At 69.1% G+C, this 114975-nt stretch carries 98 protein-coding genes and 3 pseudogenes (2 of these 101 running past the window's edge); 54 read left to right on the forward strand and 47 right to left on the reverse strand.

Annotation, left to right across the window (positions count from 1 at the left end; genetic code table 11):
* Positions 1-2148, forward strand: the 3' portion of a protein-coding gene (locus tag AC07FN_RS08530) for a S8 family serine peptidase (RefSeq protein ID WP_478395043.1). It extends 105 nt beyond the left edge of the window; the window shows 2148 of its 2253 coding nt (coding positions 106-2253); its start codon lies off the left edge, out of view; it ends in the stop codon at positions 2146-2148.
* 52 nt (positions 2149-2200) lie between these two features.
* On the opposite strand, the gene AC07FN_RS08535 is transcribed toward AC07FN_RS08530, so the two are convergent.
* The 4 genes from AC07FN_RS08535 to AC07FN_RS08550 form a co-directional block, all read right to left on the reverse strand.
* Entirely contained in the window at positions 2201-2617 is a 417-nt protein-coding gene (locus tag AC07FN_RS08535) for an alkyl sulfatase dimerization domain-containing protein (RefSeq protein WP_478395044.1), read from the reverse strand.
* An 18-nt stretch (positions 2618-2635) separates the two neighbouring features.
* Positions 2636-3469 (reverse strand): MBL fold metallo-hydrolase, encoded by an 834-nt coding sequence (locus AC07FN_RS08540; RefSeq protein WP_478395045.1) that lies wholly within the window; start codon positions 3467-3469, stop codon positions 2636-2638.
* A gap of 209 nt (positions 3470-3678) precedes the next feature.
* A complete protein-coding gene (locus AC07FN_RS08545; RefSeq protein WP_478395046.1) occupies positions 3679-4104 on the reverse strand; it encodes a hypothetical protein in 426 nt (141 codons plus the stop codon).
* Between the two features lie 42 nt (positions 4105-4146).
* Complete coding sequence (locus tag AC07FN_RS08550) at positions 4147-5055, reverse strand: TetR/AcrR family transcriptional regulator (RefSeq protein WP_478395047.1); 909 nt, start codon at positions 5053-5055, stop codon at positions 4147-4149.
* Between AC07FN_RS08550 and AC07FN_RS08555 the strand changes: the two genes are divergently transcribed.
* From AC07FN_RS08555 to AC07FN_RS08565, 3 genes are all read left to right on the forward strand, one after another.
* Positions 4975-6321 carry an alkyl sulfatase dimerization domain-containing protein gene (locus AC07FN_RS08555; RefSeq protein WP_478395048.1) on the forward strand — a complete coding sequence of 449 codons (1347 nt, stop codon included), beginning with the start codon at positions 4975-4977 and terminating at the stop codon, positions 6319-6321. The genes AC07FN_RS08550 and AC07FN_RS08555 overlap by 81 nt on opposite strands.
* 152 nt (positions 6322-6473) lie before the next feature.
* Positions 6474-7646, forward strand: a complete 1173-nt coding sequence (locus AC07FN_RS08560) for an NADH:flavin oxidoreductase (protein WP_478395049.1) — start codon at positions 6474-6476, stop codon at positions 7644-7646.
* Between the two features lie 32 nt (positions 7647-7678).
* Entirely contained in the window at positions 7679-8452 is a 774-nt protein-coding gene (locus tag AC07FN_RS08565; RefSeq protein ID WP_478395050.1) for an SDR family NAD(P)-dependent oxidoreductase, read from the forward strand.
* Positions 8453-8503: 51 nt separating this feature from the next.
* On the opposite strand, the gene AC07FN_RS08570 is transcribed toward AC07FN_RS08565, so the two are convergent.
* The 4 genes from AC07FN_RS08570 to AC07FN_RS08585 form a co-directional block, all read right to left on the reverse strand.
* Positions 8504-9793 carry an MFS transporter gene (locus AC07FN_RS08570; protein ID WP_478395051.1) on the reverse strand — a complete coding sequence of 430 codons (1290 nt, stop codon included), beginning with the start codon at positions 9791-9793 and terminating at the stop codon, positions 8504-8506.
* Between the two features lie 29 nt (positions 9794-9822).
* Positions 9823-11025, reverse strand: a complete 1203-nt coding sequence (locus AC07FN_RS08575; RefSeq protein ID WP_478395052.1) for an acyl-CoA dehydrogenase family protein — start codon at positions 11023-11025, stop codon at positions 9823-9825.
* A gap of 228 nt (positions 11026-11253) precedes the next feature.
* Complete coding sequence (locus tag AC07FN_RS08580) at positions 11254-12810, reverse strand: acyl-CoA synthetase (RefSeq protein ID WP_478395053.1); 1557 nt, start codon at positions 12808-12810, stop codon at positions 11254-11256.
* 31 nt (positions 12811-12841) lie between these two features.
* On the reverse strand, positions 12842-14083 hold the full coding sequence (locus AC07FN_RS08585; protein ID WP_478395054.1) for a M20 metallopeptidase family protein: 1242 nt from the start codon (positions 14081-14083) through the stop codon (positions 12842-12844).
* Positions 14084-14369: 286 nt separating this feature from the next.
* Between AC07FN_RS08585 and AC07FN_RS08590 the strand changes: the two genes are divergently transcribed.
* A complete protein-coding gene (locus AC07FN_RS08590; protein WP_478395055.1) occupies positions 14370-14975 on the forward strand; it encodes a TetR/AcrR family transcriptional regulator in 606 nt (201 codons plus the stop codon).
* A gap of 391 nt (positions 14976-15366) precedes the next feature.
* Entirely contained in the window at positions 15367-18114 is a 2748-nt protein-coding gene (locus tag AC07FN_RS08595; protein WP_478395056.1) for a toll/interleukin-1 receptor domain-containing protein, read from the forward strand.
* Positions 18115-18376: 262 nt separating this feature from the next.
* On the opposite strand, the gene AC07FN_RS08600 is transcribed toward AC07FN_RS08595, so the two are convergent.
* Entirely contained in the window at positions 18377-20035 is a 1659-nt protein-coding gene (locus AC07FN_RS08600; protein WP_478395057.1) for a pyridoxal-dependent decarboxylase, read from the reverse strand.
* 16 nt (positions 20036-20051) lie between these two features.
* Entirely contained in the window at positions 20052-21413 is a 1362-nt protein-coding gene (locus AC07FN_RS08605) for a M20/M25/M40 family metallo-hydrolase (RefSeq protein ID WP_478395058.1), read from the reverse strand.
* A gap of 307 nt (positions 21414-21720) precedes the next feature.
* Between AC07FN_RS08605 and AC07FN_RS08610 the strand changes: the two genes are divergently transcribed.
* The 3 genes from AC07FN_RS08610 to AC07FN_RS08620 all read left to right on the forward strand — a co-directional run bounded on the left by AC07FN_RS08610 (position 21721) and on the right by AC07FN_RS08620 (position 23355).
* Positions 21721-21903: a hypothetical protein gene (locus tag AC07FN_RS08610; protein ID WP_478395059.1), complete on the forward strand. Its 183-nt coding sequence runs from the start codon at positions 21721-21723 to the stop codon at positions 21901-21903.
* A gap of 108 nt (positions 21904-22011) precedes the next feature.
* Positions 22012-22434, forward strand: coding sequence for an SRPBCC family protein (locus AC07FN_RS08615; protein ID WP_478395060.1), 423 nt, complete (start codon positions 22012-22014; stop codon positions 22432-22434).
* 573 nt (positions 22435-23007) lie between these two features.
* The gene (locus AC07FN_RS08620; RefSeq protein ID WP_478395061.1) at positions 23008-23355 is read left to right on the forward strand and encodes a hypothetical protein; all 348 of its coding nucleotides are present in this window, start codon (positions 23008-23010) and stop codon (positions 23353-23355) included.
* A gap of 200 nt (positions 23356-23555) precedes the next feature.
* On the opposite strand, the gene AC07FN_RS08625 is transcribed toward AC07FN_RS08620, so the two are convergent.
* From AC07FN_RS08625 to AC07FN_RS08675, 11 genes are all read right to left on the reverse strand, one after another.
* Positions 23556-24773 (reverse strand): cytochrome P450, encoded by a 1218-nt coding sequence (locus AC07FN_RS08625; protein WP_478395062.1) that lies wholly within the window; start codon positions 24771-24773, stop codon positions 23556-23558.
* Between the two features lie 13 nt (positions 24774-24786).
* Positions 24787-25971 (reverse strand): cytochrome P450, encoded by a 1185-nt coding sequence (locus AC07FN_RS08630; protein ID WP_478395063.1) that lies wholly within the window; start codon positions 25969-25971, stop codon positions 24787-24789.
* Positions 25968-26807, reverse strand: coding sequence for an SAM-dependent methyltransferase (locus AC07FN_RS08635; RefSeq protein WP_478395064.1), 840 nt, complete (start codon positions 26805-26807; stop codon positions 25968-25970). Before AC07FN_RS08635 ends, AC07FN_RS08630 begins: the two co-directional genes overlap by 4 nt.
* 328 nt (positions 26808-27135) lie before the next feature.
* Positions 27136-27939, reverse strand: coding sequence for an SAM-dependent methyltransferase (locus AC07FN_RS08640; protein WP_478395065.1), 804 nt, complete (start codon positions 27937-27939; stop codon positions 27136-27138).
* Positions 27936-29342, reverse strand: a complete 1407-nt coding sequence (locus tag AC07FN_RS08645; RefSeq protein ID WP_478395066.1) for an NAD(P)/FAD-dependent oxidoreductase — start codon at positions 29340-29342, stop codon at positions 27936-27938. Before AC07FN_RS08645 ends, AC07FN_RS08640 begins: the two co-directional genes overlap by 4 nt.
* On the reverse strand, positions 29339-30601 hold the full coding sequence (locus AC07FN_RS08650; RefSeq protein ID WP_478395067.1) for an FAD-dependent oxidoreductase: 1263 nt from the start codon (positions 30599-30601) through the stop codon (positions 29339-29341). The genes AC07FN_RS08645 and AC07FN_RS08650 overlap by 4 nt, the downstream gene beginning before the upstream one ends.
* Positions 30594-32279 carry a prenyltransferase/squalene oxidase repeat-containing protein gene (locus AC07FN_RS08655; RefSeq protein WP_478395068.1) on the reverse strand — a complete coding sequence of 562 codons (1686 nt, stop codon included), beginning with the start codon at positions 32277-32279 and terminating at the stop codon, positions 30594-30596. Before AC07FN_RS08655 ends, AC07FN_RS08650 begins: the two co-directional genes overlap by 8 nt.
* Positions 32276-33316 (reverse strand): polyprenyl synthetase family protein, encoded by a 1041-nt coding sequence (locus AC07FN_RS08660; RefSeq protein ID WP_478395069.1) that lies wholly within the window; start codon positions 33314-33316, stop codon positions 32276-32278. The genes AC07FN_RS08655 and AC07FN_RS08660 overlap by 4 nt, the downstream gene beginning before the upstream one ends.
* A gap of 43 nt (positions 33317-33359) precedes the next feature.
* Positions 33360-34409: a prenyltransferase gene (locus tag AC07FN_RS08665; protein ID WP_478395070.1), complete on the reverse strand. Its 1050-nt coding sequence runs from the start codon at positions 34407-34409 to the stop codon at positions 33360-33362.
* Positions 34410-34437: 28 nt separating this feature from the next.
* Positions 34438-34575 carry a hypothetical protein gene (locus AC07FN_RS08670; RefSeq protein WP_478395071.1) on the reverse strand — a complete coding sequence of 46 codons (138 nt, stop codon included), beginning with the start codon at positions 34573-34575 and terminating at the stop codon, positions 34438-34440.
* A gap of 437 nt (positions 34576-35012) precedes the next feature.
* Positions 35013-35636, reverse strand: a complete 624-nt coding sequence (locus tag AC07FN_RS08675; RefSeq protein ID WP_478395072.1) for a TetR/AcrR family transcriptional regulator — start codon at positions 35634-35636, stop codon at positions 35013-35015.
* 333 nt (positions 35637-35969) lie between these two features.
* Here AC07FN_RS08675 and AC07FN_RS08680 point away from each other — a divergent pair, with 333 nt between their 5' ends.
* The 3 genes from AC07FN_RS08680 (at position 35970) to AC07FN_RS08690 (ending at position 39580) form a co-directional block, all read left to right on the forward strand.
* Positions 35970-37832: an alkyl/aryl-sulfatase gene (locus AC07FN_RS08680; protein WP_478395073.1), complete on the forward strand. Its 1863-nt coding sequence runs from the start codon at positions 35970-35972 to the stop codon at positions 37830-37832.
* Between the two features lie 527 nt (positions 37833-38359).
* Positions 38360-38656 carry a hypothetical protein gene (locus AC07FN_RS08685; protein ID WP_478395074.1) on the forward strand — a complete coding sequence of 99 codons (297 nt, stop codon included), beginning with the start codon at positions 38360-38362 and terminating at the stop codon, positions 38654-38656.
* 369 nt (positions 38657-39025) lie between these two features.
* Entirely contained in the window at positions 39026-39580 is a 555-nt protein-coding gene (locus tag AC07FN_RS08690; RefSeq protein WP_478395075.1) for a hypothetical protein, read from the forward strand.
* A gap of 159 nt (positions 39581-39739) precedes the next feature.
* On the opposite strand, the gene AC07FN_RS08695 is transcribed toward AC07FN_RS08690, so the two are convergent.
* Both AC07FN_RS08695 and AC07FN_RS08700 read right to left on the reverse strand, forming a co-directional pair.
* Positions 39740-40318, reverse strand: a complete 579-nt coding sequence (locus AC07FN_RS08695; protein ID WP_478395076.1) for a VanZ family protein — start codon at positions 40316-40318, stop codon at positions 39740-39742.
* Between the two features lie 69 nt (positions 40319-40387).
* Positions 40388-41617 (reverse strand): serine hydrolase domain-containing protein, encoded by a 1230-nt coding sequence (locus tag AC07FN_RS08700; protein WP_478395077.1) that lies wholly within the window; start codon positions 41615-41617, stop codon positions 40388-40390.
* A gap of 139 nt (positions 41618-41756) precedes the next feature.
* Here AC07FN_RS08700 and AC07FN_RS08705 point away from each other — a divergent pair, with 139 nt between their 5' ends.
* Positions 41757-41924, forward strand: coding sequence for a hypothetical protein (locus tag AC07FN_RS08705; protein WP_478395078.1), 168 nt, complete (start codon positions 41757-41759; stop codon positions 41922-41924).
* A 346-nt stretch (positions 41925-42270) separates the two neighbouring features.
* Complete coding sequence (locus AC07FN_RS08710) at positions 42271-43785, forward strand: sugar transferase (protein ID WP_478395079.1); 1515 nt, start codon at positions 42271-42273, stop codon at positions 43783-43785.
* Between the two features lie 15 nt (positions 43786-43800).
* On the opposite strand, the gene AC07FN_RS08715 is transcribed toward AC07FN_RS08710, so the two are convergent.
* Together AC07FN_RS08715 and AC07FN_RS08720 are read right to left on the reverse strand one after the other, a co-directional pair.
* Positions 43801-44943, reverse strand: coding sequence for a glycosyltransferase (locus AC07FN_RS08715; protein ID WP_478395080.1), 1143 nt, complete (start codon positions 44941-44943; stop codon positions 43801-43803).
* A gap of 2 nt (positions 44944-44945) precedes the next feature.
* Complete coding sequence (locus AC07FN_RS08720; protein WP_478395081.1) at positions 44946-46247, reverse strand: O-antigen ligase family protein; 1302 nt, start codon at positions 46245-46247, stop codon at positions 44946-44948.
* A 209-nt stretch (positions 46248-46456) separates the two neighbouring features.
* Between AC07FN_RS08720 and AC07FN_RS08725 the strand changes: the two genes are divergently transcribed.
* Complete coding sequence (locus AC07FN_RS08725; protein WP_478395082.1) at positions 46457-47635, forward strand: glycosyltransferase; 1179 nt, start codon at positions 46457-46459, stop codon at positions 47633-47635.
* The gene (locus tag AC07FN_RS08730; protein ID WP_478395083.1) at positions 47632-49290 is read left to right on the forward strand and encodes a PQQ-binding-like beta-propeller repeat protein; all 1659 of its coding nucleotides are present in this window, start codon (positions 47632-47634) and stop codon (positions 49288-49290) included. The genes AC07FN_RS08725 and AC07FN_RS08730 overlap by 4 nt, the downstream gene beginning before the upstream one ends.
* A gap of 34 nt (positions 49291-49324) precedes the next feature.
* Here AC07FN_RS08730 and AC07FN_RS08735 read toward each other — a convergent pair whose 3' ends face one another.
* From AC07FN_RS08735 to AC07FN_RS08745, 3 genes are read right to left on the reverse strand one after another with little or no spacing between them, the layout of a single operon-like run.
* Entirely contained in the window at positions 49325-51031 is a 1707-nt protein-coding gene (locus AC07FN_RS08735) for a right-handed parallel beta-helix repeat-containing protein (protein WP_478395084.1), read from the reverse strand.
* 44 nt (positions 51032-51075) lie between these two features.
* Positions 51076-51528, reverse strand: coding sequence for an FAD synthase family protein (locus tag AC07FN_RS08740; protein WP_452615361.1), 453 nt, complete (start codon positions 51526-51528; stop codon positions 51076-51078).
* A gap of 2 nt (positions 51529-51530) precedes the next feature.
* Entirely contained in the window at positions 51531-52298 is a 768-nt protein-coding gene (locus AC07FN_RS08745) for a CDP-alcohol phosphatidyltransferase family protein (RefSeq protein ID WP_478395085.1), read from the reverse strand.
* Between the two features lie 296 nt (positions 52299-52594).
* On the opposite strand from AC07FN_RS08745, the gene AC07FN_RS08750 reads away from it, so the two are divergent.
* Complete coding sequence (locus AC07FN_RS08750; RefSeq protein WP_478395086.1) at positions 52595-54097, forward strand: cell shape-determining protein; 1503 nt, start codon at positions 52595-52597, stop codon at positions 54095-54097.
* Positions 54094-55332 (forward strand): polysaccharide biosynthesis protein, encoded by a 1239-nt coding sequence (locus AC07FN_RS08755; RefSeq protein WP_478395087.1) that lies wholly within the window; start codon positions 54094-54096, stop codon positions 55330-55332. Before AC07FN_RS08750 ends, AC07FN_RS08755 begins: the two co-directional genes overlap by 4 nt.
* A 137-nt stretch (positions 55333-55469) precedes the next feature.
* Here AC07FN_RS08755 and AC07FN_RS08760 read toward each other — a convergent pair whose 3' ends face one another.
* Entirely contained in the window at positions 55470-56432 is a 963-nt protein-coding gene (locus AC07FN_RS08760; protein ID WP_478395088.1) for a PDR/VanB family oxidoreductase, read from the reverse strand.
* A gap of 13 nt (positions 56433-56445) precedes the next feature.
* A complete protein-coding gene (locus AC07FN_RS08765; RefSeq protein WP_478389315.1) occupies positions 56446-57156 on the reverse strand; it encodes a hypothetical protein in 711 nt (236 codons plus the stop codon).
* Positions 57157-57271: 115 nt separating this feature from the next.
* Here AC07FN_RS08765 and AC07FN_RS08770 point away from each other — a divergent pair, with 115 nt between their 5' ends.
* Positions 57272-57991, forward strand: a complete 720-nt coding sequence (locus AC07FN_RS08770; RefSeq protein ID WP_363901183.1) for a GntR family transcriptional regulator — start codon at positions 57272-57274, stop codon at positions 57989-57991.
* Positions 57992-58013: 22 nt separating this feature from the next.
* Here AC07FN_RS08770 and AC07FN_RS08775 read toward each other — a convergent pair whose 3' ends face one another.
* Together AC07FN_RS08775 and AC07FN_RS08780 are read right to left on the reverse strand one after the other, a co-directional pair.
* Positions 58014-58640: an MBL fold metallo-hydrolase gene (locus AC07FN_RS08775; RefSeq protein ID WP_478395089.1), complete on the reverse strand. Its 627-nt coding sequence runs from the start codon at positions 58638-58640 to the stop codon at positions 58014-58016.
* Entirely contained in the window at positions 58637-59722 is a 1086-nt protein-coding gene (locus AC07FN_RS08780; RefSeq protein ID WP_478395090.1) for an S-(hydroxymethyl)mycothiol dehydrogenase, read from the reverse strand. Before AC07FN_RS08780 ends, AC07FN_RS08775 begins: the two co-directional genes overlap by 4 nt.
* Before the next feature lie 153 nt (positions 59723-59875).
* Between AC07FN_RS08780 and AC07FN_RS08785 the strand changes: the two genes are divergently transcribed.
* Positions 59876-61153: a helix-turn-helix transcriptional regulator gene (locus tag AC07FN_RS08785; RefSeq protein ID WP_478395091.1), complete on the forward strand. Its 1278-nt coding sequence runs from the start codon at positions 59876-59878 to the stop codon at positions 61151-61153.
* A gap of 186 nt (positions 61154-61339) precedes the next feature.
* On the opposite strand, the gene AC07FN_RS08790 is transcribed toward AC07FN_RS08785, so the two are convergent.
* Positions 61340-61723 carry a winged helix-turn-helix transcriptional regulator gene (locus AC07FN_RS08790; protein WP_478395170.1) on the reverse strand — a complete coding sequence of 128 codons (384 nt, stop codon included), beginning with the start codon at positions 61721-61723 and terminating at the stop codon, positions 61340-61342.
* 175 nt (positions 61724-61898) lie between these two features.
* Here AC07FN_RS08790 and AC07FN_RS08795 point away from each other — a divergent pair, with 175 nt between their 5' ends.
* Complete coding sequence (locus tag AC07FN_RS08795) at positions 61899-62456, forward strand: SRPBCC domain-containing protein (RefSeq protein WP_478395092.1); 558 nt, start codon at positions 61899-61901, stop codon at positions 62454-62456.
* A gap of 56 nt (positions 62457-62512) precedes the next feature.
* Positions 62513-62902 (forward strand): PPOX class F420-dependent oxidoreductase, encoded by a 390-nt coding sequence (locus AC07FN_RS08800; protein ID WP_478395093.1) that lies wholly within the window; start codon positions 62513-62515, stop codon positions 62900-62902.
* Positions 62903-63018: 116 nt separating this feature from the next.
* On the opposite strand, the gene AC07FN_RS08805 is transcribed toward AC07FN_RS08800, so the two are convergent.
* The gene (locus AC07FN_RS08805) at positions 63019-63648 is read right to left on the reverse strand and encodes a TetR/AcrR family transcriptional regulator (protein ID WP_478395094.1); all 630 of its coding nucleotides are present in this window, start codon (positions 63646-63648) and stop codon (positions 63019-63021) included.
* Between the two features lie 257 nt (positions 63649-63905).
* On the opposite strand from AC07FN_RS08805, the pseudogene AC07FN_RS08810 reads away from it, so the two are divergent.
* Positions 63906-65218: pseudogene (locus tag AC07FN_RS08810) on the forward strand (MFS transporter).
* Between the two features lie 192 nt (positions 65219-65410).
* The gene (locus AC07FN_RS08815) at positions 65411-66169 is read left to right on the forward strand and encodes an SGNH/GDSL hydrolase family protein (protein ID WP_478395095.1); all 759 of its coding nucleotides are present in this window, start codon (positions 65411-65413) and stop codon (positions 66167-66169) included.
* A gap of 72 nt (positions 66170-66241) precedes the next feature.
* On the opposite strand, the gene AC07FN_RS08820 is transcribed toward AC07FN_RS08815, so the two are convergent.
* Both AC07FN_RS08820 and AC07FN_RS08825 read right to left on the reverse strand, forming a co-directional pair.
* Positions 66242-67003, reverse strand: a complete 762-nt coding sequence (locus tag AC07FN_RS08820) for an SDR family NAD(P)-dependent oxidoreductase (RefSeq protein WP_478395096.1) — start codon at positions 67001-67003, stop codon at positions 66242-66244.
* A 46-nt stretch (positions 67004-67049) separates the two neighbouring features.
* A complete protein-coding gene (locus AC07FN_RS08825) occupies positions 67050-67742 on the reverse strand; it encodes a DUF4386 domain-containing protein (protein ID WP_478395097.1) in 693 nt (230 codons plus the stop codon).
* Between the two features lie 79 nt (positions 67743-67821).
* Between AC07FN_RS08825 and AC07FN_RS08830 the strand changes: the two genes are divergently transcribed.
* The 6 genes from AC07FN_RS08830 (at position 67822) to AC07FN_RS08855 (ending at position 77446) form a co-directional block, all read left to right on the forward strand.
* Positions 67822-68361, forward strand: a complete 540-nt coding sequence (locus AC07FN_RS08830; protein ID WP_478395098.1) for a MarR family winged helix-turn-helix transcriptional regulator — start codon at positions 67822-67824, stop codon at positions 68359-68361.
* 261 nt (positions 68362-68622) lie between these two features.
* Positions 68623-70107, forward strand: coding sequence for an NCS1 family nucleobase:cation symporter-1 (locus AC07FN_RS08835; protein WP_478395099.1), 1485 nt, complete (start codon positions 68623-68625; stop codon positions 70105-70107).
* Positions 70108-70284: 177 nt separating this feature from the next.
* On the forward strand, positions 70285-70971 hold the full coding sequence (locus tag AC07FN_RS08840) for a GntR family transcriptional regulator (protein ID WP_478395100.1): 687 nt from the start codon (positions 70285-70287) through the stop codon (positions 70969-70971).
* Entirely contained in the window at positions 70968-71792 is an 825-nt protein-coding gene (locus tag AC07FN_RS08845; RefSeq protein WP_478395101.1) for an aspartate/glutamate racemase family protein, read from the forward strand. The genes AC07FN_RS08840 and AC07FN_RS08845 overlap by 4 nt, the downstream gene beginning before the upstream one ends.
* Positions 71789-73330, forward strand: coding sequence for an amidohydrolase family protein (locus tag AC07FN_RS08850; RefSeq protein ID WP_478395102.1), 1542 nt, complete (start codon positions 71789-71791; stop codon positions 73328-73330). Before AC07FN_RS08845 ends, AC07FN_RS08850 begins: the two co-directional genes overlap by 4 nt.
* Before the next feature lie 267 nt (positions 73331-73597).
* Positions 73598-77446 (forward strand): amino acid adenylation domain-containing protein, encoded by a 3849-nt coding sequence (locus AC07FN_RS08855; RefSeq protein ID WP_478395103.1) that lies wholly within the window; start codon positions 73598-73600, stop codon positions 77444-77446.
* 73 nt (positions 77447-77519) lie between these two features.
* Here the strand turns inward: AC07FN_RS08855 and AC07FN_RS08860 are convergent, their stop codons facing one another.
* On the reverse strand, positions 77520-78521 hold the full coding sequence (locus tag AC07FN_RS08860) for a saccharopine dehydrogenase (protein WP_478395104.1): 1002 nt from the start codon (positions 78519-78521) through the stop codon (positions 77520-77522).
* 86 nt (positions 78522-78607) lie between these two features.
* On the opposite strand from AC07FN_RS08860, the gene AC07FN_RS08865 reads away from it, so the two are divergent.
* Complete coding sequence (locus AC07FN_RS08865) at positions 78608-79195, forward strand: TetR/AcrR family transcriptional regulator (protein WP_478395105.1); 588 nt, start codon at positions 78608-78610, stop codon at positions 79193-79195.
* Positions 79196-79275: 80 nt separating this feature from the next.
* Here the strand turns inward: AC07FN_RS08865 and AC07FN_RS08870 are convergent.
* Together AC07FN_RS08870 and AC07FN_RS08875 are read right to left on the reverse strand one after the other, a co-directional pair.
* Positions 79276-79928 (reverse strand): annotated as a pseudogene (locus tag AC07FN_RS08870) (SUKH-4 family immunity protein).
* 220 nt (positions 79929-80148) lie between these two features.
* The gene (locus tag AC07FN_RS08875; RefSeq protein WP_478395106.1) at positions 80149-81372 is read right to left on the reverse strand and encodes a cytochrome P450; all 1224 of its coding nucleotides are present in this window, start codon (positions 81370-81372) and stop codon (positions 80149-80151) included.
* A 77-nt stretch (positions 81373-81449) separates the two neighbouring features.
* On the opposite strand from AC07FN_RS08875, the gene AC07FN_RS08880 reads away from it, so the two are divergent.
* On the forward strand, positions 81450-82355 hold the full coding sequence (locus tag AC07FN_RS08880) for a helix-turn-helix domain-containing protein (protein WP_478395107.1): 906 nt from the start codon (positions 81450-81452) through the stop codon (positions 82353-82355).
* 21 nt (positions 82356-82376) lie between these two features.
* Here AC07FN_RS08880 and AC07FN_RS08885 read toward each other — a convergent pair whose 3' ends face one another.
* A complete protein-coding gene (locus tag AC07FN_RS08885; RefSeq protein WP_478395172.1) occupies positions 82377-83426 on the reverse strand; it encodes a zinc ribbon domain-containing protein in 1050 nt (349 codons plus the stop codon).
* On the opposite strand from AC07FN_RS08885, the gene AC07FN_RS08890 reads away from it, so the two are divergent.
* Positions 83419-83628, forward strand: coding sequence for a hypothetical protein (locus tag AC07FN_RS08890; protein WP_478395173.1), 210 nt, complete (start codon positions 83419-83421; stop codon positions 83626-83628). The two genes, AC07FN_RS08885 and AC07FN_RS08890, sit on opposite strands and share 8 nt — an antisense overlap.
* A 150-nt stretch (positions 83629-83778) precedes the next feature.
* Here AC07FN_RS08890 and AC07FN_RS08895 read toward each other — a convergent pair.
* The 4 genes and pseudogenes from AC07FN_RS08895 to AC07FN_RS08910 form a co-directional block, all read right to left on the reverse strand.
* A pseudogene (locus AC07FN_RS08895) lies at positions 83779-84225 on the reverse strand (WXG100 family type VII secretion target); the annotation flags it as partial.
* Positions 84185-84499 (reverse strand): hypothetical protein, encoded by a 315-nt coding sequence (locus AC07FN_RS08900; protein ID WP_478395108.1) that lies wholly within the window; start codon positions 84497-84499, stop codon positions 84185-84187. The pseudogene AC07FN_RS08895 and the gene AC07FN_RS08900, both read right to left, overlap by 41 nt.
* Before the next feature lie 417 nt (positions 84500-84916).
* Complete coding sequence (locus AC07FN_RS08905; protein ID WP_478395109.1) at positions 84917-86206, reverse strand: 4-hydroxybenzoate 3-monooxygenase; 1290 nt, start codon at positions 86204-86206, stop codon at positions 84917-84919.
* On the reverse strand, positions 86203-86976 hold the full coding sequence (locus AC07FN_RS08910; RefSeq protein ID WP_478395110.1) for an AraC family transcriptional regulator: 774 nt from the start codon (positions 86974-86976) through the stop codon (positions 86203-86205). The genes AC07FN_RS08905 and AC07FN_RS08910 overlap by 4 nt, the downstream gene beginning before the upstream one ends.
* On the opposite strand from AC07FN_RS08910, the gene AC07FN_RS08915 reads away from it, so the two are divergent.
* The 8 genes from AC07FN_RS08915 (at position 86962) to AC07FN_RS08950 (ending at position 94974) form a co-directional block, all read left to right on the forward strand.
* Positions 86962-87141, forward strand: a complete 180-nt coding sequence (locus AC07FN_RS08915) for a hypothetical protein (RefSeq protein ID WP_478395111.1) — start codon at positions 86962-86964, stop codon at positions 87139-87141. The two genes, AC07FN_RS08910 and AC07FN_RS08915, sit on opposite strands and share 15 nt — an antisense overlap.
* Positions 87142-87285: 144 nt before the next feature.
* Positions 87286-87525 (forward strand): hypothetical protein, encoded by a 240-nt coding sequence (locus AC07FN_RS08920; RefSeq protein ID WP_478395112.1) that lies wholly within the window; start codon positions 87286-87288, stop codon positions 87523-87525.
* A 464-nt stretch (positions 87526-87989) separates the two neighbouring features.
* Positions 87990-88907 (forward strand): aromatic ring-hydroxylating dioxygenase subunit alpha, encoded by a 918-nt coding sequence (locus tag AC07FN_RS08925; RefSeq protein ID WP_478395113.1) that lies wholly within the window; start codon positions 87990-87992, stop codon positions 88905-88907.
* Positions 88907-90637: a Rieske 2Fe-2S domain-containing protein gene (locus tag AC07FN_RS08930; RefSeq protein WP_478395114.1), complete on the forward strand. Its 1731-nt coding sequence runs from the start codon at positions 88907-88909 to the stop codon at positions 90635-90637. Before AC07FN_RS08925 ends, AC07FN_RS08930 begins: the two co-directional genes overlap by 1 nt.
* A gap of 12 nt (positions 90638-90649) precedes the next feature.
* Positions 90650-91276 carry a glutathione S-transferase family protein gene (locus AC07FN_RS08935; protein WP_478395115.1) on the forward strand — a complete coding sequence of 209 codons (627 nt, stop codon included), beginning with the start codon at positions 90650-90652 and terminating at the stop codon, positions 91274-91276.
* The gene (locus AC07FN_RS08940) at positions 91273-93219 is read left to right on the forward strand and encodes a solute carrier family 23 protein (protein ID WP_478395116.1); all 1947 of its coding nucleotides are present in this window, start codon (positions 91273-91275) and stop codon (positions 93217-93219) included. Before AC07FN_RS08935 ends, AC07FN_RS08940 begins: the two co-directional genes overlap by 4 nt.
* A 248-nt stretch (positions 93220-93467) precedes the next feature.
* The gene (locus AC07FN_RS08945) at positions 93468-94325 is read left to right on the forward strand and encodes an SDR family NAD(P)-dependent oxidoreductase (RefSeq protein WP_478395117.1); all 858 of its coding nucleotides are present in this window, start codon (positions 93468-93470) and stop codon (positions 94323-94325) included.
* 124 nt (positions 94326-94449) lie between these two features.
* Positions 94450-94974: a nuclear transport factor 2 family protein gene (locus AC07FN_RS08950; protein WP_478395118.1), complete on the forward strand. Its 525-nt coding sequence runs from the start codon at positions 94450-94452 to the stop codon at positions 94972-94974.
* Between the two features lie 9 nt (positions 94975-94983).
* Here AC07FN_RS08950 and AC07FN_RS08955 read toward each other — a convergent pair whose 3' ends face one another.
* Together AC07FN_RS08955 and AC07FN_RS08960 are read right to left on the reverse strand one after the other, a co-directional pair.
* The gene (locus tag AC07FN_RS08955) at positions 94984-96204 is read right to left on the reverse strand and encodes an FAD-dependent monooxygenase (RefSeq protein ID WP_478395119.1); all 1221 of its coding nucleotides are present in this window, start codon (positions 96202-96204) and stop codon (positions 94984-94986) included.
* Between the two features lie 96 nt (positions 96205-96300).
* Positions 96301-97758, reverse strand: a complete 1458-nt coding sequence (locus AC07FN_RS08960; protein WP_478395120.1) for an MFS transporter — start codon at positions 97756-97758, stop codon at positions 96301-96303.
* Between the two features lie 134 nt (positions 97759-97892).
* On the opposite strand from AC07FN_RS08960, the gene AC07FN_RS08965 reads away from it, so the two are divergent.
* Positions 97893-98477, forward strand: coding sequence for a TetR/AcrR family transcriptional regulator (locus AC07FN_RS08965; protein ID WP_478395121.1), 585 nt, complete (start codon positions 97893-97895; stop codon positions 98475-98477).
* Positions 98478-98508: 31 nt separating this feature from the next.
* Here AC07FN_RS08965 and AC07FN_RS08970 read toward each other — a convergent pair whose 3' ends face one another.
* Entirely contained in the window at positions 98509-99795 is a 1287-nt protein-coding gene (locus tag AC07FN_RS08970; protein ID WP_478395122.1) for a cation:proton antiporter domain-containing protein, read from the reverse strand.
* A 768-nt stretch (positions 99796-100563) separates the two neighbouring features.
* On the opposite strand from AC07FN_RS08970, the gene AC07FN_RS08975 reads away from it, so the two are divergent.
* The 12 genes from AC07FN_RS08975 to AC07FN_RS09030 form a co-directional block, all read left to right on the forward strand.
* Complete coding sequence (locus AC07FN_RS08975) at positions 100564-101172, forward strand: helix-turn-helix domain-containing protein (protein WP_452615400.1); 609 nt, start codon at positions 100564-100566, stop codon at positions 101170-101172.
* A 412-nt stretch (positions 101173-101584) separates the two neighbouring features.
* Complete coding sequence (locus AC07FN_RS08980; RefSeq protein ID WP_478395123.1) at positions 101585-102730, forward strand: sulfotransferase family protein; 1146 nt, start codon at positions 101585-101587, stop codon at positions 102728-102730.
* 18 nt (positions 102731-102748) lie between these two features.
* Positions 102749-103978: an ABC transporter substrate-binding protein gene (locus AC07FN_RS08985; RefSeq protein WP_478395124.1), complete on the forward strand. Its 1230-nt coding sequence runs from the start codon at positions 102749-102751 to the stop codon at positions 103976-103978.
* 8 nt (positions 103979-103986) lie between these two features.
* Complete coding sequence (locus tag AC07FN_RS08990) at positions 103987-105660, forward strand: thiamine pyrophosphate-dependent enzyme (protein ID WP_478395125.1); 1674 nt, start codon at positions 103987-103989, stop codon at positions 105658-105660.
* A gap of 9 nt (positions 105661-105669) precedes the next feature.
* Positions 105670-107040 (forward strand): pyridoxal-phosphate dependent enzyme, encoded by a 1371-nt coding sequence (locus tag AC07FN_RS08995; protein WP_478395126.1) that lies wholly within the window; start codon positions 105670-105672, stop codon positions 107038-107040.
* Between the two features lie 17 nt (positions 107041-107057).
* Positions 107058-108221, forward strand: coding sequence for a Glu/Leu/Phe/Val dehydrogenase dimerization domain-containing protein (locus AC07FN_RS09000; RefSeq protein WP_478395127.1), 1164 nt, complete (start codon positions 107058-107060; stop codon positions 108219-108221).
* A 28-nt stretch (positions 108222-108249) separates the two neighbouring features.
* The gene (locus AC07FN_RS09005) at positions 108250-109674 is read left to right on the forward strand and encodes a class-II fumarase/aspartase family protein (protein WP_478395128.1); all 1425 of its coding nucleotides are present in this window, start codon (positions 108250-108252) and stop codon (positions 109672-109674) included.
* Positions 109675-109697: 23 nt separating this feature from the next.
* Positions 109698-110435: an SDR family NAD(P)-dependent oxidoreductase gene (locus AC07FN_RS09010; protein ID WP_478395129.1), complete on the forward strand. Its 738-nt coding sequence runs from the start codon at positions 109698-109700 to the stop codon at positions 110433-110435.
* A 35-nt stretch (positions 110436-110470) separates the two neighbouring features.
* Complete coding sequence (gene cysD, locus AC07FN_RS09015; protein WP_478395130.1) at positions 110471-111382, forward strand: sulfate adenylyltransferase subunit CysD; 912 nt, start codon at positions 110471-110473, stop codon at positions 111380-111382.
* Complete coding sequence (cysC, locus tag AC07FN_RS09020; protein WP_478395131.1) at positions 111382-113244, forward strand: adenylyl-sulfate kinase; 1863 nt, start codon at positions 111382-111384, stop codon at positions 113242-113244. The genes cysD and cysC overlap by 1 nt, the downstream gene beginning before the upstream one ends.
* A 56-nt stretch (positions 113245-113300) precedes the next feature.
* On the forward strand, positions 113301-114284 hold the full coding sequence (locus AC07FN_RS09025) for an L-histidine N(alpha)-methyltransferase (RefSeq protein WP_478395132.1): 984 nt from the start codon (positions 113301-113303) through the stop codon (positions 114282-114284).
* A 331-nt stretch (positions 114285-114615) separates the two neighbouring features.
* A protein-coding gene (locus tag AC07FN_RS09030) for an EamA family transporter (RefSeq protein WP_478395133.1) crosses the window boundary here: on the forward strand, positions 114616-114975 show its start. It continues 510 nt past the right edge of the window; the window shows 360 of its 870 coding nt (coding positions 1-360); its start codon is at positions 114616-114618; its stop codon lies off the right edge, out of view.

Genomic DNA, 114975 nt, shown 5'->3' on the forward strand with positions numbered 1-114975 from the left:
GTGAGCGCCGCCGCCGGGTGCGACCCGGCGACGGCCGGTCAAGATGTCAACTGGAGCCGAGGACTGATCGGGGCACCCGAGGCATGGCACGCCGGCTACACCGGTAAGGGCGTGAAGGTGGCCGTGCTGGATACCGGCTACGACCAGCAGCATCCCGACCTGGCTGGACGGGTGGTCGCCGCCAAGGACTTCACCGGTAGCCGGGACGGCACCCGGGACACCGACGGCCACGGCACGCACGTCGCGTCCACAGTGGCTGGTGCCGGGGCCGGATCGAACGGCTGTTACCGCGGTGTCGCACCGGAGGCCGACCTGCTGATCGGCAAGGTGCTCGACGGCACCAACCCGGACTTCACCGGTACCGTGATCGCGGGGATGGAATGGGCCGTGGCCTCCGGGGCGCGGGTGGTCAACCTGAGCCTGGGCACCCACCATCCCACTGATGGCAACGATCCGCTGTCGCAGGCGGTGACCAGGTTGTCCGCCGCCACCGGTGCCCTGTTCGTGGTCTCCTCCGGGAACATGAGCTCGTACGTCGAGGGGCCGGGGTCGGCTGATGCGGCCCTCGCCGTGGGGAGCGTCGACCGCAACCGGGCCGTGGCACCCATCAGCACCGGCGGCCCGCGGGTCGGTGACAACGCGCTCAAGCCCGAGGTCACGGCGCCCGGCGAGAAGGTGGTGGCGGCCCGAGCCCACGGCGTCCGGGAGCCGATCCCCGACAACCCGCTCTACACCATGGATTCGGGCACCTCGATGGCCGCCCCGCACGTCGCGGGTGCCGCCGCGATCCTGGCCCAGGCCCATCCCGAGTGGCGCGCCCCGCAACTCAAGGCCGCGCTGATCGGCAGCGCGACCCCCGCCCCGGACACGCACGTCTACCGGCAGGGCGCCGGGCTCATCGACCTCGGCCGGGCGCTGCGCAGCCCGGTGACCACCGATCAAGGCACCCTCGACCTCGGCCGGATCCGCTTCCCGTACGACCCCCGCCAGGTCGTGTCCGGCAGCGTCACCTATCGCAACTCCAGCGACAAGCCCCTCACCCTGAACCTGCAACCCCACCTCAACGCCATCGCCAACCCGTTCATGGACAGCAAACCCGGCGCCCCGGCACCCGAGGGGATGGTCAGCGTGCAACCCACCCGGCTCATCGTTCCCGCACGTGGGTCGGCCTCCGCCACCGTCCAGGCACGAGCCGTGCAGGGCTCGGCGAGTCTGTTCGGCGGCTGGCTGCAAGCCACCGACGCGAGCGGCTCCGTCGTGGTCAACACCCCGGTCGGGCTGTACCAGGAACCCGACTCCGCCGACGTCGACATCACCGTTGCCGACCGGCTCGGCCGACCGTCATCCGACGCCAATGTCACCCTGTGGGGGCAGGACGGAACGCAGCACAACCTGCGCAACGCGCTCGGCGGTCACATCACGGCCCGGCTGCCCAAGGGAAACTACGTCGCCTTCGCCTGGGTCCGCACCCGCACCGGCACGTCGGATCCCGGTAGCACCACCCTCGCCGCGCTGCCGCCCCTCGCAGTGGACAGCACGACGCACCTGACCGTGGATGCCCGGCGCGGGCAGCCGGTCCACGCCACCATCGACCGCCCCGGCGCGGAGATCGTTGACCAAGATCTGGCGGTGGCCTACAAATCCGGTCATTTCTACCTCGCCTCGACCCTCAGCAACGAGCTGGACGCCACCGCCCGGCGCGAGTTGTACGTGGTACCCGAGCCCGCCCTGCCCCCGGACTTCAACCTGGCCTACACCGCGAACATCGAGGCCGCCACCGGCGAGAACTACCACCTGGCCTTCGACCGCAGCGGCCCCATCCCCGAACACCCCACCTTCCACGCCGCCGGCCGAGACCTGGCCACCGTCCACACCACCTACGCCGACCGCGGCACTCGGCTGACCGGTAACCGCACCGACACTCCCAAACTGGCCGGGGTGCCGACGATCACGACGGCCGCATCGACGCCGACGGTCACCGCACCAGGCAACAGCACCGACTACTTCTCCGCCGGTGACGGCATCGCCTGGGTCACCGCCGTGCAATGGACCGCCGACGACGGCACCGACGTACCCGCGGACAACGAACGCACCCGCACCTTCGAACCTGGCAAGGAATACACCGAAACCTGGAACACCGGAAGCTAGAGACCGGATTTCGCAAGCAGTTGTCAACGGCCAATTCGAACGCAATCGCTTCCTATGCGAAGGGGCGCTTGGCCTCGGCGCTGGCGGCAGCGGACCTGTAGAGGTTCGTCGCCATCAAGCTGGTCTCCTGGGCAGCGCGGTCGGCGTAGAGACGTGCTACGCCCTCGGCGACGTCGGCATCATCGGGGGCCGCTTCCACGGCGTAATCCGCGAGATGGCAGGCCAGCGCCATGTTGCGGGGCGCGAGTTCGGTGGCGCGAGCGAGTAGTGCGCCGGCGCCGCCGGCCAGGGTGGCGAGTTCGGTGGCCACGTCGGCGCGCGGGGCCGGCTTGAGTTCGCTCGGACGCCCACTCCACCAACCGCCGAAGTAGCGGATGACGTTGCGGACGATGAATTCGGCCTCGTCGTAGACGGGTTGCAGCCAAGGCGCGTCGGATTCCGGCAGGTCCACGCGGCGCACGATGTCCACGTGCGGGGGCGAACCGTCTTAAAGGACTGCCAGCGTGCGTTCGACGATCTCCTCGAGGAAGCCCGCCGTGTCCAGGAGGATGCGGCGGACGAGTCCGGGGTCGTTCACGACCGGCCCGCCGTGGCCGGGGCACAGCGAGGCTGCACCGGTCTCGGCCATCGCGCGCAGTCCCTTGGCCCAGTCCCAGGGATAGCGCTGTGCTTTCTGCGGATTGCCCGCGTTGGGCACACCCCAGATGATCAAGTCACCGGTGCACAGGACGCGGCGTTCGGGGCAGTAGACCCAGGTGTGGTCGTCGGTTTCTCCTCGACACGCGTGCAGCTCGAAGGTCGTTTCGCCGACGCGGAGTTCGAGGGACTGCTGGTAGTAGCGCGTCGGCGGGTATTCGGGAAAACCGAAGCGCAGATCCTCGGACTCGAAGGTGGGGTCGTCGGTGCGGCCGCCGAACTGGCGGCTGTTGATCGTCGCGTTGTGCCGCGGGCTGCGCGCGTAACGTGCGAATCGTTCGACCATGTTGGCCTGGGCGACGATCTGCGGTGCGGTCTGACCTTCGGTGAGGAAGGCACCGAGGCCGAAGGCGTGATCGACGTGACCGTGCGTGTAGATCGCGGTGTGCACTGGTAGATCGGTGCGGGTTCGGATGTGCTCGGCCATCTCGCCCGCGAACAGGCGGGTTCCCGAGTCGACCAGCACCAGGCCCTCGTGGGTGGCGAAGGCCGTGACACCAGAACCAATCGACGCGAACCAGGTGTCCTGTGCGACTTCGATCGGTCCGCCCGTCCAGAAGAACTTCGCTTCCTGCGGGGTCCGTTGGGCCGTGGACGTCCACTGACTTGCGGGATTCTCTGCCATTCGGGGTCCCCTTCGTGCGTGGGATCTTCTCGGTGCAGCGTGGAGTGCGGCGAGACCTGGCGTGGTCGGCGCGGGTTCGCTCATCCGGTGTGCACTGCGACCTGGTCGGCGTGCGGATGCCCATCCGGACGTTTTGGCAGCCCTTGTCAGCCAGCACTGCGGACGATGCCGTGACACCGGTACTGGGCCGTTCTTCGTACCCGGCGTGGTTAGCGGTGCTTCCGGCCAACTGGAGTTGCGTGCGGGATGGACGCAGCACGCCGGTGCAGCTTTCGGTGCCATGGCGGCCCGCCGACGGCCACCGCGGCGGCCAGGGCTGCGGCGGTGATGAAGGGCGCCCACCAAGTCCATTGGTCCAGCAGCAGCTCCAGCCCGACGGCACCCACGACGAGGAGCACCTTGGCGACGACCAGGTGGCGCAGCGGCGGGTACGCGGAGGTCAACCGTCCCAGCCGCCTCCTGGCGAGGTGCAGGATGGGCGGTAGCACCAGGACGAGTACGAAGAGGCGTAGGGCGTGCTCCCAGACCGGAACGTCCCAACCGAACGCCCAAGCCCCGCCGATCACCAGTGCGGCAACGGCATAACCGAGACGCACCGTTGTCCCTATCGGGCCGGCGTCTTCTTCCGCTCTCATCGGGAAGTCTCCTCACTGGTCATATGACGCCCGCGGTCGATCTCACCCGCGTGGAGCGGACTCGGCGGCCGTCAGCAAGCCGGTGGCCGCGTCGATCAGCGCCACGACGAAGGTTTCGGTGGCAGGCCCGTCGCTCCGGGTTTCCGCGGACGCGTTCCGCTGCTCCAGGTCGGCGAGCGCCGAGATGATCAGTTGTCCGGCCCACCGAACTCGGGGGTGGACCTGGGGTTGGGTCAGGAATGGAAGGTGGTCGGCGACCAGACGGCCGACGGCTACCGCTTCGTCCAGTCCGGCGATCTCGGGCAGCGCGGTCACATCGCGCCCGACGTAATCGAAAACTCGATCGAGAAAGCGGACGTAATGACTACCGGGTTCGGTGGCCTGCTCGGCCAGTGGCCGAACCAGCACCTCGACCAGATGCCACGGTTCGCCGAGGCGACCCTCGTCCTCGGCGAGTTTCAGCAACTGTCCGCGGCGGGTGTCGATGTCGTTGAGGCGATAGTCGAAGATCGCCCTGATCAGCGTCGGCTTGTTCTGGAAATGGTATTTGGCCGCCGCCGTGTTGCGCTGCTCGGCGTCCGCGCTGATCTGGCGAAGCGAGGTCGCATCGATTCCCTGCGTCGCGAACAATTGCTCAGCCGTGCGTAGAATTTGCAAACGCGTTGATATTTCCAACGTGATCCAGCTTCTTTCCAGCTCATCCGACCGGTGATCCGAGTCCGTCGGGCAACGGCTCGGCAACTCCGCGAACAACATTACAGTGCCGCTCGGGTGGACCTCCGATCGATCCTCGCTATCGACGTAAACGAGTAAATCATGTGGTTTAATGGGTGTCAACGCGCCGTCCAACATCACAGCGAGGAGATTCTCATGTCTGATTCGTCCAGCGGAGCGGCCGGGGCGCAGGCCCAGCAGAAATCGGTGGACTCGCGACTGGGCTCGGGTGCGCATGCTCTGATGCGGCAGAACTTCGGAAACATCGGCAACGCGCAGTTCCAGCACGTCGCGGCGCGCGAGGTCGCTGCCCCGAATCCGCCGGAGGTCGTGGAGGTCGCGTCGCGTACCTTCATGATCCAGCCCGGGATGGCCAACGTCGCGCTGTTCGAGACCGATGACGGCCTGCTCATGGTCGACTCCGGCTGCGCAGGCGACGGCCCCGCGCTCTTGCACGCGGTCCGTCAGCTGAGCGCGCAACCCCTGCACACCGTCGTGTTCACGCACGGGCACGTGGACCATGCCTTCGGGCTGTGGGCGTTCCTGGAGGCAGGGGAACGGCCCCGGGTGGTCGCGCACGAGAACCTGCTCGACCACTTCGCGCGCTACACCAAGACGGCGGGCCTGAACGCCGCCATCAACGGACAGCGTCCCGGCGCCAACGGCCGCAGCTGGCCGAGCGCCCCGGAAGACTTCGTCGTTCCAGACGTCACGTTCCGCGACGCCCTGGAGCTGCGCATCGGTGGCGAGCGATTCGTGGTGCGCCACGCCAAGGGGGAGACCGACGACGCCGCGTGGGTCTGGGCGCCGCAGCGGCGGGTGATCGCGGCAGGAGACTTGGTGGTCGGCTACCTGCCCAATGCCGGCAACCCCCGCAAGGTCCAGCGGTACGCGGAAGAGTGGGCCGACGCCGCCGAGCAGATGGCAGCTCTCGGCGCCGACTACGTGATCACCGGCCATGGCGACTGCGTGCGTGGCGCCGAAGCGATTCGCGACGAGCTGCTGACGATGGCCGAGTACCTCCGGTACGTCGTGCGCCACGCGCTCGACGGCCTCAACGCCGGCATGCGGCCCGATGACATCGTGGAATCCCTGGTGATCCCACCGCACCTGGCCGCGCACCCGCGCCTGCAGCCCCACTACGACCGTCCGGAGTTCATCTGCCGCAACGTGATCCGCCGCTACGGTGGTTGGTGGGACGGCAATCCCGCAAACCTGCTGCCTGCACCGATGGCTGTTCAGGCGGGGGAGATCGCGCGCCTCGCCGGCGGTGTGGACGCGTTGGTCGCACGGGCCGACGAGCTTGCGGACAGCGATCTGCGACTGGCCTGCCACCTGGCCGAGTGGGCGTTCCTGGCCGACCCGCGTTCATCCGCGGTCCAGGACTGCTACGTCGCGGTGTTCGACCGCCGTCGGGACGGCGAGCGGTCGCTGATGGGCAAGCTCGCGTTCTCCGAACCGAGCCAACGCGTCAACGCGCAGCGCGCGGAAGCGGGCCGCTGACCGGTGTTCCCAGGCTGGTTCGGCGAACCCACTGCCCGCGTCCCCGGGCACGGGCAGTGGGTTCGCCGGTCAACGGTTCTGGCGCCACATGCGCATCCTCGGCGACGGGCGATGCAGCAGCGCGCTGACGCCCCCGATCCACAGGAGACTCCATGGCTGCCACTCCGATTCCCGATGTGTTCTCGCCGGGCAAGATCGGTCCGCTGACGCTGCGGAACCGCACGATCAAGGCCGCGACGTTCGAAGGACGCAGTGACGGCGCGCTCGTCACCGACTCGCTCATCGAGTTCCACCGGCGCCACGCGGCCGGAGGCGTCGGCATGACCACCGTCGCCTACTGCGCGGTCGCTCCCGAGGGGCGCACCCAGTTCGACCAGATCTGGATGCGGCCCGACGCCGTCGCGGGACTGCGGCGGCTCACCGACGCCGTGCACGCGGAGGGAGCCGCGGCTTCAGCGCAGATCGGACACGCCGGGCCGGTCGCCAACGCCAGGTCCAACGGGATGGCCGCCCTCGGGCCGAGTCGGAGGTTCAACCCGCTGGGCATGCGCATGACCCGCCCCGCCACGGAGCAGGACATCGACCGCATCGTCCAAGCCCACGGCACGGCCGCCCGGCTGGCAGCGGAGTCCGGGTTCGACGCGGTCGAAGTCCACCTTGGACACAACTACTTCGCCAGTTCGTTCCTCAGCCCGAGGATCAACACGCGCAGGGACGGCTTCGGCGGCTCGCTGGGCAATCGGGCGAAGGTGGCGCGCGCCGCCGTCCGGGCCGTCCGCGCCGCCGTCGGTGACAGGATCGCGATCCTGGCCAAGTTCAACATGGACGACGGTGTCCCGGGAGGCTTCTGGCTGGACGAGGCGCTCCAGGTCGCCCACTGGTTGGAGGCGGACGGCGCGGTCGACGCGTTGGAGCTGACCGTCGGCAGCTCGCTGCTCAACCCGATGTACCTGTTCAAGGGGAAGGTGCCCGTTCAGGAGTTCGCCGAAGCGCTGCCGCAACCGCAGCGGCTGGGCATGCGAATGCTCGGGCGAGCGTTCCTCCGCGAATACCCCTACCGGAACACCTACCTGCTCGAAGAAGCCCGCCAGTTCCGCGCCGCCCTCACCCTGCCGCTGGTACTGCTGGGCGGCATCACCGACCGAGCGGACATGGATCTGGCGATGTCGGAGGGTTTCCAGTTCGTCGCCATGGCCCGCGCCCTGCTGCGCGAGCCGGACCTGGTCAACCGGCTCCAGCAGGACCCCTCGATCCGCTCGCTGTGCATCCACTGCAACAGGTGCATGCCGACCAACTTCTCCGGCACGCGCTGCGTGCTGGCCTGACCCCGAAGCCCGTTTCCACGGAGGAGGTTTCCATGACTGCTTTCGTCCCCGTCGAGAACCGCTTCGCAGGTCGTGTCGCCGTGCTCACCGGTGCCGCCTCCGGCATCGGACGCGCCACGGCGCTGCGCCTGGCAGCCGAGGGCGCCACCGTGCACGCTCTCGACATGAACGCCGCGGGCTTGGAGGAGACCGCGGGTCTCGCGACCGGTTCGCCCGGCACCGTGCGCACCCGCGTCACCGACGTCAGCGACCGCGCCGACTGCTTCGCCGCGGTCGCGGACGTCGTGGCGGACTCGAGCCGCTTGGACGTGCTCGGCAACATCGCCGGCATCGCACGGTACGAGCACGCCACACAGGTGAGCGAGGCGGACTACCGCGCGATGATGGCGGTCAACCTCGACGGGCCGTTCTTCCTCTGCCAGGCAGCCATCCCGCATCTGGTGGCCAACGACGGGAACATCGTCAACGTGGCATCCACCGGCGGACTCATCGGGCAGGCGTACACCGCTGTCTACACGATGAGCAAGGGTGCCCTGGTACAGCTCACCCGCTCCTTGGCCGTCGAGTTCATGAAACAGAACCTGCGCATCAACGCAATCGCGCCGGGAGCGGTGGAGACACCGCTGGTCACAGGATTCACCATGCCGGACGACGTCGACCTGTCCCTGACCGCCAACACCCTGACACCACGCCCGATGGCCTCTGCGGACGACGTCGCCGCCCTGTTCTGCTTCGTCGCCTCCCCAGAAGCCCGCAACATCAACGGTGCCGTACTCGCCACCGACAGCGGCGTCACCGCCGCCTAATTGGGCGAGGACTGTCTGATGGCACCGTGCTTTGCTGCCCGCGGGAGTGCGTCATCCTTCGTCGGTGGTGACTTCCCGGCATGCCTGCTTGGTGCTGTCGCGGGCATAAGGGCGGTACAGGGCGGCCGAGGCGAGGCCGTTCGCCACGGTGAGCGCGACCGTGATGAGCAGCAGCGCGGGTTGCAGCCCGATCTGGTCACCGAGGTAGCCCGCGAGCAGCGCGTAGCCGCCATATGCGAGGGACTCGACCAGGTAGACGGAGACGGCGAAACCCAGGGAACGCAGGTGTGGTGGGACGACCGCCATCACGAGCGGGCGGTTCACCACCGGGACCTGCCCTTGGAGCAGCCCGAGCATCGTGAACAGCACCACATACGGCGTGATGCCCTCCGCCGTGACCTGCAGCGTGACGAAGGCGATGGCGGCGAAGGCGAGCTGGCTGACCTGGAGCATGATCACGCGGCCGCTTCGGGGGAGGGCCAGGTGGAGGCGGTCCAGGAGTCGCCCCCCGAAGAGGGTGCCGGCGACGTACCCCAGCGAGAACGGCAGCGCGGCCAGCGATGCCGTCGAGGTCGAGAACCCGCGTTCCTCGACCAGGAACACGATCCCGAAGCTCATCATCACGTTCTGGCCCGAGAACAGCCGCTGCGCCAGCAGGTAGCGGAAGCTGCGGATGCGAAGCAGTTCGCGCAGGCCGTCGCGCGCCTTTCGCGCCTTGGTCCCGAGTTCGTCGCGATGCGGCGCGCTGCTGGCGGCGGTTGGCCTGGGATCGTCGAGGAAAGCCAGGATCAGGACACCGATCATCAGGCAGACCGCGCCCGAGCTGAGGTAGCCGTAGCGCCAGCCGTTGTCGAGGTGCGCCAGCAATCCGAACACCGGGGCGCTGGCGCCGGTGATGATCGCGACCCCGGCGTAGAGGATTCCGGTGGCGCGGCCCCGGTGGTGGTCGTCGTAGACGTCGCCGAGGATCTCCAGGGCAATGGCACCGGAACCGGCGAAGCCGGCGGCGCCGATGCCGTAGAACACGAGGAACAGGGTGAAGTTCGCGGACATGCCGGCGGCGATGATCCAGACGCCCCAGAACCCGGAGCAGATCGCCAGGATCGTCCGTCGCGAGTACCGGCGGCCGAGCATCGCCCACGGGACGCTCGTGGCGGCGCCTGCGACCTTGGCGACCGCGACGATCGTGCCCAGTGCTGCCGCCGACAGCCCGAAGGCGTCGCGCATGAGCGGGAACATCACCGTGGTGATGCTGTTCTCGGCGTTGTCCATCGAGGTCGACGCGGTGAGCAGGGCGAGGTTCTTGCCACGCGACCAGCGGGTCCCGTGCCCGGGTGTCACGGCGGCCCCCTCGGTCCGGGTGGCGGGGCTCACCGCGGGGCTCCGGCCGCCGGTGCGACGCTTCCCGCGAGGCCCTTGGCGATCGCGTTCTTGTGGATCTCGGTGGTGCCGGTGACGATCCGGAACATGCGCAGGGTGCGGAAGATCTGCTCCACCTCGTGCCCCTGCGTGACGCCGGTCTTGCCGTGGATCTGCACGGCGAGGTCGGCCACCCGGAAGGCCGCTTCGGCGGTGAACAGCTTGCACATGTTGGCCTCGACGACGATCGGCTCACCGCGGTCGGCCTGGGCCGCGGTGGCCAGCACCATCGCGCGGGCGGCATGCAGGTCGGTGGACATCTGCGCGAGGTGGTGCTGGATCGCCTGCAACTCGACCATGGGGCCGCCGAAGACGGTGCGGTTACGGGCGTGGTCCAGCGACAGCTGCAGGGCGCGCCGGGCGAGGCCGATCATGGTGGGGCAGTGCAGCAGACGGTTCATGTTGATCCGGCCGACACCGACCTGCAGCCCCTTGCCGAGGGGACCGAGCACGTTCGCCGCGGGCACGAAGCAGTCTTCGAGGAGGATGTCGCCCTCGATGTGCTGGCCGGACATGGGGGTGTCGCCGTCGAGCACGGTGCAGCCCGCAGCGTTGAAGTCGACGATGAACGCGCTGTACGTCTCGCCCTCGTCGTGATGGCGGGCGACCACGATCGCGAAGTCGGCGAAGGGAGCTGCGGAGCTGAACACCTTGCGGCCGGTCAGCCGATACCCGTCTTCGTCGCGCCGGGCGGTCGTCGTCATCCGGCGGATGTCGGAGCCGGCCTGGGGTTCGGTGAGCGAGAAGCAGCAGGCCCGCTCGCCTTGGACGACCGGTAGGAAGTACCGCTCCAGCTGCTCCTGGGTGGCGACGTTGAGCGCCACGCCCACCCGCAGCGGCCCGCCCATGTCGCCGAGGACGTTCGGGAACAGCGACGACCCGCGGGCTGCGGCTTCCTCCTTGAGCACGCACAGGTCGTGGTTCGACAGTCCGTGGCCGCCCAGCTCCGGAGGCAGGTTGATGCCGTAGAAGCCGAGCTCGCGGCTGCGGCGCCACACCTGCCGCAGGGTCGCCCTGTCGATCCGGGTTTCGGCGGTGATGCCGCGCTCGCGCTCGAACGGGATCAGCTCCTCGTCGAGGTAGGCCCGCAGCTCGGCGACCCAGCCCTGCAGCTCGGGCAGGTGGCGGTAGTCGGGTTCCAGCGTGAAGTTCATCGGGCACTCCTCGGAGTTGGTTGGTGGATTCGTTGCTTGCGCACTCTCTTCGCGGAACCTCAGGCGCTTCCTGGACGGTGGGTGCCCCTCCTGATGCATGTCCAATGCACGGCGGAGGGGCCGTCCTCGCCAGGAAACCCTGAGAACCCGCCGGTGGTTGCGCTGCATAGGTGGATGCAAGCGGCTGCCGCCGCTTCGCAGACGCGGACGGCATTCGCCGACAGGCTCTCAGTTGACCCGGCGGTCGGCGCCGGCCCAGTAGGTCTCGCGGATCGCCTTCCTGTCGATCTTCCCGTTCTGGTTGATCGGCAGCGCATCGACGAAGTCGACCGATCGCGGGCGCTTCATGCGTGCCAGGTGTTCGCCGCAGAACTCGATCAGCGCCTCGGCGTCCACAGTGGAACCTGGACGCCGCACCGCGACGGCTTTGACCGCCTCGCCCCACTGGTCGTCGGGTACGCCGACGACGGCGGCGTCGTAGACGTCGGGGTGGCGGTGCAGCACCGCCTCCACCTCGACGCAGTAGATGTTGAAGCCGCCGGAAATGATCAGGTCCTTCTTCCGGTCGACGATGAACACGTAGCCGTCCTCGCGGCGGGTGGCCAGGTCGCCGGTGCGGAACCAGCCGTCCCGGAAGCTGCGCGCGGTCAGCTCTGGGGCCTCGTGGTAGCCGGGCACCACCTCCGGGCCGCGGACCACGATCTCGCCCACCTCGCCGGGCGGCACCTCCCGGAAGCCGTCGTCCACGACGAGGACCTCGGCTTCGGTGGCCGGTCTTCCGCACGAGGACAGCAGCTCCTGCTCGCCGTCCTCGATGGCCCGCCGGTGGTCCTCGGTGGTGAGGAACATGACCGCCGAGGTGGTTTCGCCCGCCCCGTACGCCTGCGCCAGGACGGGGCCGAAGAAGTCCCAGGCCGCACGAATCCGGGTCGGCGTCATCGGTGCGGCGCCGTACACCACGCGCTCCAGGCTGCTCAGGTCGAAGTCGTCGCGCGAACAGGTCTGCAGGATGAAATTGATCATCGTCGGGATGAGCAGCGCGTGCGTCACCCGCTCCCGCTCGATGGTTTCCAGCACCTGCTCGGGCTCGAAACCGCGCAGCACCACGAGGCAGCCACCGGCGAACACGATGCCGATGATCGGCATTCCCGACGCGTGCGTGATCGGGCCGACCAGCAGTTGCCGCCCGCCGGGGCCGACGCGGACTTCGGGGCTGGAGGCCAACTTGCGCATGAGGGCCAGCCGGTTGCCCTGCGTCTGCGCCGCCGCCTTGAGGGATCCGGTGGAGCCGGAGGTGAAGTGCAGCACCGCAGGGTCCTCCGGGCGCACGTCGGCCCACGCGGGCGGCGCGTCGGTGCGGGCCAGGAAGTCGGCGTACCCGTGCTGCGCGCCCACGGCGCCGGGTAGCCCGACCACGTGCTCGACCGGGCTGTCGGCCGCCGCGGCAACCGCCACCGCGACGTGCTCGGGACCGGCGAGCAGGGCGCGGGCGCCGGATTCGCGCAACAGGTGCGCGACCTCGCCCTCGCTCAGCCGGGCGTTGATCGGCACCCGCACGAAACCGCCCTTGTAGAGCGCGAATTCGGTCACCACGAGTTCGGCGCAGTTCCACGACAACGTGGCGACCCGGTCACCTGCGGCCAAGCCGAGGTCTTGGAGAGCGGCGGCGAGCCGGTCGGAGTCGTGGTCCAGCTGGGCGTAGGTCATCCGGGTCTGCTCGCAGACGACGGCCTCGGCTCCGGGCTGGTGCACCGCATTGCGGCGCAGGAACTGGGCAAGGTTCATGGGGGGCTCTCTTCCGGTGAATCGGGAAAGGTCAGCGGGCTGCCGGTGCGTGTGCGGTGAGGGTCTGCGCGGCGAGGAGCGCGAGCGCGGCAGCCTGGTCGCCGAGGACGGCGTCGTCGAACATCGCGTGCGGGGAGTGGTTCGGCGCGGGATCCCCGTCGAGATCGGGGGGACTCGCCAGCAGCATCAGCATCGTGGCCGGCACGTGCTGGGCGACGTAGGAGAAGTCCTCGGCGCCCATGGTGGGATGCGGCGCCGCGAGGACCCGGCCGCCGAACGCCGCACGCAGGACTTCAAGAGCGCGCTCAGTGGTCGCCTGATCGTTGACGACGCTTGGATAGCCGGTGGTGATCTCCGCGGTCGCCGTGGCGGAGTGCGCCTCGGCGATCCCGGCGACGACGCGGGGAAGCTCGGCCTCGACCCTGGCAAGCGCCTTGGGGGACGTGGTCCGCACGGTCCCGCTGAGCCGGGCGGAGCCGGGGATGACGTTGCTGGCGCCCGTCCCCGCGGCGAGGTTGGTCACCGACAGCACCACCGGGTCGAAGACGTCGAACCGGCGGGTGACGTAGGACTGGAGTCCCAACACGATTTCGGCCAGCACCGGCACCGGGTCGACCGCCTCGTGCGGCCGGGAGCCGTGGCCCCCGCGTCCGGACACCTCTGCGGAGAACGTGCTCGAACTCGCGGTCACCGTGCCGGCCCTGGTCAGGAAGGTGCCGCGGGGGCCGGGGCCGACGTGCGCGGCGTACGCCGCGACCGGGCGTTCACCGGTCACGTCGAGCAGCCCCTCGTCCAGCATGAGCCGGGCTCCGCCGAACCCTTCTTCGCCGGGCTGGAACATGAACACGACGTCGCCGACGAGCTCGTCGCGGTGCGCGTGCAGGAGGTGGGCAGCGCCCACGAGTCCGGCGACGTGGAGGTCGTGGCCGCAGGCGTGCATGGCTCCGTTGGTCGACCGGAAGGGCAGGTCGGTCGCCTCCTGCAGCGGCAGGGCGTCCATGTCGGCGCGCAGCAGCACGGTCGGGCCCGGGTGGGTGCCGCGAAGGACCGCGACCACCGAGGTCAGTGCCGTTCCGGTGCGCACCTCCAGATCGAGGGGGGCGAGCGCCGCGATCACCTTCCGCTGGGTCTCCGGCAGGTGCAGGCCCAGTTCGGGTTCTGCGTGGATCGCCCGTCGCAGCGTCACCAGCTCAGGCAGCAGTGCCTTTCCCCGGGCGATGAAGCGTTCGGCCGGCGTGGCCGGGGATCGAGGACCGTCCGCAGCGATCTTCACGGGGCAGCTCCAGGAGTGAACGCGAATTGAACAATATGTATGTTCTTGAACAATGTGTTCGCGATCGTACGGTGGGTCGCATCGGCCGTCAATGCGCTTCTGCCGCTGCGAATCGTCGCTGCGGCGACGGCGATCGTGGTCTCGAAAGGGGTCGGTGCGGGCGCCAGCCCGGCGACGTGCAGGGCATGCAGGTTCGGGCGTGGCCCTCTGCATCGCCGCCCGCAGGGTGGGGAATCATGAGTTCGAGACCCGCCGAACCGAGGACCTGACGGAGAGGAGCCGGGCCATGTCACCGCAGTCCGGAGGCGGCGACCGACGGGTGCGCCGCACCCGCAGGGCGATCCGCGAGGCGCTCGTGGAGCTGTGCGCCGAACAGGGCTTCGGCTCGCTCACGGTCGAGGACGTCCTCGACCGCGCGGACGTGGCGAGGGCGACCTTCTACGCCCACTACAAGGCCAAGGAGGACGTCCTCGTCGACATCGTCCGCTCGCTCACCGAGGATCGGGCGGCGTGGATGGCGGAGTACGAGGCCCAGCGCCCCGATGGCTTCACCGGCTACCCCCTGCGCAGCATCTTCACGCACGCCGAGAAGAACGCCGCGGTCTACCGGGTGATCCTTCAGGGCGCCGGCGACGGCCGGCCGTTGCGCGAGTTCTACGAACGGACCAGTGAAGAAGCCCAGGCCCTGTTCCAGGCGCGGGCTGAAGAATCCGGCCACGCCCCGCGCATCCCCGTGGAACTCGTCGCGCGCGCGTGGGCGGGCGAGCTGATCGGGACACTCGTGTGGTGGCTCCAGGGCGACACGGGATACACCGCTGACCAGGTGGCCGCAATGCTCAGCGACCTCTCCATCCACGGGCGCCGCTGGGCCGCGGAGCCGGCATCCAGCTGAGCCGGCAGCGGGCACATCTCCAAGGCCATTCGTTTTCGGGGGCAAGGTCGCACTGCGGCCAACTCGGCGCAGCTGCTGGGGCCCCCAGAACGGCGTGAGCCCGGTGAGTCGAGGGGGCTCACGCCGGGAGCTGTGGGGGCCGGAGGATGAGACCTTCCCCGGCTGCCCGACCGCCCTCTGCCGATCCGTCTCGCTCAGAAGACCGCGCCGAGGCGTAGCCAGACCTCGTAGATTTCCACGTCCTCGATGCTCTGGCCGCCGGGGTTCCGCGCGCATCCGAGCCGGCCGAGACGCCACCAGGCTGAGGACCCCCTCCGCTTCCCGCAGTGGGGAGCCCCGCCGAGTTGATCGATCTGGATAGCATCCGCATGGTCGGCATCGAGGGGGAGTGATGAGCCAACCAGAGCCGGTCCGACCAGTGCACTACAACGCATTCATCTCCTACAGCCACGACAGTGACGATGTCTTCGCGCCCGCTTTCCAACGACAGCTGGAAGCGTTCGCCCGGACCGGACGCAAGGCGCGGGAACTGCGGGTCTTCCGTGACGACGCGAACCTCGCGGCCGACCCCGATCTGTGGCAGGGCATCGAGCGAGCACTGGCCACCTCCGAATGGCTGGTGGTGCTGGCATCCCCGGACGCCGCGAACTCCCCTTGGGTGGGCAAGGAAATCAAGTGGTGGCTGGAGCACCGCACACCCGAGCGGATTCTCATCGGCCTCACCGCCGGTGAGCTGGCTTGGGACACTGCCGGCGGCGATTTCAGCCGCGACAGCACCGCCGTGCATCCAGCGCTGCGCGGTGCGTTGCCCGGCGAGCCGAGGTGGATCGATCTGCGCAGGCTGCGGGCGATGCCGAAGCTCGACGACAGCGATCCCGGCCTGCAGGAAGCGGTCGCGGAGTTCGCAGCCCCGCTGCGCGGTGTCGAGAAGGACGAGCTCATCGGGGAGCACATCACCTGGTTGAAGCGGGACCGGAAGCGGACCCGGACCGCGCTCGCGGTGGTCTTGGTACTGCTCCTGCTGGCGGTGGTGGCCGGCGCGCTCGCGGAATCGCAGCGTCGGCGGGCGAACGAGGAAAGCAGGGTAGCCACCGCTCGGTTGCTCGCGGCGACCGCGGTCGACGAGTCCTCGACGAACTCGGCCGCGGCGCAGCTGCTGGCCGCCGAGGGCTACCGCCTGCACCGCGACCAGCGCACCTCGGCCGCGTTGTTCCAGACCGTCAACGACAACCCCGATCTCGTGCGGCAGCGCGTACTTCCCGCCCCGGTCACCGCGCTCGCCGCCACCGCCAGCGGACTCGCGTTCGCGGGAACCACCGACGGGCGGCTCATCCGCTGGGACCAGAACACCGGCACCACGACCGAAGCACGGCTGGGTGACCTGCCCATCACCGACGTGGCCGCCAGCGACGACGGCGCCGTCGCCGCCGCGACCGACGGGCAGCGGATGGCGCTCTGGCGCGTCGGCTCGGAGCCGATCAACTTCGAGGCGCAGCAACCGGGAAAGGTGGCGGTGTCGCCGCAGGGCACGACAGTCGTGGTGCTGACGGCCCCTGAGATCGAGCCGCAGTACGTCGTGGTCTTCGATGCCACGACCGGCACGACGCGCGGGCGCACCCCGTTGGTCGACCGGTACTGGGACGAGGTCGGCATGCCGGACGAGGCGACGATTGCACTGGCCGGCGGCAACGGGGGAGTCTGGCAGCGCCTGCGGCTCGCGGACCTGTCCGTCGGCGTCAGCCAGTACGAGCAGACGTCCCCGCCCGGCTCGGGTGTCTCGGCAGCCTCCGATGACGGTGCCTTCACCGGTTTCCTGGCCGGGTGGGGAAGGGTCTTCGACACCGGCACCAACTCGACCGAGCCTGGCTACTCGGCGGTCAACAGCCCCTTCACCCCGGAGGCGTACGAGATCCGCCGGGACGGCAGGAAGATCGCCGCGTCGGGTGGCGGCGAGCTCTGGCTGTCCGATGTCGGCGCCATGCACGAGAACCGGGAGAACCGGGAACTGCCCGGCGCGGGAGGCGCCCAGCACGTGGCCTTCGTGGGTGATTCGGACCGGCTGATCACCGCGAAAGGCGCCACGGTTTCCGCCTGGGATCCGAACCAACGCCCTCGATTGCGGACCGACACCGGCCAGTTCACCGTCCCAGACACCTCGCGCTCAAGCGCCCCCGTCCGGCTGGCGGTCGCACCCGACGGACGTCGAGCGCTGCTGGTAGGCGCAAACGGCGAAGTGGTGCTGCACGACCTGCGAAACGGCACGAGTACGGAGATGTCGAGCCCGGCAGACGAACTGGTCCCGGCCTGGCTTCCCGACGGCACGCCGGTGGTGATCGGACGAGCGGGCTGCAGCATGTACGAAATGCGGGGCGACGACACGAACATGGTGTTGGATGCCGGCGGGCCATACGCGGTCGACGCCCGGATCACCGCCGACGGCCTGCACGTCGTCTGCATGGACCAATACGGCGGGACGTCGATGCGGCGCATCGGCGACGGGGAGACCGTCGGCAGCGTCGGTCAGGAACAACCGGTGGACGTGAACCTCGGCGACAGCGTCGGTGCCACCACGATCAGCGCGGACGGCCGGTTCACGGCGTGGCTCAACGGGCCGAGCGTGACCGTGAACGACACCGAGGAAGTCGAGCAGGTGACCGTGCCTGGCGATGCGCTGACGGTGAACTACGCCGGCGACCGGCTGCTGGTGGGCCGCGCCGATGGATCGCTGGACGTGCGGGATGCCTCTGGCGCCAACCTGATCCGGACCATCCCGGGCGGCACCGCGTTCGCCCGCCCACTGGCCTGGGTGCCCGGCACGCCGTTCATCGGTCGCCTCCGCAACGACGGCGCCCTCGTGGTGATCGACATCGACGCCGGCACCGTGCTCGGTGAGCTGCTCCTACCGGACTCCAACGGCTCCATGGCCCGGTCACCGTGGGAAGCGACCGCCATCGCCGGGGCGGGCGCGACCGGCGAGCTGCTGACCGCGACGCCCAACGGCGAACTGGCCAGCTGGGCGCTCAACGAGAAGTCCTGGCTCGGGCTGGTCTGCGAGTTCGCGGGCCGGGACCTGCAGGGGGCCGAATGGCGCGAGGTGACCAGCTCGGAGCCGCCATCGGACCTCCGCTGCCGGCGGTGAACCCGGACGATCCCCTTGGCCTCTCGCATCCAGCCCGGGGACTCGCTGTGCGGGCGGATGGCGGATTGCGCGCAACCTGGCGGAATTCTCGCCGCTGGTGAACGGGTCTCGGCGCCGTCGCATGCCTCCGTGAGCGTCCGGGAAAAATGAAGTTCCCGGTGGTTCGTGACGTGGCATGCGTCCTTGAATTCCGTCGGCTGCCGGCCGCGGGTTTGCGGCCGGGGCGGTCGCAGCGCGGTCCGCCCCGGCCGGGGTCAGCGGGTCACATGAACCCGCGGTTGGTGCCCAGCAGGGCCTGCCATTCGGCGGTCTCCGCCGCCTGGTACGCCACGGGCGGTGCGGCCTGGCCCCCGGCGCCGTCGTGCTCGAACGCCGTGCGGTCGGTCTCCAGGTCCTCCAGGAGGCTCTTCAGCGCGCCGTCCTCGGAGACGTGCGGCATGACGAACAGGTGGCACAGCGTGGTCGTCTCGTCGATCGGGACGCTCGCCAGCGAGTACTTGCGGACGATGTGCTTGTTCGGTTGCAGGAACTGCAGGCTGAGCGTTTCCGGCGTGTAGCCGGGGCGCAGGTCCTTGCCGAGCCGCTTCCCGAGTTCCTTGAGCTTGTGGTAGGTCTGGCGGGCGAGTTTGACGCTCGCGGCGATGCGGCGGACCTGCTCCTCCTCGGAGTACCTGGCGAGCTGGTGCCACAGCACGATGGGTGAGAAACCGTTGCGCGATCCGCCGAACGTGGTGTCCGGCGAGGCCACGTAGGCGGCCATCGGCGGTGGCTGGATCTCGAACTCGCGGCGCGTCATGTAGACCCCGCACGGCCACGGCGATCCGGGATACTTGTGGCCGCTGGTGACGATGGAGCAGACCTGCGGGATGCGGAAGTCGAAGTCCGGGATGTCGACCTTCTCGTCGCCCAGCATCCCGGCGTCGTGCGCCTTCTTCAGGTACGGCAGGTAGGAGGCGCCCAGCGCGCCGTCCACGTGTATCCAGAACGCCTGCCGTTTGTCCTTGATCGGCGTGCCCTTCTTGGTGTTGACGGCGAACTCCCGCTCGCCCATCGAGTAGCGGTTGAACACCTCCTTCTGGAGCCGCTGGGCGATCTTCCCAACGTTGTCGTAGGCGCCCTTGAACGTGGTGCCCAGGTTGCAGACCACCAGTACCGGGTGCCCCTTCCGGGCGAAGAAGTCCACAGTGGTCACGAGCCGGTCGATGTTGACGCTGCCGTCCGCGTTGGACGGGATCTCGGCGGGCCAGCCGTCGTGGTAGCCGCAGGTCTGGTACTCGTGGGACCCGCTGTAGTACTTGTTTCCGACCTCACCGAAGGTGGGGATGGCGAGCGTGTGCGCGGCCTTGGCGACCGAGTAGTGGCTGTCCTGCGAGAAGAACGCCACCGGCTGCAATGCGTTGGCCCGCTTGGCCGGCGTGTCCAGGTAGGGCGCGCTGGCCGTGGCCTGCGACATGAGCAGACCCGGGTCGTCGCCGGGGTTGGCGAGCAGGATCTTGCCGGACAGGTAGTCCCGGGCGTTGAGCAGCCCGTAGACGTTGCCCTCGGAACTGCCCATGGACAGCACGTAGCCCCACGCGCTCTTCCACGCATTCTCGCTGCTGGACCGGTCGTACGGGCTGATGCCCCACAGCTCCGCGTACCGCTTGAGCACCGCCTTCTCCAGCGGCTTGGTGTGCGTGGCGAGGTTGGAGTCGACGTAGGGGTCGCCGATGTTGTTGGTGTGCACGCCGAGGAAGTGCGACAGGTCCTCCCGGACCGAGTGCAGGTCCTGGTTCACCTGGTAGCCGAGGAAGCGCTCCTGGTAGTAGTCCAGATAGTTCTTCAGCTCCCCGAGCCGGGCCTTGCGCTCTTCGTCGCTGAGCCCCTTGCTGGTCAGCTCGAACGACTTGTCGTCCAGTTCGGGTGGTTTCTGCTCGGTCATCTCATCCTCCACGTGATCACTGCTGGGACAGGGCTTTGAGGAACAGGGCCTGGGCGAGCGTCATCCGCTGCAGTTCGCCGAGGTGGACGCTCTCGCCGGGCGCGTGGATGCGGGCAGCGGGCTCCTCGCAGCCCCAGAGCAGCACCGGCGCGTCAGGTTTGCGGGCCTGGAGCAGGTTGACGAGCGGGATCGAGCCGCCTTGGCCGAGCGTGGTGGGGGCCTGCCCGTACGCCTCCTGCAGCGCCGCCTGGGCCTTGGCGAAGGTGGTCGAGCCGGTCCGGGCTTCGAAGCCCTCGCCGCCGCCGGCGTAGGTCACCTCGACCGGCAGGGACCACGGGCGGTGCTGGTCGATGTGCCTGCGCAGCGCCGCGACCGCGTCGGTGGGCTTCTGCCCCGGCGTCAGCCGGATGCTCACGCGGGCGGTGGCCTCGGGCTGCAGCGCGTTGAGAGACCGGTGCACGGGTGGCGGAGCCCCGTCGAGCCCGGTCACGTTGATCGACGGTTTGAAGTAGAGCCGTTGCGCCACGGACCCGGTGCCGATCAGCGGTACGTCGCTGCGCACACCCGCGTTCTGCCGGTAGGTCGTCTCGTCGGGATAGCCGGCACCGGTCCACGGCTTGCTGAGCAGTCCTTCGACCGCCACGTCTCCCTTGTCGTCGTGCAGCGTCGCCAGGATGCGGGTCAACGCCATGAACGCGTCCGGGGCCGGACCGCCGTACATCCCCGAGTGCACGGGCGCGTTGAGCGTCCGCACCGTGACGTCGGCCTGGGCGATCCCGCGCAGCGTGGCGGTCAGCGCCGGGCGCCCGACCGCGATACCACCGGTGTCGGCGACGACGTAGGCGTCGGCCTTGAACCTGTCCTTGTTCTCCGGCTTCGCGAGGTACTCCTCCAGCGAGCCGGTGCCGCTCTCCTCCTCGCCCTCGATGAGGATCTCCAGGTTCACCGGCGGGTTGTTGTCGAATGCCCGCAGCGCGCCGACGTGCATCATGATCCCGGACTTGTCGTCGGCCGCGCCACGCCCGTGCAAGCGGTCGTTCACCTCCGTGGGCGTGAAGGCTTCCGTCTCGGCCCATGACCCGGCCGGTTGCACGTCGTAGTGCGCGTAGAGCAGGACCGTCGGCTTGCCCGTCCGGCCGGTGACGCTGCCGTGCACCAGTGGCGCCTTGCCGGGCCCGAGGTCAACGGTCGTGGCGTTGCCGACCCCGGCCCCCTTCAGCAGCGACACGACCTTGTGGGCCGCTTCCGCGGTGGCGCCGTCTGCCGTGGACCTGATCCTGACCAGGTCGCACAGGTCGGATTTCAGGGTGCTCATGAGCGACGACACCTTCTGCTTCAGCGCGGCGTCGCCGGACGTCGTGGCGGTATCAGTGAGCATCGGACTCCTCGTGTCACACGCGCGGGACCACGCCGCCCGCGCGCGGCGCGAACGGCGGCGAACCCGTCTGTTCTGGGAAGATCCCCGCCGGGGTGGAAATCGGGTCAGGAGCGCAGCACGGTCAATGCGATCATCCACAAAGGATTGGTTCTTGCCGTGCGCGGCGACGGTGGAAGACCGGCTTGCCATGGGGAGGATGTGGGCAACTCGCGCACCCTGACCTCTCGAACGTTGGCGAAGGGGACAACTCCTGTATCCCACAGCCGCGGAACCACTGGCGACCGGATCGGGCCACCTTCACTCCCCAGTGGTCGAGAACCCGCGTTCAGCCCAGAGCTATTTCACGATCCGTGTCTCTCGCTGCGACGAATGGTTGATCACGCAGCGGCAGACCGGTGCTGACGGTCAGTTCGAGGCGGTAGCCGGCGCGGGGGTCAGCACCGGGATCTTGGTGTCCTTTTATTCGATCAACGCGTTGGACGAGCAGTGATCGCGAGTCGCATGGATGGCCGAGAGCTGCGATCGGCTCGTCCTGTTCCCGCGGCGAGGTTTCGCCAAGTCGGCCGGAACTCGGTCGTTCGGCGGTATGGTGCACGCGATGCGACACGAGACCACCGTGGCGATCGCCGCATCTCCGGCCGAGGTGTGGGCGGTGCTGGCGGACGTGCTGAACTGGCCCGAGTGGACACCCACCGCGACCTCGATCGCGGCGCTGGACGGTGAACTGCGGGTCGGCCACCGGTTCCTGGTCAAGCAGCCGGGGGTCGCCGCCGCCGTCTGGGCCGTGGTCGAGGTCGAACCGGGCACTTCGTTCGTCTGGGCGACCCGATTCGGGGGCAGCCGGATGGTCGCCACGCACCGGATCGAGGCCACGGACGTGGGCAGCGAAGTGCGGTTGCGGATCGACTTCACCGGCGGTTTCGCCGTGCTGCTGGCGCCGGTGATGGCGGGCCGCATCCGCCGGTTCGTCGAGGCAGAGGCCGCCGCCCTGAAGCATACCTGCGAAGCACCGGACCACTGATCTGCCTGCCGGAGCCGAAGTCCGGCCGCCCGCGTTCTTCGAACGCCCACCAAGGTGTGCGCAGGTGCAGGTCTGTGTGCCAACGGCGGCGGAATGCGGGCTCTGGTGAAGATCTGGCCCGGGGCGCGGCGGCGACGTTTCATTGAGCGTTTTTCATCCTGGTCGGCCCGCAGCCGCGGGCCGCAAAGGTGCACGTCGATGGGTGTCGCATGCGCCGCAGGCGCATAGCCCACCTACGACACTGGCACCGCCGCGGGTTCTCAGAGGCTTCCTGGCGAGGACGGCCCTGACGCCGTGTATTGGACATACATCAGGAGGGGCACCCACAGACCAGGGAGCCTTTGAGGTTCCGCTACCCGCACCGCCACGCAAAACGAGGTTGGAAAAACCTCATCGGAATTCCGGGGAGCGTTGGTGGCGGTGTGGGCGCAGTGGCTGAAGTCGCGGGCGAAGGGGGACGTTCGGGCAGCCGCACATGCCCGAACGTCGCCGCATGGCGGCAGTTTCCCTTTCGCGGTGGAAGTTCTCGGTTGAATCGGTGGTGCGATCGACATCCGATGAAGGGATTCACCAATGATGAAGCAGTCAACCAAGCGTCGGGCCGGCCGCGGTCTCGTGCTGGTCGCAACCCTGGGTGCGGCGCTGGTCACGGCGACGGCCGGCACCGCCGCAGCCGCCACCCCGGGCCAGTTCACCTTGTGCTCCAAGGGAGGCTACGACTCCTACGCCGCCTTCCCGGATTCGAACTCGTCCACTGTGATCGTTCCCGACGGGCAGTGCATCACGCTCGGCATCAGCGGCACGGAGCGGTACGAGATCCGCATCGCGAGCAACGATGAGACCATGGGAGGCGGCACGTACGACCCGCGCGAAGGGGTGACCGTCACCACCGTCGAAGGGCCCGGCTTCTTCTGGTCCTGACGACTAGGCGGGGCAGTGCGGACATCGTGCGCGCGGTGTCCAAACTGCCCCGTTCGCGTTCGGCCTGGACCTTCTTGCGGCGGGCCGTTCTCTTTGTTGGTGATGCTCTCCTCCGCAACAGAATGGCCGGCAGAGCCGCAGACCCGTCGACGATGGATGGCGTGGTGACGACGCGGGCCGAAGCTCGGGCCTTGGCGGGCTCAGTCCCAGTCCACCGGGAGCGACAGCACGCCGAAGATGCCTTCGTTGAGCTTGTAGCGGAGTTCCTCGGCGGGAACGGCCAGCCGCAGGCCCGGAATTCGCCGCAGCAGCGTGGGGAAGACGATCTGCAGTTCGGCCCGGGCCAGCGACTGGCCCACGCACTGGTGCGGTCCGAAGCCGAAGGCGACGTGCTGCCTGGACTTCCGGCGGATGTCCACTGTGTCCGGATCGGGGAAGGCCGTCGCGTCCCGGTTGGCCGACGGCGTCAGGGCCACGATCCCGTCACCGGCGCGGATGAGCCGGCCGCCCACTTCCAGGTCTTCGGTGGCGACACGGGTGGTGGCGAACTCCGAGATCGACAGGTAGCGCAGCAGTTCCTCGACCGCGCGGGAGGCGAGACCTGCGTTCTCGCGCAGCGCGGCGGCCTGCTCCGGGTGCTGCAGGAGGGTGAGGGCACCGAGCGAGATCATGTTGGCGGTGGTCTCGTGCCCCGCCACCAGCAGCAGCATCGAGGTGGTGAGCACGTCGGGCCGGGTGAGCTTGCCGGCCTCGTGCTGCCGGACGAGCCGGGAGACGATGTCGTCGGCCGGTTCCCGCTGCTTGATCGCGATCAGCTCGTCGAAGTAGCCCAGGATCGCCGCGTTGGCCTCCTGGGTCTGCTCGGGGGTCGTGTCGGCGTCGACCACGGCTCGGGTCCACTCGTTGAACTTGCCGATGTCGGCGACGGGCACCCCGAGCAGCCAGCAGATCACCGTGCTCGGCACCGGCAGCGCCAGCTCCGCGACCAGGTCCACCGGCTTCGGGCCGTCGATGATGCGGTCCACGCGCTCGTCGACCAGCCGTTGGATGGCCGGTCGCAACGCCTTCACGCGCCTGATGGTGAAGTCCGCCGAAACCATCCGGCGGAGCTGCCCGTGCTCGGGCGGGTCGGTCCGGATGAACCCGGGGTGGAAGCCGACGTCGACCAGGGTGCGCTCGGCCGCGGAGATGATCGGGAAGCCGGGTTTCCGCAGGTCGGCGCTGACCCGCGGGTCGCGCAGCACCGCGCGCACGTCGGCGTACCGGCTGATCAACCAGGTCCGGCTGCCGTCGGGCAGGACCGCCGGGGCCACCGGGGCCTCGGCCCGCATCCGCCCGTACTCCGCGGGTGGGTCCAGCGGGCAGCCCGGTGGCCGGGCCATCGGGAACGCAGGGGCCTCGTGCTGGACGTCGGTCATCGCGCCTCCCGTTTCACCACGCCACCGGCAGGGCGCGCACGCCGTGCACCAGGGACCGCGGCAGGTACTCGATCTCGTCGAACGGCACGTCCAACCGCAGCGCGGGGAACCGCTTCAGCAGCGCCGGGAAGGCGATCTGCATCTCCAGCCTCGCCAGCGGCGCGCCGAGACAGTGGTGGATGCCGTGGCCGAAAGCCATGTGCGCGCCGGGAACGCGCCCGATGTCGAACTCGTCGGAGCGCTCGTGAGCCGCGTCGTCCCGGTTGGCCGAGCCCAGCGAGACGAGCACGAACTCCCCAGCGCGGATGAGCTGCCCACCAACGGTGGTGTCTTCCTTCGCCTGCCGCATCGCCGCGTTGTTGACGACCGTCAGGATCCGCAGCAGTTCTTCCACCGCGCGGTCGACCGCGGTCCCGTCGCCCGTGGCGTCGCGCAGCCGGGCGAGCTGTTCCGGATGGCGCAGGAGCAGCAACGTGCCCAGCCCGAGCATGTTGGCCGTGGTTTCGTAGCCCGCGCCGAGCAGGAAGACGCCGATACCGGCGAGCTCGGTATCGGAGAGCTCCTCGCCGTGCTCGGCGACGAGCCGCCCGAGCAGGTCGTCGGTGGGATGGGCGCGCTTGTCGACGACGAGCCGCGCCATGTACTCGGTCGACTCGGCCCACAACGCGGCGGCGTGTTCCTCGCCCATTGCCAGGTCCACCTGCGCGGCGGTGCGCCGCTGGAACTCGGCGCGGTCCGCGTACGGCACGCCGAGGAGTTCGCAGACCACCAGGGAAGGCACCGGTAGCGCGAACGAGCGCACGAAGTCGGTCGGCGAGCCAGCTCGCGCCATCTCGTCGAGCTGGGCGGCGACGATCGACTCCACCATCGGCCGCAGCTGGTTCATCCGCCGAACGGTGAAGTTCCCTGCCAGCATGCGCCGGAGCCGGGTGTGCTCCGGCGGGTCGTAGAACAGCAGCACCCCGGGGCCGGGCGGCGCGACCTGGTCGTCGCCCGCGCCCGGCCGCATCAGCCGGGACGCGTCGACGCTGCTGAGCCGCTCGTCGGTGAGGACGTGGCGGGCATCGGCGTGCCGGGCGACGAACCACGCCGGTGTTCCGCTGGGCAGCTCGATGCGGGAGACCGGATCGTCCTCCCGGAGCCGCCGGAACTCCTCGCCCACGTCGAACGGGCAGAACCGCTGCTCGGCCGCGGTCATGCCGACACCGCCTTGCGCGCGGTGAGCACGACGTAGCCGGTGTGCTCTTGGGCGTGTTCGACGATCAGCGGTATCGCCTGCTGGACCTGCTCGGCGATCCGCTCGCCTTGCACCGAATCCACCGCGGGCCGGTAGGAGCCGATCGCGGCCAGGATCGCCTCGCCGGAGCGCCGGGTCTGCTCGGTGATGTCGAGGACCTCGGTCACCTCGAACCCGGCCTCGCGCACCAGGCCGGTCATCTCGTCCAGGGGCGGTGGCACGTGGTTGGGCAGCACGTCGACCGCCGCGTCCGGCACCGTGCCTGGCGGCAGCGGCTTGGTCTCGAAGAAGTCGGCGATGACCAGGATCCCGCCGGGCCGCAACACCCGGTGCTCCTCGGCCAAGGCGCGCTTCTTGTCCGGCATGTGCAGCAGGGATTCCAGGGCCAGGACGGCGTCGAACTCGTCGTCGGCGAACGGCATACTCATTGCGTCGGCGAACTGGAAACGCACCCGGTCGGCGACCCCGGCGGCAGCGGCGCGCTGGTCGGCCGCCTCGATCTGGCGCTCGGCGATGGTGATGCCGGTGATGCCGCAGCCGAGGGCTTCCGCGAGCAGCGTGGCGGGGCGGCCGGTCCCGCAGCCGACGTCGAGCAGCCGGTGCTCGGGGCCGAGCGCCAGCTTCTCCCCGAGCAGCGCGGTCAACCGGTCCTGGGCGTCGGTCAGCGATGGCGAATCGATGCCATCGGGCCAGTACCCGTAGTGGATGCTCTCACCGAGCACGGCGGAGAAGAACTCCTCCAGCTGGTCGTAGAACATCGCGACTTCGTCCGCGGTGAACGTGCTCTGGTCGGTCAAGTCGGTTCTTCCTTCCAATTTGAGGTTTTTCCAACCTCGTTTTGCGTGGCGGTGCGGGTAGCGGCCCCCCTGCGGGAGTTACAGAGGCTCCCTGGACTGTGGATGCCCTGACTTATGTATGCCCAATACACGGCGTCAGGGCCGTCCTCGCCGAGGGAACCCCGGAGGGGTGGGCACCGTGAACCCGCGGCGGTGCCGGTTGCGAGGGTGGGCTATGCGCCTGCGGCGCATGCGACAGCCCATCGACGTGCAGCTTTGCGACCCGCGGCTGCGGGCCGATCAGGATGAAAAACGCTCATTCCTTGGCCCCGCTGAGGCAGTGGTGTTTTCAGCTTCTGCGGAGGGTGAGAACCGCGTAGCCGGTGTGCTCTTGGGCGTGTTCGACGATCAGCGGGATGGCCCGCTGGACCTGCTCCGCGATCCGGGCGTCCCGGATGGAGTCCAATGTGGATCGCTGCGCGCGCACCGCGGCGAGCAGCTCCGCGTAGGTCGGCCGGGTGGCTTCGGTGATGTCGAGGACGTCGATCACCTCGAATCCCGCAGTCCGGATCCGGTCGGTCAGCTCGTCCAGCGGCGGCGGTGGGTTGAACGGGAGGCCGCCCGGTGGCGCCGACGCCTTCGACACCTCGAAGAAGTCGGCGACGACGAAGCGCCCACCCGGTCGCAGCACGCGCCGCACCTCGGCCAGGGCACGCTTCAGGTCGGGCATGTGCAGCAGCGATTCCAGCGCCATCGCGGCGTCGAATTCGCCGTCGGCATAAGGCATTTCCATCGCGTTGACGAGCTCGAAGCCGACCTTGCCCGCGATCCCGGCCGTGCGCTCCCGCGCGGTCTCGACCTGCCGTTGGCTGATGGTGATCCCGGTGATCGCGCAACCCGAGGACTGGGCGAGCAGCGTGGCGGGGCGGCCGGTTCCGCAGCCGACGTCGAGCAGCCGGTGTTCGGGGCGCAGCGCGAGGCGGTCGCCGAGGAGGTGGGTCAGCCGGTCCTGGGCCTCGGTGAACGAGCCACCGGCACCGCCGGGCCAGTAGCCGTAGTGGATGCTCTCGCCGAGCCAGGAGGAGAGGAACTTCTCCAGGCCGTCGTAGAACTGCGCGACTTCGTCCTCGGTGAACGCCATCTGATCGGTCAAGCCTTGCCTCCTTCGGGCGGGTCCTGCGGTGCCAACACGGCTCGTTCGGCAGGGGTGAACGGCGGGTCGCCGTGGTCCGGGCGGGCGCCGCCGCGGAGCAAGCCCCGGACTACCCGGGGGATGACCAGCGGAGACGGCACTCCGGAGAGCGTGTGGCCCTGCAACAGCGCGTCGAAGACGGCCGGGTCCTCGGCGGCGACCCGTTGCAGGCGGTCGGTCAGCCGTTTCTGCACGAACAAGGCGCGGCTGGGCCCGCCGCCGACCACGTCCGGGTAGAGCCGGTCCTGGCTGGTCGCCATCATCCAGGACGCCTGCGCGGCGGCGGCGATCTCGCGCTGGATGCGGCGGCAGCTCCCCGGGCGCAGCCGATGTCGGTGCAGCCCCCGGTGCAGGGCAACGGCTTCGCCGGCCGCCACCGACATGCCGTGCCCGTAGGTCGGGTTCGTCGTCGCCACCGCGTCGCCGATCACCAGGAAGCCGTCCGGCCACCGGCGGAGCCGGTCGAAGCGGCGACGGCGGTTGGCGTTGTTGCGGTAACCGCGGGCGCGGCCAAGCGGCTCGGCGGCGGCGATGAGCTCGCTGATGACCCGGTGCGGCAACGCCCGGGCGAACCGCTCGAAACCCGCGTCGTCCACCGGAGGTTCCGCGCCCCTGGTGCCGGAAAGGGTCACCAACCACTGGTCGCCCTCGATGGGGAAGATCACCCCAGCCCGGCCGGGACGACCGTTGCCGGGTTCGGCCTGGATCGAGACGTTGGGGAAGTCCGCGGGTGCACCGGGCGGCACGCGGTAGAGGCGGGTGGCGTAGGCGAGTCCGGGATCGACCAGCTCCTCGCGCACCTCCGGTAGTCCCAGCAGCCGCAGCCACTCCGGGGCCTTCGAACCGCGCCCGGTCGCGTCGACGACGAGGTCCGCTTCGAGCAGCCGCGGCTGCCCGGACGCCCGGTCCCGCACCAGCACCCCGGCCACCCGCGCACCGTCGCCGCACAGCCGCAACGCGGTGGTGTCCTCCTCCACCCGGATCCGGCCGTCGCCGAGCACCCGCTTGCGGACGACCCAGTCCAGCAGGGCCCTGCTGCAGGACAGCGCGAAGCGCGTCTCGCGGAACCGCGGCATCCAGCCCTGCGCGGTCAGCGACACCACGTCGCGGGGCAGCCCGAGCCGGCGCGCGCCGTGCCCGAACAGCTCGTCGACGACGCCGGGCAGCAGCGCGTCCAGCCGCCGGACCCCGCCGGTCAGCAGCAGATGCCCGTGCTGCGCCTGCGGAACGCCCTTGCGGACGACCGGGCCGTCGGGGTACCGGTCGCGCTCGACCACGACGACCGAATCCAGGTGCCGGGCGAGCACGGACGCCGCCAGCACACCAGCCAGGCCACCGCCCAGCACCACTGCTCGTCCGTTCACGCCCAAGCCGGGGTCCTTCCCGCTCGCGGATCTGGCAGCCCGAGCTGGTGCATGCGGTCCAGCACGGTGAACGGGCGGATGCCCAGCCCGGCCATGTTGTAGGTCGCCACGTAGCGCAAGCGGCTGTTCCGGCTGGTGTGGCGCAGCATCCGGCGGCCGATCACCTTGCCCGCCCACGACGTGTCGGTGATCATCCGGGTCGCATCGTGGCTCATCCGGTCGATGTGGCGGACCCAACCGGCGCGCGCCTTCTGGTAGCTCGCCAACGCCGTGTCCACCGCGGACTTCTGCAGCGGGCCGTCGCCGACCAGCCCGGCCAGGGCGTGCGCGTCGGCTATGGCGGTGTTCATGCCCTGCGCGGCCATCGGGTGCACGGCGTGCGCCGACTCGCCGACCATGGCCAGTCCGGGCACCGACATCCTGGATGCCGTGAACCGCCACAGCTTCAGCAACTGCCGGGTGTCGAGACTCGCCCGCAACGTTTCGAGCAGCGGCCGGAGCGACGGCGCATCGGCCGCCAGCCCGTCGCACCACGCAGTCAGCTCGTCCTTCTTGATGCCGCGCAGTTCGTCCGCACCCACCTGCACGTAGAGCCGAATCCGGTTGCCGGGCAACGGGTAGAGCAGCCGCAGGCCGCGGTCGGTGAGGTAGGCGGACACCTCGCTGGGCAGCTCCGGTCCGCCGGAGAGCTCGAAGGACGCCAACCGGTGGGCGTATTCGACGGGGTCGGTGGTGATCCCGGCCAGCTTGCGCAGCCGGGAGGACAGGCCGTCGGCGGCGACGACCAGCGGTGCGCGCACCTCGTAGGTCCGGTCGCCTTCGGCGACCACGACCCCGTCCACCCGCCCGCTCGCATCCCGGCTCAGGTCCTTGACCAGCGCACCGCGCCGCCACTCGACGTCGTCGGCGAGGCCGTCCGCGAGCACGCCGAGAATTTCCGGGTAGTCGTGGCTGAGCAGGTGGTGGCCTTGACCGGCGAGCGCGGCGTAGTCGAAGACCATCACCTCGCGGCCGTCGGCTTCGCGGATCACCAGCCGGTCCAACTGCACCGCGCCGCGGTCCCGCAACTCGGGCAGCACGCCCCATTCCCGCAGGATGCGGATCGAACTCGGTTGCAGCACTTCGCCTTTGGGGATCGCCACCGGCTGCCGCTGCTTCTCCGACAACAGCACCCGCAAGCCCCGCGCGCCGAGCGCGTGCGCGGCCGCCAGGCCGCCGACACCGGCCCCGGCGACCACGACGTCGTAGGACTCAGCCATTGCTCACCTCCCGATACGCCGCGAGCGCACCGATCGCCAACCCCTGCGCGATCAGCGGATCCGAGTAGTGCACGTAGTCCCGGATGTAGATGCAGGTCTGGCCCGGCTCCCACCGGCCGTCCGGCTGCTGGGCGGCGACCAGCCACTCGGCGCCGCGCCGCGCCGCTTCGCGCTCGCCGCAGGCCACCAGCGCGCGGGTCGCGTGCCCGGTCTCGTCCGGGGTGCCGTCCTGATCACCGCGCCCGGTGGTCCACGAACCGTCGTCGAGCTGCGCGGCCAGCAGCCAGTCCCGGGCCTTGGTCGCGACCGGATGCCCGCGCATGCCGAGCTCGGTCAGCGCGTGCACCACGGCGGCGGTGGCGGGCACGCCGCCGCGATGCCACCTGGCCTCGAACGACCCGTCAGGCGCCTGGTGCCGCTTCAGCCAGCGCAGGGCGCGGCGGATCGGCGGGTCCGAAGTGGCGACGCCGACGCCGTGCAGGATCTCGATCGCCAGCGCGGTGATGAACGGGCACGGACCGTCCAGCGGCACCAGGGTGTTCCGCACGAAAGTGCTCCACGAGCCACGCTTGTCCTGCTGCGCGATCAGCCACGCGATGCCGCGCCGCATGATCCGCTCGGTGTCCGGATCGAGTTCTGCGCCGGCCACCAGGATCCGCAGCACCAGAACGGTTTCCAGTGCGTTCGGCCAGCCCTTGCGGCCGGTCCAGGCCCACGCGCCCGCCGGGCTCGCGTACACCTCGGACGGTTCGAGCTGCTGGCACCCGGCCAGCCAACTGCGGGCCCGGAGCAGCCGCGGATCGGCGGAGTGGCCCGCCTGCGCCAGCCCGTGGACGCTGAAGGCCATGCCGGTGACTTCCACCCGTTCGGCCTCGACGCCGTGGATCAGGTGCCAGGAACCGCCGGGCTGTGCCGTCATCCGCAGGTACTCCACCGAACGCCGGGCCGGCTCCGGGGCGGCGCCGGCCCGGGTCAGCGCCGTGCACACCAGGCCGGTGAGCCATGGATCACCGCCATAGGAACCGACGCGGCCTTCCTGCTGGTCGAACGCCTCCAGCAGTCGTGCCGCGACCGGTCGGGCGAGCCGGTCGACGGCCCGGGTCAGCGGATTGTGCTTGCGCTGCCGGGATTGCATGAACGACAGGGCCAGGAACGGCGGGGTCAGGTAGGACAGCAGCCGCCTGCGCAGCGCGGCGGGCAGCAGGATCAGCTCGATCGGAACCCGTCGCAACCGGTTCGCGTCCTGCAGGCCGGCGATGGACAGCACCAGGCCGCACAGCTGGCCCATCATCGGGTCGTCGAGTCCCGCCACGCCGCCCCGCCTGTCGATCCAGTCGCGTGCGCGGGAGACGCTGTCCGCGCCGTCCGGCCCCGCCGCCAGGTGCAACGCCGCCGTGGCCATCGCGGTCGCGACGAAGTCGCTGGGGAAGCCTTCGAGGGTGCCCCAGCCGCCGTCGGGGTTCTGCACCCGCAGCAGCCACGAGACGCCGTCGGCGATCAGCTCCGCCGACCGATCGGCGTCGGCGAAGTGCAGGGCCAGGACCGCGCCGGCGGCACCGGAGACCGCAGCGCGGCGCGGATTCGGCCAGGAGCCGATGCCCGCCGCGCCGAGCAGAACCTGTTCGGCGGCGTGGATCGCCTGTTCCACCCGGTCCGTTGTGGATAGTTCTCTGGTCACCGCGTCCTTCCGATCAGCGTGTTCGCCAGTGCCTCGAAGGACTTTCGGACGGTGTCGGGCATGTCCAGCGAGTCCAGGCACTCGCCAACCCCGGTGAGGTGCCTCGCCGCCTCCTGCTCGGCGAACTTCCGGCCACCGGCCTCTTCGACGAGCTCGGCGGCCAGCCGGAGCCCGGCGTCGTCGCGCAGGCCCTCGGTGAGCAGCGGCGCCAGCCGCGCTCCAGCGGGCGTGTCGGTGGTCAGCGCGGCGATGACCGGCAAGGTCTTCTTGCCCTCGCGCAGGTCTCCGAAGACCGGCTTCCCGGTGACCGCCGGATCACCCCAGATGCCCAGCACGTCGTCGGTGCATTGGAAGGCCAAGCCGAGGTGGCGGCCGAGGACGTCGAAGGTCCGCACGGCGCTGGGCGGAGCCTCGGCGAGTTGCGCGCCGCCCGCGGCGGCGAAGGCCAGCAACGCGCCGGTCTTCGCCTCGGCCATCGCCTGGTACTCGTCGAGCAGCACCGCCTGCGGGCCCGACCAGGGGCGGCCGGCGAACTCGATGTCCTGCACCTGCCCGATCACGATCTCGCGCATCGCGACCGCGAGCCGCTCCGCGACCGCCGCCGCGTTCGGCTGGCCGGTGCCGAGCAGTAGCTCGAACGCGGCGGCGTGCAGCGCGTCGCCGATCAGGATCGCCGCCGGCACGCCGTGGGCCTTCCACACCGAAGGCCGGCCGCGCCGCTGCTCATCGCCGTCGATGATGTCGTCGTGGATCAGGCTGAAGTTGTGCACCAGCTCGGCGGCGGCCGCGGCCGGCAGCGCGGCCGAAGGCGGGGCGCCGACGGCCTCCGCGGCGAGGATCGCCATGGTCGGCCGGATCGCCTTGCCCGCGGTGTAGGGCTCGTCGGCCTGCCAGCCGAAGTGGTAGGACCCGATCGCGGCCAGCGACGGGTCCAGCGCTTCGATGATGTTGCGCAGCAGCGGTTCGGTGAGTCCGCGTGCCCGGTTGGTCGCGCTCGCGATCAGGTCGTGATCGGCGGTGACCGGAGACGTCGTCATGGTCGACCTCGCTCCTCGTGGTTGGGCAGGTTCGGGTGGGGTCTCACCCAGCTGGACTCGGCGTGCTGGCGCGGTTGGTCTGCGCTGCGCGGACCAGCCAGGCGCCGAAGATCAGGAAGGTCGCGCCGACCACCGCCAGCCACGGCTGCCACAGCCGTCCACCGTGGACCCCCAGGTCCACGAGGAGACCGACGATGATCGACGAGGAGGTCAGCGGCATGTGCATCGACGCCCAGAACGTCACCGCGTTGGCCCGCCGCGGCTCGGCGAGCGCACCCGTGGTCAGCTGCCGGGTCACCCAGATCGGCACCGGAGCGGTGGCCAGCATCAACAGCCCCGCCGACACCGGGATCACGCCGGTGACCAGCAGCAGCGCGATCGCCGCGTACCCGACGAGCTGGCCGACCGCGAACAGCCGGACCAGCCCGGCCGCGCCGAGCAGCACCGCGAGGGTGCGCTTGCCGGTGGCCCGGTCCCCTTCGATGTCGGAGAGGTTCATGATGGCCATCCGCAGGAACTGGAACACGAACAGCACGCCGACGTAGCCCAGCCCGGCGGTGTCGATCGTCCCGGCCTGCACGACGCACGCCAGCAGCGGTCCCAGCCCGTACAGCACCAGCGCGCAGCTGACCTCGCCCAGGCCGTGGTAGTTCAGCCGCAGCGGGGGAGCGGTGTAGAGCCAGGCCAGCGCGATGATCGTCGTTGCCACCAGCCGGGTCTCCAGGCTCGGCAGCAGCGCGAGCAGCAGCACCCCGACGAACAGCAGCACGAACGCCGCACCGAGGCTCACCTCGGGCCGCAGGTGTCCGCCGACCAGGATCCGGCTGCCGCCGGTCCAGGACGTGGGTGCGGCGTTGGCGCGGTCGGCCTCCAGGTCGAAGTACTCGTTGCAGTAGTGCGTCATCAGGTGCGTGCACCACGCGAACAGCAGGGTCACCAGGTACCAGCCGAGGCTCGCCTGGTGGCCGCTGTGAACGGCGATCGTGACGCCAGCGGCGACCACCAGCATGCTCTGGAAGAGGAACTTCGGGCGCCCCAGGCGCACGAACGCCAGCAGCGGACGCGGCGCGGTCTCAAGTGGGTTCGATGTCATCGGGTACGGGCCCTCCCGCCGAGGCCGATCAGAGGTTTCCGCGCCGGGCCTGCTCGCGCTCGACCGCCTCGAACAGGACCTTGACCGGGAACGAATCGAGCGACCCGGGTGCCGCGGCGGTGGCGTCGAGGGCAGTGCTTTCGAGTAAGTCTTCGGAAGGCAACACGTTTGGCGAAGTCCCCTTTCCGGCCGTCGGTCGGGTCAGCGGCAGGAAGCCTCTACCACCGGAACAGGGCTCGACAATCCTTTCACCGCAGCGTGAAAGGTATCCGCGGAAACCGTATTAAAAATCACAAAACGCCGGCTCCGTGCGCGCGGAGCTCTCATGCGGTCCGCGAGTGCGCACTCCCGGCGTCGTGCCCGACCACAATGGACGTGTCAACTCCTCGTTTCGCGTTGGCCGGCCGGGATTTGGAACGGCCTTGAGTGAAACGTCGCGGTCGGTGTGACGAAGGGGCGTTCACGATGTGGATCTCGGGTGATCGTCCCGACGGGCGCCGTCTCGACTTTCGGCAATCTTGGGAGGATGGGTTTCGCGGGTGCGGAACGGGGTCGCGTTCGAGCGCCGAGGAGGAAGGAAACGCCGGTATCGAAGGCGATCCGCTACGTGGTGGTCCTGGCGGTGAGCAGGCCCTCGGCGGCGTCGACCAGTCCGGTCGCCCACTGTTCGTGGTGATCGTCGCCGCTGGGCTCTCCGGCGCGTTCGTGGTCGGCGATGGTGTGCAGCACGAGGTGTTGGAGCATGCGCAGGCGGGCCTGCACGGTCGACTCCGGCAGGTGCGACAGGCAGCGGCGCAATCCGCTCCACACCAGTCGCAGGCTTGTCGCGGTCTCCCAGTTCCATGACGGCTGGCAACGGGGGTCGGCGGCGAACTGCGCCAGGAAGCGTGCGTAGTAGCTCTCGGGCTCGGCGACGCTGGCGGCGAGAGGGAACACGAAGGCTTCCAGCAGTGAGCGCAATTCGCTGTTGCGCCCATCGACGTGCAGTGTGGCGAGGTGGTGCATGCGTCGCTCGTTGATCTTGTTCATGCGGTAGTCGAAGATCGCTTCGATCAGTGCGGCCTTGTCGCCGAAGTGGTACTGGGCGGCGGAGGTGTTGCGCTGGCCGGCGGCGGCGCCGACTTCGCGCAGTGACACCTCGCCGATGCCCCGCTGTGCGAAGAGCCGCTCGGCAGCGATGATCAGCCGCTCGCGCGTGCCTCGCTCCGGCGTGATCGAGCTGTCCATGCAGTCCTCCCGGCTCTCCGGTCTTGGTCCCGTTGTCGCAGGGTCTTGTGTAATTAAAGCAGCTAACTTACTGTTTGGATCGTAAAAATTACAGTAGATCAGGATTCGATTCGTCCCCCGATCTGGTCACTGGCTGGACCGCTGGGCGGGTCCTGCACTTCCGGGTCCTGGTGAACCTGCCCGTCGACCTGGTGTCGTCGCCGGAGGGGGCAACGAGCGATGGACCAGATCTCGGACTCCTGAACGTTCCCGTCTCGTCGCGTTGCCCGAGGTAGGACACCCGCCCCCTGCTTTAGCGCCCACATCCTCATCGTCTGCTGGAGGAAAGCTGCCATGGCTTCGAAGTCTGAGCTGGACCGCGATGACACCGCCGACATGCACGATGCTGTTCGGGGTCTGGTCGGGCGTCTTGAGCCCGGGATCATCCGCGACGCAGCGGGGCGCGTGGTGTGGGACAACGAGCGGTGGTCGTTCCTGGGGGCGGATTGCCCGGAGACCGCGAATCCGAGTCTGTGGCGGCAGGGCCGGCTCAATGCGGTGGATGGGCTCTTCGAAGTGGTGCCGGGTGTGTACCAGGTCCGCGGTTTCGACGTCTCCAACATGACCTTGGTGGAGGGGGAGCAGGGGGTCGTGGTCATCGATCCGCTGATCAGCGAGGAGTGCGCGGCTGCTGGTCTGGAGCTCTACCGCGGGCATCGCGGCCACCGGGCGGTGACCGGTGTGGTCTACACGCACAGCCACACCGACCACTTCGGTGGGGTGGGTGGGGTGGTGGACGAGGCTGATGTCTCTGCGGGCAGGGTTCCGGTGATCGCGCCTGCGGGCTTCATGGAGCACGCGGTCAGCGAGAACATCTTCGCCGGGCCGGCGATGCTGGCTCGGGCGCGCTACATGTACGGCAGCCACTTGGTGGCGGGACCGGACGGGGCGATCGGTTTCGGTCTCGGTCAGGGGACTTCGACCGGTCGGGTCGGTCTGATCGCGCCGACCGAGGTGGTCGACCGGACTGGTGCGGAGCTGGTGGTCGACGAGGTTCGGATGGTCTTCCAGCTCACCCCGGGAACCGAGGCGCCGAGCGAGATGAACTTCCTGCTGCCCGAGCAGCGGGTGCTGCTGGTGGCCGAGAACGCCAGCCACACATTGCACAACGTGTTGACGCTGCGCGGCGCCGAAGTTCGGGATGCACGTGCGTGGGCGGGATACCTGACCGAGACCATCCAGCTCTTCGCCGACCGGGCGGAGGTCCTGGTGGGCTCGCACCACTGGCCGACCTGGGGGCGTGCGGAGCTGACCAGGTTTCTGTCCGAACAACGCGACGCCTACGCCTACCTGCACGACCAGACCGTGCGGTTGATGAACCGCGGGCTGACCGGTGCCGAAATCGCCGAAGAGCTGCAGGAATTCCCGCCGTCGCTGGCCGGTGCCTGGCACGCGCGCGGCTACTACGGTTCGCTCAGCCACAACAGCAAGGCCGTCTACCAGCGGTACATGGGATGGTTCGACGGCAATCCGGCCCATCTGTGGCAGCTGCCGCCGGTCGAAGCCGCGAAGCGGTACGTGGATTTCATGGGTGGCGCGGACCGCGTGGTCGAGAAGGCCTGGGAAGCCTTCGAATCCGGTGACTTGAGGTGGGTCGCGGAGGTGGTGAATCACGTGCTGTTCGCCGAACCCGACCACGCCGAGGCCAGGGAGTTGCAGGCCGCGACATTCGAGCGGCTCGGGTACGGGGCGGAGAACGGCACGTGGCGCAACTTCTACCTCTCCGGCGCGCGGGAGCTGCGCCAGCCCGCTGCGGAGCGGCGCACCACCACGGGCGGGGTCAGCCGGGCGATGGTTCCGGCGTTGTCCATCGAACAGCTCTTCCAGTCCTGGGCGGTGCGTCTGGACGGACCTACCGCTGCGGCGCACCGCATGCAGCTGCGTTGGGAGTTCGCGGAACCGGCGGAAGTGTGGACGCTGCAGCTGGCCAACGGTGTGCTCACGCCGATGCGAGGAGAGGCCGCTGGTGATGATCGGCCGAACGCGGTGCTGCGGCTCGAGCGCGCGGTGTTCGACCGGATCATGTCCGGCCGGACGGCCTTCCCGGACGCGATCGCGGCCGGCGAGGTGACCGTCGAGGGCGACGTCGAAGCGTTGACCACGCTGCTCGGACTTTTGGAGGAACCCGCACGCGCTTTCCCCATCGCACTGCCCTGAGCATGCTGTCGACTGCGCGGCCAGGCACGCAGTTGGCCCAGTCCTGAGCGCTGTCTTCGAACGGTCCGATCCAGGAAGGTGACGCCATCCTGGTAGGACTCGTGGGTCTCTTGTGGAGTGTGGGGCCGGGGCCGCGGTCCTCGTTGCGCTCTCCGTCCGCCTGCTGGCACTGCGCTTTCACTGGCGTACCGCCACCGCCGTCTGTCCGGGTCGGGGCCCGTCCTCCGTCGCCGCCGAGTGTGTCCGCATGGGCGTCGGCCGGTCCGGGCAGGTGTGACGGTGGTTGGCCGTACGGACAGGGCAAGAAGGATGGATGTTCGGGCAGCGTTCCGTGCTGCGAATGGCTTTCGCCCTGGTGCACGTGAAATCTTCACCGTCAGTTGCGGTCGCCGGGCAGTGCGGGCCTGCGCATCCGTCAAGCCATGGGGGAGTCGAAGCCGGTGCTGCTGCGTCATCGACATCGGCACCGATCAATCCCAGTCGGCACAACGGTTGGTGCGGCACTCCCGCTTGCCCGCGAAAGAACGATGACGGCCGATGAGGACGCGTCGTGCGTCTCGATCCGGCGGGAGCGCAACTGCATGATGGTCAACGGGAGGATTCTGGTGAAGAAGTTCGCAATCGGCGCCGTTCTCGGGCTCAGTGTGCTGGCGGCCACCGCAACGCCCGCAGCAGCGGAAGGCTGGACCTACACGGGGCATTGGTACTACACCGAGGGCCAGTGCGAGCAGGCCTGGGAAGACATGACCGGAGGGGGCCCGAACCTGCCGCACGAGTGCCGGCACAACAACGGCGTGTACGAGTTGTGGACGTACAGCCTGTGACGACCCGGCAGTAGTCGTGAGATTCGGCGAGGCCCTCTTCGGCGACGAACCGAGGGACTCGCCGAATTACGTTGGGGCAGCGCGTTCTTGCAACGCCACCGGCTGAGCTTCCTGTGCCGAGCCCGACCAGACGCCACTGTGGACGGTCCGCGCTGATCTCGATGACAGCGCAACTGATCTGCGGATTTCTTCTTGCGGGAACTGGGTTCCGGGACCGCCGTTGGTATCGAGGGGATAACGGTTGGCTGGAACTCTGAACCGCCACCGGGTGGGCCGCATCTGAACAACAGCCGCACCGGAAGCTGGAACCGACTCCTCCGGCGCGCCGGGCGGCACGCGGCACTGCACCCAAGAGGAGACACACCGACCATGACCTACGCCCCCACCACCGCGCCTGCGCACGCGCCGAAGCGACCGGTGACGCTGCTCATCCTGCAGATCTTCGCCGGGCTGTCCGGACTGCTGCCGATCGCCGCCGGGATCCTGAACTTCGCCGGTGGCCGCCAGCTGGCCGAGGACGAGCTGGTCAACAACATCGACCGCATCGAGCCCGGCCTGTTGGACGAAGCGGGACTCAGCGACGACGCGTTCGTCGAGCTGATGCGCAGCACCGGCCAGTGGGACGGCTTCGTCGCCGAGTTCCAGGGCGCCATGGCGACCTGGGCGAGCATCGAGATCGGCTTCGGTGTCCTGGTGCTGGTGTGGACGATCTTCGCCCGTACGATCTGGGCCCGGGTGCTGCTCACCGTGTTCTCGGTGCTCGCCTTCATCGTCCACTTCGCCGCCATCGGCACCTCGGCCATGGGATCGGACACGGTCGGCGGGACGCTCATGGCCGCTTGGCCCTGCTGCCTGCTGGCGCTCGTGTTCTGCTGGCTCCCGCCGATCAACCGCTACGCCAAGGCGGTGAAGCCGGCTCGCTGATCGCGGCCGCGGTCAGCGGAGATCGAGGCCCGTCGGGAAACCGGCGGGCCTCGCCGCCCGACGACCGGTGACCGTCGCGATGGCGTGGAACAGCAGAAGGCCGAACTCGCCGGAGCCGTCTCGCGGCTGACTGCCGCTGACCGGCGTGCCGCGGGCGGCTCAGCGTCCCGGTACCGCCGCCGATCGAGGACGGTCTGACGGCGCTGCGGCCGTAGCTCGCCACCAGCGGCGCGACGCCAGCGCGGCCAGCCCGGCGCCGGCGGCGTTGAGCAGTACGTCGTCCACAGAGGACACCCGGTCCAGCTGCAGGACGTACTGCGTGGTCTCGACCAGGACCGAGCAGGCAGCCGCGAGCGCCAGGATCCGCGGTACTGACGCCAGCGCCGCGAACCGCAACGGGGCGAAGAACCCGAGCGCCGCGAACACCAGCAGGTTGCCGACGATCTGGAACGTCGCCCCGCCGCCGTCGAGGGGCGTGAGCAGATCCCGCAGCGGGACCAGGCTCATCCGACCGGGGACTTCGCCGGCCCCGCTGCCCGGCAACATGGTCATCCACACCCACGGCACCGTCCCGTAGACGATGCCGACATCGGCCAGCGACGTCCGCCACCTCGACGGGCTGGTCGGCGCTCTGACGGTGGCCAGAACCCACACCGCCAGCGCTGCCAACGGCAGTGCGACCACCGTGATGACCGCTATGCCGGTGAACGTGCTCACCCAGAGCCACCCCTTGAGCATGTTTCCTCCGATCGCGGTTCCTTCGATGTCCCAACAGCGGTCGGCGCCGGCCCAGCCGAAGGCCGCGCGTCAGCCGCCGCCAGGTGGGTCGATCGCCACGCCGGTGATGGCCTTGATCTCCTGCAGGCAGATGTCTTGTACCGGCACTTCGTCGTAGTTGCTGAGGACGACGCCGACCCAACCGGTGTCCGGGTAGATGTTCCAGTTGACGCTGCTGCCGCCGGTGCCGCCGCCGCGCCCGATCACCCACTGGTCGCCGATGATCGAGACCGGCATCGTGTACGCCTCGTACGACGTGGGGCCGTGGCCGGGGAGCTTGGGGCCGGCGAACAAGTCGGCGTGGGGTCGGTCCAGCACCGTGCCGTCGCGCAGCGCGTTCGCGAACCGAACCAGGTCCGGCGCGGTGGCGAAGCCGTCGCCCGAGGCGTAGCCGATGAAGCCACGGGCCGGGTTCCGGGTGCCCTTGTCCAGGTTGTGAACGGCGTCCACCCGGCTACCGTCCGCCTGGAGCATGTACGAGTGCGCGATGTGCTCGTCGGTGAGCCACTGCTGCCTGGTGTAGAAAGCCGAACCGGTCATGCCGCAGCGCCCGAAGACGTGCTGGTGCACGTAGTCCCAGAACGTCGTGCCGGTCACGGCCTCCACGATCTGCGCGGCGATGGCCAGGCTGGCGCCGCCGCCGGGCCGGTGGCCGTTGTCGCCCGAGCCGGGGACGGCCACCAGCTGCGCCTGCCGGGTCCACTGCTGGTGGTACTCGTGCACCTCCTCCTTGCTGTGGAAGACGCGTTGCCAGTCCGGCATCGGGGCGTCCAGCCCGGAGAGGGGGGTGAGCAGGTGGTGGATGGTCACCTGCTCGGCGATCTCCCTGGCGAAGCCCGTCAGGTGGGTGCCCACCGTGTCCGACAGCGCCACCTTGCCCTGCTGCACCAACTGCAGGATGGCCACCGACAAGAACGGCTGGCTGCCCGAGGAGAGATTGACCGCGACGCCCTCGTGGTTGCGGATCCCCTTCTCCTCGTCGGCCATGCCGTAGCTGCGCGACAGCACCGTCCGGCCCCGGTACGACAGCAGCACCACGCCGGAGAACTTGTCCTCCGCGGCCAGTTCCGCCACGTACCGGTCGTAGGCCCCGCCGGGCTGGGTGTCCGGCGGGATCCGGTCGCGCCCCGATGGCTCCGGTGCGGCGGAGGCGGTGCCGGCGTGGCCGAACCCGGCGCCCACCAGCGGCGCGCCGGCCGCCAACCCGCCCCATCCGAGCAGCCGCCGCCGGTCGATGCCACGTGCGGAATCCGAGTCCACGATCACGGTCCTCCCCGATCGACGAACCGACCCATGCGCCACCCGTGTGCGGATGCGCTGTGGTCCATGCCCTCACTGAAGAGGCACGACTGTTGCGGCGGCGTATGCGATTTTCGATACGCCCGCGATACACCCGACCGTGATACGCGGCGAGGCTCCCGGCGACCCGGCCGTGACCGCGCTGGCGGGGGAGATCATCGGGGTGTCCATAGGCGCCAACGTGACCAGCCTGATGTTCCCGGACGGCACGCTGATCCCGGAGTACCGGGCCTACGTCGACCGCCTCCTCCGGCACGTCGCCGACTGAACGGCCCGTCCCAAGGCTCGTCTTGAGCGGCAATGTGAGTGACGGTCCCGGTAGGAGTGACGGCCGCCGCCTGGGCTCCGTCCGCCGCAATTTCCATTGAAATCGAAGGTTCGATTTCAATGGAAATTGCGGATCCGGGTCCGGCAGGGCGGCTGCGACGATGGGCACGCCAGCGCGGAGCGGGTCGTCGATGAGTCCGACGAAGCCGCAGCACGACGCTCTTCCAGTCCGCACGGCCGTTCACCTCTCGTCGGGGAACGTGTAACGGATTCGTGATGGCCCCGATAGCTCTGACGTCCGATCGCCTCCGCCGCGCGGACGTTTCTGCCAACTGGAGAGGGGTCCGATGCAGGAGCCGATGCGCGCACCGATGTCATTGCCGGACGGGGTGGGGTCGGCCGGATTCGTCCGGGCTCCGCGGTTGAATGCGACGGCGCCCCCGGTCCACCCGATCCCCGAACTTCCCGCGATGGTGTGGGAACGGCGATACCGACTCGCCGTGATCGCCAGCGACGCCATCGCAACGGCGATGACTTCGGCAGCCGGGGCGGTCTGGGTGGCAGTGCTGGACATCGCGGTGCTGCCTCCGCCGGTGCTGGCGTTGCTCACCGCGGTGGCCGTGTTGTGGGCCCTGGGCGGTTCCTGGAACGTCAGGGTCCTGGGGCAAGGGCACGAGGAGTACCGGCGCCTGGGGCGAGGGATCTTCTCCGCCGGCGTCGTCCTGGCGGTCGCGGGGCTTGTGGTGCCGCCGTTGGACGTGCGGCCGTGGGTTCTCGGTGTCCTACCAGCGCTTGCGCTTCTGGTGCTGGCGCAGCGGTACGTGCTGCGCCGCTACTTGCACAGCGCCCGCAGCGACGGCAGGTGCCTGCTACCGGTGATCGCGGCGGGCAGTACGCGCACGCTGCGCGACCTCATCGCCCGCACCCGCCAGCAGCCGCATGTCGGATGGCAGATCCAAGCGCTGTGCCTTCGTCCCGAGCCCGGTGAGGGACTGATCTGCGAGGTGGACGGCGTTCCGGTGATCGGTGATGTCGACGAGCTCGCAGAGCACGTCCGGCGCGGCGGGTACCGGGTGGTCGCCATCACCGCCGATTCCTACTGGACGCCACGTCGCCTGCAGGAACTGGCGTGGAAGATCGAGGACACCTCCGCCGAGATGGTCGTCGCCCCGGTGCTGATGGAGATCGCCGGTCCCCGGCTGCACGTGTCGTCGGTGCTGGGGATGCCGATGCTGAAGGTGAGCGAACCCTCCTTCACCGGTGGGCGCCGGGTCGTGAAGGCTCTCGCCGACCGGGTGAGCGCGCTGCTCCTGCTGGGCCTGATCGGGCCGGCGATGCTGGTGATCGCCCTGGCCGTCAAGTTGTCCGATGGTGGGCCGGTGATCTACCGGCAGCGCCGGACCGGGCGAGGCGGCACCACGTTCACGATGCTGAAGTTCCGCACGATGGTGGTGGGCGCGGACGCAATGCGAACCGCGCTGCGCCCGGCCAACGATGCGGAAGGGCCGTTGTTCAAACTGCGCCGCGATCCGAGGGTGACCAAGGTCGGTGGACTGCTGCGCCGGTACTCGCTCGACGAGCTGCCGCAGCTGTTCAACGTCCTCGCCGGGCACATGTCGCTGGTCGGCCCGAGGCCGCCACTGCCGGAGGAGACCGAGACCTACGACTACGAGGTGGGGCGCCGCTTGCTGGTCAAGCCGGGGCTCACCGGGCTCTGGCAGGTCAGTGGCCGCAGCGACCTGTCGTGGGCCGAAAGCGTCCGGCTCGACCTGCGGTACGTGGAGAACTGGTCGCTGGCGATGGACGCCGTGATCCTCTGGAAGACCGTGCGCGCGGTGCTGACCAAGCAGGGCGCGTACTGACGGCCGTCGGCTCCCTCAGCGGCAGCGGGCGACATCGGTTGCGATCGCGGCGATGTCGTCGCGGTAGCGCTGGGGTGAGAACAACTCCTGGGCGTGCTCGCGAGCCTGCGCCGCGGTGTCGAGAGTTCCTTGCCATTCGGCAAGCGCATCGCTGATCGCTTCGGCGAGCGCATCGGGGTCGTCGGCGGGCACGACGCGGCCGTAGCGCCCCTGCGCGACGGTCTCGGGCAAGCCCTGCACATCGGTCACGATCACCGGGGTTCCGGCCAGCTGCGCCTCCACAGCGGTGTTGCCGAAAGGCTCGAACCGCGACGGGACCAGCGCGATGTCGGCGTCCCGGTAGGCATCCCACACGTCCGCGCGGAAACCGCGGATGGCGACCATCCCGGCCAGGCCGTGACGCCGCACGAGGTCCTCCAGTTGCCGCTCGTACCACTCGTAGCCGGTGAACGCGGACCCCAGCAATTCGAGGACCACGTCGTGCCCATCGGCGCGCAAGCGGGCGATCGAGCGCACCGCGACGTCGGTGCCCTTGCGCGGTGACAGTCGACCGACCAGCACGATCCGGACCGGATCGGGTCGCTCGCCGCCACGGGCCGCGGCATGCACCGGCCCGGCAACACCGTTGTAGACCAAGCGGATCCGGCGACGCAGCCAGGGCAGCGGTCGCGTGATCGCGCGAGCCGTGGCCTCGCTGTTCACCACGACCGAGGCAGCGCACAGCAGGGGAGCGGCGAGCGCGGTCCTGACCAGGCGTGGTGCGCTGTCCTCAGCCTCGTGCACGTGGGCGATAACCGATCGCCGGGTCGAGCGGGCGAGCAGGAGCCACAACGGCACGGTCACGGTGTTGACGTACACGACGTCGGGGCGGGTCCGTCGCAGCAAGCGCAAAGTCGGTGCCACCGCTCGCAGGGCTTCCAGCAGTAGCCGCAGGAACCCGGCCGGGCGCAACGCCGCCTTCCGCAGCACCGGGGTCGGGCACAGGACCACGTCCGCGCCCCGGTCGCGCAGGCGGTCGGCGAGCGGCCCGCGCTCCGGCAGCGCGACCACCACCCGCCAGCCCGCCTCGGTCAACGCGATGACCGATTCCAGGAATATGCGGTCGGATCCGTACAGCTCGGCATCGGGATGGACCATCAGCGCGGTTCGTCGGGCCAAGGTCACTCCAGCTCTTCGACGGGGATGTGGGACGGCGGCATCGAGGCCGAGTTCCGCGTGCTCGCCATGCTCGTCCACGCGGCTAGCAGGAAAAGCCAGACGCAGGCGACGTTGGCCGGAGCGCCGAGCCCTTCGGTGAACATCGAGTTGGCGAGCAAGCCCGACAACGTCGCGAGGATCAGGATGCGATCCAGTCGCGGCTCGGGCCGGAGGTTCCGCAGCGCGACCGCAGCGGTGAAGATGCAGCCGAGCAGCACGAGCCACACCACCGCGCCGAGCAGTCCGGCGTCGACGAGCAGGTTCACCAGCCCGTTGTGCCCGCCGCCCAACCCGATCTCGTCGAGGAACAAACCCTGCGAGGCGGTGAGACCGTGGCCGTACAGCGGGCGTTCGAGGAACGCGTCGAGCGCGTAAGCCCACAGGTCCGTTCGCGAGTTCAAAGACGCGAGCCGCTCGGCGGACTCACCGCGGACGAAGAAGGCCTCGACAAACGGCCCCGCGGCGAGCCACGCGGTGATCAGGAAGAGCGCCAACGCCACCGCGATCTCCAGCCGCCGGCGGCCGCGCCATCGCAATCCCGCGATCACCAGGCAACCCACGATCGCCCCGAAAGCGGCCCCCCGGGTGTTGCTCCCGATCAACCCGGCGGCGCAGATCGCCAGCAGCACGAGGTAGACGGGCAACGGCCAGTGCGGGCCGGGCCGGGCCAACCGGTGGCCGAAGGCGTACGCCACCAGGATCACCACCGCGAGCGCGAGGAACTGGCCCGCGTCCACCGGATGCAGGTGCAGCCAGGTGAACCTGTCGGGCTGCGAGGGAAGCCGGGGGAACGGCACGACCACGCCGAAGACGACCGAGGCGCTGACCAGGACCGCGAAAGCGTGCGCGATGCGGTGCAACGCATCCCGGGCGCAATGGCGGGCGATCGAACGGCTCAGCGCCAGCACGACCACGACCTGGCAGGCCCGCACGAGGGCGAGTTCGCGGTACGGCGAGTACAGCGCCGAAAGCACCAGGACCGCCGCGTAGGCATAGGCCGAACAGGTGATCCAGTCGGCGCGCCGCACCTGGGACGTGGGGCGGAAGCGCAGGAACAGGAAGCACGCCACGGCCGCGTAGACGGCGATTTCCGCCAGCACGAACAGGTCCGGCGAGCCGGACACCGACTGGTCGTCGGAGCGAACGCGGAACTTGTATTCGCTGGCCACGATCAGTGCGAGCACGCACACGACGGGCCAGCGCTCGGCGTCGAAGGCCCGGCGACGCGCGACGCCGTAGCGGCGGCGAAGGGCATTCCAGCTCACGGCCGGTCCTCGGATCAGGTGGGTTCGGGCGCGAATGCGCCGAAGACGGGTTGCGGAATCGGTGTAACGACTGCCCGCCGTCGACATATTACAAGCTGGGCGCCGATTCGAGTGAGCCGCACGAAAACAGCTGTGCGGCTCCAGGGCCGCCCGTCGTGATCCGATGGCCGCCCTTCGACGAAACGGTAGAACGAAACATGCGGATTTCGATGATCGGAACCCGCGGCGTGCCCGCGCGCTACGGCGGCTTCGAGACGTGCGTCGAGGAGGTGGGGAGACGACTGGTCCAGCGCGGGCACGAAATCACGGTGTACTGCCGCAACCTCGACGCGCGCGGCCCCCGCCCCGAGCGCCACCTCGGGATGCGCCTGGTGCATCTTCCCGCACTGCGCCGCAAGACACTGGAAACGCTGAGCCACACGGCCCTTTCGGCGTTGCGCGCGGTGGCGCGGCCCCCGGACGTGGCGGTGGTGTTCAACGCCGCCAACGCGCCGCTGCTTCCCCTGCTGGGGCTCCGCGGAATTCCCACGATCACCCACGTCGACGGCCTGGAGTGGAAGCGGGCCAAGTGGGGACCTGCGGGATCGGCCTACTACCGCCGGGCCGAAGCGCTCGCCGTCCGCTGGTCCGACGCGCTGATCGCCGACGCCCGGGGAATCCAGGACTACTACCGCGATCGCTTCAACACCGAGACCGACTACATCCCTTATGGGGCACCGGTCCTCGGCGAGGTCGGGACCGACGGCATCACCGAACTCGGGCTCGGCCCCCGCCGCTACCACCTGGTCGTGGCCAGGTTCGAACCGGAGAACCACGTGCACGTGGCAGTCGAGGGCTACCTCCGCAGCAACGCCCGCCACCCGCTGGTCGTGGTGGGATCGGCGCCCTACGCCGACGAATACACCGCGACCATCGCGCGCGCGGCGAAGGGCGATCCCCGCGTGCGGCTGCTCGGCGCGGTGTGGGACCAGCGGCTGCTGGACCAGCTCTACGGCAACGCCTTGACCTACATCCACGGTCATTCCGTCGGCGGCACCAACCCCTCGCTGCTGCGCGCGATGGGCGCCGCCGCCCCGACTTCCGCGTTCGACGTGCGGTTCAACCGCGAAGTCCTCGGCTCGTTCGGCCGCTACTTCCGCGATCCCGGCGATCTCGCGGCGTTGTGCGACGCGGCGGAAGCCGACCCATCGGGCACGTTGCTGCGCGGGCGAGAGCAGGTGGCCTCGCTCGACCGCTACACGTGGGACGGGGTAGCGCAGAAGTACGAAGAACTGGCCGCCCGGGTCCTGCTCGTGGGCAGGTGCAGACCCGCGCCGCGCGGGCTGCCCGGCGCGCGGGCTGCGGTCACAGCGGCCGTGTCCATGCCGGAAACCAAGGAGGTCCGATGAATCGCGCGCGGAAGCTGTCGTGCGTCGCCGCAGTGGCCGTCGCCGCGTTGTCGGCAGCGGTGGTGCCGGGGCCGGCAGCGGTCGCCGCGGAGTTGCCGCAGCCGGTCACCGCCGGGGCGCTGCCGACGCCGCAGACCGACGGTGTCGTCTTCGCGGTAGCCATCGCGGGCAACACCGCCGTCGCCGGTGGGAGGTTCAGCAAGGCGCGCCCGGCCGGCGTGGCGCCGGGGGGACCGGGTGAGGTCACCCGCAACAACCTGCTGGCCTTCGACGTGACCACCGGCGAACTCCTGCCGTGGGCACCGGTGGTCAGCGGCAGCGTCTTCTCCGGCGCGGACCCGGGACCGTTCTGCAAGCCCGCCGACGCCGGGCGTTGGATCTGCGACACCGTGTTCCGGATCGAGGTTTCCCCGGACGGCAAGAAGGTCTACGTCGGCGGCGACTTCGACAAGATCGACGGTCAGTGGCGCTCGCGCGTGGCCGCCTTCGACGCCGCGACCGGCGCGCTTGACCCGAACTTCAAGCCCCGCGTGGCCGGCCGGGTCCGTGGGCTGTCGATCACCGCCGACACCGTCTACCTCGGCGGCGGCTTCAACGCCGTCGACGGCGTGCCGCGCACCCGGCTCGCCGCGGTGTCCACCGGCAATGGTGCGCTGCTGCCCTGGGCGCCGACCGCGGACCGGGAGGTCTTCGCGGTCCTGGCCGCCCCGGCCCAGGGGCGCACGGTGATCGGGGGAGCCTTCGACAACGTCAACGGCACCTACCGGCACGGACTCACCGCGGTCGACGCGGCCGGCGGTGCCCTCGTGCCGTGGGAATGGGTCACGCCCTCGCCCGATGACACGATCACGGACCTGGCCACCGACGGCACGGGAACGGTCTACCTCGGGTCCTACAACTGGCGCGGTGGCGATCCCCGGCTGGAGGGCAGAGGCGCCATCGACATCGCCACCGGCAAGCCGCGCTGGTTGGACGGCTGCTACGGCGACACCCAAAGCGTCGCGGTGGCAGGGGGTGTGCTCTACAGCGCCTCGCACACCCACAACTGCGCGGCCATCAACGCCGTCCCCGAGAACGGACCGATCGACTACCACCGGCTGCTCGCCGAAACGACGACCGCCACCCAAACGGCCCAGCGCAACGTCAACCACGTGCGCTTCGGCGACCCGGTTCCGGAACTGCTGCCGTGGCTGCCCAACACCAACGGCGGCCCCGCCGGCAGCCCGTGGTTGAACGGCCCGTGGGCAGTGGACGCCGACGCCCGCTACGTGGTGGTCGGCGGCGAGTTCACGGTGGTCAACGGCAGCGCCCAGCAGTCGCTGACCCGGTTCGCCGCCCGGGGCGTGCCCGGCGCCGTCAACAACGGGCCGCAGGTGCCCTTCCCCGCCCCGGAGCTCAACCGGCGACTGTCCGGCGGAATCTCCATCAGGTGGACGGGAACGTGGGACGCGCAGAACCGGGAGATCCGCTACGAGGTGATGCGCGCCGGAACCGCGAACCCGATCTACACCACCACCAGCAGCGCCTGGCCGTGGTCGGTGACGACGATGAGCTTCACCGACGACCAAGCGCCCCAGGGCAGGGTCGAGTACTGGATCAGGGCGGTCGACGCCGACGGCGCGGTGCTCAGCACCCCGCGCAGCAGCATCGGCTGAGCCGGCGGGGACGTCGGAGCAGACGTCCCCGCGCTCACCCGCGTGGGCCGGCGAGCACGCCGATGTCGGGGTGGTCGCGCGGTGGAACACCGACGATCCGGGCGACATCCGGCGGCAGGGCCTGACCGGCGCGGACACCCGGCGTGGACGGGCGGAGCGAGTAATCGCCCCGGTCCGGATCGCGGAACGGGGCGGGCGGCGGTGCTACCGCCAGGCTGTGCAGGTCTAGTCCCGTCCGTGCCCGCAGCTGAGCCAGCGTGTGGATCGTGGCGACCTCACCCGAGCCGAGCGACCACGTGCCCAGCGGTGCCGAGCCCGCCGCCCGCAGGAAGGCGTTGCCATCGCTGGCGGAGAGGAACGGCGACGCCGGTTTGGGGTGCGGTTTGTAGTCGGCGGACTCGATGAACGGCTCGGTGTCGTGCTGCCTGATCAGGAGGTTGTTCACCAGCTCGGTGCCGGACGTGATCCAGGACAGGCCCAGTTCCGCGCTGTAGGGGTCCGAACTCGCAGACCGCTTGTCGTTGTACAGCCCGAGCTCGATCGCGTTGTCGACGAAGGTGTTGTGCACGAGCCGGACGTGGTCGGAACTGGAGACCTTGATGCCGCGCCCGCCGTTGGAAACCACGACGTTCGACGCGATCAGCGCTCTCGCCGAAACCTCGTAGTACAGGCCGTTGACGGCGTTGCCCCGCGCGATGTTGCGGACCACCACGGCGTCGGTGCACCCGAGGTCGCACCACCAGCCGGTGCCGATGTTGTCCGCGAACGTGTTGTCGGACACCCACGCCCGCTTCGTGCGCGTCACCTTCGCGCCCGCCGCACCGATGGCCTCGCCGGTCAAGGCGAAGTGCTCGTTGTTGTTGCGCGCGAAGGTGTTGGCGGTCAACCGGAGCCCGTCGGCCCGGTTGGCCATCAAGCCGACCAGACCGTTGTCGAGGAACTGGTTGCCGGTCACGTTCGCATCGGGTTGGAAGACCGCTGCGCCGCTGGAGGCGGAAGCGGCGAAGGTGTTGTTCTCCAACACCACCGACGGCGCGTTCACCACGACCATCGCGCCGCGCCGACCGTACTTCTGGTTCGAGCCGTAGTGCGCGATCCCGATCCCGCGCAGCGAACTGCCCGCGGCTCCCGCGCCGTCGAACTGCAGCAGCCAGTCGAACTCGGTCGCCTCGACGAACCGCCCGGCCGGGTCCTCGCCGATCACCAACTCCTCGCGCGCGACGTCGACGTAGAACGTGCCGTCGGTGACCGAGCTCCGCTCGCCCACCTGCCGAAGTGGCCTGCCGTCGACGAAAACCATGTCCGGAAGCCCGGCCAGCGGATGCGCCGGGTCGATGATCTCAGGCAGGAAGCAGGTTCGGCACAGCGATGCGTTCCAGCCCGCGTGCCGCCACACATCGCCGTCGCGGGACCACTGCGCGACCACCCGGCTGCCCTTGAGCCAGGCGCGTTCACGCGGATACGGCTGGATGGACAACTTCTTGCCGATGATGCCGACCGTCTCCCGGTACGTCCCTTCTCGCAGGACGATCGTGGCGCCGGGCTGCGCTCGGCGCACCGCCTCGCCGAGACTGCGCAGCGGTCGCGCTTCGTCGCCCTGCGCGGAGTCTTTCCCGTTGGGGGCGACGAAGAGCGCGCCGGCGGGCACCGGGTAGTCCGTCGTGGTGATCGTCGCGTCGACGTGATGCGCTGCGGTTCTGTCGTTGGTGTTCGCGGTGCAGGATGCGAGCAGCGCTGTCACGATGGCGATTGCGGGCACGAGCCGGTTGCTTCGACGCGGGCGGTTCATGTCGGCCCGGGCTCCAGCTCGCCGAGCATGCTGGGCGAGGGGAGCGAGATCCGTTGCCGCAGCAGGGTGCTGGACGTGTGGGTGGTGTAGCTGAAGTAGCGAATCCGCGCCCCGACGGCGGACAGCTTGCGCTCCAACGCGTCGGCGCGTGCCGTGCCGCGCCAGTCGCTGCCCTTGAACAGCACGTCGAACCGGAGGTGTTCCCACATGCGGAACTTGTCCTCGTGCTGGTCGGCGATGGCCTCGGCGACGCACCGGATGTTGCGCACGATCTCCAACCGCTCCTCGAAGGGGATGACCGGCTTGCGGCCCTTCACCTTCAGCAGGACGTCGTCGGTCACCACACCCGCCACCAGGTGGTCGCATTCCCCGCTGGCTCGCCGCAGGATGTTGAGGTGTCCTATGTGGAACATGTCGAAGGCGCCGGGCGCGTACCCGATGGTGGGCATCGTCACCGCACCCGTTCCGCAGCGGCGCCGTCGAGGCGCGCCATGTCGCCGAACCACTTCGGCAGCGCCGCGGCGAGGAAGGCGGTGTTGAGCAGGAAGAGCGCGCCGTAGACCGCGGCGAAGGCCATCGGGGATCCCAGCAGCAGGAAGGCCAGGCACAACACCCCGTAGTCGGTCGGCAGGACCAGCAACGACCGCAGGACCGAAGGCGGCGCACCGGCGGGCGCCGGTGTGCCGGAGCCGGAATGATGGCCTCGGCGCAACTGGTCGTTGAGGATCATCGCGAAGAACATGACGGTCTCGACGGCGGCGTAGCCGAGCGGGACCAGCAGGAAACCGCTGGGGAGGCCGAAGAACCGGAACGCGCAGACGAGCACGGCCAGGTGCAGGGTGGCGATCTTCGCGCTGTCGATCACGTGGTCCAGCCACTCGCCCGCGATGCTGCTGGTGCCCCGCAACCGGGCGAGTTGCCCATCGGCCGAGTCCAGCGCGTACCCGACGGCCAGCGCCAGGCCCACCGCGATGCCCAGCGGCCACGACGGTGCGGCGGTGGCGACGGCGGTGATGCCGGCGAAGGTGAACAGCGCGCTGACGGCGGTGACCTGGTTCGGAGTTGCCTTGAGCAGGTAGGCGGCCGCCGCGAGGTAGCCACCCGCTCTGCGGTTGACGAACCGCGAGTAGGCCGGCGCCCCCTTGGCCGACTTCTGCGCGGACGGCAACCGGCGCAACGCCGCCGCGAAGCCGGATTTCGGCATGTCGGTGGTGGTCATCGAAGCCTTTCGTTCCTGCGCAACACGCGCGGAAATCACTGGGTAGGCCAACGAGCGGCGCCGCCGGGAGGGGGAACTTGACAGGCGATCACCATCGTCTGAATACTGAAAAATATCGGTAGTTCTCCTCCCGGGTGGCCAGACCGGTTGATTTGCCTCATCAACCGCGATCTTCCTAGCGGTTTCCGATCACTGCGCTCACGCGGTATTCGCCGCAGGGGCCCGGTGCGTTACCGATGAGCGCCGGCCTGCCCGGAGGAATCCCCCTTTTGGCACACAGAGCGGAATGACGGTCGATGGACGACGCCCACCCGGCACCGACGATCTTCGGTTCGTTGTGGCGGTATCGCTGGATCTCGTTGGGGATCGTGGCAGCAGCGGTGCTGATGAGCCTGTTGGTCCCGCTGGTGGCGGGCGACGGCCGCAGCGCCCACGCGCGCATCGTGCTCAAGGCACCCGACCAGACCGGCGTGCTCGGGATCGAGATGGCCAGCGAGTCGAGCTTCCTCCGGTACGTGAAGCAGCGGGCCTTGTTCGTCACCTCCGACGAAGTGCTCGACGACGCGCGTGCCCGGCTCGGCGGCGACGAGACCGTGCTGCAGCTGCGCGCCGCCATCACCGCGGACGCCTCGTCGAGCGGTGAGTCCATCGAGATCAACGTCGACGGGCCGGGATTCGAGCGTTCCGTGCTGATCGCCAACGCTGTCATCGCCGCCTACCAGGACCGGTCCAGGGCAGAGGTGGTCGCCACCACGGACAAGGCGTTGGAGACGCTGAACGCGCAACGCGCGGCGATCGTGGCCGATGCCGGCACGGTCCCGCCGGGCAACCCCGTCGGCTCGGCCGCCGGCTCGACGCTCAGCGATCTGGACAAGCAGATCACCCGGATCCGGGTGGTGGCGGCCCAGTTCGCCGACGGGGTGTCGTTCGTGGATGTCGCGTCGCCGGACGGCACGAGCCCTTGGCGCGGGGTCCTGCGCGATTTCGCCATCGGCACGGCCGTCGGCCTGATGCTCGCGGCCGCGCTGGCCTGGTTCCGCGCCGATCGCGATCACCGGGTGCGAGATGCCGACGAGCTCACCCGCGTCGTCGACGAACCGGTGCTCGGCGAGATCGAGACGCTGCCCGCCCAGGCCATCCTGGCGCTGCGCAGACCGGGCGTCCCGCCGCTGCGCTCCTACCAGCTGGTGGCCTCCGGTCTGCGGTCGACGGTGGGCAGGGGAGTCGTCCTCGTCACGGGCCCGTCCGGCGGCGAGGGAGCGACGACGACCACGCTGCAGATCGCCGGTGCCGCCGCCCGGGACGGCCTGCAGGTGCTGGTGGTCGACGCCGCGTTCCGCTCCCGCGACTTGTCGCAGATGCTGGGGCTGGCCGACTGGCCCGGACTGACCTCGATCGCCACCGGCACCGCGTCGCTGGCCCAGTCGGCGCACCCGGTGCACCTGGGCAACGGGGTCGGGTTCAGCGTGGTGCCCGCGGGGCACGGACAGCCCTACTCCCGGGAGCAGCTGCGTTCCGGACTGCTGCAGCAGGTGATCGCGGAGATGCGGTCGCGCTACGACCTGGTGCTGGTGGACCTGCCCCCGCTGATCTCCCAGCCGGAGACGACGTCGCTGATCAGCGCGTCCGACGGGGTGGTGGTGACGGTGCGGCGAGACGGCGACCTCGGTTCGCTGCGCAGGTTGCGCGAGCAGCTGCAGCTGTTCGGCGGGACGATCACCGGGTACGTGCTGACGTTCGCCGGGGCGGCCCCGGCCGGGCGCGCCGGCGAATCTCCCGCCCCGCAACCATCCCGATGACCACGACCGGCGCGCGAGCGCCGAAACGGCGCCTCGTCGCGAAGGTCGCCGCCCCGGTGTTGTCGCAGGGCATCACCGCGGGCATGAGCCTGGTGCTCCAAGTGCTGGCCGCCCGCACGCTGGGGCTCGCCGAGTTCGGATCCTTCGTGCTGCTGCTGGCGTTGCTGGTGACGGCGATCGCGCTGTACACGGGCTGGGTGGGTGACTCGCTGGCGGTCCTCGACCGCCACGAACCCCGCACCCGGGCCGGCATCGTCACCAGCGCCCTCGCGGGCTGGATGCTGTGCTTCGCCGCCGCAGTCGGCACGGCCCTGCTGCTGCGCGACGGCGAACCAGCTACCGCACTGGCCTTCGGGACGATGGCAGTGCTGCGACTGGCCGCGGAAACGGTGCGGCGGTTACTCATGGCCAGATTGCAGTTCTGGCACCTCGTGGGGAACGACATCGTGCACGTCACCGGGACGGTGCTCGCGCTCGCACCAGCAGCGGTGGCCGGGGTCTCGCTGCCGGCGCTGTTCCTGTCGATGGCCGTCGGAGCGGCCGCAGCGGTGCTCGTGGGCGTTGTGCAGCTGCCCGCGGCGGAATTGCGGCAGCTGCGGGCCGGAACCGCCGGTCTGCCCGCGGTGATGTCGTTCGCCGCCTGGAGATCCTTGCAGGCCGCGTTGCGTCCGGCCGCACTCCTCGGCTCACGCGCCCTGGTCGCGCTGCTGGTGTCCACGGGCGCGGTGGGTATGCTCGAAGCCGGTCGCCTCGTCGTCGCGCCGCTGCAGGTCGTGATCAACGGTGCGGGCAGTTTCCTGCTGTCGAACTTCGTCGCCAAGACGAGGCGGGACGCCGTCGCCGCACAGCGGCTCGTCCACCGCGCGACGTGGCTGCTGATCACCGGCACCGGAGTCGGAGGCGTCGCGCTGACGTTGCTCGCCGACCCCCTGGGCACCTTGCTGACCGGTCAAGCCGTGGACCCCCTGCTGGTGCTCGGGTGGGTCGCGTACTTGATGGTCTGGGCCGCGGGACTGCCCCATGTCACCGAGCTGGTCGCCCGGCGCATGTCGCGCCACGTCTTCCTCGTCCGGCTTGCGGATTCGGCGCTGGGCCTCGTGCTGGTCGCTGTCGCAACGGTCCTGTCGGGCTCGGTGATCGCCGTCCCGTGGCTCATGGCATGCGCAGGGATCTACTCGGCATGGCACGTGCGACGCCTCGCGATCCGCTCACGACGCGAAGCACGAACCGCCTGACCGGACTGGAGCGCGGGACGACCCGGGGCCGGGGGCAAGAGTTCGGAGCCGGTGCGCGTGGAACGAGAAGTGATCGGATGAAGGCGGCGTTCAGCGCCGTACCTACTGTGGCGCTGAACGCCGCCGCATGGGAAAGGTCAGAGGTCGAGCACCAGCACGCGGCCCCGTGACCGGGACACGCACGGCAGCATGATCTCGCCGCTTTCCCGCTCCTCGTCGGTCAGCACGTCGTCGCGGTGGTCCGGCTCGCCCGAGACCACCCCGACGGCGCAGGTGCCGCAGATCCCCGCCCGGCACGAGTTGTCGAGTTCGACGCCCGAGGCCTCGAGAACGTCGAGCAACGGCTCGTGCTCGGGGACCGCCAGCCGTAGGCCACTGCGCTTGAGCACCACCTCGAACGACCCGGAATCCGCGTCGAGCGGAGGAACCTCCGCCGAGAAGCGCTCCCGGTGCAGCGACCCAGACGGCCACGCCCCGCAGGCCTGTTCCACAGCCGACAGCATGGGCCCGGGGCCGCAGCAGTAGACCACCGTTCCGTCCGCAGGCACCGCCAGGTAGCGGTCGAGATCGGGAAGGCCGAACTCGTCCTGCGGCACGATGATCAGCTCGCCTCCCGGAAGGGCGGTCAGCTCGTCGAGGAACGCCATCGAGGATCGCGTCCGCCCGCCGTAGAGCAAGGTCCACGGCCGGCCGAGCGCGGCCACCTCCGTCGCCATGGCGAGGATCGGGGTGATCCCGATTCCGCCGGCGACGAAGAAGTACCTCTCGGCGTCGGCGAGCGGGAACCGGTTGCGCGGCCCGCGGACCCGGAGCCGGTCGCCCACGCGGACGTGGTCGTGGACCCGGGCGGATCCACCGCGCCCGCGTGGTTCCCGCAGGACGGCGATTCGCCACCGGTCGGCGGTCCGCGGATCGCCGCACAGCGAATACTGCCGGATCAGCCCCGGGCCGAGATCCACGTCGATGTGCGCTCCCGGCTCCCAGGCCGGGAGGTGCTGCCCCTCGGGGTCGAGCAGGGTCAGCGCGACCACGTCATCGGCGCGGCTGTCCGTGGCCTCGACCACGACGGTGCGCCAGACGTCGATTTCCTGAGCGATCATCTCCGGCGGCCGATCAGGTGTCGCGGCCGGCCGCGACGGACTCGGGGCTGAACGTGCGCCAGGCGATGTCGCGCATGCCGCGCATGGCCCGCAGGATCTCATCGCGGTCCTCGTCGGTGTGCACGTAGGTCGCCATCATCTGCAGGCCCAGGCCGACGTGGAACTTCTCGTCCTTCTCGATCTGCTTGTAGATCCGGGTGACCTCGTCGAGGCCGTGCCGTTCCGCGCCGCGGAAGGTCGGCTCGAAGCTTCCCGACGCCGACGTCTCCGACAGGTTCCACGCCGCGACCGCGGACAGCGGGTGGCGATCGAGGCATTCCCAGAGGAACCGGCTCCACGGCTCGGCTTCGGCGGGAACGGTCGTGGGCACCTCGCCGCCGAGGGACTCGATCGCCTTGCCGACCATGTCGTAGTGCTCGGCCTCCTGGAAGGACTGCTTGGCCAGCAACGTGATGTGCCGCCGCTCGAACTGCATCCCGTAACGCCGGATCTCCTCGTTGAGGAGATAGACGTAGTCGATCTCGCGCCAGCAGCGGGGGATCAGCCACGAGGCCAGCCGGGCCGGGTCCGGGTCCTCGTCGTAGCTGGCGAAGAAGGCTTCGGTCGCCTGGGCCGTGGCCACCTGGACCGAGTCGAGCAACTCGTCGAGTTCGGCCCTGATCGGATCGAGGCCACTGCCGCCCCTGACGTTGCGCACGTCGACCATGTCGCCCTCCGTATTCATGTATCCAATGTGCGTGTATCCATGGATACAATCTGAGGGCGCAGTGGTTGTCAAGACCGAGGTAGCTGAACCGGAGCAGCCCCGGTTGTCCTAAGATTTTCGATGTGAGGACGAAATGAGCGAGGCCGCGGACACGTTGCGGGCACCGAGCAGCTACGCCGACCAGATCGCGCACATCCTGGAACGCGAGATCCTCGACGGGCGGTACCCCCGCGGGGAACACCTGCAGCAGGACGAGATCTGCGGGCGTTTCGGGGTCAGCCGCACGCCGGCGCGTGAGGCGCTGCGCAAGCTGCAGGCGATGAACCTGGTCGAACTGGTGCCGAACCGGGGCGCCATGGTCAAGGTGCCGACCCTGCGCGAGCTCAACGACGTCTACCAGGTGCGGGCGGAGCTCGAAGGGTTCGCCGCCGAACTGGCGGCCCGTTCACGCGACCCCGAGATGCTCGCGAAGCTGGAGAAGGCGCACGAGGCGCTGGCCGAGGTCGTCCCGCTCGCCGTCGCGAAGCTCGACGACCCCGAGGAGACCGAGGCCGGCGAGCGACTGCGCCGGTTCAACGACACCTTCCACGGCATCGTCCACGACGCCGGGGGGAACCAGCGGCTCGGCGGGATGATCCAGGACCTGCACCGCTACTTCCCGAAGGACACCGTGCGGCTTGCCATCCGGTCTCCGGAGACCCTGCGGGCGCTCTACGTCGAGGAGCACGCGGTCGTCCTGGAGCACATCACCCGCGGACGGGCCGCGCGGGCGCGCACGGCGATGCGCGACCACATCCGCGGGTCGCAGGCGATGCTGGTGGATTACCTGCGTGGCCGGGGTTTCGGAGATTGAACCGGCCCGGCGGGCCGGTCCGCTAGTAGCCGCGGGCGATCCATTCGGCCAGGTGCGGTGCTTCGGTGCCGATGGTGGTGCCGTCGCCGTGGCCCGTGTGCACGCGGGTGTCCTCGGGCAGGGCGAACACGCGTTCCCGGATCGAGCCGATGATGGTCGGGAAGTCGGAGAACGAGCGGCCGGTGGCGCCCGGGCCGCCGGAGAAGAGGGTGTCCCCGGAGAACAGGGCCTTGGCTTCGGGCAGGTGCAGGCAGATCGAACCGGGCGAATGCCCCGGCGTGTGGAGCACCTCGATCTCCGTTCCCGCTACGGCGATCCGCTCCTCGTCGCCCACGTGCCGGAACGACCGGCCCGGGTGGGTCATCTCCCACAGTTCGCGGTCGCCGGGGTGTAGCAGGACCGGAGCGCCGAGCTGCTCGCCCAGCTGCGGGGCGACGGTGACGTGGTCGTTGTGCCCGTGCGTGCAGACGACGGCGACGACGTTGCGATCGCCCACAGCCTCGGTGATCGGCTTGCCGTCGTGGGCCGCGTCGATGACGACGACGTCGGTGTCGTCGCCGACGAGCCAGATGTTGTTGTCCACCTCCCAGGTCCCGCCGTCGAGTTCGAAGACGCCGGTGGTGACGACGTGCTCGATCCGCAGGTTCACAGGATCACCACCGAGCGCAGGACTTCGCCGGAGTGCATGGTGTGGAAGGCTTTCTCGACCTCGTCGAGGCTGATGCGTTCGGTCACGAACTTCTCCAGCGGCAGCCTGCCCTGCAGGTGCAGGTCGATCAGCATCGGGAAGTCGCGCTCGGGCAGGCAGTCGCCGTACCACGACGACTTCAGGGCGCCGCCGCGGGCGAAGAAGTCCAGCAACGGCATCTCCAGCCGCATGTCCGGCGTGGGCACGCCGACGAGCACGACGGTGCCGGCGAGATCACGTGCGTAGAAGGCCTGCTTCCAGGTCTCGGGACGGCCCACCGCGTCGATCACGACGTCGGCGCCGAATCCGCCGGTCAGTTCCGCGATCGCTTCGACCGGGTCGATGCCGGAGGCGTTGATCACGTGGGTGGCGCCCAGTTCGCGGGCCCAGTCGAGCTTCCTCTCGTCCCGGTCGACCGCGATGATCGTGCCCGCGCCGGCCAAGCGGGCACCGGCGATGGCGGCGTCGCCGACACCGCCGCAGCCGATGACCGCGACCGAATCGCCACGGCCGACCATGCCGGTGTTGACCGCCGCGCCCAGTCCGGCCATGACCCCGCAGCCGAGCAGCCCTGCGACGGCCGGATCGGCGGCGGGATCGACCTTGGTGCATTGCCCGGCGTGCACGAGCGTCTTGTCGGCGAACGCGCCGATCCCGAGCGCCGGGGTGAGCTCGGTGCCATCGGTCAGCGTCATCGGCTGTTCGGCGTTGCAGGTGTCGAAGCAGTACTGCGGTCGCCCGCGTTTGCAGGCACGGCACTGGCCGCAGACCGCCCGCCAGTTCAGGATCACGAAGTCACCCGGCTCCACGGATTCGACACCCTCACCGACCATCTCGACGGTGCCCGCGGCCTCGTGCCCGAGCAGGAACGGGAACTCGTCGTTGATCCCGCCCTCGCGGTAGGTCAGGTCCGTGTGGCACACGCCGCACGCCGCGATGTCGACCACGACCTCGCCGGGACCGGGATCGGGGATCACGATGTCGGTCAGCTCGACCGGGGCCTGCTTCGAACGGGCGATCACCCCGCGCACCTGCTGTGGCATGTGGGCTTGCTTCCTTGTCTGTCGGCGGAAAAGCATGCGCTTCGGCGCATGCCGTTCGCGACCCTAACCGCGCCGTGCCGCTGGACGACCTGGTCGAAAGGAGGGCAAAACCTCGACTTCCGGCTAGCGGACCCGCAGCCTAGACTCGCTGGAATGGTCGACCCGAAGTACCCGAGCCCGGACCGGCTGCGCGGTTTGCGAGAGGTCGTCGACGGCCCGCTGCACGGGATCGCCGGCCGGTTCTCCCGTTTCCTGTCCGCCCGGTGGCCGCACAGCGCCCTCGTCATCTTCACCCGGGAATGCACGGGCCGTCCACGCAAGGTCGCGGGCGACGCCGAGATGATCAACCGCGTCACCATCGACGAACTCGACCAGCTCAAAGCCCATGTCGACCCCGGCACCCCTGTCGCGGCGAACGCACTGATCGGCGGCGTGACACGCGCGGTGTGGGTGGTGCTGGATCCGGTCGGCACGCTGCTCGTGCTGGTGCCCCGCACGCCACGGAAGCGATTGCCGGAAGCGGAGGAGCTGGCGGGGTTCTTCGGCATCGTCGCGACCTCGATCAGGCAGCAGGTAGCTCAGGCCAGCCCGGACTACCTCGCCGAATCACGGGCCGCCTCGAGCGAGCGGGCGCGCACGATCACGGAGATGGTCGCCGCGCACGAAAGCGCGTTGCTGTCCATTCTGAACACCCTGCGCTCCTCCGGACTCGATGACCGGCGTGCCCGGCTCGCCGCGACCGAGACGGCCTCGGCGGCGCTGGTCGTCTTGCGGTCCGCGCAAGAATCGGATCTGTCGTTGTCGGAAGAACCCGCATCGGCCGCGTTCACCAAGCTGCGCAAGAACATCCGGCAGCTGCTGAAGCACCACGAGGTGTGCCTGGAGTTCATCGCGCCCGGCAAGACTGCGCGACCGTTGCCGGGGGAAGTCGCCTATGCGGCGCGCGCGATGACGAGGACGATCGTGTTGGCCTTCGCCGCGCAGCCCAGGTTGGCCCGGCTGCGCATCGCGTGGAGTTGCGACGGTGGCTCGCTGCTGATCGACGTGCGTGATCAGGAAGCCGGAGAGCTGGGCGTGAGCACGTTGTCGCGAGAGCTGGAAGGTCGGGCGCGGACGCTGGGCGCCGCTGTCGACCTGGACGCCGTCCCGGGTTGGGGCAGCCGGGTCAGCATCGCTCTCCCGCTCGACTCGCCCGCCACGCGCTCCGGTGAGCCGCGACTGGCCAGCCTCAACGCCAGGGAGCACGAAGTCCTGTGCCTGCTCGCCGAGGGCAAGCGCAACAAAGCCATCGCCGACGAGCTCGGCGTCGCGGAAAGCACCGTCAAATTCCACGTCACCGGTGTGCTCCGCAAACTCGACGTCGGTTCGCGGGGCGAGGCGGCCGCGCTGGCCCGCAACGCCGAACTCACCCCGCCGGCACCGGCGCGGTGACCTCCACTGGTTCGTCCTGCGGTGTCCTGCTTTTCGCAGATGGGTGTCTCTTGTGGACTGGAGGCAAGGGGGAGCAGGTTCAAAGCCTGTCAGCCCGACGTTGGCGGAAGCGGGCTTCGCCACTGTGCGTTCGAGCCCGAGCGCGGCACATGCGGCGATCACGCCGGGCTTGACCTGGGGGGCGCCCTACGATGCCGCGGGTTCGGTTCCCTCGAACACCTCGCGGTTGCGGGCGATCTCGACCTGGTGTTCCTGAACCCAGCGCACCACGTGCGCGACGGTGTCGCTGAGCGATCGCCCCAGCGGGGTCAGCGCGTACTCGACGCGAGGCGGTACCTCGGCGTAGGCCGTTCGCGTGATCAGACCGTCGCGGGTCAGCGCACGGAGCGTCTGACTCAGCATCCGCTGCGACACCCCGGCGATCCGCTCGTGCAAGGCGGTGAAGCGCAGCGGTCCGTCCGCGAGCGTCGTGACGACCAGGACGGTCCACTTGTCCCCGACGCGGGCGAGCACGTCGCGCACGAGCTCGATCGTCGCCGTGCACTCCGGGCTGACCCCGGCGGCCGCCAGCTGGGAACGCAGTGCGGAATCCAAGAGCCTGTTCCCCCGAGTGCGTAGCTGACTTGAAAGTGCGTAAGCACGAGACCTTGATCGCAGCGGCCGCGCCCCGTTACATACGGATGGTAACCAACGGGCGCTGCGCCCCGAACCGCCGCAACACCACGCGAGGGAAAACATGGCCATCATGGGAGCCACTGCGCCGGACTCGGCCGCCGATGAGCACGTCGGCAGCGCGGTCCCGGGGGTGCGGCACGAGACCTTCACGGTCGGATTCCACCTGGCCGCCGCCCCGAGCGCGGTATTCGGGGCCTTCGCCGACGCTCCGGTCCGGAGCCGCTGGTTCAAGCTGCCGGGCCGCCTCGTGTCGTACCACCACGACTTCGTGGTGAACGGCGGAGAAACGGCGTCCAGCGTCTTCGCGGTCCCAGGCGCACACCCGGAACGGCTCGCGTACGAAGCCCGGTACCTCGACATCACGCCTGACTCGAGGATCGTCTACGCGTACACGTCTCGCGTGGACGACGTCCCGCGATGGACCTCGCTGGTGACCGTCGAACTGCACCCGGAAGCCGGCGGCACCCACCTGCGGTGGACCGAGCAGGCAGCCTTCCTGGCCCCTTCCGCGGAGCCGGACCACGACTTCCCCCACCTGCGCGGCGCCACCCGCCTGCGGTTGACCGGACTCGAGGTGGCCTTGACGAACTCGGGCCAGGGGGTCCGCACCGCACTGCTGCACCGATGACCTGTTCACCGTCAAAGGATTGATCGACGTCAATGTCAAGCTCGCATGCTCGCCGCGTGGTCTTCACGCAGGCAGAACTCGAATACCTGACCGGACAGCACCTCGGTCGCCTGGCCACGGCTTCTCCGGCCGGCCAAGTCCAGAACAACCCGGTGGGTTTCTTCGTGGATGCCGCCTCGGGCACGATCACCATCGGCGGGCACGCACTGGGAGCGTCCAAGAAGTTCAGGAACGTCCAGCAGGGCAGCACCGTGTCGTTCGTCGTCGACGACCTGGCCTCGGTGGACCCATGGGTGGTACGCGGCATCGAGATCCGAGGCTCGGCTGTGGCCCTGACCGATCACGAGCCGCCGGTGCCGTACTTCTCGCGGCAGATCATCAGGATCACTCCCGCCAAGATCATCTCCTGGGGGATCGACGGGCCACGGTCGAGCCGCGAGGTGTGAAAGCTCGCGAAGGCGAGGACTACCCGATAGTTCAGCCGAAAACCGGGGCCGGTCGCTGACGGCGGTTCTGAAACGCGGACGTCGGCGTGCGGACTCGTACGGCTGGGGACCGCAGATCAGGTGGCGGCATCCAGCAGGCGGTCGACCACCTGCCGCGCCATGGTCACGCTGTCTTCGTCGCCGAGGCGCAGGGCCAGGTTGACGGCGTTCAGCACGGCACTGACCTGGAATGCGGCCGTCTCGGGATCGACATCGGCGATCTCGCCGGCGGCCAAGGCCCGACGGAACTGCGTCGCGAGAATCGTGACCCAGGCACGCTGTTGCCGCAGCAGCTCATCCCGGACCTGCCCGGGCCGGCTGTCGAATATCGGCAGGTTCGCGCCCCAGAAGCAACCGCCGGGAAACAGCGGCTGTGCGGCGTAGTCGATCCATCCGTCGACGAGGGCGTGGATGCGTGCGACGCCCGCAGGGGAGTCCTGGGCGGGCCGGACGACCGCGTCGACGAAGGCCTCCTGCGCCGCCTCCACGGTCGCGAGCTGCAGTCTCTCCTTGGTTCGGAACAGGGTCTGGATGCCGGCCTTGCTGATGTCGAGATCCTCGGCCAGACGCCCGAAGCTGAGTCCTTCGAGTCCGTCCAGCGAGGCGATCTCGACCGCGCGGCGGGTCACGGCACGCCGCGACCGCGCGCCGCGCAGCAACCGCTGATCGGTGCTTTCGTCGGCCGTCTTGTGCCCAGAGGTGACCATACAGTCGATCGTATGCCGCTGGCCCGGTGCGCGAAAGATGTTGGAATCTAAATACGGTCGACCGTATTCTTTGATCGGCACTGCACGGATGGAGATCGGCGCGCGTTGCCGAGACCGATGCCGACGAGAAGGGATGCCTGATGGATGGCGTAGCAGCCAAGCGGACCGCGACCGCGGACAAGACGACGACGCCGCGGTCGGGCCGGGATCATTCGACGGCGATCGTGTGGGTCCTGTGCTCGGCCGCGTTCATGGCGATGCTCGACGTGTTCGTCGTGAACGTCGCGTTCACGAAGATCGGTGAGTCCTATCCGGGTTCCTCGCTGGCGGATGTGAGTTGGGTCCTCAATGGATATGCGATCGTCTATGCGGCACTGCTGATTCCGGCGGGGCGCTTCTCGGACCGGTACGGGCGCAAGGCCGGATTCCTGGTCGGCCTCGGCATTTTCACGCTGGCGAGCCTGGCCTGCGCGGTGGCTCCGTCGCTGTGGGCGCTGGTGGCGTTCCGGGTCCTGCAGGCCGTTGGCGCCGCTGCCCTGACCCGGCCAGCCTGGGGTTGCTCGTCACCGTACTGCCGCCGGCGCGGGTTCCTGGCGCGGTGAAGATCTGGGCGACAACGAGTTCCTTCGCCGCGGCGTTCGGTCCGGTGGTCGGCGGGGCGCTGGTCGAGGCTTCCTGGAGCTGGGTGTTCTTGATCAATCTGCCGGTGGGCGTGGTGGTCGGGGTCGCGGCGATGCGCCTGGTGCCGAATCTGCGTCAGCGGATAGCGGCCCGGGTGCCCGACCTGCTCGGGGTGGCGCTGCTGATCGTGGCGATCGGGGCGCTGTCGCTGGGCCTGGTGAAGAGCAGCGAATGGTCGTGGGCGAGCGCCGCGACATTCGGCGTACTGGCCGTCGCGGTGGCCGGCGTGGTCCTGTTCGTGGCGCGGATGATGCGGAATCCGGATCCGGTGGTGTCGCCCGCCCTGTTCCGGGTGCCGACGTTCGTGTGGGCCAATGCCACCGTGTTGGCGTTCTGCGCCGCGTTCGGGGCGTGGTTCCTCAGCATCGCCATGTGGCTGGAGAACGTGGCCCGCTTCAGCACCATCGAAACCGGGCTCGCCATCGTCCCGGGACCGATCATGGTGCCGATCTTCGCCGCCATCAGCCAGCGACTGATCAAGCGGATGCCGGTGGGTGTCGTTGTGGCCCTGGGGAATCTGCTGTTCGCCGGCGGCGTGGTGCTCGTGCTGACCACCGCTTCCACGCCCGTGCAGTACGCCACCGAGGTGCTGCCGGGCTGGGCGATCTCCGGCGTCGGCATCGGCCTCGCTCTGCCCAGCATGATCGCCTCCGCCGTCGTCGATCTGCCGCCGGACCAGTCCGCCACCGGCAGCGCCGTGGTGAACACCGCCCGCCAGCTCGGCTACGTGCTGGGCGTCGCCGTTCTGATCGCCATCCTCGGCTCGCTCGATGCCGCCGCCGACAGGATGCTGACCGCGTTCCAGCACGGCTGGTTGTTCATCGCCATCGTTGCCGCCGGCAGCGCGGCAACGGCATTCGGCATCACGCCCCGCTCTCGTCAGTCGTAATCGCAACCGAAGCAGGTGAACATGCTGAGGCTTTTCCAACCTCGTTTTGCGTGGCGGTGCGGGTAGCGGAACCTCAGAGGCTCCCTGGTCTGTGGGTGCCCTGACTTATGTATGTCCAATACACGGCGTCAGGGCCGTCCTCGCCAGGAAGCCTCTGAGAACCCGCGGCGGTGCCAGTGTCGTAGGTGGGTTATGCGCCTGCGGCGCATGCGACAGCCCATCGACATGCAGCTTTACGACCCGCGGCTGCGGGCCGACCAGGATGAAAAAGGCTCGCTGATACCGGCGATGAACGAACAGTCCGATCCGCTCTGCTTATCCGAGGTAACCGCCGCGGCATTGCTGTTCGATGCTCCGTGGAGACGATTCGGCGTGGTCGGCGACAGCTTGTCGGCCGGCATCGGCGACCCCACACCCGGGTACGCGAACAAGGGCTGGGCCGATCGGGTCGCGGACGTGTTGCAGCAGGTGCGCCCGGATGTGCAGTACCTCAACACCTCGGAGGCCGGGGCGACCACGGCGCGGACCGTGGTCCACCAACTCGACCGCGTGGTCGAGTTCGGCCCGGACCTCCTGCACCTGCCGTGCGGCCCGAACGATGTTCTGCGGCGCAATCCCGATTTCGACGAGATCGAAAAGACGATGCGGCGCATGTACGACATCGCGGCCCGCACCCGCGCCCTGCTGACGACTTTCACGCTGGGGAGGGCGTATGTCGTGTCGGCATTTCCGGACTGGCACGAACGAATTCGGGCCATGAACGACATCACGCGCCGCCTCGCTGCCGAATACGAGGCCGTCGTCGTCGACATGTGGAACCACCCGGTCAACGACCGGGACGACCTTCTCAGCGAGGACGTGATCCACTTCTCGACATCGGGCCAGGCGGTGATGGCGACCGAGGTCGTCCAGCAGTTGGCGTACACGCTCTCGAACCGGACGAGCGAGTAGCGCGGGTACCCGGGTCCTGCATGCCGGTAGCTGACCGTCATGTCGCCGTGGGGCGGGAAGGGCTGGCTGGCATCACCCGGTGACTCGGCCGCCGGCGATGTCGATGGTGATGCCGGTCAGCCACGAGGCGGCGTCGGAGGCGAGGAACAGGGCGCTGCCTGCGACGTCGTCGGTGGTTCCCATCCGGCGCAGCGGATGCGTGGCCGCGACCTCGTCCTGCACCTCGGCGGGCATGTGGGCCGCTGTCCTATCGGTGCGGATCGCGGAGGGGGCAAGGCAGTTGATGCGGACTCCGCGCGGTCCGATCTCGGTGGCCACATGGCGGGTGAGCATTACCAGGCCGGCGTTCGCGACGCCGTAGGCGAGGTTGGCCTGGCTGGGCCGGCGACCTGCGGCCGAGGACATGGTGATGATGCAGCCCTGCCCGCGCTCCAGCATTCCCGGCAGGAAAGCCTGAATGGTCAGGAACGTCGAGGTGAGGTCGGCGTCGATGACCTGGCGCCAGCGCTGCTCGCTGAGTTCGGTTGTCGGCACGGGAAAACCCTGGCCGCCGGCGAAGGCGGCGAGTACGTCGACCGGGCCGAGCCGGGTTTCGGTCTGCCGACGCAGGTGCTCCAGCGCGGCCGCGTCGGTGACATCGGCGGTTTCGCTGATGGCGGTGCCGCCGCTTTCGGTGATGCGGGCGGCGACGTCGGCCAACGCGTCCTCGTCGCGGCCCACGACGCAGACCTGGGCTCCCTGGGCGGCGAAAGCATGGGCGGTCTGCGCTCCGATACCTCGTGACCCGCCGGTGATCAGGACGGTTTTGCCTTTCAGCTCCGGGTAGGTGGCCATGTCAGAGGCTCCTGGGGTTTGGGGTAGGTGGGCTGGTAGCGGTGGGTCATTGGTGGTGGGATCGGCGGGTGCGCGGCAGCAGAACGGCGGCGAGCACCAACCAGATGAGTCCGCCGAAGCGGACGACCGGCAGCAGGTACGCGAAACCGTCGAGCAGCAGGGCGAGGGTGGAGAGCATGCCGGCGGCGGCGAGCACCAGTCCTGCCCAGCTCACCGCGCGCGGCAGCAGCCCGGTGAGCAGTCCTGGCACCGACACGCCGGCGATGAGCAAGGCGAACATCACCGAGTAGGCAGGTCCGCCGGCGAGGAACGACAGGTCGGCCAAGGCGCGGGCCAGTGCGGGGCCGGCGTCTGCGGACAGGCGGCCGCTGCTCCATCCGAACATCGCGCTCAGTGCCAGGGCGTTGGCCGCCAGCACGCCTCCGACGAGGGTGATCGCCGAGCCGGGCGCGGTGATGCCCAGCGCCCGCAGCCGTCGGTAGAGCACCGCGGCGGTCAGCGCCAGCGGCACCCCGGAAGCGAAGAGCAGGAAGGCGCCCAGCTTGATGCTGGCGCCGTGGCCCTGGACGTAGGCGAGGACCTCCAAGCCCGGCGCGTCGGGATGCGGGGTGGACCGGTTGGCGACGACGTAGCCGATGGTCAGCACGGCGAAGGCCAGTACCGGGGCCAGCAGTGGCGGGCCGGCTTGGGGGCGGCGCGCAGAGCGGTCGAGGCGCGGCGAGGCGGGTGTGGTTGTCATGACGTCTCCTCTGGTGTGTTCATTTACGAACCATAATGATTACAATTCCGAACGATTGTCAAGGTGGTATCATTCGTGCATGGCTACGAATGGTGTCGATGGGAGTCCGCAGCTTCGAGAAGGGGGAGCCGCTTTCTTGCTGGCGCAACTGGGAGCGCACGCGGCGGAGCTGTTCGCGCAGCGGATCGCACGGCTCGACCTGACCCCCGCGCAGGCCGGTCTTCTGCGCCTGCTGGACAGGGCGCCCGGCCGGAGTCAGCGCCAGCTCGCCGAGATCCTGGGAATGCCGCCGAGTCGTTTCGTGCCGTTCGCGGACGGTCTTGAGGCGCGCGGACTCCTCGAACGCCGCAAGAACCCCAGCGACCGGCGTCTTTACGCGCTGTTCCTCACCGACGAGGGCGTGGAGCTGCTGTCCCGGCTCCGCGCGGAAGCCACTGCCCACGAGAAACAGTTCTGCACGGCGCTCGCTCCGTCCGAACATCAGCAACTGACCGCGTTGCTCCGGCGGTTGGCTCAGCAGCAAGGACTCACGCCGGGCATCCATCCCGGTTACCGGTCGATGCGGACCAGCGGCACCCCTGCGGCGGGTCGCCCAGCGCCCGATGAGCCGAACGCCTGACTGTGCGACATCGCAACTCGCCGACCGGGCTGGTGATCTCGGCGATCGCCCCGGCCGAGGGCTTGGAATAGCGTCGGACGTTCTCCGGCTTCTTGTGCACTTCGATCTCGGGGACCGGCTCGAAGCTGTGCAGGGGCCAGGTTTGCGCACGAGCACGACTCGCCGGAATCCGGACGAAATGCGCATCCGTCATTGTGCGGCATCTGGGATCCCAGTACGGTATCCCAACATTGCCCCCGGAGTCGGACGTAAGGAGTCGCTGTGCGCTGTGACTCGGCATCCCTGCGAGGACTCGATCCCTCTGGCCGGCTCTACAACGAGGACCTCGCGCCCGCGGCCGAGCGGAAGTGGAAGACGTACAACTTCTTCGCCGTGTGGATGTCCTCGGTCCACAACATCGGCACTTACACGTTCGTGGCCGGGATGTTCACGCTCGGGCTCAACGGGTGGGAAGTCCTCGCCTCGATCCTCATCGGCACCGGGATCCTGTTCGTCGGCATGAACTGGGCCGGGAAGATGGGCCAGGAGACCGGCATCCCGTTCCCGGTCATGGCCCGCATCAGCTTCGGCGTCTGGGGAGCGAACCTCCCCGCGCTCGTCCGGGCCGTCATCGCGATCTGCTGGTACGGCATCCAGACGTATCTGGCGAGCATGGCGGTCGTCGTGCTCCTCCTCCGCATCGCCCCCGATCTGGAGCGCTTCCAGCACCAGTCCTTCCTCGGCCTCTCCTACCTCGGGTGGGCGTGCTTCCTCCTCCTGTGGGCACTCCAGCTCATCGTCATCACACGGGGCATGGAGGCCGTCAGGCGATTCCAGGACTGGGCCGGCCCGATCATCTGGGTCGTCATGCTCGTGATGGCCGTCTGGCTGTTCGCCGCGGCCGGGTGGCACATCCCCATGGACCTCTCAGTTCGCCCGCTCGATGGCGGCGAGGCCTTGCGCGGCGTCCTCACCGGCGCGTTCCTCCTCGTCGCGACCTACGCGACGATGCTCCTCAACTACTGCGACTTCACGCGCTTCGCGAGGTCCGGCCGCGATGTCGTGCGCGGCAACTTCTGGGGCATCCCCGTGAACTTCGCGGCGTTCGCAGCCATCAGCATCACGATGACGATCAGCACCGTCGTCGTGTTCGGGGACGCCATCACGGACCCGGCGCTCATCATCGCCAAGGTGCCGCACACCGCCGTCCTCATCGTCGGTGCGCTCATGTTCATCGTCGCGACCATCGGCGTGAACGTCGTGCTGAACTTCGTCTCCCCGGCGTTCGACCTCGCGAACGTGTGGCCCAAGCGCATCACGTTCAAGCGTGGCGGCGTGATCAGCGCCGTCCTCGCCCTGCTCGTCATGCCGTGGAACCTCTACTCGAACCCGGTCGTGGTGAACTACTTCCTCGGCGGGCTCGGCGCGTTCCTCGGCCCGCTGTTCGGCATCATGGCGGCCGACTACTTCCTCGTCCGCAAGGGCGTCGTGAACATCCGCGAGCTGTACCGCGCGAACGAGTTCGGGGAGTTCTACTACCGTCGCGGCGTCAACCCCCGCGCACTCGCGGTGTTCATCCCCACCGCGGCCGTGTCCGCCATCCTCGCCCTCGTGCCCGCGTTCGCGGCGGTCGCCTCGTTCTCATGGCCGATCGGCGTGGTCACCTCGGCGGTGGCGTACTACTTCGTCGCGCGCACGACGGCGGTCGGCGCGCCGTCCGGAATGAGCGAACGAGAAGAACTCGCCGGGGAGCCTTCCGCGGACTGATCCCGGCTCACCAGCTACGACATGGACAAGACGCATTCAGGTCTCGCCCCGACTGCGGCACGCGCCCTGCACGGGCTCATCGGCCGAACGTGGGGGCACGGCCGAGGAGCGTGGTCGAATGGGGCCAGAACCGCATGCGCTGCTCATCATGCGCAAACCGACCCGAAGGGAGACGCCATGGCACGGCCGGCCGAGGAGCCCCAGCGTGACCGACCGCTGCGCGAAGTGATCCGCGACACCCTGCGGATCCGCATCTTCGAAGGCCACTACGCCCCGGGCACGCGGCTCATCGAGCGCGACCTCGCCGCCGAGTTCAACGTCTCCCGGCTCCCGGTGCGCGAAGCGCTGCGGATGCTGATCCAGGAGGGCCTGGTCGCCGAGCGGGCCTCGCGCGGCTCTGTGGTCGCCCGGCTGAGCGACAAGGATGTCGAGGACCTGTTCGACGTCCGGCTTTCGCTCGAGGTGCTGGCCTGCCGGCTCGCTGCCCAGCGGGCCACGCCGGAGGACATCGCGAGGCTCGATGCGCTCCTCGACCGGGCTGCGGACGCCTTGGCCCGCGGCAGCATCAACGAGGCGCATCGGGCCAACAGCGAGTTCCACGACGAGGTCACGCGGATCGCCGACAACGGCTTCCTCCGCGCGGCGCTCGAGCCCCTCCAGGGCCGGATGCACTGGCTCTTCCGTCATGTCACGGACTTGCCCGAGCTCGTGCAAGAGCACCGCGACCTGCTCGCGGCGATCGCGAGCGGCGACCTGGAGCGGGCGGCGGCCCAGTCGGCGCACCACATCGGCAAGTACAGGGAGCAATACCCGGAAAGCCGCTTGAGCCCACGCGAGCCGGCCCGAACCAAGGAACCACTATGAGACTTCTGGTCGTCAATCCGAACATCAGCGACGACGTCACCGAGCTGATCCGCGCCGAGGCGGAACGTTCGGCGGCCCCCACGACCGAGCTTCTCGTGCGCACCGCCGCCAGCGGGGTCGAGTACATCGAGACCCGTTTCGAGTCGCTGATCGCGGCGGGCGCCGTCGCGGAGCTCATCGCCGAGCACCGCGACGTGGACGGCGTTGTCGTCGCCGCGTTCGGAGATCCGGGCATGCCCGCGCTCAAGGAGCTCGTGGACGTGCCCGTCATCGGCATCACCGAGGCGGCGCTCTGCGCGGCGGCCCTCCAGGGCCACCGCTTCTCGATCATCGCGATCTCGGACCGCATCACGGCCTGGTACCGGGATTGCGTCGAGCGCTTCGGCTTCGGGAGTCGCCTCGCGTCGATCCGTTCGATCAAGGAGGCGCTGCGCGGCATCGGCACCGTCCAGGCCGATTTCCGTCCCACCCTCGTCGAGCTCGCGCGGCTCGCGGTCGTAGAGGACGGCGCCGACGTCGTGATCCTCGCGGGCGCGCCGCTCGCGGGGCTCGCCCGCGATGTCGCGGCCGATATCCCCGTTCCCGTCGTGGACGGCATCGGGGCGGGGATCCGGCTCGCCGAGGCCATCGTCGAGCTCAACCCCGGGCCGCACGGGGCCGGTTCGTTCGCGGCCCCGCCGCCCAAGCCGCGCTCCGGCCTGAGTCCGGCCCTCGACGCCGCACTCGAGGCCGCCCAGCTCGCGGCACGCCCAGCGGCGCCCGCGTCCGCTGGCTCTCAGGCCGTTACCGCGGCCGCTTCTACCGAAGGGAGGGCCCGTTGAAGGCCGATCTCGTGATTGCGCACGGTCTTGTCGTCAACTCGTTCGGCACGCGAGCCGCGCACGTCGTCGTCGACAGCGGGCGCGTGACCGCCGTCGTCGACGCGTTGGAGCCCGTGCCCGCCGCCGAGCGCGTGATCGACGCGGCGGGTCGCGCCGTCATCCCGGGCGGCGTCGACGGACACTGCCACGTGGCCCAGGTGACCGGTCGCTACCGCACGCTCGACGACTTCGCGATCACGTCGACGGCTGCCCTGTGGGGCGGCACGACGACGATCCTCGACTTCGGCATCCCACGTGACGCCGGCGAATCCCCGCTGGAGGCCGCGAAGCACAAGCTCGCCCTCGCCCGCGAGGCCCGCTGCGACGTCGCGCTCCACGGCTCGGTCATCGAATGGGATGAGACCGTTCCGGCCCAGCTCGAGGAGCTTGCGGAGCTCGGCATCCGCTCGGTCAAGATGTACATGACGAACCGCGGCTCGACCATGGCGGACAACGACACCGTCCTCAAGGTCATGCGGGAGATGGTGCGCCTCGACGGCCTGACCTACATCCACGCCGAGCACGACGCCGTGATCGTCGACTGCACCCAGCGGCACGCCGAGGCCGGGCGGACCGGGATCGCGCACCTCCACGAGACCCGCCCCGAGCTCGCCGAGGAGGCCTCCGTGCACGAGGTCCTCGCGATGGCCGAGCACACGGGCGCCCCGGTGTACTTCGTCCACCAGTCCACGCCCGGCGCCGTCGACCTGGTCGCGGAAGCCCGCGCGCGCGGTCTCGACATCCACTCCGAGACCTGCCCGCACTACCTCGTGCTCGACGACGGGGTGTACTCCTCGCGCTTCCCCGAGTGGTTCGCGTGCTGCCCGCCGATGCGGGCGCCCGAGACGGTGGCGGCGCTGCGGGAGCGCTTCGCGGACGGCTCGATCCACACGGTCGCGAGCGACCATTCGTGCTACGACCTCTCGCAGAAGCGCGAGCGGTCTGACGACATCCGGCAGATGCCGCATGGGCTTCCCGGTGTCGAGACCCGCATGCCGGTCGCGTTCACGGCTCTCGCAGAGGCAACGGCGGCGTTCGGCTCGCCGTCGGGAACGGACGACGGCGGGGTCGCGGCCCCGGGGGAGGGCTCGCCGCTGCCCGGGTTGCTACAGCGTTTCGTCGAGCTGTTCTCCTCGGGGCCGGCCCGCATCAATGCGCTCCCCGGCAAGGGCGTCATCGCACCGGGCTACGATGCCGATCTCGTCGTCTTCGACCCGGCTGAAGTCCGTGCCGTCGACGGCACGGCTTTGCACATGGGCACGGACTTTTCGCCCTTCGAGGGGCACGAGCTGCGCGGCTGGCCGCAGATCGTCGTGGCAGGCGGCCGCGTGGTGCTCGACGAACAGGGCTTCCACGACCCCGGGCCGGTCGGCCGCTTCGTAGCGCGCCTCGGCTACCGCGAGGCGGCCGCGCTCGAGTTCGCCGGTGCTCCGCCGGCCGAGGCGCGAGGAGAGTTCGCCACCGCTGTCGGCCCGCACGCTTCGCAGGAGGGCGAGTGACCGTGGTCGACACGCAGCACGCCACGAGGATCGACATGCTGCCGATGGGCCATTCCTCGTAACCATCGATGACAGTGGTGACCGCGGGTTGCGGCGCGCCGAAGGTGTTGTGCTGCAAGCCAAAGACGCAGAGCCCCGTGCCCGACCCCCGCGAGCTGGAGGTCATCACCCAGGAACGTGATCCGCAGGATTACGGAGGGTCATTACCCCTGGCGCGCAGGTCGTAGCGCTGTGTGATCTTGCTGTTCTCGTGGTACGCAGCGTGCCATGCCTAAGGAGATCGACCGCGGAACATTGCCGCTGACGGCTGCCCAGAGGGGGGTGTGGTTCGCCCAGGAATTCGATCCGGCCAACCCCATTTACCGGGCCGCGGAAGCGGTGGAGATCGACGGCCCGGTGGATGTCGCGCTGCTTGAGGCCGCGTTGCGCCAGGCCGTTGACGAGACGGAAGCGGTGCGGGCCAGATTCGGTGGCGACGGCAGCGGGCGAGTCTGGCAGGCGATCGAACCGTTGCTCGACTGGACGCTGCCGGTGGTGGATCTGCGCGGGGCCGCCGATCCGGCTGCGGCCGCCGACGAGTGGATGTGGGCCGATCTCGGCACGCCGGCGGACCTCCGCCGCTCGCCGCTGTTCTCGTTCGCCTTGCTGCGGACCGGGCAGCAGCGGTTCACCATCTACCTCGGACTGCACCACATCATCTTGGACGGCTACGGCTTCTCGCTGTTCATCCAGCGGGTCGCGGAACTCTACACGGCGGCCGAGGAGAAGCACCCCGCTCCGCCGTGCCCGTTCGGCTCACTGGCGCAGATCCTGGCCGACGAGGCCGAGTACGAGGTATCCGAGCGCTTCACCCGCGATCAGCAGTACTGGGCGGAACAACTGGCCGACTGGCCTGCGGCGCGCCGGTCGCTTCGGCCGTCGTCGATCGTGCCGCACACCTTCCTCCGGGAGACCGGTCATGTCACCCCGGCGGACACCGAGGGCCTGCGGGCGCTGGCGCGGCAGGCGCGCACGAGCCTGCCGTCGGTCGCGATGTCCGCGCTGGCGCTGTACGTGCATCGGTTGGCGGGCGACGACGAGATCACGCTGGACCTGACCGTGAACGGCCGGTCGGGCAGCGTCGCGCGCGGCGTTCCGTCGATGGTGGCCAACGTGCTGCCGCTGCGCACCCGGATGACGCCGTCGACCACCGTGGCGGAGCTGGTGCGCACCACCGCGAACAGCGCGAAGGCCCTGCTGCGCCACCAGCGCTACTCCTCGACGCACCTGGTGCGCGATCTGGGGATCGCCCATCACCGCGAGGGATACCTCGGCGACTGGGGCATCAACATCATGACCCACGACGCGCAGCTCCGGTTCGGCCGCCATCCCGCGGTGCTGCGCAACTTGTCGAACGGTCCGGTGACGGGCCTCGGTGTCAACGTCTACGACAGGCCCGCCGATGGATCACTGCGGATCGACTTCAACTCGGATCCGGCCAAGTACGACGCCGCGACCACGGCCGCGCACCACCGCCGTTTCCTCGCGCTGCTGCACGCGCTGGCGACCGCTGATCCGGAGCAGCAGGTGGGCGCGATCGACATGCTGTCCGCGGATGAGCGCGAACTGGTTCTGAACACGTGGAACGACACCCGGCAGGAGACGCCGGCCACGACGTTGCCGGAACTGTTCGAGGCCCGAGTCCGTGCGGCGCCCGATGCCACCGCGCTGGTCTGCGGCTCGACGATGTTGTCCGCCGCCGAGCTCAACACTCGCGCCAATCGCCTGGCGCACCTGCTGATCGCACGTGGCGCGGGTCCGGAGACGCGCATCGCGCTGGCGTTGCCGCGCACCGCCGATTACATGGTCGCGGTGCTGGCGGTGCTCAAGGCCGGCGCGGCGTGCGTGCCGCTCGATCCGAGCCATCCACCCGCCCGCATCGCGACGCTGCTCTCGGACACCCGGCCGCTCCACGTGCTCACCACCGCGGCGATCAGCGCGACTCTTCCGGCCGAGCATCTGCTGCTGCTCGACGACGTCGGGATAGACCGGCAGCCCGGCACCGATCCGGCCGGCACCCACCGGCCGGATCACGCGGCGTACGTCAGCTTCACCTCCGGCTCGACCGGCAGGCCGAAGGGAGTGGTCGTCGAGCACCGCCACCTCGCCAACCTCTTCCACGACCACCAGCGCGAACTGATCGACCCGGCGGGGCGACGACTGCGTGCGGCGTTGACCGCGTCGTTCTCGTTCGACACCGCTTGGGAGGGTTTGCTGTTCCTGGCCGCAGGCCAGGAAGTCCACCTCGTCGAGGACGCGGTGCGCCTCGACCCGGCCGCACTCGTGCGCCACTTCTCGCAGCATCGGATCGACTTCGCCGACCTCACCCCGTCCTTCCTTCGCCTCCTGCTGGCCGAAGGCCTGTTGTCCGGACCGGAGAAGTTCCCGTGGCTGCTGATGGTCGGCGGCGAAGCGATCGATCCCGCGCTGTGGTCGACCCTGCGCGACTGCCCCGGTGTCGAGGCTTGGAACTACTACGGGCCGACGGAGTCCACAGTGGATGCCGTGTACTGCCGCATCGAGGGCGACCGGCCGGTCATCGGCCGTCCGGGGCACAACGTCCGGGCCTACGTCCTCGACCGCGCGATGCGCCCCCAGCCGCCACTCGTGCCCGGCGAGCTGTACCTGGCTGGTGACCAGGTCGCCCGCGAATACCTGGACCAGGAGGAGCTGACCGCGCAGAGCTTCCTGCCCGATCCTTTCGGGCCGCCCGGCGCGCGCATGTACCGCACCGGCGACGTGGCCCGGTGGACGGAGGACGGCATGCTGGAGTACCTCGGCCGCACCGACGAGCAGATCAAGGTCCGAGGCGTCCGCATCGAGCCGCGCGAGATCGAGGCGGTGCTCACCGCGCATCCACGAGCCGCCGAGGCAGTGGTGACGACGACGATGTCCGCCGAGCCCGAGCTGGTCGCTTACGTGGTACCGGGTTCAGACCCGGTCGACGCGGCGGAACTCCGGTCGTGGGCGGCGAAACGACTGCCCACCGCGATGGTGCCCTCATCGTTCGTCCTGCTCGACGAGCTGCCCCTGACGGTGCACGGCAAGCTCGACCGCTCCGCCCTGCCCGCCGCCGACATCCGCCCCGGTCGGCCCGCCCGCACCCCCCGCGAGGAACAGCTGTGCGCCCTGTTCGCCGAGGTGCTCGGCGTCGGGGAGGTCACCATCGACGACGATTTCTTCGAACTGGGCGGGCAATCGCTGCTCGCCGCCGAACTCGTCACCCGCCTCCGCGCCGACCTGGGAACCGAGGTGGCCCTCGGAGTCGTGTACGAGGCTCCGACCGTGGCCGACCTGGTGCGCCTGCTGGATCGCGAAACGTCGTCGAACGCGTTCGAGGCGCTGCTTCCGTTGCGTGCCAACGGTTCTCGACCGCCGCTGTTCTGCGTGCACCCGGTGGGTGGGCTGAGCTGGTGCTACGCCGGCCTGCCGCGGCACCTGCCCGAGGACGTTCCGGTCTACGGCCTGCAGTCCGGCGGACTGACCCGGCCTGACGAGCTGCCCTCGTCGTTCCGCGAGATGATCGACGGCTACGTGCGCCAGATCCGCTCGGTGCAACGGACGGGGCCGTACCACCTGCTGGGCTGGTCGCTCGGCGGCGCATTGGCGCACGCGGTCGCCACCCGCCTGCAGTCCGACGGCGAGCGCGTGGCGTTGCTCGCGCTGCTCGACGCGCGGCCGGTCGACCCGCAGGAACAGCGAGCCGCGCCCAAGCGCGAGGACGTCCTGTCGTTGTTGCTTCAGGCGGCGGGTCTGCCGCCTGACGCCGAGGCGCACCTCGCGTTGGGGGAGGAGCAACTGACGGCGCTCACCACCGTTCTCGTCCACGCCGCCACGCTGCTGCCGACCTACACCGAGTCCGTCTTCGACGGGGATCTGCTGTACTTCCGCGCGACCCGGGCCGACCAAGTCACCGACGGTGGGGCGTGGCGGTCGCGGATCACGGGCGAGGTGATCTCCCACGACATCGATTGCACCCACCACACCATCACGCAGGCGGAACCGATGGCCGTCATCGGCAGGCTGATCGCAGGCCGCCTGCAGTGGGAGCCAGCGGCAGCCACCACGTCACCGTAGCGGGCCGGGAGGCTCGTGCGGTGGTCGGCGAGGCGCTCTCCCTGCTCCCACTGCCACGGCCGGTTTGCGCGCCTCACGCGTCGACGAAGGTGGTCCCCACGTCGACCAGTTGCTCGACCACGTAGGCCGGATCGAGCAGCACCTCGGGGGTGTGGATGCCGGGCGCCACCGCATCGCCGCGCAGCCCGAGCAATCGTTCGACGCCCAGGGCGAGGCCGAGCGAGGTCAGCGGGCGCTGGCCGCCCGGGTGGACCACGTACCGGTCGATGCTCAGCGGTGCGCCCGTCGGGCCCACCCCTTCGAGATCGATCCGAACCTCGACGGACGGACCCTCGCCACGGCGCGAACCCGCGGATTCACCGACCGCGAAGGCGAATTCGACGTTCGGCGCGCCCGTCGCGAACGCCAGACTGGTCACGTCGAGGATCGGGATGGCCTGGCCGGTGACCGCGGTGCCGTCGAGGCTGCGCAGCTCCACCTGCGCCTCGGCCGCGCCGACCCAGGCGAACACCCCGTCGCGCCGCGCGTACCCGGCGGAGGTGACCTCCGCCCAGCGCTCCAGATCCGCGAGCCCCGCGGGCCCGCCCGCGTCGTTCTCGTCGAGCATCGCGCCGATCCGGATGGTGTCGACCCGGTCGAACTCCTTGGCCCACTCCAGCGTCACGAGAGTGATGACACCCGCAGCCCAGTGGCTGGCCATCAGCACAGGTGCGGCGGCCGGGCGCTGCACGCCGGCGGTGATCTCCGGCGCGATGTCGATCATGCCGCTGGACAGGCTGGCGTACGGTGCACCGTGGTCCTGCGCGAAGCGCAGCCCGTTCAGCCTGCTGTCCCACAGCGTCGCGACCACCGCCGAATACTCCTGACCGGCGGGCAGTCCGAGATCACCGCGCGCCAGATCGACCGTCACCGCGGTGGCGCCGCCCAGTTCGCCGGCCACCCGCCGCGCACGTTCCAGATCCCGGCCCGCGATGGTCAACGGCAGCTCCGGGTGCCACCGCCGCAAGTGAGCGGCGGTATCCGAGCCCGCCTGTCCCGACCCGCCCAGGAGCAGAACCGATTTCCGCTGGTCCATGTGCGTCTCCTCTCGATCTCCAGCAACCTACACTTTGTAACTTACATTGTGTAGCTAGAATGGTGTGCGGACGCAAGAGGAGGACGATGACCACACCGCCGATCCGCCTGTCCAAGCAGGCCCGGCGCGAGCAGTTGCTCGACGCGGCCTCGGCGATCGTGCGCGCCAACGGCGCGGACGGGCTGACGCTGGCCACCCTCGCCGAGGCGGCCGGGGTGAGCAGGCCCATCGTGTACGACCACTTCGGCACCCGCCCCGGACTGCTGCTCGCGCTCTATCGGCGGCTCGACGAACGGCACCGGGCCGCCACCGCGCAGGCGCTGGAGCAAGCCCCGCCGACCGCGGCGGGCATCGCGGGGGTCATCAGCGGCGCGTACTTCGCCTGCGCCACCGACATGCCGGAGTTCAACGCCGTTTCCGCGGCGCTGAAAGGCGATCCGGAAATGGAGGCGATCCAGCACGAGATGTACGACGGCTACACCGATTTGATGGCCGATGCACTAGCGCCGTACTCCGGCCTGAGCCGGGCGGCACTGCGGTTGCACTGCGTCGGCGCGTTCGGTGCCGCCGAGGCCATTGCCGCCGAGTTGAACCGGGGGACCGCGACCGCCGACGACGCCATCTCGGCTTTGACCGGCGTCATCCTAGGCCGGATCGAGCAGGCCACCGGATAGCCGCACCGCAGGCACTCGCCGAGCGGAAACGCCGCTGCCGCAACGACATCGGCGCACGCGGAACCATCCAGCGCCTCGTGTCACAACGTGTCGAAGTTGTCCGGATCGAGGACGTGCTGCCAGGCTTCGGTCTTCCCCGCCGCGGGGTCGATCCCCTGCAGCCAGTCGGCCAGTTCGGCCAGCAGCTCCTCCGAGTCCAGATTCCCCGACTGGTCGTAGACCACCATCCGCTGCCAGTGCAGGCTCACCATCGCGGTGAACTGGGCCAGACTCGTACCGACCAGGGTTTCCGTGCCCGCCCCGGCGTCGAGCGCGGTGGCCTTCGGTGCCCGGCGGACCATGCCCGAGGCGCCGTCCAGGCAGAGCACGCCTTCGATCCATTCGCCCAGGAGGTAGAACGGGCCTCCACCACCGGGGAGTTCGGCGCCCTGAGACTGCTCCCAGTCGACTTCCGCAGTCCTGTCGCCGACAGCGGCAGGGTGTTGAGACCGAAGAAGAACTCGATCTCCGGGAAGCCGACTCCCTGCAGGAAGTCTCGCGAGGGCTGATGGGTGAGGCTGTCCGGGATGCGGGAGCCGGTCAGCCTGTGCGTGCGGTCGGCGCCGAAGACCGCACGCAGGCGCTCGTAGGTGGGTCGGCAGTCGTCTTCACGGTAGGGGCGGGTGGCGATGCAACCGTGTGGGGCGAGCATCGGCGATGTGCCGCCTGGTTTCCCGGGTTCGACATCCGTCATGCTTCGCCTTCCAAGTATTGCCGTCGGTTCCACACCACCAATACTCGATGTCCCGAACGCACAGGGTCGTGAGTGCCTGTGGTCGCCACAGGTCGCCACAGCAGCCACAGGCACTCACGACCCAGAGGCACAGGCATTCCGCACAGAGGATGAAGAACGCTCAGGGGACTTGGGCCCTGAACGCGCGATAGTTCCCGTGTTCGGGGAAACCGCGCCGAGCTCAGGTCGAACTTCGCCGCACCTCCCATTGCACGGGGAGTTCGGCTGGGCCGCGCAGCGCGGTGCCGACCTGGCTGGTGATGCGAGCGCGCTCGGTGGCGTTGTCCCGAATTCGCAGGTCGGGGAGGCGGCGCAGCAGGATCGAAAGGGCCGTTCTCAGCTCTGCCAGGGCGAGCCAGGTGCCGGCGCAGGTGTGCGGTCCTTGGCCGAATGCCAGCATGTCCGCCGCTCGTCGGGTGATGTCGTAGCGATGGGGGTTCGGGTAGGCGGCGGGATCGCGCAGAGCTGCGTTGATGGAGAAGATCATCGGGGTGGACGCGGGGATCTCGATTCCCCGCCACGTGGTGCTTTCCGGGCAGATGCGGGGTAGCAGGCCGACCGGAGGTTCCCATCGCAGGCCTTCCCAGATCGCCCACCGCACGTGCTCGTCCGGGGCTGAGCGGACCAGTTCGAGCTGGTCGGGATGGGTCAGGAGGGCGACCAAGGTGTTGGCGAGCGCGAGCATCGTGGTGTCGGCCCCGGCGGGGAAGAGCAGTCGCAGGAATGCCAGCACCTGGTCGTCATCGAGCCGTTCGCCTTCGGCGGTCGCGGTGACCAGCGTGGATATCAGGTCGTCACCGGGGTTGCGGCGGCGGTGTTCGAGGATCGGCGTGAGGTACTCGGTGAACTCCTGCGAAGCCGCCAAGGCGGAGTCGGGATCGAACGGGTAGCAGAACAGGTCGTGAGCCCAGCGCCGGACGATGTCTTCGTCCTCGACCGGGAGCCCGAGCAGTCGGCTGATGACCAGCACCGGGTACCGGGTCGTGAACTCGGCGACCAGGTCCGCCTCTCCGTGGTCTGCGAAGCGGTCGATGAGTTCGTGGGCGAGCGGGTCGAGCACCGGCTCGATGTGCCGGGCGACTTCGCCACGCCGGAACGGAGGTGACGCGATGGCGCGGTTGATCCGGTGCTCACGCCCGGACATGCACTGCAGGGTCTTGCCGAGCACGGGCCCGGTCGTCAGCGGGTAGATCGCCGAGGCGGGGAACGTGGCCTCATCCCGGAACGCGGCACCGACCAGCTCGTGAGTGAGCAGGAGCACCGCGTGCTTTCCGGCGAACGGCACGATCGCGTACGGCTTCGCCGCGCGCAGCCCGGCGAGGATCTCGTGGAGGTCGGTGGTGTCGTCCACGGCGAAGTCGAAGCCTTCCAGGTCTGCTCCACCGGCGAGTGGCGAGGCGGTCATCGGAACCTCTTTCGCATGCGACCCGAATATTCGTATGATCAACGCAAATAATCGTGTTCAGCAGATTAGGGGGCTGCATGGCGGTGGGCAAGGACCGATCGGCTTCGCCGCCGACGGAACGAGCGATCGCGGTGGTGGAACTGGTCGTGGAGCGGGGAGCGCCGATGACGGCCGCCGAGGTCGCCGACGAACTCGGCCTGAGCCGGTCCACTGTCGCGGCCGTACTTTCTGCGCTCGACGAACGTGGCTGGGTGCGCCGGCTGGCGGATCTCAGCTACCAGCCCGGATCGAGGCTCGCCGGACTTGCGGCCACGGCGCGCGACTCGCTGGCAGCGCCTGCCGGGGTCGAGGAGGTGCTCCGCGCGTTGTCCCAGCGCGTGGGGTGTGGGGCGGCGTTGAGCCTGGTGACCAGAACCGAGTTGACGTTCCTGGCTGTCACCGAAGGCAATGGCAGGCTGCCGGCGGGAATCACCACCGGAACCAGTCTGCCGCTGCGTGCGCCGGCCGGAGCGGCCGTGGTGGCCTTCGCCGATGAGCAGGGGCAGAGCGCGTGGTTGGCCACCGCAGCTCCCGAACAGCGCCCAGCTCTCGCCGAGGTGCTTGAACAGATTCGGGCCACTGGAACCGGTTTGTGGGGTATCGGCGCGGCCGATCCAGTCGTGCTCGACGTGCTCGCCGACGTGGTGGAGCAGCTTGCCGCTGACGCTGTTCCGCAGCACCTGCGGGGTCGCGTCCTGTCCCTGCTCGCCAGGATCAGCGGGCAGCCCTACGGATTCGCAGACCTGGATGCCGACGAACCGCTGCCCTTGAGCTACGCGGTGGCTCCCGTCTTCGACCGTGCCGGCCGCGCGACCTGGGAACTTCAGGTCGGGCCGCTGCGGGAGGCTGTCGGTCTCGCTGAACGCGAGCATTACGCCGGAGAACTCCGTCATGCGGCCGAGAAACTCAGCATGAGCCAGAAGAACCAGCCCAGCAGGCACTGACCTACGCGGCGGCGAAAGGGCTCATCGCGGCCCGTTGATCTGTTCGCGGGTGAAACTCTCGGTGGACTTCAAACCGATTCGGAAGAGCCATTCTTCGAGGCCCGTGTCGGGAAATGCCCGGTTGCCCGCGGAGCCAACGGCAACCCCGCGCACGCCGCCGGCAAGCGCACCGAAAAGAACGTCACGCCCGGTGGTGCCCGGGTCCCGGCTGCCGTTCGCGATTCCAGCTGCCGACTGCGCGGCAGAGCCGGACGCGCCCTTGGCGATGTCGCGCACGCTCTCGTGGAAGACGATCGACTGCCAGGGCTTGGCGGTGCCGAAGGAGTCCCGCCAGTCGTTGTGCCGCCACACCTCTCGCAGCTTGTCGTCGAAGGTGCCATGCATGTTGAACTGGATCGCCGCCGCCCTGACTTCGTTCGACGCGGCCAGCATCCGCCGCAGCTCGTTGACCACGTCCTCGGTCTGCTCCACCTCGCGAAGCGCCACGCCCGCCGAGTCATGTGCCGTGTCGAGTGCCTGCACCGCTCGGTCGTGCTGCTCGCGCAATGCGGTCACCTGTTGGGTGACGGCGTGATGCTCCGTTCTGGCTTCCCGGACGGAAGTCTCCGCATCGTCCCGCCAGCGCTGGTTTCCCGATCGCTGGTAGACGGCGAGGAGGCTTTCCGCGCGCCACAGTCGCTGTTCGGCGTTGTCGACGCGGCTCCGCGCTGCTTGCAACGCCGTGTGGGCTTCTGCCCCGCCGATTTCCGCGTCCTGCAGCGCAGATCGTGCGGTGGAGAGCTTCTCGCGGGCGTCGGAGGCACGTTCGTGCGCGGCGTCCAATTCGTCGATGAGGTGGCGGTGTTCGCGCGGGTTTCCCCGCAAGCCAAGCTCGCGGGCGTTGGCCCGAGCATCGTCGAGCCTCCAGATCGCCTGTTCTCGGTGTGCATGGGGGCGCGGGACAGGCGGGTTCGGTTCCGGCGGCGTTGTGGCCTGCCGCCGACCCGGCGAGTTCCACCGCAGCGATTGCACAGCGGCGTCGATCTGACCGCTGAACGGTACGAAAGCAGGCCGCCCGTCCGACGTGCGCAAGATCTCGCCCGAGCTGTCGACCTTCCTCTTCAGCCCACTGGCGCTTGCTCCGCCGAAGACGCCTCCGACGCCGAAGCTGATCGCCGCGTTGGTGAACAGGTGCTCCGGGTTGATGTCTTTGCCCGTGATCCCCGCTGCCGTGCTGCTGGCGGCGACGTCGATGGCGAAGTCGCGGAAACCCTCGACCAGCGCGCGACCATAGCCGACGCTGAAGCTCTCCCCCCCGCCAGCTCGCCGCCGCCAGCCGCTGAACGGCGGCCCGCACCGAGGCGAGCCAACGGGTGAGCGTGGCGAGTATCTGGGCGAGCAGGGCGAGCATGCGGTTCGACTGCGCGATCAGCGTCGCGATGTACGCTTCCGCAGTCGCGATCAGTGCCGGAAAGAATGCCGCCGCGGCGATGTAGGCGATCAGTGTCGCGATCTGAATTGCGATTTCTTTGAGAATCTCCGAAATCTGTTTTTGCTGCTGCGCGTGGTGACCCAGCGCTTGCGCCATTTCTTCGCAGAAGGTGGACAGCGCGTCGATGCGCCCGGTGAGGCCGTCGGTCGCGTTGTGAAAGGAGTCCGCTGCGGGGCCGGTCCAGCCCTGCGAATGGGCAAGCCGGGACTGAAGGTCCGCCTCGTGGCTGCGCAGGGCTGCGGCGAGCGTGCTCCAGGCCTCCGCCTGCGCTCCGAGCACGGCGGGGTCGCCGGTCTTCGCTGCCGCGTCGTAGGTCATGAACTCGCTCCGTTGACCGCGATCTGCTCGCCTTCCGAACTCATAGACCGAGGCCCAGCCTGGTGGCGGCCTGCTCGGCATGGTTCTCGGCCGACCGGTAGTCCGAGGCCTGCCGATCCAGCGCGTCCGCGTGCCTCAGCAACTCGTCCGCCTGCCCGCGCACCCCTTCGAGGACGGCCTGCACGACCGCCCAGGTCTGCGCTGCGGCCTCGTCGGATTCGGGCAGGTTCCCGTATCCGCTTTCCTGGAAGCTGCCGGCGAACTGATCACCCGAACTGCGCATGCCTTCGGCTACATCGCGGAGAGCCCTCGCCGTCCTCGCAATGTGCCCGGAGTCCACCGAAACGCGGTCCAATCTGCTGCCTCCTCATGCGCGTCGCGGTCTATCGACCGCCACACCCGAAAAGGCTCCTGGAGAAGATCGTCGTGACGCAAGCGGAAGGAAGAATGGGTGATCGCCCTAACATTCCCGCTGGCGGTCGTCGTCAATTGTTCAGCTCGTGTAAAGCAGCAATAAACCCGGCAGTTGCGGAATGTGCCTTGCGGAGATTGGCTGAGTGACCCTTTCCGGGGAACGGTCTGCGGCGCCAAGCTGGGCGGTGTCGGTGACGCCGAACTGGTGCCGCCACAGCCGAGGCGACCAGGCGGTCCAGCTGCGCGGGTCGCCGGGAGGGACCCGTCCCCGCGGGCGGGGATCTACCCGCGAGTTCGCGGCCGATGCCACGCGAGGCGTCAGCGATGAAACAGGTGCTTCCTCCCCGCGTGCGCGTGGTCAGTTCAGCCCGGCGATGAACTCGTTGAGCAGTCGGTTCGCCGAGCCGGACTCGAACAGGCGCGCAAGGTCCGCTCGGGCGATCTGATGCCGGAATTCACCTTGGTGCGAGGCGTCTCCGGCGTTGTGCACCAGTTCGGTCCACCACGTCGCGAATGCCTGGTAGTTCCACACGTGACGAATGCACGTCGACGAGTAACTGTCGAGCAGGCTGAAATCGTGATCCTCGGTCTGGTAGTGGACTACGGCGTTGGCGAACACTTCGGCGTCGTGCAGGGCGAGGTTCATTCCTTTCGCGCTCATCGGGGGAACGATGTGGGCGGCGTCCCCGAGCAGGTACAGCCGGCCGTAGCTCATCGGGCTGTACACCACGCTGCGCAAGGGCACGAGTTGCGTGCCGGCGATCGGGCCCTTGGCGGCCATGGGTTCGCCGAAGTGGGTCTCGAGTTCGTCCCAGATGCGCTCGTCGGTCCACTGCGCCGTGGAGCTGTCGAGCGGGCACTGCAGGTAGAACCGGCTTGCGCGCGGACCGCGAGCGAACTGTCCGGCGAATCCACGCGGGTGGAGCGCCATCATGGACTGGTGATTGGCGGGGACCTCGGCCAGGACGGTCAGCCACGCGTATCCGTACTCGTGCGAGTAACGCGTGAGGGACTCGCTGGGGATGGCGGCCCTGCTGACACCGCGGTCACCGTCACAGCCAGCAACGAACTCGCAACTGATCATCTTCGTCGAGCCGGCACTGTCCCGGTAGCGGACGAGCGGGCGTTCGTCACCGGCGATGTTCTCCACCGAGACCTCGGCGTCGAAGCGGAGGTCTCCGCCATCGCTGAGGAAAACGTCGATGAGGTTGCGGATGAGGACCTGCTGGGGGCAGAAACGGCCGTCGCCGTGATCATTCGCGTCGAGCGTGAGGGCGCGTGTCCCTCCGTCGACGCGGAAGTTCAGCACCGGCTCGGTCGGGACGCCGCCGACCACCCGGTCTTCGAGCCCCCACGCGCGGAACATGCGTGCCGCCCGGGTGTCGATGACCCCGGCTCGCTGGCGCTGCTCGACGTATTCACGGCTGTGCTTCTCCACGATGACGCAATCAATCCCGCGCCGCAGCAGGAGATTGCCGAGCGTGAGCCCGGCGACTCCCGCTCCCACGATCACCACGGTGACGTTCTTGTCTACTTCGGACGTTGATCCGCTTGCTGGCATACCTCCATGGTCACCCGACACCAGGGCTGCCGGGTACCAGCATGTCGACACGATGTTCCAGAAACCCGCCAAGCCCGTGGTGGTCACCGCTCCCTGCGGCGCAGCTCCATCTGATACCGCCCAGGTGTCTGGCCGACGATGGCGGTGAATGCTTCGATGAAGCTGGTCGGGTTGGCCCACCCCAGCCGGGCGGCCGTATCGATGACCGCGGCTCCCTCGGCCAGCCTGATGAGCGCGTGCTGGACCCGCAGCAGGCTGCGCCACTGGTGGAAGCTCATCCCCAGCTCGGTCTGGAACAGGCGGCTCAAGGTCCGTTCGCCGGCCCCGGCCACCCGCCCCAGCTCCGCCAACGTCAACGATGCCGCGGGATCGGCATGCAGCAGGTCCGCGACCGCACGAAGACGATCATCGGTCGGCTCCGGAAGATGCAGCGCCTCCTCGTGGCCATCCACCAGCTCGTCCACGACCACCCCGCGAAGCCGGTCCCGCGCCTCCGGCCGAAGCTCACGACCACTGGTGAGCACCAGCAACGCCTCCCGCAGCAGCGGGGACACCGCGAACACCATCGGCTGATCCGGCAACGACGCGCACAGCGCCCCGGCAACCTCCAGCACCCGGACCTCGGTCTGCCCGTACGCGCGGTGGTAGTGCTCGAAACCCGGCGGCGTCCACGCGACCCGGTTGGCCGGGGCGACCCATGTGCCCCGCTCTGTCGTAGTGGCGAGAACGCCCGCCGAGGGATACAGCAACTGCCCCTCGGTATGACGGTGCGGCGCAATGCCGTCCCCGTGCACGAGCAGCCCCCGCTTCTCCACGATCTGCGTGACCAGAGACGGCCTCTGGTGGATATCAGGCACGATATCGAGCCTACCGACCGGCGCGCGCTGCGCGACCTGATCACACGCGGCACGCCGCCCCGCGGCACCGGCCTGTCCGCCGCCGCCACCAACCTCACCCGAAGTCCACAGTGGATCAACCACGTGCGCGTAGGGCTGGGCTCATCGGCCAACCGGCACCTGTGACCTGCGGAGCCCATGCTCCTGAAAGGAATCCCTACATGTTCGGTTCACCGCCGCGGCTCCGGAACCGGGTGAACGTAATCTCGGCCCTGCAAGAAACCGGCTAGGCCATTGTGGCCTCGTTCATCAGGAGAGGTGTGTATGAAGATGCGGCGTTCCCTCATCGCTGCTGGTCTGACCCTCGGTGCCGCCGTGGTCTCCCTTCCGCTGGTCGTCGGCTCCGCTGCCGCGTCCGGCTGGGAGACCGTCGGCGGCGGACCCGCGGTGTATTCCTCGATGGATCAGTGCAATGCGGAGGCTGCGCAGCTCAAAGCCGACGGCACCTACAAGGACGCCAGGTGCTACGTCGGCGACAAGGGCTGGATCTTCCTCGAGGTGCTGAGCTGACGCTCGGCGCGTATCGGGGGCAGGGGCGAAGCCATTGCCCCGCAAGACCCCCGTCACGAACCCGATAGTCCCGGGCCCGCGTCCCGGACGTCCTGCTGCCCCGGTGTGCTGACACCGGGGCAGCATTGTGTCCGCAGTGCGTACGGGTGGTGGTGCGATCACGACCGAAACGCGCGAGCTGGTGCGGCTCGCAGAAGAGATCGGCCACGAGTCATCCCAATGTAGCAACGGGGACCGGTCTTCCCGTGGCAACGGCCGGTGGGGCCCGGCTTTCGCCGGGGCCGAGCCGTGAACGGCTTGCAACAGTTTGTTTATTTTTCGGGCGGATGGTGCTAGCTTGCTGGCTGGCACCAGTTCGGGAGTGATCTGCGCCGGGTCCGTGGTCGCGTCGTCGACTTCCGGAGCGGGATGGCGTTTTCGGCCGTACCCCTCCCCTCCCGACCGTCTGTGCGAGGAGGCCGTCCATGGCTCCGAAACTCCTGGAACAACCCTGCGAAGACGAGGTCCTGCTCGACCTCTGGCACCCGCTGGGTGCCGTCGAGATGATGCCCCGGAACCGCACCTGGAAAGACCAACTGCTCGGCGTTCCGCTGACGCTGAGCAGATCGTCCGAGGGCAGGATCGCCGTGTGGCGACGGCGGGACGGCGATCCCGAGTCGGCGGCATGGCCGGCTGACGGGCCTCCCGCTTCGACCCTGCCGGTGATCGAGCGATACGGCTACCTGTGGACGTCGCTGGGCACGCCACGCCCGTTGTTCGAGATTCCGGAGGCCGACGAGAGCAATCGACGTGTGCTGCACGCCATCTCGGTCACCGCCCACACATCCGCACCCCGCGGCATCGAGAACTTCCTCGACATGGGGCACTTTCCGTTCGTCCACACCTCCGTCCTCGGCGCTGAGCCGCACACCGAGGTCAAGGACTACAACGTCGAGGTCTCCGTCGCCGACGGGGAGATCCTCGCCACGGATTGCGTGTTCTACCAGCCCAAAGCGGCTCTCTCCAGCCAGGGCGGGGCGGAGGTCGACTACGTCTTCCGGGTTCCGCATCCGCATTGCTCCGTGCTGTACAAGTCGAGTCCGGGGTCCGAGGGCCGGTTCGACGTCATCGGTCTGTTCGTGCAGGCCCTCGACCAGGAACACATCCGCGCCCACATGTGGCTGTGCCTGCTGGACGACGACCAGCCCGACTGGGCCCTGCGCCGGTTCCAGATATCTATCTTCGGCCAGGACAAACCCATCCTGGAGAACCAGGTGCCGCGCCGCCTGCCGCTCGACCCGAGGGCGGAGACGCCGATCCGGGCCGACAAGTCCGGGGTCGCCTACCGCAGGTGGCTGGGCCAGTTGGGGGTCCGTTACGGCGTCATCCCGGGAGCCGCGTGATGCGTGAGGACCTGCTGCTGCGCGCGGAGAAGACCTGGCACCCGGTCGCGTCCGAAAGCGATCTGGTCTACCGGCACGTGTTTCAAGGCCAACTGCTGGGACAGGAACTGGCCGTGTGGCGGGCCGACGACGACTACGTCAACGTCTGGGAGAACCGGTGCCTGCACCGCGGTGTCCGATTGTCGATCGCGATGAACGACGGCCGCGAGCTGAAATGCCAGTACCACGGCTGGCGCTACGCCAACCGGACCGCGGCCTGCACGTACATCCCGGCCCATCCCGCAGATGCGCCCGCTCGGACGATCACCAATCGCACCTACCCGGTGCGCACCAGCGGCGGTCTGGTGTGGACCGCGTTGGCGGAGCCGCCTGACGAGCCACCGGAACTCGATGCGGGTCTCGTACTCCGCCCCATGCCGGTGCGGGCGCGACCGGAGGACGTGTTGGCCCTCCTCTTGGAGCAGCCACTCGCGCTCCCGAACGCCGAGCCGCCGGCGACGAGACGACGCGGGGACTTCGTCGTCGAGCTGGAAGGCGTTGGTTTCTTCGCGGTGCAGCCCACCGATGCCGACCGCGCGATCATCCGGGGAGTGCTGAGCAGCCCCGCGCCGGTGGGCGGGCGGCTGCGGCTGCTTCGGCACTTCGACCTCGCCCTGACCCGGCTTCGTGAGCTCGCCCAGGACCGGGCTGCGGAGGAACCCGCCCCTGAACCGCTCTTGCCCCGCTACGAGCCGGTCCCGAAGCACTTGGCGTCGATGCCCGCCCGCAGCGGCCACCACGAGCTGCCGACGCGGGTCAGGGTGGTGCGGGTGTGGGAGGCGGGCGCCGGCGTCCGCGGCCTGGAGCTGGGACCGGTGGGCGACGGTCCGCTCCCCAGCGGCCAGCCGGGTGCTCACCTCGACGTCGCCCTGCCCGGTGGCCTGGTCCGGCAGTACTCCCTGGTGAACGGGCCCGGTGAGACCGGGCACTACGTGATCGGCGTGAAGCTGACCTCCGACTCCGCAGGCGGATCGATATCCGTGCACGAGCGGGTGCGGAAAGGTGACGTGCTCGCGGTGTCCCTACCGCGCAACGGCTTTCCGCTGCGGCAAGACCGCGAACGCACGCTGCTGGTCGCCGGCGGAATCGGGATCACGCCGCTGCTCGCGATGGCGCAGGCATTGGAGCACCAAGGTCTCCACTACGAGCTGCACCACTTCGTCGCGCGCGAAGCCGACGTGTCCTTCGGCGACCGCCTGTCGCGGCTCGGCAACGCCCGGACCATCATCGGCCTGGATCCGGTGGAGACCAGGGCCGAGCTGGAGCGGATCCTCCGCACCGCGGACGATGCGGATCGCCAGGTCTACATCTGCGGGCCCCCGCCGATGCTCGACGTCGCCAGGGATGTCGCTCACCGGGCCGGCTGGCCGCGCGATGCCGTGCACTTCGAGTACTTCCGCAACGACCAGGAGATCGACGAGAGCAGCCGTTTCGAGATCGTCCTCGCCCGGTCGGTCATGAACCTGACGGTGGAGCCCGGGCGCAGCATCTTGGAAACCGTGCGCGAGGCCGGGGTGACGGTTCCGTCCTCGTGCGAGCAGGGGGCCTGCGGTACGTGCCGGGTCGCGGTCATCGACGGCGAGCCGGACCACCAGGACGTCTACCTCGACGATGCCGAAAGGGCGGCCGGAGACTCGATCATGACGTGCGTCTCCCGGTCGCTCACCCTCCAGCTGACCCTGGACCTGTGAGGAGTTCGCGCCATGATCGTCCTCTACGACGACGAGACGTCCGCGGAGTGCTACCAGGTCCGCGCGTTGCTGGGCGTCCTCGGGTTGGAATTCCGTTCGGTGGCCTTGGAGGAGTACGAGTTCGCCCCGGACGATCGCCGGCCGGCTCTGGTGCTCGTCGACGAACAGGTTGAGCCCGCGGCGGTTGCGCATCATGCCGAGTCGGCCGTGCTGTACCTGGCTCGGGTGTACGACAGCGAGGGCGCGCTCGTGCGCGGTGAGGATCCTGCTGGTCACGCAGCGATGCTGGACTGGCTGGCCTTCGGGCGTGCTCTGGCCGCGTCCGCGGGCGCGGCGCGTCGGCACGAAGCCTTCGGTGAGCCGACGGACCTTCCGCAGGTTCAGGCAGAGGCGCATCGGCTGCTGCGCGTGTTGGACCGCCACCTGTGGTTCATGGAACGGCAGGGCGAAGACTTCCTGGTGGGCGCGTTCTCGCTCGGCGACATCGCTTGTTTCGGAGATGTCGCGCTCTGCGAGGAAGGCGGCATCTCCCGCCAGGACTATCCCGCCGTGCGGCGCTGGTGCGATCGGGTCCAGCGGGTGCCGGGACTGCCCTTGATGCCCGGGATCTTCCGCGCCGCCGCGGGACATCCGTCATGAGCGGCGACGCGCGGCCTCGCCGCCACCCCGTGGACGAGGTGCCGTCGGTGGCGAAACTGGCCATCTTCGGGTTCCAGCACGTGCTGGCGTTCTTCGCCGGTGGGGCGATCGTCATCCCGACCCTGCTGGCGTCGTCCCTGGGCTTGGACGGCGGTCAGCTCGTGCACCTCATCAACGCGTGCCTGCTGACCTGCGGTATCGCCTCCATCATCCAGTCGGTCGGGTTCTGGAAGGTGGGAGTGCGGCTCCCGTTGCTCCAGGGGGTGTCGGCGGTGGCGGTGGCGCCGATGGTCGCCATCGGGCTGGGTGCGGGCGGTGGCGCGGAGGGGCTGCGGATGGTCTACGGCGCCGTGATCGTGGCCGGGCTGATCACCTTCGTGATCGCCCCGGTCTTCGGGCGCATGATGCGGTACTTCCCGCCGGTCGTGACGGGGTCGGTCATCGCCATCATCGGGTTGAGCCTGCTGTCGGTCGCGGCGACGAGCGCGGCCGGAGGTGAAGGTGCCGCGTTCCATCCCGGCAGCGGCCGGAACATGGCCTACGCCCTCGGCACGTTCGCCGTCATCGTGCTGGTGCACAAGGTGTCGCGGGGATTCCTGTCCACAGTGGGCGTTCTGCTCGGGCTGGTGCTCGGCACGTTCGCGGCCTGGGCGCTGGGAGACACCGACTTCGACGATGTGGGGCAGGCCTCCTGGATGGGGTTGTCGACCCCGTTCCAGTTCGGCATCCCGATGGTCTCGGTGGGCGGGGTCGTCTCGATGATGGTGGTCATGATGATCACGGTGATCGAGACCACCGGCGCGGTGACCGGGGTGTCGGAGATCGTCGACAGGCGGGTGCGGGGCGACGACATCACCCGCGCGATGCGGGCGGACGGGCTCTCGGGGGTGATCGGCGGGGCCCTGAACTCGTTCCCGTACACCTGCTTCAGCGAGAACGTGGGCCTGGTGCGGCTCACCGGGGTGAAGAGCCGGTGGGTGATCAGCGTGGCCGGGCTTTTCATGATCGCGCTCGGTTCGGTGCCGAAGTTCGCGGCCGTCATCACGGCGATCCCCGCACCCGTGCTCGGCGGCGCTTCCCTGGCCATGTTCGCCATGGTCGCCGTGGTGGGGCTCCAGATCCTGTCGCGGGTCGACTTCCGCGATCACCGCAACTCCGTGATCGTCGCGGCCAGCATCGGGATGGCCATGTACGTCACGATGGTGCCCGGGGTGAAGGACGCCGTCCCGGACTGGGCGCAGATCTTCGGCGGCAGCGGGACCACGATGGGCGCCATCACGGCGATCGTCCTGAACCTGGTCTTCCACCACTTCGGCAGACGGCGCAAGGCCACGGACGACGAGTCGTCCAGTGCCGCCGGACTTCCGCTGGAGCAGATCAACGACATGACCGCCCAGGAGTTCAAAGCCACCTTCGCGCCACTGTTCCAAGGTCCGACGCGGGCCATCGATCGAGCGTGCGAGCAGCGACCGTTCGCTGACGTGACCGACCTCAGGACGGCCCTCCTGACGGCGTTCTTCGACTCCAGCGAGGACGAAGTGCGGCGACTGCTGTCGTTCTACCCGGACCTGGGGGGACCGGTGGTCAGCGGGGACAGCGGCGGGATGTCCCTCCGCGACCACTCCGTTCCCGGGCTGACCGATCTGGCCGATCGGGAGCAGGAACAACTGGACGAACTCACCGACGCCTACCGGGACCGCTTCGGCTTCCCGCTCATCATGTGCCTGCGTGAGCGCCCACATCTCCAAGCAGTACTGGACCAAGGGGCGCGGCGGCTCCACAACGCTCCCGCCTACGAATGCCACGCCGCTGCCTTGGAGGTCGCCCGAATCGCCGAACACCGCTTCGGCGATCTGGTGGCACCCGAGGCCGCGCCCCGAGAAGGGGCGCTGAGGAGGAATTCGGGGTCTTCCCCTTCGTCACCTGATGCGCAGACCAGGTGATGGTCTACGACGCCCGCCGCGCACCGGGCCCGGCGGGATCCGCTGCCGGGGCTTGACTTGCCGACCGCCTTCGATACGCTCAAGCAAGCGTTTGGTTCTGCGTTGTCGCAGTCGACTCGTGCGTCAGGGACCGGGAGCGGGTACATGGCCGATGAACGAACGTCCGGGCGGGCGATGCCGAGCAGCTCGGAGGTCGACGATCTCGCGGTCGTCTCGTGCGGTGGGCCACTCGGCATGGCGGGCGAGCTGTGAGCGGCGGCCGCGTCGCGGTGGTCACCGGCGCGAGCCGGGGCGCGGGCAAGGGAATCGCGCTCGCGCTCGGCCGAACCGGCGCCACGGTCTACGTCACCGGCCGGACTCGGCGGGAGGGCGAGGCGTCGCTACCGGGCACGGTCTTCGCCACCGCCGAGGAGATCGACCGCAGGGGCGGCACCGGAGTTCCGGTCGTCTGCGATCATCGCGATGACGCCCAGGTCGCGGCGCTGTTCGAGCGGGTGCGCGCCGACCACGGCCGGCTGGACATCCTGGTGAACAACGCGTTCATCATCCCGGACCAGCTCGCGACCAAGGGGCCGTTCTGGTCCAAGCCGCTGGCGTTGCAGGAGATGTTCGAGGTCGGGCTGCGTTCCAGTTACGTGTCCAGCTACTACGGTGCGCCGCTGCTCGTCGGCACTGGTGGCGGCCTGCTGGTCAACACCTCGTCCTTCGGCGCCACCTGCTACATGCACGGCCCCGCCTACGGTGCGGTGAAGTCAGGTGTGGACAAGATGGCGCACGACATGGCGGTGGACCTCAAGCCGTTCGACGTGGCGGCCGTGTCGATCTGGATGGGACTGCTGCGCACCGAGCGGACCGAGGCGGTGCTGAACTCGGATCCCGTGCGCTACGGCGAGCTGACCGCGATGGCCGAGTCGCCGGAGTTCACCGGACGGGTCATCGCCGCGCTCGCCGAGCACCCCGATCGGATGCGGTGGACCGGGCGGGTGCTGGTCGGAGCCGAGGTCGGCGAGGAACTGGGAGTGGTCGACGTCGACGGCACCTCCCCGGCGTCGCACCGGGAGTTCCTCGGCTCCCCGGTCGAGTTCAGCGACTCCATTGTGGATTGAGGGGAGCGCGATCGACGTTCGTCGCCCGATGGTTCCGGGGCTCGGTCAGGACCCCCTCTGTTGACATGCTGAACCGCCGAACGCGGGATGGCCGTTGGCGAGTCCGGCGAACGAGGAGGCAGAAGTGTTCGATGACGGCGACGTGGATGTGCGCGACCTCGCTCGCAGGGTCGCGCGCCTGGAGGCGATTCAGGAGATCGAACGCCTGAAGTACCGGTACTGGCGAGCATGCGACAGCAAGGATCCCGATGCCTTCCGGGAGTGCTTCGTGCGCGAGGGCGCCGACATCGACTACGGCCCCGGCCTCGGCGGCTTCGACGATCGCGAGAAGCTCGTCGAGCTGTACAACAAGCTGGCCTTGCGCCGCGACGGCGACCGCTGGCTCTACAACGACATCCACCACGGGATGCACCCGGACATCGAACTGATCGACGCGAACACCGCGGTCGGTAGCTGGACCTTCTGGTTCATGAGGGTCAACCTCGCCGACGGCGTCGTCGAGCAGGCGTCGTTGGAATATCGCGACCGGTACCTGGTCGAAGACGGGAAGTGGAAGATCCAGAGTTCGCACGTCACTCCCTTGACGGGGGTGAACTTCCCGATCCCGGAAGGAGCGAACGTCGCTCCGGGGCCCGCGGCCGTTCGCTAGTGGTGTGGATCAAGGCCCAGCGGAGGGGTTCGCCGTCGACGGGGGACTGTATTCGGGCAATGTGAGGGCTGTGTGGGCTGGGCGCCCGGTTTCCGGTGGCAAGGCGGTGCGGCTGCGAAGTTCGTCGTTGCGTCTTTCGAGGGCTTCGGCGGTGGTGGGGAAGAGCGCTGCGGCGCCTTCGCCGACCTGTGCCTGGTTCAGTTCGACGAATCCGCGGATGTCGCGTTCGTAGGCGGCGAAGGCCGCGGTGTGGTCGCGATGGGCGGCCAGCGAGCCGGCGAGCGCGTAGGCGCCGACGAGGGCGAGGCTGGACCCTTGCCCGGTCAGGAACGACGGGGCGTAGGCGGCATCGCCGACGAGCGCGACCCGGCCGCTGGACCAGCACGGCATGTGGACTTGGCTCACGGTGTCGAAGAACGGATCGTTCGCGTGGCGCATGGCCGCGACCATGGCCGGGATTTCCCATCCGTCGTTGGCGAAGGTGGTGGCGACGAGGTCGCGTTGTGCCTCGGGGTCGCGGAGGACCTCGTACGGAGGTTCGGGGTGGGCGAAGTTGAGGAATGCGTGTAGCTCGTTGCTGTCTCCGACCGCGTAGAGCGCCGCAGCCCTTCCGGGAGTGTTCCAGATGAGCACTTCATGGGAGAGCCCGAAGGTGTTGGGCATGGTGAACAAGGCGAAGCAGTACCCCAGATAGCGGTGGAACCGCTGCTCGGGGCCGAACACGAGCTCCCGGGTGCGCGAGTGCAGCCCGTCCGCACCCAAGACCAGGTCGAAGCTGCGCTGGACCCCGCTGCGGAAGGTGACGTCGACACCGTGCGCGTGTTCCGCGAGCGCATCGATGGAGTCGTCGAACACGAACTCCACCTCGTCACGGACGGCCCCGTACAGGACTTCTGCCAAATCCCCGCGGGGCACCTCGACGTCACGTCCCTCGACCCCGCCGGCCACCGCCTGTGGATGCACCACCGCGCCCTCGCTGCCGTCGGCATCGAGGAAGGTCAACCGGCGCGACTCGATGTGCGCTTCCTGGAGCTGCGGCAGGATTCCCATCCGGCGGGCCACCTCCACCGCGGTGCCACGCACGTCGATCGGGTACCCACCGCCCCGCAGTCCGGTGGACTTCTCCACCACCGTCACCGCGAATCCACACCGGTGCAGCCAGAACGCCACGGCGGGACCCGCGATGCTCGCGCCGGAAACCAGGACCTTGCCTTTCGGTGCAGTTCTCATGCCCATTCGTCAACTCCCAAGTCCGTTGTGGAACGTTCGAAAACCAACTCGGTTCACCTCGTACGCGGGGAAAATGCCGACCTCGTCAGCGGTCCGTCACACCGCGTCCCGCGCGAGGTCGGGCGACGGCGACTTGTGGCTGAGGCGGGTGCTTCGGACGAGCAGGACGACCAGCACCGCGGCGATCGCGAACGCGCCGGAAGCGATCGCGATGTAGCTGAACACGCCCGTGGCCGAGTTCGCCGTTTCACCGTCGACGACCACGGCGGTCGACTTGAGCACGGCCGCGCCCACGAAGTTCAGCACCACCGACCCGATCGAGACCATCACCATGACCAGGCTGGACACGATGCCCTGCCGTTCGGCGGACGCCAAGCCGCCCGCCATGTTGAAGCCGGATGTCCCGAGCGCTCCTACCGTGACCCCCAGCAGGAATGCGGAGCAGAGCGCGGCGGGGAGCTGGGAAACCCCGAGGAACATCCCGATGGTCACCACCGTTCCGAGCATGACCGCCCCGGCCAACGTCGAGGCCGGTCCGATGCGTGCGGCGAGCCATCCGGCCACCGGACCTCCGAGCATGACCCCGAGTCCCGGCGCCGCGAGCAGCAGTGCCACCGATCCCTGGTCGGCCAGTCCGTACCCGAGTTGCTGATCCGCCGAGACGTCGCCGATGAGGGGGATGAGCTGAAGCATGCTCTGGTACGAACCGGCTCCGAGGAAGACGACGAGGAGCGTGAGCACCAGCGGCCCACCGAGGTCCCTGACGTCGATCAGGGGATCGGGCTTGCGATTCGAGACCAGGAACCACCTGGCCAATGCCCCGGCGCCACCGACGAGGAGAGCCAGCGGACCGACGGCGAGCCAGCCGAGGTCCGAACCGAGGCTGATGTAGCCGAGCACCCCGGCGAGCCCTCCGCCGAGGAGGAGGGCACCGCCGACGTCGATCTTTCCCGGCGTCCTGATCAGGGATTCGGGAATGACGCTGCGCGCGCAGATCGCCATCGCGGCCGCGACGACGGCCGATACGAGGAACAAGATCTGGAAGCCGAACTCCGCGGCCAGTTCCTCGATGAGGAAACGGGACACGATGTTGAGCACCGCGGAGCCGGAGGTCACGATGCCCACGATGATCATCGCTATGCGGGGTGCGCAGGCGCCTCGAACGATCGCGACGGAGAGGAACATGGCGGCCAGAGCCGCTCCCTGCAGCATGCGCCCTGGCACGAATACCCAGATGCTGGGGGCCACGGCGCACAAGAGGGCGCCCGCGCAGCTGAGGAGCAACGTCAGCACGAGCACCCTGCCCTTGCCGTAGATGTCGGCACTCCTTCCGAGCAGGGGTGCCCACATCACTCCCGCCAGCATCGCGGTGGCGTTGAGCCACGCCGCCTGGTCGGTACCAAAGTGGTCGAGCATCTCCGGGAGGACGAGCAGCGGCGCGGTGATGGCCGAGTCGACCACGAAGTTCACCAAGGCCAGGACGGCCACCAGGCCGATGAGCCGCCCGTTCCACCTCGTGTGCGGTCCGGCGTTTCCGGTCCTGCTCTGCTGCATCAAGGACTCCTTGCTTCGGGCTCGCGACGGTGCCGGCACGGCCTGACGACGCACTCACTTAAGATACGTTTTAGTTTCTTATCTGCCAGAGTAGGGTACACCGATAAGAAACGTCAAAGTGTCTAAGGAGTGTTGTGGGACGACGGCGCGGCGAAGCGCTCGAGGCGGCGATCCTCGATGCGGCCTGGGACGAGTTGAGCGAGCGGGGATACGCGAACCTGACCGTCGACTCCGTCGCCCGGCGAGCCAGCACCAGCAAACCGGTGCTCTACCGGCGCTGGGCGGACAAGCAGAAGCTGGTCGAGGCGGCAGTCGTGCGCCGCAATGTCATCCAGCTGATCACCCCGGCCGACACCGGGTCCCTGCGCGGCGACCTGATCGCCACCCTCACCGAGGCGAGCGAGAAGCAGGGCCCGTTCCTCGCCCAGCTCAGCCTGCTGCTCTCCGGCTACTTCACCGAGACCGAAACCAGTTTCGCCGAGCTGCGCGAGATGATCGTCGCCGGGCGCCGCTCCGGACGCGACGAGATCATGGAGCGCGCCATCGAGCGCGGCGAGCTCGATCCGGCCAAGCTCACGCCACGGATCGCCTCGCTGCCCTTCGACCTGCTTCGAGGCGAGACGATGATGACGCTGCGGCCGGTCGCACCCGAGGTGATCGAGGAAATCGTCGACACGATCTTCCTCCCGCTGGTCCGCTGGGCACCCGGTTCGACCTGACCGGGCGCACCCCGGTGACCGCTGGCGAAGGTCACGCCCTCGGGGCGGTGTGCGCGGGCGTGAACGTCTCGGCCTGCTGCGGTGTCAGCCGCAGAAGGGTGAGGAATGGGGCCGTCATCGCGGTTGTGCTCAGCGCCATGAGCGTCATGAGGGTGAACAGGGGGCCGTCGATGATGTGCAGTTGGCGGCCGATGTCCAGGATGACGAGTTCGGTGAGACCTCGGGTGTTCATCAGCACGCCGAGGCCCGCGCTGTCGCGCCAGCTCATGCCGGTCAGCCGGGCGGGGACCACGGCGCCGACCAGCTTTCCGGCGCAGGCGGTGGCGAAGATGAGCAGGGCGTCGGTCGGGCCGGTAGCGCCGAGCGCGGTGATGTCCACCGACAGTCCGGTGACGATGAAGAAGATCGGCAGCAGCAGGGTGCTGGTGTTCCGGGCCGGGACCTCCACCGAGCGGCGCAGCAGGTCGGCCGGGGTTCGCGGCATGACGAGGCCGAACACGAACGCGCCGAAGATCGCGTGGACGCCGAGCAGCGACGTCGTGTAGCTGCAGAGCAGCACGCCCGCGCTGACGATGATGAACAGCGGCAGCGACGACGTTCCCCCGGCCGCGCGGCGCACGAGGGCCGCGAGCATCGGCCGGAGGATGAAAACGCAGGCCAGCACGAAGAGGGCCGTGCCGGCGAGCGCGACGACCAGCGAGCCGGGGCCCGACGACTGGACGATGATCACCACCACGGCCAGCAGGGACCAGGCGAGCACGTCGGCGGCCGCGGCGCAGGCCAGCGCCAGGGTGCCCAGGGGGCTGGTGTGCATGGCCTTGTCGGACAGGAGCCTTGCCAGCACGGGCAACGCCGTGACGGCCAGCGCTGTTCCCATGTAGAGCAGGAAGGCCGTCCGGTCGACCGGTTGTCCGTCCACATCGGAATGCGCTGGGTACAGCAGCAGTGCCGCGCCGATGCCCAGCCCGAACGGGACCAGCATCGAGGAGATCGAGGTGAACGCGATCGTGCGCGCTCGGCGGCGCAGGACACCGAGGTCGAGCTCCCAGCCGGTGACGAACATGAACAGCATCAGGCCGATCTGGGAGAGGGCGTGCAGGTACGGGCGGATTTCCGGTGGGAACAGCACTTCGACCGGATTTCCGGGCAGCAGTCCCAGAACGCTGGGGCCGAGCGCGATCCCGGCGAGGATCTCGCCGACGACCGGCGGCTGGCCGAGCTTCGTCACGAGCGTGATGACGATGATGCCGGTCAGCAGGACCAGGGAGATGGTGGCGAGCAGGGCGGTTTCCGGTGGAACTGCTGAAGGCGTGGTCATGAGGTCCTTCCGGGAGGCGGGAGTCCCGGCGGCACCGGGCTCGGCGCGACCGGGAAAGCCGGCGTGGCGCATGAGCGATCAGGCGCGCGGGAGGGGGGAACCTCGTGTCTGAACGCAGACCCGTACTCGTGAATCTAGCAGTCCGGTTTGCGGAACCGGCCTACGGGGTGAATCACGACAATCGAGGTAACGATTTCACTTGGTCTCGCAGACGAAGCCTTTCAGGTCCGCTGTGGATTAATTGTGAAATGTGGCAACCATGATTCGCCATGGCGCGCGGATGCTTTTTGTGTTATGCACTTAGGCTTTTCGGGTGGTATTCGTCGATCTGCGATCGCCGCGCGAAGAAGACGGCCGGGCGGTCTCCGCAGAATGGGCGGCCGGCCACTGCGGCATGTCGCCACGCCCTCTGGTCGCCAGGCCGCCGAGCCGATCAGTGGTGTCGTCACCAGCGGAGATCCAATCCTCAGGCATCGTCCCCCGGTCGGGCGCGGGGTGCGGGGAGTCGCACCATTCGCCACTCGATAGCGTTCGGAGCGCGAGTGCGCCGGCCGTGGCGGAGGGTGGGCGAAGGAAACGGTTGCTCTGATCGGGGCATTGTTGCGGATGTCCGCAATGTGGAACGGTTCTTGCCGGTTTGCGAGTGTGCTGCGACTGGGGAGAAGGGAACCTGTGCTGCTCGAACAGGGAAATTCTTCGAGAGCCGCTGCTGCGGTCAGGAAAATCGCATTATGGGGTATGGACGAATTGTCCAGAGCGGGTCTCCGGATGGCCATTGACGGGGAACCCGATCTGAACGTGGTCGGCCACCTGGCCGCGCCGGAGAAATCGCTGTGGCGCCTCGACCAGCGCCTGAAGCCCGACGTCGTGGTAGCCGAAGTCGCGGATCCGGTGCTCGACCTGGCGGCGGTCAGCTCGGCCTGCGGTAGGTCGGTCTCGGTGGTCGCGCTGGTCGACGGGTGGTCCGCCGACGACGTGCTGGCGGCGCTGCGCCGCGGCATCCGCGGTCTGGCGGTCAGAGCCGACGGGCTGCCGATGCTCGTCCAGACCGTCCGCGTCGTGGCCGGCGGGCGGTCCTTCTGCACCCCGTCGGCGATCGAGTGCGTGGCGACCGAGCTGGTGCGCAAGGTCCCGGTCGTCGACCCCGATGCGGCGGCGAAGCTCACCGGACTGACTCGCAGGGAGCGGGAAGTGCTCGGACTGCTGGCGCGGGGCAAGACGCCGTCGGCGATCGCCGTGCTGTTGTCGATCAGCGACTCCACGGTGAAGTCGCACGTCTCCCGGCTGTTGGACAAACTGGGTCTGGACGATCGCGCCCAGGCCGTCATCCTCGCCATGCGGGCGGGATTGATCACGGAAGATCCGGACCTGGCCTGATTCCCCGGCGGGGCAGCCGCACGACGACGCCGAGGCGTCCCGGATCGTGCAGCACCGGCCACTGTGGACCTCGTAGTCGATCGGCCTGGGATTGCTCACCTTCGTCGCGCCCGTGTTCCTGGAGCGCGGGCGCGATTTCCGCGAACCGCCTCCCGGGGAATCCCCGGCCGTTTCGCGTCCTGGGGAGGTTCCCGCGGCGAGTGCCGCGATAGGCATCTCAACGATGCGCTAGACGGCCTCAACCCCGGTTGAGTTCTCCCCGGACATTTCAACCGGGGTTGAAGCGAATACGTCCGTGAGCCGATGACTTCGCCGGTCTCGAGATCTATGTTTGCCTCACGGGGAACCAAGTTTTCGTGTCGGCGCATCCGCCAGTATCTCGGTCTCGGTGATGAGGAAGGATCGATGACAGGTGCCCGGATCAGCTCAGGACGTCACGTTCGACCCGCCCGCGCTCGTCGACGACGCACTCCGCGCCACCGGCGGTGATCCCGGGGAACTCGCGCACGACCCCGAGGCGCTGACGGAGCTGTGCCGCGCGATCGAGGCGGAAGCGCAGCTGACGCCGCGCGGCCGGGTCCGGGCAAGGGGCTCGCTGGTCAAGGCGCTCGTCGAGCAGGTGCACGTCCGGCGGCGGATCACCGAGTGGCCCGAGATCGACGCGATCGACTTCCAGCCGGTCGTCATCACCGGGCTTCTGCGCACCGGTACGACCTTCCTGCAGAACCTGCTGGCGCACCATCCGGATCTGCGTTCTCCGGCGCTGTGGGAACTGATGGCTCCCGGTCGCGTGAACCCCCGTTCGGAACTCGTCGCGGAATGCCGCTCCTACATCGACGAGTACTACCGGCTGGCCCCCAGGTTCAGATCCATCCATCCGCTCGACGCGACGATGCCGGAGGAATGCCATCGGCTGACCGCCAACACCTTCCGCGACTCCATCTTCGCCCTGCGGTACCACGTTCCGAGCTATGCGGAGTGGCTCAGCAGTCGGTCCATGGTGGACTCCTACGATTTCCACCGCACCCAGCTGAAGTGCGTGCTCGCCCGCGGCTCCGGCGATCCCGTGGTGCTGAAGAGCCCGACGCACCTGTGGCACCTCGACGACCTCGCCGAGGTGTACCCGCACGCCAAGCTCATCCGCATGCATCGCTCGCCGGCCGTGGCGGTGGCCAGTGTGTGCAGCCTGACCTCCGTCGTTCGTGGCGCGAGTTCGGACGCGGTCGACGACCACGAGATCGGCCGGTACTGGCTGCGACGCGTGTCCACGGCGCTGGACGGGATGCGCAGCGGGCAGGCGCCGTTCGCGACGCCGCCGCTGGACCTCCGGTACGACGACCTCGTCGTGGACCCGATCGGCGTGGTGGCGCAGGTCTGCGACTACGTCGGTGTCCCGCTCACCGCCGAGGCGGAGCAGCGCATCGCCTCGTACCTCGGTGCCGGATCCGGCGGCGGAGGGCACCACTACGAACCGGAGCAGTTCGGCCTCGACGAACAGGCCCTCGACGACCGGTTTTCCGGCTACAGCAACGAGTTCGGCCTCCCGAGTGACAAGTGAAGGACGAGAGGACCTGACATGGCACGGCCAGACCAGACCCACGAGCAGCGGGCGCGCGAGAACGTCCGCGCGGTGAACGAACTCGCCGGTGAGAACCCTATCCGCATCGGGCTGATCACCCCGCTCAACGAGCCGGGGGACCCGACGGCCGGTGAACTCGTCGTGCGCGGCGCCTGCCTCGGCGCCGAGTACGTCCGGGAGCAGGGCGGCGCGCGCGACGGCAGGCAGATCGAACTCGTCCTCTACGACGACCAGGCCACCGCGCGCGAAGAGGGCATGTACCGGTCGGCGGCGGGGCAGATGGCCAAGCTCGCGCTGGTCGACGATGTGATCGCGGCGATGGGGCAGTGGCATCTGCGCACCACCCCGTGGGTGGTCGACGTGGCCACCCGCTACGACGTGCCGATCTTCGTGGAGAACGGCTTCAGCGCGATCACCGCGCAGAAGCGTCGCAACGTGTTCCGCTCGTACTTCAGCATCGCCGACCGGGTTCCGGTCATGCTGGACTTCGCCGCCGCGCAGGGCATGCGGCGGGTCGGCATGGTCTGCGCGGACACCGCCTTCGGCCGCCAGACCGGGGACGAGCTGGAGCAGTACGGCACGAGCCGGCACGGCATGGAGTTCCTGCGCTTCGACTTCCCGCAGGACGACACCACCGACCTGACCGAGGAGCTGCGCAAGATCCGCGAGTTCGGTCCGGACCTGTTCATCAACGGCGGTGTGATCCGGACGAACTACCTGATCATCAACCAGGCGGCCGAGCTGGGCATCCTGCCCTCGACCCCGATGATGGTGCCCTTCGGATATCCGTTGCGCTCGGCGGACTTCTGGCGCCTGTCCGGTCCGGCGGGGCTCGGCGCGATGTGGCCCGCGATGCGCTACCGCCCGTCGTGGGAGGGCATGACCGACATCGGCCGGTGGTTCATCGACCGCTACGCCGAGCGCTACGGCGACTTCCCGCCGGACACGGCGCTGACGCACTTCACCGATGTCACGATCGTCGCCGCCGCGAGCAGGGCGGCGCGCTCGGACAGCCGGGAGGATGTGCTGGACGCGCTGGAGGCGATGGAGTTCGACACCTGGCGCGGCCCGATCCGGTTCGAACGCGGCCCCGCGCACTGGCACCACGCGGCGCCCGAACTCGTGCTGCTGCAGTACCAGAAGTTCGAGCAGAGCTTCGACGACAGCGCGATCATCCATCCGCGGCCCAGCGCGACCGCCGAGTACTTCCCGCCGCCCGCGTCGTGACGCTGCCGATGGCAACGACCGGAACCGGTGCCGCGCCGCCGCAGCGGGCCGCCGACACGTTGGTGGCGAGCCTGCTCGGGCACGACGTCGACCGGGTGTTCTGCGTGGCGGGGGAGAGTTACCTGCCCGTACTCGACGCGCTGCACGACGTCAGCGGGATCGACGTGGTGACGTGCCGGCACGAGGGTTCGGCGGGCTTCGCCGCGCTGGCGGACGCGAAGCTGACCGGGCGGGCGGGAGTCTGCCTGGTCAGCCGAGGCCCCGGTGCGACGAATGCGGCGATCGCGGTGCATGCGGCGGCAGAGGACGCCACCCCGCTGGTCGTGTTGGTGGGCGGCGTGCCTACGCACAGCATCGATCGCGAGGCGTTCCAGCACATCGACTGCGGGCGGCACTTCGGCGAGGTCGCCAAGGGGGTGTGGACGCTGCACGATCCGCGCGCGATCGGCGAGTTCATGCGGCGTGCGTTCCGCATCGCCGAGTCCGGCACGCCCGGGCCGGTGGTGCTCACCCTGCCGGAGAACCTGCTCGACGAACCCGACGCCGCGGGCGTCCCGGCCCAGCGGACGCGCCTGGCGCGGACCGAACTGGCGAGCGGGGACCTCGCGGAGGTCAGGCGTCTGCTGGGGCAGGCGGAGCGGCCGGTGTTGCTGGCCGGGTCCATGGTGGACACCCCGGTGGGCAGGCGGCTGCTGCGCGAGGTGGCCGAGCGCCACAACCTCCCGGTGATCACCAGCAACAAGAACCAGCACCTGCTCGACAACCGGCACCCGTGCTATGCGGGGCACCTGCACAACGCCACGCAGCCGAGCCAGTTGGCCGAGTTCGCGACGGCGGATCTGCTGCTCGCGGTGGGAACCCGGCTCGATCATGCGACGACCAGGGGAAAGCGGTTCCCCCGGGCCCCGGAACCCGACCAGCCATTGGTGCACGTCTATCCGGACGCTGCGCGCATCGGGCGCTACGTCGACACCTCCGTGGGTGTCGTGGCGGACCCCGTCGGTTTCCTCGCCCAACTGGGGACAGGGCCGAGCAGCGACCCATCGGGCCGTCGATCCGAGTGGATCTCGGCGCTGCACCGGATCGAGGCGGACAAAGCGGTGTGGGAGCCGGTCGAGGCGGCAGACGGTGTGGTCTTCGGCGAAGTGGTGGCGGCGCTCGACGAACTCACCGGCGGCGTGGTGACGGTGGTGGTCGACTCCGGCACGTTCACCAGCTGGACCTACCGCTACCTCCGGTTCGCGGAAGGCGGGCGCTTGCTCGGGATCAGCTCCAGCGCGATGGGTTTCTCCGTCGGCGCGGGCGTCAGCGCCGCGCTGCGATCCGGCGGTGCGCCCACGGTCGCGGTGGTCGGTGACGGCGGTTTCCTGATGAACGGCGGGGAACTGGCCACCGCCTGCGATCTCGGTGCGCCGGTCGTCTTCGTGGTGTCCAACAACAGCAGCTACGGAACGATTCGCCTGCACCAGGAGAAGGACTACCCGGGCCGGACGGTCGCCACCGACCTGGCCAACCCGGACTTCGCCCGGATGGCCGAGTCGTTCGGCGCGCTGGGCCTGACCGCGGTCACCCCGGCCCAGGTGCGGCCCTGCCTGCGCAAGGCGCTCGACCACCACGGCCCGGCGGTCGTGGAGATCAGGACGAGCCTCCACCACATCACGCCGTACCGAACGCTGTCCTAGGGAGACGTGGTGCAGTTTCACGAGTCGGTCGTCGATCTGATCGGCGACACCCCGCTAGTGCGCCTCACGAAGGTCACCGGCAGCGCGGGGCCGATGGTCCTGGCCAAGCTGGAGCAGTTCAACCCGGGCGGTTCGGCTAAGGACCGCATCGCGCTGTCGATGGTGACCGGGGCCGAGCGCTCCGGGCTGCTGGCGCCCGGTGGCACCCTCGTCGAGCCGACGTCGGGCAACACCGGTGTCGGACTGGCCTTGGTGGCGCAGCAACGCGGTTACCGCTGCGTGTTCACCTGCCCGGACAAGGTGTCGCCCGACAAGATCGCGGTGCTGCGGGCCTACGGCGCCGAGGTGGTCGTCTGCCCGGCGGCGGTACCCGTGGATCACCCCGACTTCTACCGGAACGTCGCGATCCGGCTGGCGGCGGAGATCCCCGGCGCCTGCCGGCTCGACCAGTACGACAACGAGAACAACCCCGCCGCGCACTACATGGCGACGGGGCCCGAGATCTGGTCGCAGACCGATCACCGCGTTACGCACTTCGTGGCGGGAGTCGGGACGGGCGGCACGATTTCGGGAACCGGGCGCTACCTCAAGGAAGTGTCCGGCGGTCGTGTCCGGGTCGTGGGCGCGGACCCGGAAGGTTCGGTCTACTCCGGTGGGCAGGCCCGCCCCTACTACGTCGAGGGAGTGGGCCAGCCGAGCCTGCCCGGCTCCTACGACCCCGGGGTCCCCGACGAGATCGCCATGGTCTCCGACCGCGAGTCGGTCGAGTTGACCCGCCGGCTGGCCCGGGAAGAGGGGATCCTGACCGGTGGTTCCGGCGGGATGGCCGTCGCGGCGGCGTTGCGAGTCGCGGAGACGGCGGAGCCCGACGCGGTGATCGTGGTGCTCATCCCGGATTCCGGTCGCGGATACCTGTCCAAGATGTTCAGCGACGACTGGCTCGCCCGGTTCGGCTTCGAGTCCTCGGTGGAGCCCGGACCGAAGGTGTGCGACGTGTCGCTGCCCGACGGGATCACCTTCCTGCCACCGGACGAGACCGTGTCCGGCGCGCTGAAGATCATGCGGGAGCGGGGACTGGGCCACCTGCCGGTGAGCGCGGCGGCGCCGCCCGTGCGGCTGCCCGAGATCAAGGGATTCGTGACCGAGGCGGAGCTGGTGAGGCGCGCCGCGTCCGGAGAACTGCGGTTGACCGACGCCGTCGCCGAGCACGCCCGCGTCGAGCTTCCGACCGTCGGCTGGTGGCAGCCGGTCGCGGAGGTCGCGGACGCGGTGGCCGGGGCAGGTGCGGCACTCGTGCTCCGGGACGGCCTGCCGACGGCCGTCATCACCCCGCGCGACGTCGCCGGAGCACTGGAATCCCACGTCGATGGCGACCAATGAGATCGGAGCGGCCGGAGATGAGTCATGTGATCGAGTTCCAGGACCCGGTGCGCGGAGTGCCCGGATTCCTCGTCTACGACGGGACGGAACAGCCCCTCGCGGCCGGCGGGTGCCGGGTGCAGCCGGGGGTGGACGCCGACCAGCTCCGGACGCTGGCCGGCCGGATGACGCTCAAGCAGCGCGTGCTCGGCATCAACGTCGCGGGCGCCAAGTGCGGGCTCGACCTCGACCCCGCTTCGGAGCACAAGGCCGAGGTCCTGTCCCGGTTCTTCGCCTTCCTGGGCGAAGAGCTGCGCTCGCGCTACAGCATGGGCGCGGACATGGGAACCGGGTGGCAGGAGCTGAACCGCCACGCCGCAGCGATCGGCCTGCCGTCGATCAAGTACGCAATCCGGAACGCGCAGCTGCTGTCCGATGAGGATTTCCACGCGCGGATGGCCGTGCTGGAAACCCGGGTCGGCTCGTTCTCGGTGGCCGAACGCCGCGCGGGGCACGCGCTCGGGCACGCGGCCATCGGCGCGGCGCACACCATCGGCGTGGGCGAACCGATCCGGGTTGCGATGCAGGGCTTCGGGAACCTCGGCCGCGCCGCGGCCTGCGCGTGGTTCGAGGAGGGCGTGCGGCTGGTCGCCGCCGGTGACGAGCACGGCACCATCACCTCGGCCGGTGGTCTCGACATCGCCGCGATGGTCGACCATCCACTGCGGACTCCGGTGCCGGACATGGGGGTCGGCGGACAGCGGGTTCCGCGCGGCGAGCTCTTCAAGGTCCCGGCCGACGTGCTGGTGCTCGCGGGTGGCGCGGACGCGCTCAGCGTCGACCAGGCGGCGGCCGTGCAGGTCGGTGCCGTGGTGGTCGGTGCCAACTGCGGGCTCAGCGAGCAGGCCGAGGCAACGCTCAACGACCGGGGTGTCGTGGCGATTCCCGACTTCGTCGGCGGAATCGGTGGGTCGGCGTCGATGGAGGCGCTGTTCGGGCCCCGACGACCTCCCACGCCCGAGCAGGTCCTGGGCAATCTCGCGTGCCTGATGCGCGACCTGGTCGACGACATCACCGACGAGGCCGGGCGGACGGGTGCGAGCCCCCGCCAAGCGGCGCTGCGGCGTGCGGCCGAGGGCGTCGTGGCCGCCGATTCCACGCCGTACGGGAGCTGCCCCTACCTGACGGCAACGAGTTCCTGAACCGCTCCGACGACAGAGGAGGCGCACGATGCAGGACGATGGGCAGCACGCGGTGGAGGACTGCCGGCACGAACGCGGGCACATCACCGACTCGCGGTTCTACGGAAACCGCTATGCGACCGACGACAGCCGCCGCATCTTCTGCGACACCTGCCGGAAGCAGCGCTGGCTGGACATCGAGGCAGCGCTGGCGCTGGCCCAGGCCGACCTCGGCGTGATTCCGCAGGACGTCGCCGACCAGATCGCCCGGTCGGCGCGGGTCGGAGTGGTGGACCTGGACCGAGTGCGGGAGGAGACCTTGCGGGCCGGGCATTCGCTGGTCGGGCTGCTTCGCGTTTTCGAAGCGGCGTGCGGAGATCCGGCCGGGCAGTTCATCCACTACGGCGCCACCACGCAGGACATCCAGGACACCGGCCAGTCCCTGGAGGCGCGGGACGTCCTGGACGTGCTGCTGCCGCTCCTGGACGAGATCACCGCCTGCCTGATCGACGTCGCCGAGCAGCACTCCCAGACCGTCGCGCTCGGCCGCACGCATGCCCAGCCCGCGCTCCCGATGGCCTTCGGCCTGAAGGCCGCGAGCTGGATCGACGAACTGCTGCGCCACCGCGACCGCGTCGAGCAGATGCGCGAGCGGGTGCTGGTGGCGCAGTTGTTCGGCGGGGCGGGAACGATGGCGAGCTTCGACGGCCGGGGGCGGGAAACCCTCCGGCGCTTCGCCGAGCGCCTCGGGCTGTCGGTTCCGGCGATCGGCTGGCACGTGGCGCGCGACCGGGTCGTCGAGTTCGTCAGCGGGCTGGCGATGATCACCGGCACGCTGGCTCGCATCGCCGACGAGATCCGCACCCTGTCGCGGCCGGAGTTCGGCGAGGTCGAGGAGGCGTGGATCGCGGGCAAGGTCGGCAGCAGCACCATGCCGCACAAGCGGAATCCCGAACGCTGCGAGCAGGTCGTGGTGATGGCCAGGCTCGCCGCCGCGCAGGCCGGGCTAGCGCTGACCGGGATGGTCGGCGACCACGAGCGCGACGCCAGATCGCTGCGGCTGGAGTGGGCGTGTGTTCCGGACGTCTCGCACTACGCCCTGGCGGCGGCCGAGATCCTCCGCGAGATCGTCGGCGGGCTCATCGTGCACTCCGACCGGCTCGCCGCGAACGTCGAGACAGTCAACGGCCAGGTGATGTCGGAACGGCTGATGTTCGCCCTGGGCGAGCACATCGGCAAGCAGGACGCGCACGAGTTCGTCTACGAGCTGACCCAGCGCGCTCGCGACCTGGGAATCCCCGTCCGCAAGCTCGCAGCCGACGATGCCGCGATCACCGAGCGGTTCAGCGCGCACGAGCAGGACCGGATCTTCGAGGCCACCCATTACCTCGGCGAGTCGCCCGAATTGACGTTGCAGATGGTCGCCGAGGCCCGCAAGCGGCTCGGCACCGACAGCGCTCGGCAGAACTTCTGAAGCGGTGGAAGGGGATACCCGGGATGAGCAGGTTGGCGGTGGTCTCCGGCGGGGCGACCGGAATCGGGTTGGCGGTGGCGAAGCACCTGGCCGGCGACGGGGACGAGGTCGTCATCATCGGCAGGCGGGCCGATCGCCTCGCGATAGCGGTGGAGGCGATCGGTGACCGCGCGGTGCGCAGCGTCGTGGCGGACCTGAGCGAACCCGGCGACGTGCGCCGGGCCGCCGCCGAGATCGTCGGTGCCGGCAGGCAGGTCGACGTCCTGGTCAACAACGCGGGCGGCAACGCCGATCCGAACCGGGTCGACGATCTCGACGGGATGCGGGACGCGTGGCTGGCCAACGTGCGCGGCAACGTGCTTCCCGCGGTCCTGCTCACCCAGGCGCTCCTGCCGTCGATCCGGCGGCCGAAGGGGCGGATCGTCACGGTCGGCTCCGTGGCGGCGGTGCGCGGCCCGGCGACCTACGGCGGGGCGAAGGCGGCGCTGCATCCGTGGTCGGCGGAGTTGGCCGCGAAGCTGGCGCCGGACGACGTGACGGTCAACGTGGTGGCGCCGGGTTACGTGACCGGCACCGAATTCTACGGAGACCGGATGTCGCCGGAGTTCCACGCGGGCCGGTCCCGGTTGTCCCCGATGAACCGCGGCGGTTCACCCGCGGAGGTCGCGGCCGTGGTCTGCACCCTGGCGGCGCCCGACGCGGGATTCATCACCGGTCAGGTCGTCCACGTCAACGGTGGCGCCCTGCTGGCCAGGACGTGAGAGCCCGCTTCGGCTTGGGAAGGGCAGGTCTGACGATGATCGGGACCTACGCGATGTCGCATCTGCGGATGCTGGAGGCGGAGGTGGTCCACGTCTTCCGGGAGGTGGCGGCCACCTGCGCCCGTCCGGCGCTGCTGTTCTCCGGCGGCAAGGACTCGGTGGTGATGCTGCACCTGGCGGCCAAGGCGTTCTGGCCGGGGCCCCTGCCGTTCCCGGTGATGCACGTCGACACCGGTCACAACTTCGACGAGGTCATCGAGTTCCGGGATCGCACGGTCGACCGGCTCGGCGTGCGACTGCTGGTCAGCCACGTCCAGGACGACATCGACGCGGGGCGGGTGGCGGAGGAGACCGGTCCGCGCGCGAGCCGGAACCGGCTGCAGACCGTCGCGCTGCTCAGGGGCATCGCCGAGCACGATCTGGGCGCGGTGTTCGGCGGTGCGCGGCGCGACGAGGAGAAGGCCAGGGCGAAGGAGCGGGTGTTCAGCTTCCGCGACGAGTTCGGGCAGTGGGATCCGCGCAACCAGCGGCCGGAGCTGTGGAACCTCTACAACGGGCGGCACCACAAGGGCGAGCACATCCGGGTGTTTCCGCTGTCGAACTGGACCGAGCTCGACATCTGGACCTACATCATGGACGAGGGCATCGAGCTACCGCCGCTGTACTACGCCCACGACCGCGAGGTCGTCGAGCGAGACGGAATGCTGTTGGCCCGCACCAGGTTCCTCCACCTGCTCGACGGCGAGGAACCGTTCACCGCCCGGGTGCGGTTCCGCACCGTCGGGGACGCCACGTGCACGGGATGCGTGGAGTCCACAGCGGACACTCCTGGCGCGGTCGTCGCCGAGGTCGCCGCGACCCGGGTCTCCGAACGAGGTGCGACCCGCGCCGACGACCGGATCTCGGAGTCGGGCATGGAGGACCGGAAGAGGGAGGGGTACTTCTGATGACCGAGCTCGTGCGCATCGCCACCGCGGGCAGCGTCGACGACGGCAAGTCCACCCTCATCGGGCGGTTGCTGTACGACTCCAAGGCGCTGTTCACCGACCAGTACGCGGCGCTGGAGGCGGCCGGGCGCGACTCCGGCGACGGCCGGCCCAACCTCGCGATGGTGACCGACGGCCTGCGCGCCGAGCGCGAGCAGGGCATCACGATCGACGTCGCCTACCGGTACTTCGCCACGCCGCGGCGGAAGTTCATCATCGCCGACACCCCCGGTCACGTCCAGTACACCCGCAACATGGTGACCGGGGCTTCCACCGCCGATCTCGCGCTGATCCTCATCGACGCGTCCACGGGCGTCGTGGAGCAGGCCAGGCGGCACGCGTTCCTGGCCAGCCTGCTGGCGATCCCGCACTTCGTCGTGTGCGTGAACAAGATGGATCTGGTCGACTTCTCGCAGCAGCGGTTCGCCGAGATCAGGGCTGAGTTCGAGCGCGTCGCGGCGAAGCTGGACGTTCCCGACCTGACGTTCGTGCCGATGTCGGCCCTGCACGGCGACAACGTCGTCGACCGGGGCGGCAGCATGCCCTGGTACGAGGGGACGTCCCTGTTGCACCACCTCGAAGAGGTCCACGTGGCCTCCGACCGCAACCTGATCGACACCCGGTTCCCGGTGCAGTACGTCGTTCGCCCGCAGCAGGTGACCGGCGAGGAGCGCGGATACGCGGGCACGCTGACCGGTGGCGTCCTGCGGCCGGGGGACGAGGTGGTCGTGCTGCCCTCCGGCCTCGGCACCACCGTGCGGGAGGTCTTCGGGCCCGGCGGCGAACCGCTCGCCGAGGCGTTCGCTTCGCAGGCGGTCAGCCTGCGGCTGGCCGACCAGGTCGACGTGAGCCGGGGCGACATGATCTGCCGTCCGGGCAACCGGCCCCACGTCGGGCACGAGTTCGACGCGATGGTGTGCTGGCTGACCGACGAGTCGGTGCTGAGCCCGCACTCCCGCTACACGCTGCACCACACGACGCGCGCCACCAAGGCGGTCGTGCGGGACCTGACCTACCGTCTCGACGTCAACACCCTCCACCGCGACACCGCTGCGGATTCGTTGGCGCTCAACGACATCGGCCGGGTCCGGCTGGAGACCCAGCAGCCGCTGATGTTCGACCCGTACCGGCGCAACCGCGAGACCGGCAGCTTCATCCTGATCGACGACGCCACCAACAACACCATCGCGGCCGGCATGATCACCGACGCCGTCCGGCGGCAGTCCTCGGTTGTCTGGCACGACACATCGCTCGGCCGCGCCGAACGCGGAAGCAGGGGGATGACGGTGTGGTTGACCGGGCTTTCCGGTTCGGGCAAGTCCAGCGTCGGCGCGGAACTCGAGCGACTCCTGGTGGCGTCGGGCCGACCGGCGTACCTGCTCGACGGGGACAACCTCCGGCACGGCCTCAACGCCGATCTCGGCTTCGGCGCCGACGACCGCAGCGAGAACGTCCGGCGAGTGGGCGCGGTCTCCCAGCTGTTCGCCGACGCCGGTGTCGTCTCGGTCGCCGCTCTGATCAGTCCGTACCGACGTGACCGGGACCGCGTCCGGCAAGCGCACGACAGCGCCGGAATCCCGTTCGTCGAGGTCTTCGTCGATACCCCGCTGCCGGTGTGCGAGTCCCGTGATCCGAAGGGCCTGTACGCGAAGGCCAGGGACGGTGGCATCCGCGGCTTCACCGGTGTCGACGACCCGTACGAGCCGCCGGGGTCCGCCGACGTCGTCCTGCGGCCCGATGACGGTGATCCGCAGGAACAGGCCGCACGGCTTCTGGAGCACGTGCTGGCGATCCTCGACCGACGAGGATGTGGTTCTGAATAGCGAGATCAATGATGGCGTGTTCGTCCTGGTGAGAATCTATGTATTGGATGGCCTTGATGGGTGCAGTCAATGATCTGGTCGATGTGCGGGTGGATGATGCGACGAGCGAGACCCGGGACCTGGTGGCGGGTCTTTCGGAAGCTCCGCGCGTGATCCCGACCGTATATGGGTATGACGAACGGGGATCGGATCTGTACGCGGAGATCTGCGACTTGGAAACTTACTACCCGTATCACGCTGAATGGGCACTGCTGAAGCGCAATGTCGATGCTATTTGTGATCTTGCAGAGGTGGACGAAGTAGTCGAATTGGGCTGCGGTACGGCCACGAAATCCGAACTGTTGTTGAATCGAATGGTCGTCAAGTCGCAAGCGCCGCTGAGGTATGTGCCGATCGATGTGTCGGAAGAAATGCTGAAGCGGACGTCCGATCGGCTTTCTGATTCTATCGAAGCCCTCGATATTTGGCCCATCGCCGGTGACTACCACAGTAGTCTGAGCGTCGTCGGGCGGCGGCCGGAAGCATCGCGACTCTTCCTGTTCATGGGCAGCTCGCTGGGGAACATGAGCGAGCAGAAGCGGCGCGAACTGCTGGCGGATATAAGATCCGCGGGCCGCCGCGGTGATCTCCTGGTGGTCGGTGTCGATTTCGACAAACCCCGCTCGGTACTTGAGAAGGCGTACAACGATCCGCCTGGGGTCGATCTGTGGCACAATTTCTTGACCAATAGGCTGACGTCCCTGAATCGTGCATTCGATGGCGACTTCGATCCGTCCGTGTTCGATAGTAGGTTGGTGTACAACACGGATGCCCGCCGCATGGAAGCGCGGATCTGGCCAAGGGCTGACGTCGAATTCTTCCTTGCCGACTTGAATCTTCGCGGGGTTATCGGGGCGGGCGAGGTCGTGACCGTCGATACGTCGCACAAGTTCACGATCGACGAGCTCGATGAATTGCTGAAAACGGCGGGAATGAGCATCAGGGAATCGTACGAAGAATCGAACGTGAAGTACTCCCTGCTGGTACTGGAAATGATGTGATGCTCCTTGCCGGCCCGGCCGGGTGATCTCGGGTCGGCCGGCGGCAGACATGGGTGAAGCCCCTGGTGGAAGGGTTGTCGATCGAGATCAACCAGTACGCCAGGGGCTTCACGTGCGGTGATTGTCGACGGACCTCGGCGGCGCGAGTACGCGGACGAGCGCGCGTTGGCCGGAACGCCTGCCGAGCGCCGAAGGGACCATGATCACCTGTTTGGTCGATGAAGCGATGTGGGCGTCCAAACCGACGGATGATGTGGACTGGCAGATCGTGAGGAGCTTCGGTTTGATCATCGGCAGAATTGTGCAGCGCCGGGGTGGTGGGCGGACTGGCGTGGCGCCTCCTGATCGCACTGTGTTCCTGCTGCTCGCGCTCTACGCGTGCTGGGGCTCGGCGATTCCGGCGATGAAGCTGATGGTCGACAGCGTGCCGCCGCTCGGTGGGGCGGCGCTGATCTTCTTGCTCGGCGGGGTCGTGCTCGCTGTTGTCGCGCGTGGGCGTCCCCGGCCTACTCGGGTGCAAGTGCGGCACCTGGCGGTTGCCGGTGTGCTGCTGCTGGTGGGCGGGCAGGGGCTCGCCACGGTCGCGCTGACCGCTGTGACCGCCAGTCTCGGGGCGATCCTCGCTGCGGCGATCCCGCTGTGGGTGGTGCTCCTGAGCGGGTTGATCGGAACCCGTGTATCGGTCGCGTCG

The organism is Saccharopolyspora sp. NPDC045941 (assembly GCF_056431445.1).

Excerpts from the sequence above, each read along its gene's own strand:
- AC07FN_RS08845 (WP_478395101.1), top strand. The coding sequence starts at position 70,968 with ATGAGACTTCTGGTCGTCAATCCGAACATCAGCGACGACGTCACCGAG.
- AC07FN_RS08690 (WP_478395075.1), top strand. The coding sequence starts at position 39,026 with ATGACCTACGCCCCCACCACCGCGCCTGCGCACGCGCCGAAGCGACCG.
- AC07FN_RS08765 (WP_478389315.1), bottom strand. The coding sequence starts at position 57,156 with ATGAATACGGAGGGCGACATGGTCGACGTGCGCAACGTCAGGGGCGGC.
- AC07FN_RS08540 (WP_478395045.1), bottom strand. The coding sequence starts at position 3,469 with ATGGCAGAGAATCCCGCAAGTCAGTGGACGTCCACGGCCCAACGGACC.
- AC07FN_RS08955 (WP_478395119.1), bottom strand. The coding sequence starts at position 96,204 with ATGAGAACTGCACCGAAAGGCAAGGTCCTGGTTTCCGGCGCGAGCATC.
- AC07FN_RS09025 (WP_478395132.1), top strand. The coding sequence starts at position 113,301 with ATGGGTGCAGTCAATGATCTGGTCGATGTGCGGGTGGATGATGCGACG.
- AC07FN_RS08855 (WP_478395103.1), top strand. The coding sequence starts at position 73,598 with ATGCCTAAGGAGATCGACCGCGGAACATTGCCGCTGACGGCTGCCCAG.
- AC07FN_RS08920 (WP_478395112.1), top strand. The coding sequence starts at position 87,286 with ATGCGGCGTTCCCTCATCGCTGCTGGTCTGACCCTCGGTGCCGCCGTG.
- AC07FN_RS08795 (WP_478395092.1), top strand. The coding sequence starts at position 61,899 with ATGGGAGCCACTGCGCCGGACTCGGCCGCCGATGAGCACGTCGGCAGC.
- AC07FN_RS08985 (WP_478395124.1), top strand. The coding sequence starts at position 102,749 with ATGGCACGGCCAGACCAGACCCACGAGCAGCGGGCGCGCGAGAACGTC.
- AC07FN_RS08865 (WP_478395105.1), top strand. The coding sequence starts at position 78,608 with ATGACCACACCGCCGATCCGCCTGTCCAAGCAGGCCCGGCGCGAGCAG.
- AC07FN_RS08665 (WP_478395070.1), bottom strand. The coding sequence starts at position 34,409 with ATGACATCGAACCCACTTGAGACCGCGCCGCGTCCGCTGCTGGCGTTC.
- AC07FN_RS08680 (WP_478395073.1), top strand. The coding sequence starts at position 35,970 with ATGGCTTCGAAGTCTGAGCTGGACCGCGATGACACCGCCGACATGCAC.
- AC07FN_RS08825 (WP_478395097.1), bottom strand. The coding sequence starts at position 67,742 with ATGACAACCACACCCGCCTCGCCGCGCCTCGACCGCTCTGCGCGCCGC.
- AC07FN_RS08785 (WP_478395091.1), top strand. The coding sequence starts at position 59,876 with ATGGTCGACCCGAAGTACCCGAGCCCGGACCGGCTGCGCGGTTTGCGA.
- AC07FN_RS08925 (WP_478395113.1), top strand. The coding sequence starts at position 87,990 with ATGGCTCCGAAACTCCTGGAACAACCCTGCGAAGACGAGGTCCTGCTC.
- AC07FN_RS08580 (WP_478395053.1), bottom strand. The coding sequence starts at position 12,810 with ATGAACCTTGCCCAGTTCCTGCGCCGCAATGCGGTGCACCAGCCCGGA.
- AC07FN_RS08780 (WP_478395090.1), bottom strand. The coding sequence starts at position 59,722 with ATGCCACAGCAGGTGCGCGGGGTGATCGCCCGTTCGAAGCAGGCCCCG.
- AC07FN_RS08750 (WP_478395086.1), top strand. The coding sequence starts at position 52,595 with ATGGACGACGCCCACCCGGCACCGACGATCTTCGGTTCGTTGTGGCGG.
- AC07FN_RS08575 (WP_478395052.1), bottom strand. The coding sequence starts at position 11,025 with ATGAACTTCACGCTGGAACCCGACTACCGCCACCTGCCCGAGCTGCAG.
- AC07FN_RS08595 (WP_478395056.1), top strand. The coding sequence starts at position 15,367 with ATGAGCCAACCAGAGCCGGTCCGACCAGTGCACTACAACGCATTCATC.
- AC07FN_RS08565 (WP_478395050.1), top strand. The coding sequence starts at position 7,679 with ATGACTGCTTTCGTCCCCGTCGAGAACCGCTTCGCAGGTCGTGTCGCC.
- AC07FN_RS08840 (WP_478395100.1), top strand. The coding sequence starts at position 70,285 with ATGGCACGGCCGGCCGAGGAGCCCCAGCGTGACCGACCGCTGCGCGAA.
- AC07FN_RS08745 (WP_478395085.1), bottom strand. The coding sequence starts at position 52,298 with ATGACCACCACCGACATGCCGAAATCCGGCTTCGCGGCGGCGTTGCGC.
- AC07FN_RS08615 (WP_478395060.1), top strand. The coding sequence starts at position 22,012 with ATGCGACACGAGACCACCGTGGCGATCGCCGCATCTCCGGCCGAGGTG.
- AC07FN_RS08975 (WP_452615400.1), top strand. The coding sequence starts at position 100,564 with ATGGCCATTGACGGGGAACCCGATCTGAACGTGGTCGGCCACCTGGCC.
- AC07FN_RS08760 (WP_478395088.1), bottom strand. The coding sequence starts at position 56,432 with ATGATCGCTCAGGAAATCGACGTCTGGCGCACCGTCGTGGTCGAGGCC.
- AC07FN_RS08600 (WP_478395057.1), bottom strand. The coding sequence starts at position 20,035 with ATGACCGAGCAGAAACCACCCGAACTGGACGACAAGTCGTTCGAGCTG.
- AC07FN_RS08625 (WP_478395062.1), bottom strand. The coding sequence starts at position 24,773 with ATGACCGACGTCCAGCACGAGGCCCCTGCGTTCCCGATGGCCCGGCCA.
- AC07FN_RS08695 (WP_478395076.1), bottom strand. The coding sequence starts at position 40,318 with ATGCTCAAGGGGTGGCTCTGGGTGAGCACGTTCACCGGCATAGCGGTC.
- AC07FN_RS08940 (WP_478395116.1), top strand. The coding sequence starts at position 91,273 with ATGAGCGGCGACGCGCGGCCTCGCCGCCACCCCGTGGACGAGGTGCCG.
- AC07FN_RS08730 (WP_478395083.1), top strand. The coding sequence starts at position 47,632 with ATGAATCGCGCGCGGAAGCTGTCGTGCGTCGCCGCAGTGGCCGTCGCC.
- AC07FN_RS08830 (WP_478395098.1), top strand. The coding sequence starts at position 67,822 with ATGGCTACGAATGGTGTCGATGGGAGTCCGCAGCTTCGAGAAGGGGGA.
- AC07FN_RS08970 (WP_478395122.1), bottom strand. The coding sequence starts at position 99,795 with ATGACCACGCCTTCAGCAGTTCCACCGGAAACCGCCCTGCTCGCCACC.
- AC07FN_RS08755 (WP_478395087.1), top strand. The coding sequence starts at position 54,094 with ATGACCACGACCGGCGCGCGAGCGCCGAAACGGCGCCTCGTCGCGAAG.
- AC07FN_RS08875 (WP_478395106.1), bottom strand. The coding sequence starts at position 81,372 with ATGACCGCCTCGCCACTCGCCGGTGGAGCAGACCTGGAAGGCTTCGAC.
- AC07FN_RS08650 (WP_478395067.1), bottom strand. The coding sequence starts at position 30,601 with ATGGCTGAGTCCTACGACGTCGTGGTCGCCGGGGCCGGTGTCGGCGGC.
- AC07FN_RS08710 (WP_478395079.1), top strand. The coding sequence starts at position 42,271 with ATGCAGGAGCCGATGCGCGCACCGATGTCATTGCCGGACGGGGTGGGG.
- AC07FN_RS09005 (WP_478395128.1), top strand. The coding sequence starts at position 108,250 with ATGCAGGACGATGGGCAGCACGCGGTGGAGGACTGCCGGCACGAACGC.
- AC07FN_RS08550 (WP_478395047.1), bottom strand. The coding sequence starts at position 5,055 with ATGCGCACCCGAGCCCAGTCGCGAGTCCACCGATTTCTGCTGGGCCTG.
- AC07FN_RS08630 (WP_478395063.1), bottom strand. The coding sequence starts at position 25,971 with ATGACCGCGGCCGAGCAGCGGTTCTGCCCGTTCGACGTGGGCGAGGAG.
- AC07FN_RS08685 (WP_478395074.1), top strand. The coding sequence starts at position 38,360 with ATGACGGCCGATGAGGACGCGTCGTGCGTCTCGATCCGGCGGGAGCGC.
- AC07FN_RS08815 (WP_478395095.1), top strand. The coding sequence starts at position 65,411 with ATGCGCCTGCGGCGCATGCGACAGCCCATCGACATGCAGCTTTACGAC.
- AC07FN_RS08880 (WP_478395107.1), top strand. The coding sequence starts at position 81,450 with ATGGCGGTGGGCAAGGACCGATCGGCTTCGCCGCCGACGGAACGAGCG.
- AC07FN_RS08860 (WP_478395104.1), bottom strand. The coding sequence starts at position 78,521 with ATGGACCAGCGGAAATCGGTTCTGCTCCTGGGCGGGTCGGGACAGGCG.
- AC07FN_RS08740 (WP_452615361.1), bottom strand. The coding sequence starts at position 51,528 with ATGCCCACCATCGGGTACGCGCCCGGCGCCTTCGACATGTTCCACATA.
- AC07FN_RS08935 (WP_478395115.1), top strand. The coding sequence starts at position 90,650 with ATGATCGTCCTCTACGACGACGAGACGTCCGCGGAGTGCTACCAGGTC.
- cysC (WP_478395131.1), top strand. The coding sequence starts at position 111,382 with ATGACCGAGCTCGTGCGCATCGCCACCGCGGGCAGCGTCGACGACGGC.
- AC07FN_RS08555 (WP_478395048.1), top strand. The coding sequence starts at position 4,975 with ATGTCTGATTCGTCCAGCGGAGCGGCCGGGGCGCAGGCCCAGCAGAAA.
- AC07FN_RS09000 (WP_478395127.1), top strand. The coding sequence starts at position 107,058 with ATGAGTCATGTGATCGAGTTCCAGGACCCGGTGCGCGGAGTGCCCGGA.
- AC07FN_RS08675 (WP_478395072.1), bottom strand. The coding sequence starts at position 35,636 with ATGGACAGCTCGATCACGCCGGAGCGAGGCACGCGCGAGCGGCTGATC.
- AC07FN_RS08725 (WP_478395082.1), top strand. The coding sequence starts at position 46,457 with ATGATCGGAACCCGCGGCGTGCCCGCGCGCTACGGCGGCTTCGAGACG.
- AC07FN_RS08960 (WP_478395120.1), bottom strand. The coding sequence starts at position 97,758 with ATGCAGCAGAGCAGGACCGGAAACGCCGGACCGCACACGAGGTGGAAC.
- AC07FN_RS08660 (WP_478395069.1), bottom strand. The coding sequence starts at position 33,316 with ATGACGACGTCTCCGGTCACCGCCGATCACGACCTGATCGCGAGCGCG.
- AC07FN_RS09010 (WP_478395129.1), top strand. The coding sequence starts at position 109,698 with ATGAGCAGGTTGGCGGTGGTCTCCGGCGGGGCGACCGGAATCGGGTTG.
- AC07FN_RS08605 (WP_478395058.1), bottom strand. The coding sequence starts at position 21,413 with ATGCTCACTGATACCGCCACGACGTCCGGCGACGCCGCGCTGAAGCAG.
- cysD (WP_478395130.1), top strand. The coding sequence starts at position 110,471 with ATGATCGGGACCTACGCGATGTCGCATCTGCGGATGCTGGAGGCGGAG.
- AC07FN_RS08820 (WP_478395096.1), bottom strand. The coding sequence starts at position 67,003 with ATGGCCACCTACCCGGAGCTGAAAGGCAAAACCGTCCTGATCACCGGC.
- AC07FN_RS08805 (WP_478395094.1), bottom strand. The coding sequence starts at position 63,648 with ATGGTCACCTCTGGGCACAAGACGGCCGACGAAAGCACCGATCAGCGG.
- AC07FN_RS08990 (WP_478395125.1), top strand. The coding sequence starts at position 103,987 with ATGGCAACGACCGGAACCGGTGCCGCGCCGCCGCAGCGGGCCGCCGAC.
- AC07FN_RS08620 (WP_478395061.1), top strand. The coding sequence starts at position 23,008 with ATGATGAAGCAGTCAACCAAGCGTCGGGCCGGCCGCGGTCTCGTGCTG.
- AC07FN_RS08930 (WP_478395114.1), top strand. The coding sequence starts at position 88,907 with ATGCGTGAGGACCTGCTGCTGCGCGCGGAGAAGACCTGGCACCCGGTC.
- AC07FN_RS08560 (WP_478395049.1), top strand. The coding sequence starts at position 6,474 with ATGGCTGCCACTCCGATTCCCGATGTGTTCTCGCCGGGCAAGATCGGT.
- AC07FN_RS08545 (WP_478395046.1), bottom strand. The coding sequence starts at position 4,104 with ATGAGAGCGGAAGAAGACGCCGGCCCGATAGGGACAACGGTGCGTCTC.
- AC07FN_RS08590 (WP_478395055.1), top strand. The coding sequence starts at position 14,370 with ATGTCACCGCAGTCCGGAGGCGGCGACCGACGGGTGCGCCGCACCCGC.
- AC07FN_RS08770 (WP_363901183.1), top strand. The coding sequence starts at position 57,272 with ATGAGCGAGGCCGCGGACACGTTGCGGGCACCGAGCAGCTACGCCGAC.